This is a genomic window from Pantoea sp. JGM49, assembly GCF_018257655.1.
Classification (GTDB): domain Bacteria; phylum Pseudomonadota; class Gammaproteobacteria; order Enterobacterales; family Enterobacteriaceae; genus Pantoea; species Pantoea communis.
The window spans coordinates 115,152-227,282 of record NZ_JAERJM010000008.1 but is presented as its reverse complement, the minus strand read 5'-3'; the positions used below and the strand labels follow the sequence as shown (position 1 = coordinate 227,282).

The 112,131-nt window shown below is 52.1% G+C and carries 120 protein-coding genes and 3 pseudogenes (2 of these 123 running past the window's edge); 69 read left to right on the top strand and 54 right to left on the bottom strand.

Annotation, left to right across the window (positions count from 1 at the left end):
* From JK231_RS15860 to JK231_RS15850, 3 genes are all read left to right on the top strand, one after another.
* Positions 1-765, top strand: the 3' portion of a protein-coding gene (locus tag JK231_RS15860; protein WP_211729029.1) for an MFS transporter. The gene continues 366 nt to the left of window position 1, outside the view; 765 of the gene's 1,131 nt are visible here — the last part of the coding sequence; its start codon lies off the left edge, out of view; its stop codon occupies positions 763-765.
* 86 nt (positions 766-851) lie between these two features.
* Positions 852-1,163, top strand: a complete 312-nt coding sequence (locus JK231_RS15855; RefSeq protein ID WP_211729028.1) for a cupin — start codon at positions 852-854, stop codon at positions 1,161-1,163.
* A 338-nt stretch (positions 1,164-1,501) separates the two neighbouring features.
* Positions 1,502-1,717 (top strand): YdgH/BhsA/McbA-like domain containing protein, encoded by a 216-nt coding sequence (locus tag JK231_RS15850; protein WP_034829885.1) that lies wholly within the window; start codon positions 1,502-1,504, stop codon positions 1,715-1,717.
* A 69-nt stretch (positions 1,718-1,786) separates the two neighbouring features.
* On the opposite strand, the gene JK231_RS15845 is transcribed toward JK231_RS15850, so the two are convergent.
* Together JK231_RS15845 and JK231_RS15840 are read right to left on the bottom strand one after the other, a co-directional pair.
* On the bottom strand, positions 1,787-2,476 hold the full coding sequence (locus tag JK231_RS15845; RefSeq protein ID WP_211729027.1) for an N-acetylmannosamine-6-phosphate 2-epimerase: 690 nt from the start codon (positions 2,474-2,476) through the stop codon (positions 1,787-1,789).
* Positions 2,473-4,029, bottom strand: coding sequence for a maltose/glucose-specific PTS transporter subunit IIC (locus JK231_RS15840; protein WP_211729026.1), 1,557 nt, complete (start codon positions 4,027-4,029; stop codon positions 2,473-2,475). The genes JK231_RS15845 and JK231_RS15840 overlap by 4 nt, the downstream gene beginning before the upstream one ends.
* A 174-nt stretch (positions 4,030-4,203) precedes the next feature.
* Between JK231_RS15840 and JK231_RS15835 the strand changes: the two genes are divergently transcribed.
* Entirely contained in the window at positions 4,204-5,031 is an 828-nt protein-coding gene (locus tag JK231_RS15835) for a MurR/RpiR family transcriptional regulator (RefSeq protein ID WP_211729025.1), read from the top strand.
* Positions 5,032-5,107: 76 nt separating this feature from the next.
* Here JK231_RS15835 and JK231_RS15830 read toward each other — a convergent pair whose 3' ends face one another.
* Entirely contained in the window at positions 5,108-7,042 is a 1,935-nt protein-coding gene (locus JK231_RS15830; protein ID WP_034829880.1) for a MacB family efflux pump subunit, read from the bottom strand.
* Positions 7,039-8,214 carry an efflux RND transporter periplasmic adaptor subunit gene (locus JK231_RS15825; protein WP_211729024.1) on the bottom strand — a complete coding sequence of 392 codons (1,176 nt, stop codon included), beginning with the start codon at positions 8,212-8,214 and terminating at the stop codon, positions 7,039-7,041. Before JK231_RS15825 ends, JK231_RS15830 begins: the two co-directional genes overlap by 4 nt.
* Positions 8,215-8,386: 172 nt before the next feature.
* Here JK231_RS15825 and JK231_RS15820 point away from each other — a divergent pair, with 172 nt between their 5' ends.
* The 4 genes from JK231_RS15820 to JK231_RS15805 all read left to right on the top strand — a co-directional run bounded on the left by JK231_RS15820 (position 8,387) and on the right by JK231_RS15805 (position 10,866).
* Entirely contained in the window at positions 8,387-8,983 is a 597-nt protein-coding gene (locus JK231_RS15820) for a cytochrome b (RefSeq protein WP_097119060.1), read from the top strand.
* Positions 8,984-9,523 (top strand): tetratricopeptide repeat protein, encoded by a 540-nt coding sequence (locus JK231_RS15815; protein ID WP_167347121.1) that lies wholly within the window; start codon positions 8,984-8,986, stop codon positions 9,521-9,523.
* 75 nt (positions 9,524-9,598) lie between these two features.
* Entirely contained in the window at positions 9,599-10,066 is a 468-nt protein-coding gene (locus JK231_RS15810) for a sigma-70 family RNA polymerase sigma factor (RefSeq protein ID WP_230599210.1), read from the top strand.
* The gene (locus JK231_RS15805) at positions 10,063-10,866 is read left to right on the top strand and encodes a hypothetical protein (RefSeq protein WP_211729023.1); all 804 of its coding nucleotides are present in this window, start codon (positions 10,063-10,065) and stop codon (positions 10,864-10,866) included. The genes JK231_RS15810 and JK231_RS15805 overlap by 4 nt, the downstream gene beginning before the upstream one ends.
* Positions 10,867-10,942: 76 nt before the next feature.
* Here the strand turns inward: JK231_RS15805 and JK231_RS15800 are convergent, their stop codons facing one another.
* The 4 genes from JK231_RS15800 to JK231_RS15785 all read right to left on the bottom strand — a co-directional run bounded on the left by JK231_RS15800 (position 10,943) and on the right by JK231_RS15785 (position 15,401).
* Entirely contained in the window at positions 10,943-12,658 is a 1,716-nt protein-coding gene (locus tag JK231_RS15800) for an ATP-binding cassette domain-containing protein (RefSeq protein ID WP_211729022.1), read from the bottom strand.
* A gap of 427 nt (positions 12,659-13,085) precedes the next feature.
* Positions 13,086-13,634 (bottom strand): hypothetical protein, encoded by a 549-nt coding sequence (locus JK231_RS15795; RefSeq protein ID WP_249221732.1) that lies wholly within the window; start codon positions 13,632-13,634, stop codon positions 13,086-13,088.
* A gap of 455 nt (positions 13,635-14,089) precedes the next feature.
* Positions 14,090-14,617 (bottom strand): outer membrane lipoprotein Blc, encoded by a 528-nt coding sequence (gene blc, locus JK231_RS15790; protein WP_097119063.1) that lies wholly within the window; start codon positions 14,615-14,617, stop codon positions 14,090-14,092.
* A 100-nt stretch (positions 14,618-14,717) separates the two neighbouring features.
* Entirely contained in the window at positions 14,718-15,401 is a 684-nt protein-coding gene (locus JK231_RS15785; protein ID WP_211729021.1) for a hypothetical protein, read from the bottom strand.
* A 178-nt stretch (positions 15,402-15,579) separates the two neighbouring features.
* On the opposite strand from JK231_RS15785, the gene JK231_RS15780 reads away from it, so the two are divergent.
* Positions 15,580-15,933 (top strand): DUF1428 domain-containing protein, encoded by a 354-nt coding sequence (locus tag JK231_RS15780; protein ID WP_211729020.1) that lies wholly within the window; start codon positions 15,580-15,582, stop codon positions 15,931-15,933.
* Between the two features lie 56 nt (positions 15,934-15,989).
* Here JK231_RS15780 and JK231_RS25760 read toward each other — a convergent pair.
* Positions 15,990-16,421: pseudogene (locus tag JK231_RS25760) on the bottom strand (VOC family protein).
* Positions 16,422-16,682: 261 nt separating this feature from the next.
* Here JK231_RS25760 and JK231_RS15770 point away from each other — a divergent pair.
* The 3 genes from JK231_RS15770 to JK231_RS15760 all read left to right on the top strand — a co-directional run bounded on the left by JK231_RS15770 (position 16,683) and on the right by JK231_RS15760 (position 18,674).
* Positions 16,683-16,982 (top strand): NUDIX domain-containing protein, encoded by a 300-nt coding sequence (locus JK231_RS15770; RefSeq protein WP_249221731.1) that lies wholly within the window; start codon positions 16,683-16,685, stop codon positions 16,980-16,982.
* Between the two features lie 67 nt (positions 16,983-17,049).
* Complete coding sequence (locus JK231_RS15765) at positions 17,050-17,691, top strand: LysE family translocator (RefSeq protein WP_211729019.1); 642 nt, start codon at positions 17,050-17,052, stop codon at positions 17,689-17,691.
* Between the two features lie 119 nt (positions 17,692-17,810).
* Positions 17,811-18,674 carry a substrate-binding domain-containing protein gene (locus JK231_RS15760; protein WP_211729018.1) on the top strand — a complete coding sequence of 288 codons (864 nt, stop codon included), beginning with the start codon at positions 17,811-17,813 and terminating at the stop codon, positions 18,672-18,674.
* A gap of 35 nt (positions 18,675-18,709) precedes the next feature.
* On the opposite strand, the gene JK231_RS15755 is transcribed toward JK231_RS15760, so the two are convergent.
* Entirely contained in the window at positions 18,710-19,252 is a 543-nt protein-coding gene (locus JK231_RS15755; RefSeq protein ID WP_211729017.1) for a YbhB/YbcL family Raf kinase inhibitor-like protein, read from the bottom strand.
* A 57-nt stretch (positions 19,253-19,309) separates the two neighbouring features.
* Positions 19,310-20,842 (bottom strand): MFS transporter, encoded by a 1,533-nt coding sequence (locus JK231_RS15750; protein ID WP_211729016.1) that lies wholly within the window; start codon positions 20,840-20,842, stop codon positions 19,310-19,312.
* Between the two features lie 178 nt (positions 20,843-21,020).
* Here JK231_RS15750 and JK231_RS15745 point away from each other — a divergent pair, with 178 nt between their 5' ends.
* Entirely contained in the window at positions 21,021-21,893 is an 873-nt protein-coding gene (locus JK231_RS15745) for a LysR substrate-binding domain-containing protein (protein WP_034829867.1), read from the top strand.
* Here the strand turns inward: JK231_RS15745 and JK231_RS15740 are convergent, their stop codons facing one another.
* Positions 21,894-22,070: a DUF1289 domain-containing protein gene (locus JK231_RS15740; protein ID WP_045815653.1), complete on the bottom strand. Its 177-nt coding sequence runs from the start codon at positions 22,068-22,070 to the stop codon at positions 21,894-21,896.
* Positions 22,071-22,082: 12 nt separating this feature from the next.
* Positions 22,083-23,102 carry a nickel/cobalt efflux protein RcnA gene (locus tag JK231_RS15735; protein ID WP_211729015.1) on the bottom strand — a complete coding sequence of 340 codons (1,020 nt, stop codon included), beginning with the start codon at positions 23,100-23,102 and terminating at the stop codon, positions 22,083-22,085.
* A 115-nt stretch (positions 23,103-23,217) separates the two neighbouring features.
* Between JK231_RS15735 and JK231_RS15730 the strand changes: the two genes are divergently transcribed.
* The gene (locus JK231_RS15730) at positions 23,218-23,493 is read left to right on the top strand and encodes a metal/formaldehyde-sensitive transcriptional repressor (protein WP_034824208.1); all 276 of its coding nucleotides are present in this window, start codon (positions 23,218-23,220) and stop codon (positions 23,491-23,493) included.
* Positions 23,494-23,502: 9 nt separating this feature from the next.
* Positions 23,503-23,853, top strand: coding sequence for a DUF3147 family protein (locus JK231_RS15725; protein ID WP_211729014.1), 351 nt, complete (start codon positions 23,503-23,505; stop codon positions 23,851-23,853).
* Positions 23,854-24,025: 172 nt separating this feature from the next.
* Here JK231_RS15725 and JK231_RS15720 read toward each other — a convergent pair whose 3' ends face one another.
* Positions 24,026-24,562 carry a cysteine hydrolase family protein gene (locus tag JK231_RS15720; protein WP_211729013.1) on the bottom strand — a complete coding sequence of 179 codons (537 nt, stop codon included), beginning with the start codon at positions 24,560-24,562 and terminating at the stop codon, positions 24,026-24,028.
* A 352-nt stretch (positions 24,563-24,914) separates the two neighbouring features.
* On the opposite strand from JK231_RS15720, the gene JK231_RS25545 reads away from it, so the two are divergent.
* The 4 genes and pseudogenes from JK231_RS25545 (at position 24,915) to JK231_RS15705 (ending at position 26,665) form a co-directional block, all read left to right on the top strand.
* A complete protein-coding gene (locus JK231_RS25545; RefSeq protein WP_249221730.1) occupies positions 24,915-25,376 on the top strand; it encodes an AraC family ligand binding domain-containing protein in 462 nt (153 codons plus the stop codon).
* 24 nt (positions 25,377-25,400) lie between these two features.
* Positions 25,401-25,661: pseudogene (locus JK231_RS25540) on the top strand (helix-turn-helix transcriptional regulator); the annotation flags it as partial.
* A gap of 77 nt (positions 25,662-25,738) precedes the next feature.
* Positions 25,739-26,353 (top strand): LysE family translocator, encoded by a 615-nt coding sequence (locus JK231_RS15710; RefSeq protein ID WP_211729012.1) that lies wholly within the window; start codon positions 25,739-25,741, stop codon positions 26,351-26,353.
* A gap of 24 nt (positions 26,354-26,377) precedes the next feature.
* On the top strand, positions 26,378-26,665 hold the full coding sequence (locus tag JK231_RS15705; protein WP_097119074.1) for a chorismate mutase: 288 nt from the start codon (positions 26,378-26,380) through the stop codon (positions 26,663-26,665).
* Positions 26,666-26,760: 95 nt separating this feature from the next.
* On the opposite strand, the gene JK231_RS15700 is transcribed toward JK231_RS15705, so the two are convergent.
* Positions 26,761-27,012, bottom strand: a complete 252-nt coding sequence (locus JK231_RS15700; RefSeq protein ID WP_249221729.1) for a hypothetical protein — start codon at positions 27,010-27,012, stop codon at positions 26,761-26,763.
* A gap of 163 nt (positions 27,013-27,175) precedes the next feature.
* Positions 27,176-27,421 carry a regulatory protein YcgZ gene (gene ycgZ, locus JK231_RS15695; protein ID WP_211729011.1) on the bottom strand — a complete coding sequence of 82 codons (246 nt, stop codon included), beginning with the start codon at positions 27,419-27,421 and terminating at the stop codon, positions 27,176-27,178.
* Positions 27,422-27,702: 281 nt separating this feature from the next.
* Between ycgZ and JK231_RS15690 the strand changes: the two genes are divergently transcribed.
* Positions 27,703-28,086, top strand: a complete 384-nt coding sequence (locus tag JK231_RS15690; RefSeq protein WP_211729010.1) for a type II toxin-antitoxin system RelE/ParE family toxin — start codon at positions 27,703-27,705, stop codon at positions 28,084-28,086.
* Positions 28,079-28,405: a helix-turn-helix domain-containing protein gene (locus JK231_RS15685; RefSeq protein WP_211729009.1), complete on the top strand. Its 327-nt coding sequence runs from the start codon at positions 28,079-28,081 to the stop codon at positions 28,403-28,405. The genes JK231_RS15690 and JK231_RS15685 overlap by 8 nt, the downstream gene beginning before the upstream one ends.
* An 87-nt stretch (positions 28,406-28,492) precedes the next feature.
* Here JK231_RS15685 and JK231_RS15680 read toward each other — a convergent pair whose 3' ends face one another.
* Positions 28,493-29,332: an oxidoreductase gene (locus JK231_RS15680; protein ID WP_211729008.1), complete on the bottom strand. Its 840-nt coding sequence runs from the start codon at positions 29,330-29,332 to the stop codon at positions 28,493-28,495.
* 108 nt (positions 29,333-29,440) lie between these two features.
* On the opposite strand from JK231_RS15680, the gene JK231_RS15675 reads away from it, so the two are divergent.
* A complete protein-coding gene (locus JK231_RS15675; protein WP_349291525.1) occupies positions 29,441-30,379 on the top strand; it encodes an AraC family transcriptional regulator in 939 nt (312 codons plus the stop codon).
* Positions 30,380-30,382: 3 nt separating this feature from the next.
* On the opposite strand, the gene JK231_RS15670 is transcribed toward JK231_RS15675, so the two are convergent.
* Entirely contained in the window at positions 30,383-30,964 is a 582-nt protein-coding gene (locus JK231_RS15670) for an XRE family transcriptional regulator (protein ID WP_058960949.1), read from the bottom strand.
* A 55-nt stretch (positions 30,965-31,019) separates the two neighbouring features.
* Between JK231_RS15670 and JK231_RS15665 the strand changes: the two genes are divergently transcribed.
* On the top strand, positions 31,020-31,526 hold the full coding sequence (locus tag JK231_RS15665; RefSeq protein WP_211729006.1) for a GNAT family N-acetyltransferase: 507 nt from the start codon (positions 31,020-31,022) through the stop codon (positions 31,524-31,526).
* A gap of 102 nt (positions 31,527-31,628) precedes the next feature.
* Here the strand turns inward: JK231_RS15665 and JK231_RS15660 are convergent, their stop codons facing one another.
* Complete coding sequence (locus JK231_RS15660) at positions 31,629-32,498, bottom strand: AraC family transcriptional regulator (RefSeq protein WP_211729005.1); 870 nt, start codon at positions 32,496-32,498, stop codon at positions 31,629-31,631.
* Positions 32,499-32,510: 12 nt separating this feature from the next.
* On the opposite strand from JK231_RS15660, the gene JK231_RS15655 reads away from it, so the two are divergent.
* From JK231_RS15655 to JK231_RS15645, 3 genes are all read left to right on the top strand, one after another.
* On the top strand, positions 32,511-33,683 hold the full coding sequence (locus JK231_RS15655; protein ID WP_349291524.1) for an aldehyde reductase: 1,173 nt from the start codon (positions 32,511-32,513) through the stop codon (positions 33,681-33,683).
* Between the two features lie 123 nt (positions 33,684-33,806).
* A complete protein-coding gene (locus tag JK231_RS15650) occupies positions 33,807-35,006 on the top strand; it encodes an FAD-dependent oxidoreductase (RefSeq protein ID WP_211729004.1) in 1,200 nt (399 codons plus the stop codon).
* Between the two features lie 455 nt (positions 35,007-35,461).
* The gene (locus tag JK231_RS15645) at positions 35,462-36,658 is read left to right on the top strand and encodes a cupin domain-containing protein (protein WP_160834286.1); all 1,197 of its coding nucleotides are present in this window, start codon (positions 35,462-35,464) and stop codon (positions 36,656-36,658) included.
* Between the two features lie 39 nt (positions 36,659-36,697).
* On the opposite strand, the gene JK231_RS15640 is transcribed toward JK231_RS15645, so the two are convergent.
* Positions 36,698-37,159, bottom strand: a complete 462-nt coding sequence (locus JK231_RS15640) for a YlaC family protein (RefSeq protein ID WP_211729003.1) — start codon at positions 37,157-37,159, stop codon at positions 36,698-36,700.
* A gap of 116 nt (positions 37,160-37,275) precedes the next feature.
* On the opposite strand from JK231_RS15640, the gene JK231_RS15635 reads away from it, so the two are divergent.
* Positions 37,276-37,818 carry a DUF924 family protein gene (locus tag JK231_RS15635; protein WP_097119085.1) on the top strand — a complete coding sequence of 181 codons (543 nt, stop codon included), beginning with the start codon at positions 37,276-37,278 and terminating at the stop codon, positions 37,816-37,818.
* Between the two features lie 224 nt (positions 37,819-38,042).
* Here JK231_RS15635 and JK231_RS15630 read toward each other — a convergent pair whose 3' ends face one another.
* The 4 genes from JK231_RS15630 to JK231_RS15615 form a co-directional block, all read right to left on the bottom strand.
* Positions 38,043-38,756 carry a winged helix-turn-helix domain-containing protein gene (locus tag JK231_RS15630; RefSeq protein WP_249221728.1) on the bottom strand — a complete coding sequence of 238 codons (714 nt, stop codon included), beginning with the start codon at positions 38,754-38,756 and terminating at the stop codon, positions 38,043-38,045.
* Positions 38,732-39,127 (bottom strand): amino acid-binding protein, encoded by a 396-nt coding sequence (locus tag JK231_RS15625; protein WP_160834234.1) that lies wholly within the window; start codon positions 39,125-39,127, stop codon positions 38,732-38,734. The genes JK231_RS15630 and JK231_RS15625 overlap by 25 nt, the downstream gene beginning before the upstream one ends.
* Complete coding sequence (locus tag JK231_RS15620; RefSeq protein ID WP_160834233.1) at positions 39,120-39,437, bottom strand: antibiotic biosynthesis monooxygenase; 318 nt, start codon at positions 39,435-39,437, stop codon at positions 39,120-39,122. The genes JK231_RS15625 and JK231_RS15620 overlap by 8 nt, the downstream gene beginning before the upstream one ends.
* A gap of 107 nt (positions 39,438-39,544) precedes the next feature.
* A complete protein-coding gene (locus JK231_RS15615; RefSeq protein WP_211729002.1) occupies positions 39,545-40,186 on the bottom strand; it encodes an HD domain-containing protein in 642 nt (213 codons plus the stop codon).
* A 114-nt stretch (positions 40,187-40,300) separates the two neighbouring features.
* On the opposite strand from JK231_RS15615, the gene JK231_RS15610 reads away from it, so the two are divergent.
* Complete coding sequence (locus tag JK231_RS15610; RefSeq protein WP_211729001.1) at positions 40,301-41,254, top strand: DJ-1/PfpI family protein; 954 nt, start codon at positions 40,301-40,303, stop codon at positions 41,252-41,254.
* Positions 41,255-41,433: 179 nt separating this feature from the next.
* On the opposite strand, the gene JK231_RS15605 is transcribed toward JK231_RS15610, so the two are convergent.
* Together JK231_RS15605 and JK231_RS15600 are read right to left on the bottom strand one after the other, a co-directional pair.
* Positions 41,434-42,894, bottom strand: coding sequence for a UbiD family decarboxylase (locus JK231_RS15605; RefSeq protein ID WP_211729000.1), 1,461 nt, complete (start codon positions 42,892-42,894; stop codon positions 41,434-41,436).
* A gap of 10 nt (positions 42,895-42,904) precedes the next feature.
* Positions 42,905-43,477, bottom strand: a complete 573-nt coding sequence (locus JK231_RS15600) for a UbiX family flavin prenyltransferase (protein WP_211728999.1) — start codon at positions 43,475-43,477, stop codon at positions 42,905-42,907.
* A gap of 86 nt (positions 43,478-43,563) precedes the next feature.
* On the opposite strand from JK231_RS15600, the gene JK231_RS15595 reads away from it, so the two are divergent.
* On the top strand, positions 43,564-44,028 hold the full coding sequence (locus JK231_RS15595; RefSeq protein WP_097119091.1) for a MarR family winged helix-turn-helix transcriptional regulator: 465 nt from the start codon (positions 43,564-43,566) through the stop codon (positions 44,026-44,028).
* A gap of 1 nt (position 44,029) precedes the next feature.
* Positions 44,030-45,058, top strand: a complete 1,029-nt coding sequence (locus tag JK231_RS15590) for a helix-turn-helix domain-containing protein (protein WP_097119092.1) — start codon at positions 44,030-44,032, stop codon at positions 45,056-45,058.
* Positions 45,059-45,080: 22 nt separating this feature from the next.
* Here JK231_RS15590 and JK231_RS15585 read toward each other — a convergent pair whose 3' ends face one another.
* Positions 45,081-46,457 carry an MFS transporter gene (locus JK231_RS15585; RefSeq protein ID WP_211728998.1) on the bottom strand — a complete coding sequence of 459 codons (1,377 nt, stop codon included), beginning with the start codon at positions 46,455-46,457 and terminating at the stop codon, positions 45,081-45,083.
* 294 nt (positions 46,458-46,751) lie between these two features.
* Complete coding sequence (gene yddG / locus JK231_RS15580; RefSeq protein WP_211728997.1) at positions 46,752-47,666, bottom strand: aromatic amino acid DMT transporter YddG; 915 nt, start codon at positions 47,664-47,666, stop codon at positions 46,752-46,754.
* A gap of 383 nt (positions 47,667-48,049) precedes the next feature.
* Between yddG and JK231_RS15575 the strand changes: the two genes are divergently transcribed.
* The 3 genes from JK231_RS15575 (at position 48,050) to JK231_RS15565 (ending at position 51,381) form a co-directional block, all read left to right on the top strand.
* Entirely contained in the window at positions 48,050-48,949 is a 900-nt protein-coding gene (locus tag JK231_RS15575) for a dihydrodipicolinate synthase family protein (protein ID WP_249221736.1), read from the top strand.
* A gap of 9 nt (positions 48,950-48,958) precedes the next feature.
* Positions 48,959-50,455 carry an aldehyde dehydrogenase gene (locus JK231_RS15570; RefSeq protein ID WP_211728995.1) on the top strand — a complete coding sequence of 499 codons (1,497 nt, stop codon included), beginning with the start codon at positions 48,959-48,961 and terminating at the stop codon, positions 50,453-50,455.
* Between the two features lie 224 nt (positions 50,456-50,679).
* Positions 50,680-51,381: a GntR family transcriptional regulator gene (locus tag JK231_RS15565; protein WP_045815684.1), complete on the top strand. Its 702-nt coding sequence runs from the start codon at positions 50,680-50,682 to the stop codon at positions 51,379-51,381.
* A gap of 67 nt (positions 51,382-51,448) precedes the next feature.
* Here the strand turns inward: JK231_RS15565 and JK231_RS15560 are convergent, their stop codons facing one another.
* Together JK231_RS15560 and JK231_RS15555 are read right to left on the bottom strand one after the other, a co-directional pair.
* Positions 51,449-51,694, bottom strand: coding sequence for a DUF2543 family protein (locus tag JK231_RS15560; protein WP_058960931.1), 246 nt, complete (start codon positions 51,692-51,694; stop codon positions 51,449-51,451).
* 13 nt (positions 51,695-51,707) lie between these two features.
* Complete coding sequence (locus tag JK231_RS15555; RefSeq protein WP_064511353.1) at positions 51,708-52,190, bottom strand: cold shock domain-containing protein; 483 nt, start codon at positions 52,188-52,190, stop codon at positions 51,708-51,710.
* A 202-nt stretch (positions 52,191-52,392) separates the two neighbouring features.
* On the opposite strand from JK231_RS15555, the gene JK231_RS15550 reads away from it, so the two are divergent.
* A complete protein-coding gene (locus JK231_RS15550) occupies positions 52,393-53,091 on the top strand; it encodes an RluA family pseudouridine synthase (protein ID WP_211728994.1) in 699 nt (232 codons plus the stop codon).
* Positions 53,092-53,106: 15 nt separating this feature from the next.
* On the opposite strand, the gene JK231_RS15545 is transcribed toward JK231_RS15550, so the two are convergent.
* The 3 genes from JK231_RS15545 to JK231_RS15535 form a co-directional block, all read right to left on the bottom strand.
* Entirely contained in the window at positions 53,107-53,646 is a 540-nt protein-coding gene (locus tag JK231_RS15545; RefSeq protein ID WP_211728993.1) for a DUF2058 domain-containing protein, read from the bottom strand.
* A gap of 94 nt (positions 53,647-53,740) precedes the next feature.
* Positions 53,741-54,091 (bottom strand): DUF1304 domain-containing protein, encoded by a 351-nt coding sequence (locus tag JK231_RS15540; RefSeq protein ID WP_211728992.1) that lies wholly within the window; start codon positions 54,089-54,091, stop codon positions 53,741-53,743.
* Between the two features lie 60 nt (positions 54,092-54,151).
* On the bottom strand, positions 54,152-54,421 hold the full coding sequence (locus JK231_RS15535; RefSeq protein ID WP_211728991.1) for a hypothetical protein: 270 nt from the start codon (positions 54,419-54,421) through the stop codon (positions 54,152-54,154).
* 355 nt (positions 54,422-54,776) lie between these two features.
* On the opposite strand from JK231_RS15535, the gene yajD reads away from it, so the two are divergent.
* Positions 54,777-55,124, top strand: coding sequence for an HNH nuclease YajD (yajD, locus tag JK231_RS15530; protein WP_034824111.1), 348 nt, complete (start codon positions 54,777-54,779; stop codon positions 55,122-55,124).
* A 63-nt stretch (positions 55,125-55,187) separates the two neighbouring features.
* Here yajD and JK231_RS15525 read toward each other — a convergent pair whose 3' ends face one another.
* Positions 55,188-55,859: a DUF3313 domain-containing protein gene (locus JK231_RS15525; protein WP_211728990.1), complete on the bottom strand. Its 672-nt coding sequence runs from the start codon at positions 55,857-55,859 to the stop codon at positions 55,188-55,190.
* 172 nt (positions 55,860-56,031) lie between these two features.
* On the opposite strand from JK231_RS15525, the gene JK231_RS15520 reads away from it, so the two are divergent.
* Positions 56,032-56,253, top strand: a complete 222-nt coding sequence (locus tag JK231_RS15520) for a hypothetical protein (protein WP_211728989.1) — start codon at positions 56,032-56,034, stop codon at positions 56,251-56,253.
* On the opposite strand, the gene JK231_RS15515 is transcribed toward JK231_RS15520, so the two are convergent.
* Both JK231_RS15515 and JK231_RS15510 read right to left on the bottom strand, forming a co-directional pair.
* Complete coding sequence (locus JK231_RS15515) at positions 56,241-56,861, bottom strand: TetR/AcrR family transcriptional regulator (protein WP_211728988.1); 621 nt, start codon at positions 56,859-56,861, stop codon at positions 56,241-56,243. The two genes, JK231_RS15520 and JK231_RS15515, sit on opposite strands and share 13 nt — an antisense overlap.
* Before the next feature lie 100 nt (positions 56,862-56,961).
* The gene (locus tag JK231_RS15510) at positions 56,962-57,834 is read right to left on the bottom strand and encodes an EamA family transporter (RefSeq protein WP_211729050.1); all 873 of its coding nucleotides are present in this window, start codon (positions 57,832-57,834) and stop codon (positions 56,962-56,964) included.
* Positions 57,835-57,902: 68 nt separating this feature from the next.
* Here JK231_RS15510 and JK231_RS15505 point away from each other — a divergent pair, with 68 nt between their 5' ends.
* Positions 57,903-58,424, top strand: coding sequence for a MarR family transcriptional regulator (locus tag JK231_RS15505; protein ID WP_211728987.1), 522 nt, complete (start codon positions 57,903-57,905; stop codon positions 58,422-58,424).
* 355 nt (positions 58,425-58,779) lie between these two features.
* On the top strand, positions 58,780-60,099 hold the full coding sequence (locus tag JK231_RS15500) for an FAD-binding oxidoreductase (RefSeq protein ID WP_211728986.1): 1,320 nt from the start codon (positions 58,780-58,782) through the stop codon (positions 60,097-60,099).
* Positions 60,100-60,146: 47 nt separating this feature from the next.
* On the opposite strand, the gene JK231_RS15495 is transcribed toward JK231_RS15500, so the two are convergent.
* Positions 60,147-60,998 (bottom strand): Vmh family MBL fold metallo-hydrolase, encoded by an 852-nt coding sequence (locus JK231_RS15495; RefSeq protein ID WP_211728985.1) that lies wholly within the window; start codon positions 60,996-60,998, stop codon positions 60,147-60,149.
* Between the two features lie 120 nt (positions 60,999-61,118).
* On the opposite strand from JK231_RS15495, the gene JK231_RS15490 reads away from it, so the two are divergent.
* The 3 genes from JK231_RS15490 to JK231_RS15480 all read left to right on the top strand — a co-directional run bounded on the left by JK231_RS15490 (position 61,119) and on the right by JK231_RS15480 (position 63,966).
* Entirely contained in the window at positions 61,119-61,997 is an 879-nt protein-coding gene (locus tag JK231_RS15490) for a LysR family transcriptional regulator (RefSeq protein WP_211728984.1), read from the top strand.
* Positions 61,998-62,065: 68 nt separating this feature from the next.
* Complete coding sequence (locus JK231_RS15485) at positions 62,066-62,749, top strand: O-methyltransferase (RefSeq protein WP_211728983.1); 684 nt, start codon at positions 62,066-62,068, stop codon at positions 62,747-62,749.
* Positions 62,750-62,814: 65 nt separating this feature from the next.
* On the top strand, positions 62,815-63,966 hold the full coding sequence (locus JK231_RS15480; protein ID WP_249221727.1) for a CocE/NonD family hydrolase: 1,152 nt from the start codon (positions 62,815-62,817) through the stop codon (positions 63,964-63,966).
* A 4-nt stretch (positions 63,967-63,970) separates the two neighbouring features.
* On the opposite strand, the gene JK231_RS15475 is transcribed toward JK231_RS15480, so the two are convergent.
* On the bottom strand, positions 63,971-64,945 hold the full coding sequence (locus JK231_RS15475; RefSeq protein ID WP_034824095.1) for an AEC family transporter: 975 nt from the start codon (positions 64,943-64,945) through the stop codon (positions 63,971-63,973).
* 91 nt (positions 64,946-65,036) lie between these two features.
* Here JK231_RS15475 and JK231_RS15470 point away from each other — a divergent pair, with 91 nt between their 5' ends.
* Both JK231_RS15470 and JK231_RS15465 read left to right on the top strand, forming a co-directional pair.
* Complete coding sequence (locus JK231_RS15470; RefSeq protein WP_211728982.1) at positions 65,037-65,771, top strand: LysR substrate-binding domain-containing protein; 735 nt, start codon at positions 65,037-65,039, stop codon at positions 65,769-65,771.
* Positions 65,772-66,238: 467 nt separating this feature from the next.
* The gene (locus JK231_RS15465) at positions 66,239-67,576 is read left to right on the top strand and encodes a DUF4105 domain-containing protein (RefSeq protein ID WP_211728981.1); all 1,338 of its coding nucleotides are present in this window, start codon (positions 66,239-66,241) and stop codon (positions 67,574-67,576) included.
* A gap of 17 nt (positions 67,577-67,593) precedes the next feature.
* On the opposite strand, the gene JK231_RS15460 is transcribed toward JK231_RS15465, so the two are convergent.
* Positions 67,594-68,307 (bottom strand): substrate-binding domain-containing protein, encoded by a 714-nt coding sequence (locus tag JK231_RS15460; protein ID WP_211728980.1) that lies wholly within the window; start codon positions 68,305-68,307, stop codon positions 67,594-67,596.
* Complete coding sequence (locus tag JK231_RS15455; RefSeq protein ID WP_211728979.1) at positions 68,276-69,346, bottom strand: ABC transporter substrate-binding protein; 1,071 nt, start codon at positions 69,344-69,346, stop codon at positions 68,276-68,278. The genes JK231_RS15460 and JK231_RS15455 overlap by 32 nt, the downstream gene beginning before the upstream one ends.
* A 219-nt stretch (positions 69,347-69,565) precedes the next feature.
* Between JK231_RS15455 and leuE the strand changes: the two genes are divergently transcribed.
* From leuE to JK231_RS15415, 8 genes are all read left to right on the top strand, one after another.
* On the top strand, positions 69,566-70,204 hold the full coding sequence (gene leuE / locus JK231_RS15450; protein WP_058961387.1) for a leucine efflux protein LeuE: 639 nt from the start codon (positions 69,566-69,568) through the stop codon (positions 70,202-70,204).
* Between the two features lie 335 nt (positions 70,205-70,539).
* Positions 70,540-71,526, top strand: a complete 987-nt coding sequence (locus tag JK231_RS15445) for an ABC transporter substrate-binding protein (RefSeq protein WP_211728978.1) — start codon at positions 70,540-70,542, stop codon at positions 71,524-71,526.
* Between the two features lie 61 nt (positions 71,527-71,587).
* Positions 71,588-72,433 (top strand): ABC transporter permease, encoded by an 846-nt coding sequence (locus JK231_RS15440; RefSeq protein WP_160834207.1) that lies wholly within the window; start codon positions 71,588-71,590, stop codon positions 72,431-72,433.
* Complete coding sequence (locus tag JK231_RS15435; protein ID WP_097119114.1) at positions 72,433-73,194, top strand: ABC transporter ATP-binding protein; 762 nt, start codon at positions 72,433-72,435, stop codon at positions 73,192-73,194. The genes JK231_RS15440 and JK231_RS15435 overlap by 1 nt, the downstream gene beginning before the upstream one ends.
* 18 nt (positions 73,195-73,212) lie before the next feature.
* A complete protein-coding gene (hisD, locus tag JK231_RS15430) occupies positions 73,213-74,541 on the top strand; it encodes a histidinol dehydrogenase (RefSeq protein WP_211728977.1) in 1,329 nt (442 codons plus the stop codon).
* The gene (locus tag JK231_RS15425) at positions 74,534-75,829 is read left to right on the top strand and encodes a hypothetical protein (protein WP_211728976.1); all 1,296 of its coding nucleotides are present in this window, start codon (positions 74,534-74,536) and stop codon (positions 75,827-75,829) included. The genes hisD and JK231_RS15425 overlap by 8 nt, the downstream gene beginning before the upstream one ends.
* 1 nt (position 75,830) lies before the next feature.
* Positions 75,831-76,796 carry an alcohol dehydrogenase catalytic domain-containing protein gene (locus JK231_RS15420; protein ID WP_211728975.1) on the top strand — a complete coding sequence of 322 codons (966 nt, stop codon included), beginning with the start codon at positions 75,831-75,833 and terminating at the stop codon, positions 76,794-76,796.
* Positions 76,797-76,801: 5 nt separating this feature from the next.
* Positions 76,802-77,554 carry a glucose 1-dehydrogenase gene (locus JK231_RS15415; protein ID WP_058961388.1) on the top strand — a complete coding sequence of 251 codons (753 nt, stop codon included), beginning with the start codon at positions 76,802-76,804 and terminating at the stop codon, positions 77,552-77,554.
* Here the strand turns inward: JK231_RS15415 and JK231_RS15410 are convergent.
* Both JK231_RS15410 and JK231_RS15405 read right to left on the bottom strand, forming a co-directional pair.
* Positions 77,547-78,683 carry an alpha-hydroxy acid oxidase gene (locus JK231_RS15410; protein ID WP_211728974.1) on the bottom strand — a complete coding sequence of 379 codons (1,137 nt, stop codon included), beginning with the start codon at positions 78,681-78,683 and terminating at the stop codon, positions 77,547-77,549. The two genes, JK231_RS15415 and JK231_RS15410, sit on opposite strands and share 8 nt — an antisense overlap.
* A 104-nt stretch (positions 78,684-78,787) precedes the next feature.
* Positions 78,788-79,624, bottom strand: coding sequence for an undecaprenyl-diphosphate phosphatase (locus JK231_RS15405; RefSeq protein WP_211728973.1), 837 nt, complete (start codon positions 79,622-79,624; stop codon positions 78,788-78,790).
* Positions 79,625-80,062: 438 nt separating this feature from the next.
* On the opposite strand from JK231_RS15405, the gene JK231_RS15400 reads away from it, so the two are divergent.
* The 3 genes from JK231_RS15400 to JK231_RS15390 are packed head-to-tail and all read left to right on the top strand — an operon-like array spanning position 80,063 to position 83,514.
* The gene (locus JK231_RS15400; RefSeq protein ID WP_211728972.1) at positions 80,063-81,511 is read left to right on the top strand and encodes an amidase; all 1,449 of its coding nucleotides are present in this window, start codon (positions 80,063-80,065) and stop codon (positions 81,509-81,511) included.
* On the top strand, positions 81,504-82,814 hold the full coding sequence (locus JK231_RS15395; RefSeq protein WP_160833899.1) for a cytosine permease: 1,311 nt from the start codon (positions 81,504-81,506) through the stop codon (positions 82,812-82,814). The genes JK231_RS15400 and JK231_RS15395 overlap by 8 nt, the downstream gene beginning before the upstream one ends.
* Positions 82,807-83,514, top strand: a complete 708-nt coding sequence (locus JK231_RS15390; protein ID WP_211728971.1) for an isochorismatase family cysteine hydrolase — start codon at positions 82,807-82,809, stop codon at positions 83,512-83,514. Before JK231_RS15395 ends, JK231_RS15390 begins: the two co-directional genes overlap by 8 nt.
* Here JK231_RS15390 and JK231_RS15385 read toward each other — a convergent pair.
* Both JK231_RS15385 and JK231_RS15380 read right to left on the bottom strand, forming a co-directional pair.
* Positions 83,503-84,405 carry an alpha/beta hydrolase gene (locus JK231_RS15385; protein WP_211728970.1) on the bottom strand — a complete coding sequence of 301 codons (903 nt, stop codon included), beginning with the start codon at positions 84,403-84,405 and terminating at the stop codon, positions 83,503-83,505. The two genes, JK231_RS15390 and JK231_RS15385, sit on opposite strands and share 12 nt — an antisense overlap.
* A gap of 98 nt (positions 84,406-84,503) precedes the next feature.
* Positions 84,504-85,835 carry an aspartate aminotransferase family protein gene (locus JK231_RS15380; protein ID WP_211728969.1) on the bottom strand — a complete coding sequence of 444 codons (1,332 nt, stop codon included), beginning with the start codon at positions 85,833-85,835 and terminating at the stop codon, positions 84,504-84,506.
* A gap of 98 nt (positions 85,836-85,933) precedes the next feature.
* On the opposite strand from JK231_RS15380, the gene JK231_RS15375 reads away from it, so the two are divergent.
* Positions 85,934-86,833 carry a LysR family transcriptional regulator gene (locus tag JK231_RS15375; RefSeq protein ID WP_211728968.1) on the top strand — a complete coding sequence of 300 codons (900 nt, stop codon included), beginning with the start codon at positions 85,934-85,936 and terminating at the stop codon, positions 86,831-86,833.
* Between the two features lie 300 nt (positions 86,834-87,133).
* Here JK231_RS15375 and betA read toward each other — a convergent pair whose 3' ends face one another.
* From betA to betI, 3 genes and pseudogenes are all read right to left on the bottom strand, one after another.
* Positions 87,134-88,813, bottom strand: a complete 1,680-nt coding sequence (gene betA / locus JK231_RS15370) for a choline dehydrogenase (protein ID WP_097119127.1) — start codon at positions 88,811-88,813, stop codon at positions 87,134-87,136.
* 26 nt (positions 88,814-88,839) lie between these two features.
* Positions 88,840-90,311 (bottom strand): annotated as a pseudogene (gene betB / locus JK231_RS15365) (betaine-aldehyde dehydrogenase).
* A 13-nt stretch (positions 90,312-90,324) separates the two neighbouring features.
* Positions 90,325-90,921: a transcriptional regulator BetI gene (betI, locus tag JK231_RS15360; protein ID WP_034824050.1), complete on the bottom strand. Its 597-nt coding sequence runs from the start codon at positions 90,919-90,921 to the stop codon at positions 90,325-90,327.
* A 253-nt stretch (positions 90,922-91,174) separates the two neighbouring features.
* Between betI and JK231_RS15355 the strand changes: the two genes are divergently transcribed.
* The gene (locus JK231_RS15355) at positions 91,175-93,205 is read left to right on the top strand and encodes a choline transporter (RefSeq protein WP_045815600.1); all 2,031 of its coding nucleotides are present in this window, start codon (positions 91,175-91,177) and stop codon (positions 93,203-93,205) included.
* A gap of 86 nt (positions 93,206-93,291) precedes the next feature.
* Positions 93,292-94,266, top strand: a complete 975-nt coding sequence (gene uvsE, locus JK231_RS15350) for a UV DNA damage repair endonuclease UvsE (protein ID WP_211728967.1) — start codon at positions 93,292-93,294, stop codon at positions 94,264-94,266.
* Here the strand turns inward: uvsE and JK231_RS15345 are convergent.
* The 5 genes from JK231_RS15345 to ascF all read right to left on the bottom strand — a co-directional run bounded on the left by JK231_RS15345 (position 94,253) and on the right by ascF (position 99,608).
* The gene (locus tag JK231_RS15345) at positions 94,253-94,726 is read right to left on the bottom strand and encodes an OmpA family protein (protein WP_034824042.1); all 474 of its coding nucleotides are present in this window, start codon (positions 94,724-94,726) and stop codon (positions 94,253-94,255) included. The two genes, uvsE and JK231_RS15345, sit on opposite strands and share 14 nt — an antisense overlap.
* Complete coding sequence (locus JK231_RS15340) at positions 94,723-95,937, bottom strand: diguanylate cyclase (protein ID WP_058961349.1); 1,215 nt, start codon at positions 95,935-95,937, stop codon at positions 94,723-94,725. The genes JK231_RS15345 and JK231_RS15340 overlap by 4 nt, the downstream gene beginning before the upstream one ends.
* Position 95,938: 1 nt before the next feature.
* Complete coding sequence (locus JK231_RS15335) at positions 95,939-96,523, bottom strand: YfiR family protein (protein ID WP_097119131.1); 585 nt, start codon at positions 96,521-96,523, stop codon at positions 95,939-95,941.
* Positions 96,524-96,718: 195 nt separating this feature from the next.
* The gene (locus JK231_RS15330; protein ID WP_211728966.1) at positions 96,719-98,152 is read right to left on the bottom strand and encodes a 6-phospho-beta-glucosidase; all 1,434 of its coding nucleotides are present in this window, start codon (positions 98,150-98,152) and stop codon (positions 96,719-96,721) included.
* Between the two features lie 16 nt (positions 98,153-98,168).
* On the bottom strand, positions 98,169-99,608 hold the full coding sequence (gene ascF, locus JK231_RS15325) for a PTS cellobiose/arbutin/salicin transporter subunit IIBC (RefSeq protein ID WP_211728965.1): 1,440 nt from the start codon (positions 99,606-99,608) through the stop codon (positions 98,169-98,171).
* Between the two features lie 253 nt (positions 99,609-99,861).
* On the opposite strand from ascF, the gene JK231_RS15320 reads away from it, so the two are divergent.
* Both JK231_RS15320 and JK231_RS15315 read left to right on the top strand, forming a co-directional pair.
* Complete coding sequence (locus tag JK231_RS15320; RefSeq protein WP_211728964.1) at positions 99,862-100,890, top strand: LacI family DNA-binding transcriptional regulator; 1,029 nt, start codon at positions 99,862-99,864, stop codon at positions 100,888-100,890.
* A gap of 312 nt (positions 100,891-101,202) precedes the next feature.
* Positions 101,203-102,261, top strand: coding sequence for an acyltransferase (locus tag JK231_RS15315; protein ID WP_211728963.1), 1,059 nt, complete (start codon positions 101,203-101,205; stop codon positions 102,259-102,261).
* Between the two features lie 40 nt (positions 102,262-102,301).
* On the opposite strand, the gene JK231_RS15310 is transcribed toward JK231_RS15315, so the two are convergent.
* Positions 102,302-102,625, bottom strand: a complete 324-nt coding sequence (locus JK231_RS15310; RefSeq protein WP_034824025.1) for an AzlD domain-containing protein — start codon at positions 102,623-102,625, stop codon at positions 102,302-102,304.
* A 1-nt stretch (position 102,626) separates the two neighbouring features.
* The gene (locus JK231_RS15305) at positions 102,627-103,367 is read right to left on the bottom strand and encodes an AzlC family ABC transporter permease (protein WP_097119136.1); all 741 of its coding nucleotides are present in this window, start codon (positions 103,365-103,367) and stop codon (positions 102,627-102,629) included.
* Positions 103,368-103,471: 104 nt separating this feature from the next.
* Here JK231_RS15305 and JK231_RS15300 point away from each other — a divergent pair, with 104 nt between their 5' ends.
* From JK231_RS15300 to argE, 10 genes are all read left to right on the top strand, one after another.
* On the top strand, positions 103,472-104,305 hold the full coding sequence (locus tag JK231_RS15300; protein ID WP_160833887.1) for an AraC family transcriptional regulator: 834 nt from the start codon (positions 103,472-103,474) through the stop codon (positions 104,303-104,305).
* A gap of 18 nt (positions 104,306-104,323) precedes the next feature.
* Entirely contained in the window at positions 104,324-104,758 is a 435-nt protein-coding gene (locus tag JK231_RS15295) for a DJ-1/PfpI family protein (protein ID WP_211728962.1), read from the top strand.
* Positions 104,759-104,828: 70 nt separating this feature from the next.
* Complete coding sequence (locus JK231_RS15290; RefSeq protein ID WP_211728961.1) at positions 104,829-105,875, top strand: nitronate monooxygenase; 1,047 nt, start codon at positions 104,829-104,831, stop codon at positions 105,873-105,875.
* 388 nt (positions 105,876-106,263) lie between these two features.
* Positions 106,264-107,781, top strand: coding sequence for a PRD domain-containing protein (locus JK231_RS15285; RefSeq protein WP_211728960.1), 1,518 nt, complete (start codon positions 106,264-106,266; stop codon positions 107,779-107,781).
* Positions 107,768-108,244 (top strand): PTS sugar transporter subunit IIA, encoded by a 477-nt coding sequence (locus JK231_RS15280; protein ID WP_249221726.1) that lies wholly within the window; start codon positions 107,768-107,770, stop codon positions 108,242-108,244. The genes JK231_RS15285 and JK231_RS15280 overlap by 14 nt, the downstream gene beginning before the upstream one ends.
* A gap of 23 nt (positions 108,245-108,267) precedes the next feature.
* Positions 108,268-109,722, top strand: a complete 1,455-nt coding sequence (locus JK231_RS15275; protein ID WP_211728959.1) for a fructose-specific PTS transporter subunit EIIC — start codon at positions 108,268-108,270, stop codon at positions 109,720-109,722.
* Entirely contained in the window at positions 109,685-110,545 is an 861-nt protein-coding gene (locus JK231_RS15270; RefSeq protein WP_058961368.1) for a ketose-bisphosphate aldolase, read from the top strand. Before JK231_RS15275 ends, JK231_RS15270 begins: the two co-directional genes overlap by 38 nt.
* A 222-nt stretch (positions 110,546-110,767) precedes the next feature.
* A complete protein-coding gene (locus JK231_RS15265; RefSeq protein ID WP_045815588.1) occupies positions 110,768-111,202 on the top strand; it encodes a RidA family protein in 435 nt (144 codons plus the stop codon).
* 2 nt (positions 111,203-111,204) lie between these two features.
* On the top strand, positions 111,205-111,879 hold the full coding sequence (locus JK231_RS15260; RefSeq protein ID WP_058961369.1) for a DUF1028 domain-containing protein: 675 nt from the start codon (positions 111,205-111,207) through the stop codon (positions 111,877-111,879).
* A 14-nt stretch (positions 111,880-111,893) separates the two neighbouring features.
* Positions 111,894-112,131, top strand: partial view of an acetylornithine deacetylase gene (argE, locus tag JK231_RS15255; protein WP_153012316.1) — the beginning only. Its footprint extends 914 nt past the window's final position; the window shows 238 of its 1,152 coding nt (coding positions 1-238); its start codon is at positions 111,894-111,896; the stop codon falls past the right edge of the window.

Here is a 112,131-nt window from a genome sequence, read left to right as displayed (position 1 = left end):
TATCAGGCTGAAGCACGACTTAAAATGATGGCGCGTCAGGGCATGGCTATCGAACTTGGTGGAGTGGTGTTTTTATTTATTGGCGGGATTCTGGCTTCCTTGAGTTGGCGCTATCCCTATGCACTCTATCTTTTGTCCTGGTTGCTGCTCGCATTGGTGGTCATTTTGTTTCCACGTCCGCAACAGCAAATCGCCACTGAAACCAGGGATGAAGGCGCAACCAACAGCGATCGGGCATTGCGTCCGGTATTGCTGGCGGCCATCTGCTCCATGATGTGTTTCTATACCGCCATCATCATGCTGCCACAACGCTTTGCTGCGTTGGGCGTTAATGCCGATCATATCGGGTATTTTCTGTCAATCGTTTCGCTGGTGGCCGTGTTGGCTGCAGCGTTGATGCCGCATGTGGCACTGCAATTTGGTCCTTATCCAACCCTGATCATGGCGTTCGTTTGTTATATGTTGGCGCACCTGGAGTTTGCTGCTGCACCGGACATGCTGCTGTGCCTGCCGGGCGGCATCCTGTTAGGCATAGGATTTGGCCTGTCAGTGCCTCTGGTCAACCATATGACGGTTGAAACCAGCCAACCGCATGAGCGTGGACGACAACTGGCGCGTTTATCGATGGCAATCTTTGCCGGGCAATTTCTCGCGGCCTTTATGGCTTATATTCCCGGCCAGGTGGCGATGACCTTTATTGCCGCAGCAATACTGGCCGTGATGAATATTGTTGCTTTGCGTAAGTTCGCCGTGGTGAGGAATTAATCTGTCCGAAAAGGGTCGATGCATGTCCTCATCCATCTATGGCTTACCGTTAAGATAGTGCGCAATCTCAATCATTTAGGATCCGCATGAAAACCATCATCAGTAAAAACTTTACTCCAGCCAAATCCTGGGATGCCGTCGATATTGCCAATTTCGACGGTACCAGCGTCAGATTGCATTGGACTGATAAACCTTATCGCTGGCACATCAACGACGGCGAAGAGGTCTTTGTGGTGTTGGATGGTGCAGTAGAAATGCATTACCGCGAGCAGGGCGAAGTACAGAAAGTGATGTTGAATGTCGGTGATATTTTCTTTGCCAGTGTGGGAACCGAGCATGTTGCCCATCCGCAGGGCGCCGCGCGGGTACTGGTGGTTGAGAAAGAGGATTCGGTATGAAACCACACTAACCGTAATCGGTAACGATTTGATCCGTTAGGCGTAACAGGAGATGAGTGAGCAATCAGGCGCAAGCTCGTACGAAAAGTAACCACGGCAGTGCAGCTGGCGTGGTTGGCGGTGGGAGGTGATTTATCCACAGGTTAGCGCGCAGTCTTTTCACCCGAAATGTGGATAACATCCTGATCATTATGACAGTCGATGTGACAGTAACGCTGTGCATGATTAGCTGGATCATCATGATCGCACTAATAGTTAATATGGTAATGGTAACCTAGGGTATTATTATTTCCATCGAAGGCACACAGCCTTCACAAACAACCCAAAGGAATAAAACCATGAAAACTATCAAAACACTGACCATCGCCGCTGCCGCCGCTCTTTCACTGATGTCTGCTGCCAGCTTTGCCCAGAGCATCTCCGTTGAGTCTTCAACTCTTGACGGTGCCGAAGCGAAAGTTGCCGCAGTCGCACAACAGCAGGGCGCTCAGTATAAAATCACTGAAGCGAACACCAACAACCGTGTGCACATGACGGCAGAACTGTACAAATAAGTTCAGTTTCCGCTTCAGCGTTAAGGCCGCCTTCGGGCGGCTTTGCTATTTAAGGCCTAATAAAACGTATTAGCTGATTGCGTTGACAAAACGCTGCGTTATTTGCTGAGGACGGGTTATCGCGCCACCGACCACCACAGAATGCGCGCCCAGTTTTAAACACTGCGCCGCCATCTCAGGTGTTTCCACATTGCCTTCTGCAATCACTGGCGCCTTCACTGCTGTTAATACTTCACGCAGAAAGTGAAAATCATTTGCCGCCAGATACTTTCCGCGCGTTTCCGCCGTGTAGCCATGCAGCGTAGTACCTACGCAGTCGAAGCCGAGTTCATCCGCCAGCAACGCCTCATCAACTGTCGCGATATCTGCCATCAGCAATAACTGCGGATAGCGCTGACGAATCGCCGCCACCAACTGCGGCAACTGCAGTTCGCCAGGCCTCTGATGTTGCGTGGCGTCCAGCGCGATCATCGCTGGATTCGCCGCCATCAATTCATCGACCTCTTTGAGCGTGGCAGTGATATATACATCACTGCCTGAATAATCTCGTTTGATAATGGCGATAATGGGCAAATCCACGGTTTGCATAATCTGCTCTACATCGATCAGACTGTTGGCGCGGATTGCCGACGCGCCACCTTGCTTCGCGGCTAATGCCATACGCGACATGATATAGGCGCTGTGCAGGGGTTCATTTTCCAGTGCCTGACAAGACACCACCAGTTTCCCTTTAATTTGCTCCAGCATGTTTGCTTTCATAGCGCGAGTAACTCCTCAACTTCATTTTTGATAATGGTGACGTGCGGGCCATAGATCACCTGTACGCCGTTGCCACGCTGGATAACCGCGCGAGCGCCCGTGGCCTTCAATGCGGCTTCATTAAGTTTAGAACTGTCGTTTAGTGTGATACGCAAACGTGTGGCGCAGCAGTCAAGTTCGGCAATATTGTCTTTACCGCCCAGCGCTTCAATCACCTGCAAAGGGCGTTCGCCAGCGGCAACTGGCAAGGTATCGATGCTGACATTTTCACGGCCTGGCGTTTTGAAATTGAATCGAGTGATCAGCAGGCGGAAGGTAAAGTAATACAGCAGGAACCATGGCACGCCGACCAGGGGCACATACATCCAGTGGGTTTTCGCTTCACCCTGCAATACACCGAACAGAATGAAATCGATTAAACCGCCGGAGAAGGTCTGTCCAATGGTGATGTGCAGGATGTGGGCGATCATAAAGGCCAGGCCATCGAACAGCGCGTGAATCACATATAACACTGGCGCCACAAACAGGAACGAGAACTCAATCGGTTCGGTGATCCCAGTCAGAAATGAGGTGAGGGCGGCGGATAATAACAAACCGGCCACACGTTTGCGGTTCTCGGGTTTGGCAGTGTGATACATCGCCAGACAAGCCCCGATCAGGCCAAACATCATGGTGATAAAGCGGCCCGACATAAAGCGCGCCGTCCCCAGATAAAACTGCTGCGTATTGGGATCGGCCAACTGAGCGAAGAAAATGCGCTGAGTGCCTTCAACCAGATGACCATTGACCATTTCACTGCCGCCCAAAGCGGTAGTCCAGAAAGGCAGATAGAAGATGTGATGCAGACCAAACGGGCCGAGCATGCGCAACACAAAGCCGTATATGAAAGTGCCGAAATACCCCGTGGCATCGACCAGTCCACCCATACCGAATATCAATTTCTGAAAATGCGGCCAGACGATGGTCATTGCCGCGCCAACGATAATCGCCACAAACGAGCTAATAATCGGGACGAAGCGTGAGCCACCAAAGAAGCCGAGAAATTGTGGCAGGGCAATTTTGTTATAGCGGTTGTGCAGTAACGCGGTGACCAGCCCGATCACAACACCACCAAACACGCCGGTTTCCAGCGTTTGAATGCCCAGCGCCATACCTTGACCCACGGCACTGAGATTACTGCTGGCCAGCACGCCGGTAAGCGTCAAGAGGGCATTGATGGTGGCATTCATCACCAGATAGGCGAGCAGAGATGCCAGTCCTGCTGTGCCCTTGTCGCTTTTCGCGAGACCTACCGCCACGCCCACCGCAAACAGCACCGCAAGGTTGGCGAATACCACCGAACCTGCGCTGGCCATGATGGTGAACACCCCTTGTAGCCAGGCGATATCCAGAAACGGATAGGCTTTAACAGTGTTGGGATTGGATAACGCGCCGCCAATGCCCAATAGCAAGCCGGCGGCAGGTAATACCGCAATCGGCAACATAAAGGATTTTCCAAAACGTTGCGCTTTTTCAAACCAGCCTCCTGAAGAGGCTCCACTGAACATTGACATAAATTTTTATCCCCGAGGTGTTGTTGTGGTAAAAATTATTATCATAATCTACTTCATCGGATGAAAATTACTACCATTAGTGTGATAGCTTTCACTTATAATCAATTCTGCTGGCACAAAGCAGGGCCTTTACGCACACTAAGCGCCATCAATATTGGCTAATGGAGAGGTGTCATGACGGACAATGGAAATATTTTGCTGCATCTGAAGCAGGGCTTGCCGGGCTACAGTCCTGCGCTGCAAAAGCTGGGCGACTTCATCCTGACCGAACCGCAGAGAGTGCTGTATCTCACCATTACCGAATTGGCGAAAGAGACGGACACCAGCGAAGCCAGCGTGACGCGCTTGTGCCGCAACCTGAGTTGCAAAGGCTACACCGAATTTAAGATGGCGCTGGCGCTGGATGTGCAGCAGAGTCAGCCCACGCTGGCAGCAACGGGCGATCCGGTTGATGCGCTGGTGGAAGAGTCGGTGCAGGCGCTGCGCGATACCGGAAAATTTATTGATCGCGAGGTCTTACAGCAGGCAGGTGCGGCGGTGCATCAGGCGCGTTCTATCCAAATCTATGGCGTGGCTGCCAGCGCGATAACCGGCGAATATTTGCATTATCGTCTACTACGGCTGGGCAAACCCGCGCAGCTGTTTGGTGATATGCATCGTGCGGCCATGAATGCTTCGACCCTGAGTGAAGGTGATTTGGTCATCGCGATCTCTGCTTCCGGTTCCACCAAAGATCTGATGCATGTGGTCAATGTGGCGAAGAAGCGCAAAGCTCAGGTGCTGATGCTAAGTAATACGCTGCGCAGCCCGATGGGCAATCTGGCGGATATGTTGCTGGTGGCGGCGCGACCGGAAGGCCCACTTAATGCCGGAACGTTGAGTGGGAAGGTAGGGGCGATGTTGCTGGTTGAGGCGTTAATGGGGGAGCTGATGGCACATGATGCGCATTACGCCACTGCTAGTCAGCAAACGGCCAGTGCCACATTGCCGATGCTGATCTAACCGTAATGTAAGTCGCTCTCAATCCCAACATGACGGAAAAATCGGTGCGCAGCGATGCGCACCCGAGAAGATACATTTACTCACTCGCCAGCGCGGCGACCGGATCCATACGGGCAGCTTTGCGCGCAGGCAAATAACCAAAAATCATGCCGATAATAGTGGAGCAGGCGAAAGCTGCCCCCGCGGATTCCCATGAGTAGATGGCTGTCAGTACACCGCCTGCCATCAGGCTAATCAGCGGACCGATCACCAGTGAGAGTGCCACGCCGAGTGAACCGCCAACCAAACATACCAGCACCGCCTCAATCATAAACTGCTGCATGATATCGCCACGCCGCGCACCCACGGCCATACGCACGCCAATCTCATGCGTTCGTTCGGTGACGGACACCAGCATAATATTCATCACGCCGATGCTGCCGATCATCAGCGCAATCGATGCCACCATCAAAATCAGCAAGGTCAAGGTGGCTGCTGCCCCTTCAATCGCTTTGCGGTACTTATCGCGGTTAAACATCAGGAAGTCTTTGGTGCCATGGCGCGCAGTCAATAGTTGCGTGAGAGATTCCACCGCCGGACCGCTGACCACATCATCTTTAAGCTTAACGCTGATACTTGTGAGCGCTGTTTGCCCACTGATGCGGTACATCATGGTGCTCCAGGGCAGCCACACGCTGAGACGATTGGGCGAAATGCCGTTATCTTCATGCGCCACACCAATGACTCGCACCGGCACAGACCCTAACACGATCATTTTTCCGATGGGGTTTTCATTGGCTGCAAACAGCTTATTGCGCGTATTGGTATCAATGATGATCTCTTGCCGGGCATGGCGTTCATCACTGAAGTTGCTGCCTTCGGTGAGTTTGATGCCCTGAATCTCAAAGTAATCTTTGCCGACGCCCGATACGGATGCTTTTGACGAGTTGGAGAGATAACGGATCGGCTGGGTCGAGAGCAGCTCAGGGCTGACTTTGTCGACAAACTGCTGGCGAGCAATCACATCGGCATCCGCCATCACCAGCGTCAACACCGGATGCGCATCATCTTCGGCGAAATCGCCGCCGGCATACACGGACACCACATTCGTCCCGAGACCGGAAATACTCTCCAGCGTTTTTTCACGCGCACCTTGTCCAAGCGCGACGACAGTGACGACAGCGGCAATACCAAAGATAATACCGGTCATGGTGAGTGCGGTGCGTAAGCGATGCGTATTCATGGCATTTAGCGCCATGCGCATTGACTCGCGCAGGCGATCAACAAATCCGCGCAGCTTGCTCTGACTTCTGCTCACCATTGGCTGATAGCGCGATCGCGTCGCCTCTGTTTTTGGCCCGCTGTCAGCAAAAATTTCACCGTCCTGGATTTCGATGATGCGGTCAGCGTGTTGCGCCACTTTCATATCGTGTGTGACGATAATTACCGTATGACCGTCACGATTCAGGTCATGAAGAATGCGTAACACTTCCTCGCCAGAATGCGAATCCAGCGCGCCGGTCGGTTCATCGGCGAGAATAATCTCGGCTCCATTAATCAACGCTCGCGCAATACTGACGCGCTGCTGCTGGCCACCAGAGAGTTCACCCGGTTTATGGTGTTCACGGCCTTTGAGACCGAGCCGTTCCAGTAATTGAGCAGCACGCGCCCGCCGCGCATGCCCCGGCAAATTGGCATAAATCGCCGGGATTTCGACGTTGCTTAATGCGGTCAGGTCCGGCATTAAGTGGTAGCGCTGAAAAATGAAACCAATATGTTCGCGACGGACTTTCGCCAGCGCGTCCGGAGAGAGTGAAGCGGTATTCTGGCCTGAAATAAAATAGTGACCGCTGTCGGCGGCATCCAGGCAGCCGAGAATATTTAGCAATGTGGATTTGCCTGAGCCGGAAGGGCCAATGATCGCGACCATTTCGCCACTGGCGATCTGCAAATTGATATCTTTCAGCACATGCAAAGATTCTGAACCGTTAACATAGCTGCGCTGAATGTTTTTCAGTTCGATCAAGCTCACATCACCACCTTGTCCGCACCGGCGGCTTGGGTAGCAAGGATGACTTTTTCACCGGCTTTCAAGCCGCTGAGAACCTGAATATCAACGCTGTCTGAAATACCGGTGGTGATAATACGTTTCTCAGGCTGATTCTCCTTGTTCGCCACCTCGACAAAGGTCTTGCCTTCCGCGTCTTTTTTCGTTGCCTGTACCGGAATCAACAGCGCGTCTTTCGCAGTGTCGCGCAGCAGATTAACTTGCGCGGTCATTGAGATGCGCAGGGTGTTATCGGGATTGGTAACATCGAGTAACGCATTGTAATAAATGGCAGCATTGGTACTGCTGGCCGGCGTACTCTCACTGTTGCCCATCAAGGCATCATCTTTCATCACTGATTCGGGTGCCAGTTCAATGCTACGCAGCGTCGCGTTGTAGCGTTTATCGGGATTGGCGAAGGTGGTAAACCAGGCTTGCTGGCCGGGGTGGATGTTGGTGATGTCCGCTTCGGAAACCTGCACTTTAATGGTCATGGTGCCCAGTTGCGCCAGCTTGGCGATGGTCGGCGCGCTCTGCGCGGCGTTAACCGTCTGGCCCTGTTTGGTCACGATGGCGATCACCGTGCCATCCATCGGTGCCATGATGCGGGTATAGCTGAGATCGAGCTGCTTCTTGTCCACCTCAATTTGTGCTTGAATGACGCGCGCTTTTTGCGCCGTCAACTCAGCACGTGCGGTGCTCCACGCTTCTGCCGCTTCGTCAAAATCCTGACGTGACACCAGGTTGGCTTTAATCATTTGCTGCAGGCGTTTGAACTGCGCATCCTGCCTGACCAACGTCGCTTCACGTGTTTCCAGATCGGCTTGCGCGACGCTCAGTGCAGCCTGCGCGTTGCGTAAATCACTGCGCTGTGGCTGGTCGTCAATTTCAGCGATCAGCTCGCCCTTACTGACGTTATCTCCGGCTTTGATATAGAGCTTTTTCACCTGACCTGAAACCTGCGCACCGACATTGACGCGCTCAATAGCGTCCATCTTGCCGGTCGCAGCGATGACGTTTTCGATGTCGCCTTGACGCACCACGGCAGTGACCAGTGGATTCGGTTTTGGTCTTGAACTGCTGTAGGCCCAGACCAGAATAATGATCGCCAAAATAGCGATCGCGACCAAAAGCCGCTTTTTAGAGGTATTCAACATAAGCATCCCTTTAATGAAGCGAGAATAGTAATCACTAAATGCAACAAACAGGAGAAAATTCGTCAGGATTTCTGCATTAAGTTGGGTGCGTTGAGAAAAAAATGAAAATTTTTCGAATAGAAATCGTCGTTGAGTTGTTTACCCCTAAACCACTCACTATTTGGGAAATGCTATGTCCGCTCCGGCCCGCCAAAACTCACGTCAACGCTATGACGCTTTCAGCATGACGCTGCACTGGATCACTGCGTTTAGCGTCATTTTTCTGTTTGCCTCGGCGCACATTTGGGAACAACTGGAAAAGGGCACACCGCTGCGCAAGGGTTTACAGGCTTGGCATATCTCTTTTGGCATTTTGCTGGCTTTGGTGATGATTGTGCGCCCACTGTGGCGTTTCTATTGCCAACGTCAGACGCATTTGGCCGTGGCACCAGCTGAAAGCAACACACCGATGCGCATCATCGCGCATGCCGTTCATGGCTTGTTGTACCTGTTATTATTCACTCAGGTTGTATTGGGTTTTCTGTTTCGTTGGGCGCAACAGGAACCGTTTGATTTCTTTGGCCTGTTCGATATTCCAACCTTTATTCATGTCGATACCGCACTGCGTCACACGCTGGCGGGATTACACAATAACGTTGCCTGGGCGCTGATTAGCCTGGCAGGCGCGCATGCGCTGGCGGCGTTACTCCATCACTACGTTCTGCGTGACAACGTGCTGCGCCGTATGCTGCCGTTGCGCGATTCGATGCCCCTCCGCGAGGATAAATGAATGATGAAGATGATGAATCAGGTTCGCTGGTTTGCCGTGCCAGTATTGCTGATGGTGTTACATGCACCGACTGCATTCGCCATGGGCGATGACGACAGTGACAAGAAAACCCCGGACTGTCCGAAAGGGCAGGTTTATGACAGCAAAACCAAATCCTGCGTGCCGGAAAAAACCAGCATGCTGAGTGATGAGGATAAGACGAATTACGCCTACCACCTGGCGAAAAAAGGCGAGTATCAAGCTGCGCTGACGTTACTGGATACGTTGCACAATCAGAACACCAAAGAGGCATGGAATTATCGCGGCTACGCCACACGTAAACTGGGCCGCACCGACGAAGGGATGCGTTACTATCAGAAATCGATCGCACTAGACCCCAAATATGCCAAAGTGCGTGAATATTTAGGTGAAGCCTGGATGATCAAAGGCCGACCGGATCTGGCTAAAGAGCAGCTCACTATCATCAAATCGCTGTGCGGTGTGAAGTGTGAAGAGTATCAGGATTTGCACGCGGCCATTAATGGTCACCCTGAGTCCTGATGACCGCTGTTGACGGAGGATAGAAACATTACCAGCACTGAAGTCCGTCAACATCTGGCGGCGCATCTGACGCGTATGTGGCGTTACGCGATGGTGTTATCGCGTAATAAAGATGTGGCCGAAGAGTTAGTGCAGTCCACTTGTGTGCGGGCGCTGGAACGCAGCGCCCAGTACACACCGGGCACACGCATCGATCGCTGGCTGTTCACCGTGCTGCACTCCGTGTGGATCAACGAACTGCGCGCGCAGCGGGTACGCATGGGGCAGGGATTCGTCGAGAGTGATGAATTGCTCGCTCCCGACCATCAGCAACACAATGAACAGCGCATGCAATATGCCAAAGTGATGCAACGGGTTGGGCAGTTGCCAGAGGCACAGCGCAACGCGGTATTTTTAGTTTATGTCGAGGGTTTTACCTATCAGGAAGCCGCCGACACGCTGGCCGTACCGATTGGAACCATCATGAGCCGCCTCGCTGCGGCACGCACTACTTTAGCCAGCGCAGTGACAGCGCGGCCTGCGGTACAGGAGAAACGCTTGTGAATGCACCACGATTTACCTCGCCCTATGCCGACGAAGCTATCGTTGCCTGGCTGGATGGTGAAATGCGCGCGGAGGATGCGCAGGCGTTTGAAAACGAACTAAAGCGCAGTGAAACGTTGTCAGCACGGACGGCTGAGCTGATGAAAAGCAATCAACCTTTTGCGGATGCGTTCGCGCCAATGCTGGATGAGGCGCCGCTGGAGCGTATGGAGTCACGACTGGCGTACCTGCTGGACAACACGCCGTCCGCACCGAAAAAAGAGACTGTTCAGGTTAGCCGTCGTGCGTTGATCGCAGCATCAGTCAGTTTTCTGCTGGTGGGCAGTGCCGTCGGTTTTTGGGCCAGACCCGTCGCGAAAGCTGAACAGGATGAGAGCGCGCGAATACGTGAACTGGAAGCACAATATATGTCGCTCTATAGCCCGGAAACGTTGACGGATGTCGACAGTTCGCCACAGGTGTTAGCGCGTTCATTACAACGCACGGCGCGCGACCTCGATCTGCGTCTGACGACTGAGCAATTGACGCTTCCTGAAGCGAGCCTGAAAAGTGTGCGTATGCTGCGCTACGACGATTCACTGATCACTCAAATCGCCTGGAATCACAGCAATTACGGTCCGATGGCCCTGTGTATTTCGCGGGAAGATGCGAGTAAACAGAGTGCATTGGCGCAGGAAAAACGGCACGGTATGAATCTGGTGTGGTGGCATCGCAGCGGATATCAGTACGTGCTGATTGGGCGCAATCCTGCTGATCAGTTAAAACGAGCGGCGCAAGTGTTGAGCGCCGCTCTGGTGTAATTTATCAGTGATCGCTCATTATGCCCCTGGGATGCAGGATACAAATATCGCAGGGGCGTATTGATGGGAAGTTCGCTTAAAGGATGCCCAACTGCTGTTTCAGTTGCGCAATCTCATCGCGCCATTGTGCCTGCAACGCCGGTTTTTGATGTTTGGGCTTACGCTCTCTATCTTCATCCAGCTTGCTTTCCAGATCACACAACGCCAGCAGCAGCGCATCTTCATCGTTGTACGATTCAGACGTCACGGACAGAACATTTACGGTCTCGCTGTCTGACGGTTGTTTGGCACTCAGTTGCTCAATCACCGGTTCAAAGTCATGCCACTCGCTCAGTTGCTGATCCTGAATCAGCCAGAAACGGTTACAGCTGCTGGCGATCAGATTGCGATCGTGCGACACCAGCAACACCGCGCCCTCGAACTGATTGAGGGCGGCTGCCAACTCCTCTTTACCCAGCATATCCAAATGGTTGGTGGGCTCATCCAGCAGCAATAAGGAATAGCGCGCGAGTGTCAGCCCGACAAACAGCAGGCGTGAGCGTTCACCGCCACTCAGCGAGCCCACTAATTGCTGATGACGGAGATAAGGGAACCCCGCACCTATCAGAGCCATCTTTCGCTGGTCGTCACTTAGAGGGGCAAAATGCGCCAGTGCCTCGTTGAGGCTCTCCTCATCAAGCAATTGCGTGAGGCTTTGGTCGTAATAACCTAACTTTGCACGCGGATGAAACAGTGTGGTGGTCTCACGCTGGTATTCCAGCCAGAGTTGGCGCAGCAGCGAAGATTTCCCGCTGCCGTTGCGGCCCACTATGGCGATGCGGTCGCCGCTTTTAACCTGCAGGCTGGGTAACGAAAACAACGCAGGCGCGTTCTCCGCTGGGCGAATGTGCATTTCAGTCAGCGCCAGCACCCGATCGGCATCCAGCGCTTCTCCCAGCAGTTGAAGGCGCCATAAGCTGCCTTCGGTCAATGTGGTTTGTGCCTCTTTCAACCAACTGGCGCGTCTCTCCATTTGCTGCGCTTTACGCGACAGACCTTCGTTGTCGTAGGTACGTCCCCAAATTGCCAGCCGTTTGGCACTTTTTTCGACGCGCTCAATCTCATTCTGTTCTGCCTGATAACGTTGCGCATCGGTTTCATCCTGCTGGGCCAGCGCTTGTCGGGCAGCGGAGCAGGGCAGGCGGAAGAATTGCAGGGTTTGATCGCGCAGGATCCAGCTGCAATTGGTGACCTGATCCAGCAAGGTGCTGTCATGTGACACCAGCACAAAGCTGCCTTTCCAATTTATCAGGAACTGTTCCAGCCAAAGCAGCGTTGGAAGATCCAGATGGTTGCTGGGTTCATCCAGTAACAGCAGATCAGGCTGGAGAATAAGTGCACGCGCCAGCAGTAACCGCATATGTTGACCGCCACTCAACGTGGCTGCCGTTTGGGTATGCTGTTCAGCATCGAACCCCAGCGAAGAGAGTAGCGCTTCCGCTCGCCAGGCTTCACTGACCTGTTGCTGTTCTGGCAGACGCGCAATCACGCTTGTCAGCAGCGTGGCTTGCTGGAGCAGAGGGGGAAGATGTTGCTCAATTCGCGCCAGCAAACAGTGGTTGGCTAACGTAACGCTGCCCTGACTGCTTGCAAGTTCACCGCTGAGGATTTTTAGCAGGGTACTTTTTCCCGTGCCGTTATCACCGAGCAGCCCAATGCGATCACCTTTTTTGAGGCTGAAATTAATGTTGTGAAATAGGGTACCGAAGGCGTTATCAAAGCCGACAGCGTGTGCGGATAGTAATGTGCTCATGTGCTTACTCATAAGTTGCAGGCATGCGAACGCCTGACGTCAAAAACTGCTGACGACAACCCGGTAAGCCGGAGGAAGGGTTGAGAATTTCAGTAGACTTCGCTCAGGCGGATTATCGCAGCACGAATGCAGAGATAGCTGAGCGCGGCCAATTACTATAAAAGTGTGAGTAAATAAACAATTCACACGATGGCATAGTAATCCTCCTTATTTATCAGTAGTGAGTAGGGTGGGTTGATGATAGTCACCTGGGCTGGCATTATCCACAGAATATTCGCGATGTTGTGAAGCCACAGGCCATGCCCGGTCAAAAGATATGATTTTCCAACTTGCGTAGTGCAACGGTATCTCCCCCTGAACAGGTTCCTCAAGCTAGTGACAATTATTCTCGATTAGCTGGAGAAATCAGTACGTCAAATTTCAGATTTTATCTAAAGCTCCATTGAATGGTGATAACAAATACCGAGGGAATAATAAACCCCGATTCAATGCCGAAATAGGGTGTGAAATTATATTGAAAGCCATGATAAATATAGGGTGAGAATCCTATTCCGGTGGCCTTTTTAAAGTCGTGATAGGAACCGTGATCGCCACAATCCTTAAAGGCATCGAAAAAAAACTCACCGGTGTAGCCGTAGATACCTTTAAAGGTCCAGCCATCATCCCAGGTTTTCCAGTCTTTTCTCACCCCTAACGCAAGACAGCGATCGTCAAAGCTGTTTTTCATGGTGCCGATCAGGACGCTATAGGTGGAATCTTCGGACAATTTTCTTTCTACCGAAAAGAAGTTATTCTCAAAATTTTCAGTGTATTGCCCATGATTCCCGGTCAGATGATAAACGTAGGAACCCGTGTTGATGGAATATAGGTTAATTTCGCTCGCTGGGCACTGCAGCGAAATGAGTGTTAATACAATCAGTAAGCCCCATAATAATCTGAGATTTGTTCTGGGGGATTCTTCTGTTATTTCATTCATTTTTTCCTCACCACTGGCAATGCGATAATGAAAAAAGCGAACAGCAACCTGATGGGTTGACTAAACATGTTGATTGATAAGTCAGAATGATCAGAGCTTTGAAATTTCAGATAAAGATATTTTATACTGATGAAATCATAGACGATGACGTATTTTAGCAGCTTTTTTGAAAGGGCAATATTGCGAAGAGAAGCGCATTATAAACATGCCTGGTTATATGATTAATAAATAAGGGATTCGTTCAAATAAATCATTCATGTACACTTTTCACTGAATGATGTGTTCCTCATCCAATAAGGGGTAACCCGTGATAGGTTGCAAGCCTGCAAGTTATTGGTCATAAGCCGATTGAAGATTCTCCACCCCAACGCTGCAGCATAACCAGAATCTCACGCCCGGTTATGCTGAACTACGCAGGGATGGAAAGTAGAATGACTTCATTCCTGAGTGCAGTTTTAACCTTGATCCACCCAGATGAGCCTATCCACATCAAACCCCAGCCTTTGCGCGATAGCCAGGTACTGTTTTTTCACTTGATTCGGAAGCTTCGGCTCTCGCGACAAGATCCATAAATAACCCCGATTTGGACCGCTCACTAGCGCGTATTGATAATCATCATCCAATGCGATCACGTTATAGCCGCCATAGAACGGGCCAAAAAAGGAGACTTTAAGCGCTGCGGTATCCGATTTGCCGGTGAAATAGGCCTTGCCCTCACTCTCACTCCACTCTTTTTTCACCGAATCATATCCACGATTCAGCACGTTTATGCCGCCATCGTTGCGTTGAGTATAAGTGGCTGTGACATGATCTTTGCCGCGCTCAAAGCGGTGATCCAGGCGGGCGATTTCGTACCATTTGCCCAAATAGCGGTTGGCATCAAAAGGGCTGATAGGCGTGACACCTTTTGGTGGCGTCGGGGATTTACAGGCAACCAGCGTTAACGATAACGCTGCAAGTGCGGCGATGGGCCATATTTTCATTACTGCTCCTTTATCGATCCTGATCCGTATTAAAGGGTATGTCAGCATGATTATAGGCCAGAAATATCGAGGCGGCCCTTAGGCCACCTGATGCAGGGGATTATTTCTTCTCTTTATCTTCGTCAGCCGGAATCAGTGGCTCATCAATCGCAATAGAGGTGCCTGACTTTAACAACTGAATATCGAGTATCACGTAGGTCATGGTGGTGATAAACAAAGAAATCACGCTGCCAATCACGCCGCTGGTGGTAAAGGTGAAGTAGTTGTACATCACCACCCAGGTCACACAAATAAACAGGGCAAGCGCAACGTTAATGGCTGACTGTGAATAGTTGGTAGTGCGAGCGCCCATCTCATTGATTTGCTTATAGAGGTTGGTGCCAACGTATTTCTCCAGCACAAAAATGCCTTGATCCCAACTGCGCAGGCGTCGCGCGCTGCTGCGGGTGAAGAACAGGAATAACAACGAGACAAACAGACCGGAAAAGGCGATCAGCACGGGGACAGCTTCTAATGCATACACCAAACTTTTGTGGCTGGGTGCTTGTGCGGTGAGATCCAGCGTCAGCGAGGCGCCCAGGACGACATAGAGGAAAATAAACAACGCTAAAAACACCGCATTGCGTTTCCAGTCGAGTTCCGCTTCGTGATTTTTCTGCTGCCGAGCGATGTCGAGGGCGTGTTGTAAACGCGTGTCGCTGGATTGGGTATCCACTTGCCCTATCTCTTCTCCGAGCAAACGGTGAATAAACGGCTGATCGGCCGAATCAATGGTGATGCGCATAACTATCCTGATGGCGTAACTATCGAGGTGCACAGTGTAACGCAATTTCGGCCGCAGGCAGGAATCTGCGAGACAACACGCAGTTTCAGTGCTGCAGTTGCTCATGATTTGCACATCATTTGTACACTTTACTCTGCGGTCACTGTCGGCCGTGTACAGCACGACGGAGGAATAGCCTATGTCGTACGTAGATGGTTTTGTCGTTGCGGTGCCTGAAGTTAATAAAGAGGATTACCGTGCCATGGCGGCCAAAGCAGCGCTGCTGTTTAAGGAGTTTGGTGCCACCCGCATCGTGGAGTGCTGGGCAGATGATGTACCTGAAGGCAAGCTCACGGATTTTTATCGGTCGGTGAAAGCGGAAGAGGGAGAAACAGTGGTGTTCAGCTGGATTGAATATCCCTCACGTGAAGTGCGTGATGCGGCCAATCAGAAAATGATGTCCGATCCGCGGATGAAAGAGATGGGCGAAAACATGCCGTTTGATGGCAAAAGAATGATTTACGGCGGTTTCTCGATTCTACTCGAAGAGTAATGTGCAGGGCGCGTCGGCGCCCTGCACATTTCTGTCGCGGTCAGGCATGCGAGAGGCTACGGCCACTGCTGACACTGTATGACGGTTCGATAACCATCGTGATCTTGATACGTTTTTCCGTTTTGATCCCAATATGGGTTGAACGAATCAATCTGTACAAATCCCGCCAATACCATTTGCTGGCATGTTTGCTGCCACCTATCACGCTCGGGTAAATACAGCACCAACAGATCTTCTGATGAGGGTGAAGGGATGACCGGATGCGAAGTGCATTGTGTGAATTCCAGATGCCAGGGCACATCTGCTTTTCCCAGCATCACGCCATTGAAGCCTTGGTGGTCTTAAAAGGCGCCAATCACATCCAGTCCCAATCCTGATTGATAAAGTTCACGACTGCGCTCCAGTTGTGAAACCGGTCGCGCTACGCGTAGGGTAAGTGTTGCCACAAGTTTAACTCCATGACGATGAGGTTTAGTCCTGTCACTCATACTGTAGCGGCGACAAAAGAGTGATGGCGCAATGCGTGCGCATTGTGTATTGGCGTTGCTAAATCGTCATGAATTAACGCTATTTTTTCTTAATTCTAAACGGGATGGAGAGCATGATGAGCTATGTCAGCGAGATGAGAACCTTAGTTGGACATCGTATGTTGCTGCTTGCGGGAGCGAACGTCATCATCCTTGACGATAAGCAACGTATTTTACTACAACAGCGATTAGACGGAAGCTGGGGGACTACCCGGTGGGTTGATGGAACCGGGTGAAAGCCTCGAACAAACCGCTGTGCGTGAAGTGAAAGAAGAGACGAATATTGATATCGATGAACTTCATTTTTTGAAAGTCTTTTCTGGCAAAGAATTTACTTTTACGCTTAATAATAACGATGAAATCAATGTTGTCACCGCCCTTTACTGGTCAAAAAAATGGCATGGTAGTTTAATAAATGAAAAAAGTGAGGGGTTGTCATTGGCATTCTTCACCACTGATGATATGCCCGATAATATGAGCGAAGAGTATCAGCTCTACCTTCGTTACTTTGTCTCAAAATAAATCGTCATCAGATTGGATTACGTGGCCATACTCAGTACAACAAACGCCACTTCAACAAGGAGTTAACATGCTGGATATCATCCATTTTCCCCTGTTCCTCGTTTCGGTATTTCTGCTGTGTATCACGCCGGGTCCGGACCTCGCTTATGTGGTCGGGCAAAGCGTGGCCAATGGGCGACGCAGCGGCGTGATATCTGCGAGCGGTGTGGCGCTCGGCAGCTGTACGCATGCGTTGGCCAGTGCAATAGGCTTAACGGCGTTAATTACCGCCTCGCCGATGTTATTTACAGCGATTAAATATATCGGGGCTGCTTATCTTATTTATTTAGGTGGCAAGATGGTGTGGGAAACATTTATTGTCAAACCACAGGGATGTCGCTCACAGACTAAGGTGCCACGCTCCAATACACGTAATCTTTTAGTACGCGGTTTTATTACATCTATCACTAATCCCAAAGTGTTATTGTTTTTCATTTCGTTCTTCCCACAATTCGTCGTGGTAGAGGGTAACTATCATGCGAGTTCCTTCCTGCTGTTGGGACTAACATACGCGGTGATTGGGTTGATCACTGATGTGACGTTTGCCCTGCTGGCGGGCGGTGCTGCGAGTGCAGTATCGCGCAACATTACGCTGCAAAAGCTGCTGGATCGTATCGTCGGTATGACATTCATTGGCCTGGGAATTCGCCTGGCCCTGACCCGACGTTAAAAATGCAGAAGATACAGCAAGTCTGATGATTGGCGATAGCGACTTAATCGGGTAACGTGAAGTGTCTTACGTTACCTACAAAATAATGACCGCACGCTAAGTTGCAGGAGAGCTCGTTCATGGCCGTTAATCCCAATATCATCGGCATCGTCAGCGATGAATTCACCAACCCAAATACCGTCACGATGCTGAATGAAATGACGCGCCAGTTAAACGCGCGTGGTTTAGTGACGCTGTTGCTGAATGTCGATTCAGCAGAAAGCTATCAACGTATGTTGCAGAATGCCGCATCTTTGCCGCTGGCGGGGTTGGTATTTCTGACATCCCTGTTTGAGGATGAATTGCATACCGCAGCAAAACTACTGCCTGACGTGGCGACGGTGCATTTAAGCCAGAGCCGTGAAGCAGGTGCTGAGGTCGTGATTGCCGATGGTTTCGATGCGGGTGCCGGGATGGGGTTATTGTTACTGTCTCAAGGACATCAACGCTTTGGCTTTATGCACAGTCAGCAGCAGGCCGATCCCGCGCGTCAAATGGCAGGCCTGGTGTCCAGCCTTGAGGCAGAACATAAAACGCTGAACATTCAGCTGGTGGCCGGGGCTAACGATCGAGAACTGGCTTATCAGACCATGATGGCCTACCTGAAGAAAACCCGTGCAGCCGAGCGCATTAATGCACTGTTCTGCGAAAGCGATGTGCTGGCCTTTGGTGCATTGCAGGCAGTGCGCGATTTTGGCCAAGGCGCACACGTGGCAGTCGTAGGTTTTGATGATGTGGATGAAGCCCGCGCCTCAACCTGGCATCTGACCAGTTGGGCACAGCGTCGTGACTTGCTGGTCAACGAAGCACTGAATCGTTTACTGGAAAACCGTGCTGATACAGGCAACGCCTGGCAGCAAGGTGAGTTGCAGGTGCGTCACTCCCATCACGGAAAATATGTCCCGGGTGAAATGTCGCAGTGTGGTTGTGCGATTCGACACTAATTTTATTGGGTCGCCAGGCCGGCGACCCGCTGCAATCAATTCTCTAAACGCCCGACCAGGCTAGCAGAACCCAGCGCGTGACCTTTCAATTTTGCGACTAACTCAGTGTGACTGAGTCCTGCGGGTAAAGTGCCGTTCGCAAGGTCGGTCGCCACCAGCACAAAATTGTAGTGGTGATAGCCCGCGCCTGCGGGTGGACAAGGGCCATAATAGTTTTGCGTGCCGGGCGTATTGGTGCCATAGCTAAAATTTCCTCCTTTGCTTAACTCACCCTGTTGGAATTTGTTACGCGTAGCATCAATGTTGTACGCCAGCATATGCGTCACCCCCAAGCCTTTGGCGCCAGCCGGATCGGTCAGCAGTAGCACATAACTCTGGGTGCCCACGGGCGGATTGGCCCAGCTAAGCGCGGGCGACAGGTTTTTGCCGCTGCAGGAGAGATTGTTCTTATCATTGCCACCCAATGCTTTCTTCATCACGCCGTTATCGGCGAAGTCTGCTGACTTAAGCGAAAACACCGCCGCATGGGCAAACAGTGGCAAGCTGCTTAAGCAGAGTAGGGTCATTAACTTCTTCATTATTGCTCCTCAACAAGGACGGGTTGTGCGTGCGACAGTCGATCCCACGCGTGAAAATTAGCGCTGGGCTAGCGCCGTTGGCTGACGCGCCGAATAGAGCACAACGATGGCGGAAAACAGGGCAAATGCTGCAGCACACAACAACATGCTGGCAAATCCATCGGCGTAGCTGGTAATGATGAGTGGTTGTAAAGAGACCTGATGAACGGCGTCATACATCGCCAGTGCATGGCGGAAATCGCCGGCGATAACCTGCGCGCTAAAACCGGGTTGAAGGGGCAACTGCGCGTGTAGCATCGCTGATTGTAATTGCCACTGTGTGCTGGCCGCCAGAATCGCGCCCAGCGTGGCAAATCCTAACAAAATGCCGGAAAAACGGGCTGTTGTGCTGATACCCGATGCCATTCCTGCCTGCTGCGGCGGTACGGTTGCCATAATCGCCTTTTGGGTTTCGCCATTGAGCAGCCCACCGCCACTGCCGAGTAGGGCCATACCCGCCAGGGTCAGCAGCAAATGGTGGTGGTACACGGCAGTCGCAATCATCATGTTGCCAAAGGAGACGGTGACCAGGCCAAGAGCCAGTAAAGTGGCGGCATGCAGGCGTTTGCCGAGCCAGCGCGCCACAACAGGAAACAGCAGCATTGCCAAAGCGAAAGGCAGCATACCCGCTCCGGCCATTAAAGGCGTCATTCCCTCAACATTCTGCAATAACAGCGGCAGTAATGAGGTCATAACTTGCGCGGTGGCAGCGTAAGCAAACATCGCTAATACTGCGCCAATAAAGGGGAACGAGCGGAAAAGTTGCAGATTCAACATCGGCCTGCTTTTGCCACTTTCCACACGGATAAATAGGCCAAACCACAACGCGCCGAGACACAATCTGCCCACAACTTCACGGCTCAACCAGCCATGTTGCGGCGCTAATATTAATGCCCAGGTCAAACAGAACATGCCTGCGATAAACAGCGCGATGCCAGGTAAATCGAGTTTACCCGCGTGTTCATGCCTGGATTCCTCAATGTGGCGGGTGACGGCCAGCATCAGCAGGGCACAAATAGGAATATTGACAAAAAATGTCCAGCGCCAGCCAAGCAACGTACTGATCATGCCGCCGGCTAACGGTGCCAGCACCATGGTTAATCCCATCACACCGCCCCAAATCGCCCATGCCCGGTTACGTGCCTGACTATCGCGAAAGCTGTGCGCGATAATTGCCAGTGCTGGCGCCAGCAGAAATGCGGAGCCAATACCCTGAACCGCACGGGCAATATTGAGTGCCAAAACGCTGGTCGCCATGCCACAGGCGAGTGAGGCCAGTGCAAACAGTAAAATGCCGCCGAGAAAGAGTCGGCGTCGGCCAAATTTGTCTGCCAGCGACCCTGCCGGCAAAAGGAGTGAGGAAAAGCTCAGCACGTAAGCGCCAATGACCCATTCCATGTCTGCAAAAGAAGCATGCAGACCTTTAGCGATGGTTGGCAACATAACGCCGACGATATTGGTGTCGATTACCGTCAATGCGCAACCGGTTGAGGCGACGAGTAAAACACGATTCAGATGGCGATGGTCGAGCGCGATGGTAGCAGTGTACATCTTTTCTCCCGCGAGCATGGTAGTGAATGCTTTACAGCTTGAATCCATCACGGAAGTCATTCAATAAACAGTACTGGAGTTATTGTTAGGCAAAACCTAACAACATTTATATTGCTGGCGTTTACGTTTCAGGTAATGATCGACATGTTCATCACACAAGATAAGTAGGAGGTAAAACGTGGAATTACGCCATCTACGCTATTTTCTGGAACTGGCAAAAACGCTGCATTATGGCGTGGCGGCTGAGAATCTTAATATATCCACGCCGACGCTGTCGGTGCAGATTAATCAATTGGAAGAAGAATTAGGTGCGCCATTATTTTATCGCACTCAACGTAAAGTCGAGTTGACGCAGATTGGAGAAATTTTCCAACAGGAGGCGCGTGAGACTCTACAACATGCGGAGCAGGCCAAATCCCGAGTACGTAGTGCCGCTCGCGGCGAACGCGGTTATATCCGCGTGGGCTATGTGGCATCCGCACTATTATCTGGCATTTTAACCCGGTTATTGACGAGCTTTAGTGCCAGCGCACCTGATATCTCAATCAATGCACGTGAATCAGTCATGGATACACTGGCCACTCAGGTCAGTGAACGTACTATTGATGTTGCCTTTGTGCGCGGTCCTGTGCCGTTGCCTGCCGATGTCGGATACATTGAAGTCGAGCAAGATCACTTCGCATTGGCACTGCCGGATAACCACCCGCTGGTTGCGCAGGAACAACCCATCGAACCTGCGCAACTTAAAGGGGAAACCTTTATTTTGCCCGAACAAGTGTCTGGCACCGTGACCTTTGCACAGCGTGGTGGGTTTATTCTTAGTCGTAGCTGGTCGGCGGGCAGTTTAAATGAAGTGCTGGCCAATGTCGCATTAGGTAATGGTGTCGCGGTAATACCGGCTATTCTGGTGACTCAATTAAAATTAACCGGCATCACTTATCGCGAAATACCCGGAGCCGTTATTCCTTCATCCATTTGGTTCTTATATCGTAAACGTGAACGTACTCCCGCAGTGAATAAGCTGGTGCGCATGATTGAACGAAGCACCTGACTATTTTATTTGCAACGTCGCAACGCGATCTTTCAATGCGCGTTCAATCGCCTTGCGGTGATAGGGTGACATTTTGCGCCACTCCTGTGCCTCTTTACGCGTACGGCCGCAGGCACGACACCAGCTATTTTTTCCCTCAAAAATACAGACATCAGTACAAGGCGATTTTACAGACATGGAAATAATTCCTTATTGGGTGAGGCCACTGTAGCCATGGAACATCATATAGACGCCCACGATGGCAATCAGGGCACTAGAGAAGTAAGGTGCACGGCGTGCAATATCGGCGAAACCTTTCCATCGACGGGATACATGCCGAACACTTAGCGCCGCACCTACGCCGACGGTCACCAGCGTAAGTGCCAGGCCGATGCTGAAGCAGACCACCAGCGCCGCACCAAGACTAAACTGCTTCACCTGCAGGCAGAGAAGGAGGACCGTGATCGCTGCGGGGCAGGGAATTAATCCCCCCGTCAGGCCGAAGAGAAGAATTTGCAGATTGCTGATTTCACGGCCATCAAAGCGTCGGCGTATGTCTTCCGCGTGCGCGCGCTCGTGAGCATCCTGATATTCCTGAGAACCTTCCGCGAACCTGGCCAATTCGCCATGATGTCCGTGTTCATGATGATGCCCGTGCCCATGATGATGCTCATGCTCATGATGCTGCTGATGCTTATGATGATGCCCGTGCCCATGATGATGCTCATGCTCATGCTCATGCTCATGATGATGCCGATGCTTATGATGATGCCCATGCTCATGATGATGCTCATGTTCATGATGATGCCCGTGCTCATGATGATTCCCATATTCATGATGATGATCCTGCTTATGGTCATGATCGTGGTGCTGGCGCCACGCTTGTGCTTCAGACCAGGTACGCCAGAACATCCAGGCAGCTGTTGCAATGATAATGAGGCCTGAAATCAGCTGCAGCCAGGGTTCGGCAGCTTCGGCAGTAAACTGCCGACTGATATACATCCCGCCCATCGCAATCAGCCATACCACCGCAGTGTGGGAAAAAGTGGCTGCCAGACCCAGCATCACCGCCTGGCGAACACTGCCACGGATGGCGACGATAAATGCCGCCATCATCGTCTTAGAGTGACCCGGCTCCAGGCCGTGCAACGCCCCAAGCAAGATGGCGCTTGGGATAAACAGCAACGCGCTAGACGTGCCCTGGCTCAGCAGGGCAGCGAAATCATTCATGGTGTGCATCTCGTGTCGTGATAAGTTGAAAGCGGCATTGCAGTGCCGTAAAATCAAAAAATTCAAAGAAAATATACTATACCCCAGTATATATTAAGATCAACAGGAGCCGAGAATGGGCCATACACTCAAGCATCAGAAAAGCCTGTTAACCCGCGTACGTCGTATTAAAGGGCAGGCAGCTTCGCTCGAGACCGCATTGGAATCGGGTGAGGAGTGCCTAAAAGTGTTGCAGCAGGTAGCAGCGGTACGCGGGGCAGTTAATGGTCTAATGGCAGAACTGCTGGAGGGGCATATCAAAGAGCACCTGATGAATGAATCTGCCACCGAAGCGGAGCGCACTCAGGATTTGGAAGAGATTGTCAGCGTTATACGTTCATATCTGAAGTAGGAGCAAACCATGCTGTGGCTCATCGTAAAATACGCCATCACGGCGGGCATGGTGGTGCTGATTTCTGAAGTGGCGAAACGCAGTGACCGTCTCGGAGGGTTGATTGCGGCGCTGCCATTAGTGACGATATTGGTGTTGATCTGGATGAAGCTGGAAGGTCAGAGCCAGGCAAAGATCGCCAGCCACGCCTGGTATACCTTCTGGTACGTGGTGCCAACCCTGCCGATGTTTGTCGCCTTTCCATTTCTCTTTCAGCGCTGGGGATTTTGGCCCACGCTGGTGGCGAGTTGCCTGTTAACTATCGTGATTTTTGTCCTGTGGGCAACGTTGCTAAAGCGCTTTGGCATACAATTGATGTAGTCTGATATTTTATGCCTGCACCCTTTTTCTTTACCCCTTTTTTATCTCGCGCTTGATGAATGAGGAGGGAGAATCCAGCACACAGGTTTATCAAAGTATTTTACTGGGTGCGGGATTCAGCGGGCGCGCGCGGTACTGAGGTCAGGGCGCGATATTGACCGCGCCCAAACATTCAAATGAGCGCGTCAGCCGTAGCCGCCAGTTGGGCAAACGGACCCGATAGCGTTTGGTTATGATGGGCAATGATCTGGGATGCACTCATCTGCCCGTTGTCTGTCGTGCTATGTGCATCGCTGATTAATACCACGCGAAAGCCTAAGTCTGCCGCTGCCCGGCAAGTCGTATCCACGCAATATTCTGTTTTCAAACCACAAATCACCAACTCTTCAATTCCGGCGAGTTGTAGCGAAGCCAGGAGCGTCGTGCCACGGAAACAGTTGGGGTAGCGTTTCACAAACACACCATCCAACTCGGCATCTATCGCCAACTGTGGAATAAGCTGCGTGAGAGGACTGCTCTCGGCAAGAGGTGTTCCCTCAGGCCCGGTATGGCGAGCAGCAAAGATCGGAGCTTTTGCGCCGCGTGCACGGGCAATCAAGGTGTTGATATTGTTCAGCAAAGTTTCTGCGGCAAATGGCTGCTGCGGCGCAAAAAACAAACCGTGTTGCATATCGATAATCAATAGCGCTTTTTTACTTGAGGATGGCATGGTGTGTCTCCTTTCACTGGGTGATGAACGGAGACAATCCCCGTCCATTGGCTGACGGGGTGAGGATTCTGTACGCTTACGTTTTTGCTACAGATACACTCACGCCGCCGATGAATGCGGTGGTGGTTGTCACTGTGGTCAACGTAATGAACCAAGACATCATCGGCTCGCGGCAGATTGGGGAATAAATCTGACGTTAGCACAACATCGTACAAAATCCCTGCGGTTTTTTTTCTGCTGAGAGGAAAAGGCGCTAAAGTAGCAGTCAGTGTGTATCTGCGGAGAGACGACGTTGGTAAAGCCCGTCCACTTGTCACGCGTTCTGCATAGCCCTATGGCGGGTACAGAGGCCATGGCGCTGCAGAGCGAACATACCTTCCCGCGCCATTCCCATGATCACTTCGGGATGGGTGTCATCTCGCAAGGTGCACAGCGCTCATGGAGCCTGCTGGGGCAGATAGAGGCCGGCCCTGGAGATGTGATTATTGTCAATCCGGGAGAAGTGCACGATGGTATGCCGCTTCAGGGCGCGCGTAGCTGGCAGATGGTCTATCTGGAACCTGAACTGTTGTGGCAGGAGTTACGGATGGAGAGGAGTGATGCCGATGCAGTGCTCAAGCCGTTAGTCAGAGACAACTCTCTGAGCCATCGTCTGCTTCAGCTTTTTTTTGCCCTAAATCAGACCAAGGTTGAACCGGGTTTTCTGGAAGAGACGTTATTACAATGCTTAATGCACCTCTGTCATCACCACCTTCTGACCCTGGCTTTCCCGCCCAACATGACACCCACGATACAAAGGGCAAAGCAATATTAAGATGATGCTCCATCACGTCAGACGAGCCTGAGTGAATTGGCAACGTTGTGTGGGCTAAGTCGATTCCAACTTTTGCGCAGTTTTGCTCGTGAAGTTGGAATGACGCCCCATGCCTATCTCATGCAGTTGCGCGTACGTAATGCAAGACAATGGCTGGCAAAAGGGAATAGTGTGGCTGATGCCGCTGTTATGAGTGGTTTTGCCGATCAAAGCCACCTCACGCGTGCATTCTCGCGCCAAATGGGTATCACGCCGGCACGCTATCAAAAAGCCATTCTGCTGTAATCCTCTGCAATTTTGTTCAAGACGCAGGCATTTCGTGAATTGATACTCAGGCGATACATTCGACTGAGGGATTAAAAATGCACGCTGGAATAGAGTTTTATGTCACTACTTTGGTGGTGGTGATGTCACCGGGCCCTGGGGCTATGTTAACTATTGCCAGCGGTCTGAATCGAGGAATGCGTGTCAGTTTTATTACGGCTTTAGGGTGCACGCTCGGTATTGTGCCGCATCTTCTCGCTACATTGCTGGGATTAGCCGTTATTTTTCATACCAGTGACTACGCATTCAACATGTTGAAGCTAATCGGCGTTGGCTACTTGCTCTACATGGCGTGGATGGCGCTACGTGAGCGGACGTCACTGACCACGGAGGTGGAGAGTAAAAAATCCGCATTGCGTATTATTAACCATGCTCTGTTACTCAATCTCTTTAACCCTAAATTATCGCTGTTTTTTCTGGCTTTTTTACCGCAATTTATCGCTTCAGAGAGTTCGACGCCGACACAAGATATGTTAGTACTGAGTGCCATTTTTATGTTGCTGACGCTTTTCATCTTTATGTTGTATGGCGCTTTTGCCGCGCTGATGAGGCGTCGGGTGCTCGAAAAACCGCGCGTGATGCGCTTTATGAACCGAATCTTTGCGTTGAGCTTTGTTTGCCTGGGCATCAAATTGCTCATCAGTTCGCGATAACCCATTTATAAAGGAGAAATCTTGATGGAATTTGACTCTATTGATGCAGTCAGGGAAGAAATTGATAAAGTGGATCAACAAGTTGTGGCACTGATTGCCCGTCGTGGAGAGTGTGTTAAGGCCGCTGCACAGTTTAAACAAGACCGCGCAGCGGTACGCGCTCCCGATCGTGTCCAACAGGTGATTGATAAAGTGAGATGTCAGGCAAAAGCGCAGGGGTTATCTGAGGAAATTATTGAGCAGGTTTACCGTGCGATGATTACGGCCTTTATCGATTATGAGCTGCAACAGCATGGTGAATTGAAAGCGTAGTGAAGCGCCCGACAAAAAAAGGCTGCAATGGGTTAAAATTGCAGCCTTAAGTTATGAAAATTTCATTAACAAGAGGGTGCCTCGAGGCCCCGATTTTAATGCTGTGTGTCTTTGCCCGTATTATCGCGGTTGCGAAAAATGTGTGTGACGTTGTTGGTATCTTTGAGTGCCATGCTGTCCTGAGTGGAGGATTGCATGTTGTTCTTCACTTCTGCCATGGCGCGGCTTAGTGCTTTTTGGCGGCCAGCATCGGGTTCAACGGACGCCATCAAACGAAGCTTATCGAGTAGGGCGCTGTTCGTCACCGGCCCCTTTTTTTTCAGCAGCTGCAGTACGGCATCGCCCATGACGATATCAGTTAATCATTCATCTTTACTTCTGTTCATACACGTTCTCTGGTTACCGCAAAGACCTGCGACAGGTAACAAAGTGGATTCAGTCTAACGTGAAATAACCTATGAGGCGGAAGCCACTTTGTCCGATGTCAGGTCGGTGCGTAAGTTCTCAGGATCATCGCTCGGAGGTAAACATCAGGCCAATTAACTGTTGGTAGTGCAACTCTTCTTCCGGGCTGTTGGCCTGTTCCAGTCGGCAAATCAGCTTGGTGCAGATCGTTTTGCGACTCAGTGAACGGCCTGAACGCAGTATTTCTCCAACGATTTTACCCAGGATTTCCTGCTGAGAAGGCAGGGAAGCCTCATTAAAATAACGCGTAATCGCATCCGACGTTGATAGCAGGTTGCTACCCTGACGCATGGTTCCATCCTCCAGGTTAACTAATGAGCACCAGGCCCACTAAAGTTATACAAAGAACAGCCTGTTGTACAGGAATAAGGTTAACCATCAGGGGAGCTGTTTTTGCAAAAAGTGCTAGTCTATTAATTACAGATGCTTATGTAAAAGCACTCTTTTCAGGGCATTAAACTTGATGTCTGGGCTAATAAGATAGAGATTGAGTTAACCTATGGTACTTAGTACTATAGATATTGCATGTGTGGACAAGGAGCGTCCTTATCGAATCACAGTCAGGAGACACCATGGCAATTTATGTTTTAAAACCATTCGGCAGAAATACCAAAGCTGATGGGATTGACGTCGGCAAGCTATGCATTGCAGCGTTAGAAGTTATCGCGGGTCGATATGAAGCTAATTTAGGCGGTGGGGTATATAAGAAACGTATTCCCTTAACCAAAGGTAAAAGTAGTGGTGCCAGAGCTGTCATTGCTTTCAAAATTGATAAGCACCTCTTCTTTGTAAATGGGTATGCTAAGTCAGCAGTCAAAAGCACAATACGAGAAATGACCGAAACTGAACTGCTACTTTATAAGCAAGTTGCCAAAGAGTTATTCAACCTCACCACTGAACAAGCAAGACGAGCGATTAGGGCGGGGAAAATGCGAGAGGTGCAGTGTGATGGTTAATCACCTTAAAGATCTTCAGGAAATCGCACATGATTTCAATGAAATTGGCGTTGTCTCTGATGATCGTAAAGAAAAAATCGATTCAAGGGTAAGATTGCGCGAGTTGCGAGCGGCACTGCCTGTTCAGCCTATGATGTCGGGCCAGGCTATTAAAGAATTGCGTGAGCGTTTGGGCTTGAGTCAAGCAATGCTGGCGGCTTGCGTTGGAATGTCAGTCGCCACGATTATTAAATGGGAACGAGAAGAAAAAAAACCAAACGGCGCGGCGCTGCGTTTGCTCAATATTATTGATCGTAAAGGTTTGAGTGTTCTTCAGTAATACCAAAGCCCCTGAATCGGGGCTTTAAGTTCCTTATTAATTATTTGAACCCCCAATGTGCTAATTACTATTACATTCCTGTAAAGGTCAGTAATCACCATCTGTTGAACGTGTCAGCGTTTTCCACGCCTCGATCTCTGCATTCAACGCCACAAGTTTATCTTTCACCAGCTTTAATGCATCGCTGCCGAGCAGCAAATGTGCAGGCGGGTTATCGCTCTCAATGATAGCCAGCATCGCGCGCGCTGCTTTCTGTGGATCCCCAAGCTGTTTGCCGCTTTTCGCTTCTCTTGCCTGGCGGATAGGATCAAAGAGAGCGTTATAATCACTGATGCTGCGCGCGCTTCGCACCATTGAGCGGCCTGCCCAGTCAGTACGGAATGAACCGGGGGCAACGGCCGTTACATGAATATTAAATGCGGCGAGTTCTTTGCTAAGAGTTTCTGAGATTCCTTCCAGCGCAAACTTACTCCCACAGTAATAACTAATGCCCGGCATGGTGATAAATCCGCCCATCGACGTGATGTTAAGGATATGCCCGCGACGCCGTTGGCGCATGAAGGGCAATACGGCTTTGATCATCGCCACGGCACCAAATACATTAACGTCAAATTGGTGGCGCATCTCCTCCAGCGAGGACTCCTCCATAATCCCTTCGTGTCCATAACCCGCGTTATTGACCAAAACATCAATTGGACCCTGATCAGCTTCAATGTCGGCTATTAGGTCATCAATAACAGCGAAATGAGTGACATCGAGTTCAAACGCCAGCGCATTTTGCGGATGGAGTTGTTCAAATGCCAATTTAGCTTCTACATTTCGCACCGTCCCGATCACGCGATAACCTTTGGCTAAGGCCTCCAGCGCCAGCGCACGACCGAAACCGCTGCTTACACCAGTAATCAAAAGTGTTTTAGAGGTAGACATCGTTTTTCTCCCTACATGAATGATGCATGCATAATATTCTCTGGAGGTCAGCGCTATAAGGCCGTATCTTCTGCTTTTATTGCCTAATCTTATGAGTGAGGAGGAGTGGTGGTAGATTCAGAGGTACAACAACGTACGGTGGAATTGCTTAAATCGCTCGCGCTGCATGAGGGCTACAACCTGACGGCACTTTCTGATGTGCGTATTTTGCGTTCAGATCGCCCACTAGCACGCACGCCAGTGCTTTACGATCCCGGTATTGTGATTGTCTGCCAGGGCACTAAGCGTGGTTTCTTTGGCGATCAAATCTACCTCTACGATGAGCAACATTATCTGGCGGTTTCTGTGCCGGTTCCCTTTACCATGGAAACCGCAGCGAGCGCAGAACACCCGTTGCTGGCGATCTACATGCATCTTGATTTCAGTGTGGCGACAGCATTGTTGCTGGAACTAGAGCAACAGCAAGTGCCTTTCACGGCGAAAGCGGCGCAGAGCATGATGTCGAGTCCCATGGATCAGCCGCTACGTGATTCAGTGCTACGTTTCCTGACGGCTCTGAGTCATCCTTTGGATGCACAGATCCTCGGCCCCGCACTGGTGCGTGAACTCTATTATCGTGTGTTGACGGGTGCACAAGGTCAGGCACTGCGTGCCGCGCTGACGTTGCAGGGGCAATTCGGCAAGGTGGGTAAAGCGCTGCGTCATATTCATGCCTGCTATGCCCAGACGCTCAATCTGGCGCAGTTGGCGGGTGAAGCAGGCATGAGCGTGCCGACATTCAGCGCGCATTTTAAAACCATCACCCAGCAGTCACCGATGCAATACGTGAAATCGGTACGCTTACATCAGGCGCGAATGCTGATGGTGCGTCAGGAGATGACGGCGGCCTCGGCGAGCCTTGCGGTGGGTTATGAAAGCGCATCCCAATTTAACCGGGAATTCAAACGTCTGTTCGGGCTGCCACCGGCGGAGGAGATCAAGCGCATGCAGCGCAATTTCGCGGTGCCGCCTGCACAGCAGGCTTCTGCATATGTCTCTTCGCATTAGGGCTCACACAGTGGTTTTAAGCACCATTACCGCATAACAACAAATGTCATCAGTCGCATTGGTAAACACACAATCCGTTGGATCGCCCAATTCCAGGCAATCACCGACGTTCATTTCAAACAGATTGTCGCCCTCCTGAAAGCGCAAAGTGCCTTCCAGCACCCAGATCAACTGACGACGTGAAAGGTAGGAAATCGCTGGCATTGGCACGTCAGTGTGCGGAGGGAGCTCTACACTCACGACATCCAACGGGATATCGCCAGGTGAAATATGGCGGCGAATGTAGCCCGTTTCCGGATCCTGCCACACGGGTTGTTGTGCATGGCGCAGCAACGTCCCGGGTTGAACTTCCGTGAGGGCGATGAGCTGCGACATGCTCATAGCAAACGAGCCGGCGAGGCGAGCGAGAGACGTCGCAGTTGGGCTGCTCTCACCCCGTTCTATTTTATGGATCATCGCCCGTGAAACACCGGACTGTTCTGCCAGGTCGGTTAAAGACCAGCCGCGCTTCTCACGTTCGATTTTAATGTTCTGACCAATGCGCGCATTGATGTCATCTTCTTTACTAGACAACTCATCTAACATAATGGATAACTACAATAGTAAACGAAACATCCACTATAGTGACGAGGCGGAAATCATGCAAATACGAGCAGCAGAAGAGGGCGATGCCGGGGCGATCGCGGACATCTACAACGACGCAGTACTCAACACCACCGCGATTTGGAATGAGAATACCGTGGATATTGCTAACCGCATCCAGTGGATGGCTGCAAGCCAGGCCGCAGGGTTTCCGGTATTGGTGGCGATTCAGGAGCAAGCCGTCATTGGCTACGCCTCCTATGGCGACTGGCGTCCCTGGGACGGCTACCGACATACCGTTGAACATTCAGTCTATGTCCATAAAAATGGGCGCGGCCAAGGTGTGGGCGGCATGCTGATGACCGCCTTGATTGAGCGGGCGCGCGAGCAGGGCAAACATATGATGATTGCCGGGATTGAGTCAGAGAACAGCGCTTCAATCGCGCTGCACAAGAAGCTGGGCTTCAATGATGGGGGGAGATTAAATCAGGTAGGCTGCAAATTTGGCCGATGGCTCGATCTGACCTTTTTGCAGCTTCAGCTTGATGCAAGGCCGCAGCCTTAACTTAGTGTTTCTGCAAAACGTATTCACTGGGTAAGCTGTCGATATCCTGCATGATCCGCGATACATGTTTGCGCATGCGATTACGTGCTAAGGCGGCGCCTTTTATCCCATCGAACGTTCAGCCAGTCGCCACGCTTTTGGCGACATTCCCGTCTCGCGTTTAAACGCATGGCTGAAGGCGCTTTCTGAAGTGTAACCCAGCGTCTGCACCACCACGGCCACCTGATCGGACTCCTCACGTAAGGCGCGTTCGGCTAATCGCATGCGCCATTGTGTCAGATAGGCAACCGGTGTCACACCCGCCACAGTTCGAAACTGCTGAGCAAAGGTGGTGCGTGACATGGCGCAGGCTTTTGCCAACTCTCCCAGATGCCAATTTCTTGCCGGATCGCCATGCATCAGTTGCAGCGCAGGCGCAAGACGCGCATCGCCAAGGGCTCGCAGCCAACTGGCGGGGAAAGCATCACAGGTTTGCAGATGAGCACGCAAAATCTGAATAAACAGCAGTTGCGCCAACTGTGACGAGGCCAGTTGCGAACCCGGCTGTGTGGTACGACGCTCTTGTACTAACTGGTCCAGTAACCAACGGAACGAGGCCGCTTGCGGAGAGGCGGCAGGGACATGAATCCATGGCGGCAAAACGTGCGTCAATAAACGGCCACTGGTGGGATTCAGCAGGACATGCCCACCGATATGCGCAAAATCATCCCCTTCACCAATGGGGGCATGAGGTTTTCCGGCACCGAAAAACACACTCATGGCATCAACCGGCTCTACGCCGGGCTCGCTGGACAGCACAAAGGCGCGTTTTGCACTCAGTAAACCAACATCGCCGGTTGAGAACAGAATTGGCCTGGTGCCGTCGTCAAACTGAACCCAGCATTGTCCTTTCAGGACGGCGAAAAACTTAATCTTCTCGGGCGCAGGGAAACGTAACGCCCAGCGCCCGCCCGCGCTAAAGCCTCCCGTCACCAGGGATTCCGCGTGGACGAATTTCAGGATGTCGGAAAAGGGTCGTTTTGCATTTCCGTACTATCACGCAACTTCCACGCACTATCAAGCATTCAAAATCCGGTCATGGCTGTTTACTCTGCTCAGTATCACAACAGCGAGGCATTTTTCATGACTAAAGAAACCGTTTTGGTGACGGGTGGTACCGGTTTTATCGCGCAACATTGCATTATTTCCCTGCTTAAACAGGGATACAGAGTGCGCACGACGGTGCGTTCAGCCCAGCGGGAGAACGAAGTGCGACAACATCTCCAGCAAGGAGGTGTAGAGCCAGGCGAAAACCTGACATTTGTCGTGGCTGATTTAATGGCCGATCAGGGTTGGGATGCGGCCACTCAAGGCTGTACTTATGTGCTGCACGGCGCATCACCTACACCATCCGGTGAGCAGGTCACCGAGGCCGATTGGATCAACCCCGCGATTGAGGGAAATTTGCGCGTTCTGCGGGCCGCGAGGGATGCAGGCGTGAAACGCGTGGTGTTAACGTCGGCATTTGGTGCGGTCGGAGTCGGTCACGCGGCGGACTACCCGCGCCCATTTAAGGAGACGGACTGGACGAACCTGGACAGCGATTTATGGCCGTATCAACGTTCCAAAACCTTATCGGAACGGGCAGCCTGGGCATTTATTGAGAAGGAGGGGCGGGGTTTAGAGCTGTCAGCTATCAATCCCGTGGCTGTACTCGGACCTGTGCTGGGCGCAGACTACTCACACTCAACCCGGATTATCAAAGAGATGTTAGAAGGGCAGCCGGGTTGCCCTGATATCAACAGCTGTTTTGTGGATGTGCGGGATGTCGCCGATTTACACGTCATCGCTATGAAGCACCCAGCAGCCAGGGGGGAGCGATTCCTTGCCAGTTCGGGCCATAGTTTGCGTCTGGTGGAGGTAGCCCATACCTTGAAAACGTCACTGGGTGACGCCGCCCGCTGCGTATCAACGATCGAACTCACGGATGAGAGTGTGCGGGCTGCTGCAGATAAGAATCCAGTGATGATAGGGATGGTGAAATTGTTGGGGGTAGATATGAACGTCACGGCAGAGAAAGCGATGTCTGTGTTGGGCTGGCAGCCGCGCACACCCCAACAGGCAATTATCGCGACGGCCCAGAGCTTGATTGAGCTGGGTTTGGTCTCACACAACTAGCGTCTGCGGGCAGCATGCAGTTATGTACTGACAGATACTGTGGCATTTATTCCCACCTAAACCTCAACACGATGCTATATAAATGATAACGATTATGATCAATTGCTTTATGCTGAGGTCAGGATGCAACCAACAGAACTCACCGCCGACTGTTGTATTGTCGGCGGCGGACCAGCAGGATTAATGCTGGGTTATTTACTGGCGAGATCAGGATTAAGCGTCGTGGTGATTGAAAAACATCCCGACTTCCTGCGCGATTTTCGTGGCGATACCATCCATCCCTCGACGCTGGAGATCATGCGCCATCTCGGGCTGCTGGATGAGCTACTGACCTTACCGCATCAGAGAGCCGAAAAATTACAGGCAGAAGTGGCTGGTCAGGAGATCACGATGGCTGATTTCTCGCGCTTGCCGGTGCAGTGCCGCTTTATTGCCTTTATGCCGCAATGGGATTTCCTCAATTTTCTCGCGAGCAAAGCGGCCGCTTTTCCCGGCTTCACGCTCTTACAATCCACCGCTTTTGATGATTTTATCTATGCAGAGGGTATGGTATCGGGTGTTAAAACGTTACAGGGTAACGCTACGCGCCTCATTCATACCTCGTTGGTGATAGGCGCGGATGGGCGTAACTCGGAGGTACGTGCCAAAGCCGGATTGCAGAGTAAAAGCTTTGGCTCATCCCGTGATGTGCTGTGGTTCCGGTTGGGCAAACAGGGAAGCGATCCCGAATGGGGTATGGGCCACAAAGGGCCAAAGCAGAATTTCATTGTGATTGATCGCGGTGACTACTGGCAATGCGGCTACACCATCCAAAAAGGAGAGTTTGACGCCTTAAAGCTTGCCGGTCTGGAGAAGCTAAAGCAGGCTATGGCTGAAGTGGCGCCCTTCAGCGCTGAGCGCATGGCGGATCTCGACGGTTGGGACAAATTGAAGCTGTTGTCGATTCGCATTGACCGGCTGGATCAGTGGATGAAGCCCGGCGTGCTGTGCATTGGTGATGCAGCACATGCGATGTCGCCGATTGGTGGCGTTGGCGTCAATCTGGCGATTCAGGATGCGGTGGCAGCGGCCAATTGCCTGACTCTTCCACTGAAAAAAGGTCATGTCACACTACGTGACCTGCAGAAAGTGCAACAGCGCCGACAGTTTCCCACCGTTGCCACGCAATTCCTGCAAATTAAAATGAGCAGTAATAAACGTAAGCGCACTACGCCGAGTAAGGTGCCGCAGATGATCAGCCGTTTCCCGTTCTTGCGCCATCTGTTCGGTCGTTTAATTGGTTTAGGCTTTCGAACTGAAAAACCAGAACATCTCAATGAGTAAGTTTGGCTTTCCAATCCTGAAACCTGCTTCCATTTATCCCGATGCCTCCAGCGGCAACAATAGATTCACAGAGCAGACAACAGTGGGTTGTCTGCTAACCCTCATCAAATTGCAGGTGGGTATAAGCGATCTGCTTGTCATTTGTAACATTTCATTAACTTTATGATGGGCTTTTGATAATTTTCTCTAATGGTTTTTTGGCTGAGTTAACCTCTTTGTGCCTTTTATTCATTTGGATGCGCGCCAGAACCTCAATGTTTAATCAACAATTTGTTTATTTTAACCTGTTGATGAGATTAGTTTCTGTCCTCGATTAAATCCTTGATTTGAAATGACTCGCACGCTGTTACATCGCAATACCACAGTTTCACTATGGTTAATGAGCTCTTTTAAGACCATAAGAAACTGAGGAAACAGCAGGTATGAAATTAGAAAACTTATCTCGTCGAACCTTCATGGCATTTGCAGCGGGTGGCACCGTGGCGCTGGCAGCGGGTAAAGTTCATGCCCACGAGGAAACAGTGGCCACTTACCCAGCAAACGATCTCCGCCATCCCCGCGACCCCGGTCCACACGATCCTATCCGTGAGGGGCTCAATCCCGATATTGTCGATCCACCCGCAACAGACAGCGGTACATTACCGAATCTGCGCTTCTCTTTTAGCGATGCGCATGTACGCAAAGGCAGCGGAGGTTGGACGCGGCAGGTGACACAACGCGAATTAGGGATTTCCACTACCATCGCTGGTGTAGATATGCGGCTTGATAATGGCGGCATTCGTGAACTGCACTGGCATAAAGAGGGCGAGTGGGCGTACATGCTCTATGGCAATGCACGTATCACTGCACTGGACACCCAAGGTGGATGGTTTGTGGATGATGTTGGCGTCGGTGACTTGTGGTATTTCCCGCCCGGTGTGCCGCACTCTATCCAGGGGCTCGGTCCCGACGGCTGCGAGTTTTTACTGGCCTTTGATAACGGTAACTTTGATGAGGACAGCACTTTCCTGCTTAGCGACTGGTTTAAACACATTCCGCCTGAAGTGCTCGCCAAAAATTTTGGCGTATCAGCGGACGTTTTCAACACGCTGCCATCACCGGCCGACGAGTATATTTTTGCCGGGAAAGCGCCGGAGGGCGGGGATTCTGCAGCTGTGAAAGGTGGCGTGAAATCTGTGCTGAATTTCTCGCATAAAATGCTGGCGCAAAAACCGATTACCCTGCCGGGTGGCACTGTACGCATTACCGACACCAGTAATTTCCCCATATCAAAAACCGTCGCCGCTGCATTGGTGGAACTTGAGCCCGGCGCTATGCGGGAATTGCATTGGCATCCAAACAACGATGAGTGGCAATACTATCTGGAAGGTGAAGGGCGCATGGGCGTGTTTGCCTCATCGGGGCAGGCTCGGACCTTCGATTTCCGCGCGGGTGATGTTGGCTATGTTCCTTTCGCCATGGGGCATTACATTGAAAATATCGGTGATAAGCCGCTGCGGTTTTTAGAATTATTTAAAAGCGATTACTACGCGGATATTTCATTGAACCAATGGTTAGCCAGTACGCCAGCAGATTTGGTGCGGCAGCATCTGCATCTGGATGATAAATTTATGCAGGCGCTGCAGTTTGCTAAGCATCCGGTGGTGAAATAGCATGGAAAGCGCGTCGCGGGAGCGGCGCGCAATAAGGGTTTAATGCCTTAAACGATAGATATCAGCAAAGTACAGATAGCCTTTTCTGGCGCGCATCTCGTTTAGCCGTGTTTTTTCACTCTCGGTCAGAATGGCGCTGCCCAGCAGTTCATCGACAAAAGCTTCCCGGACATGGACTTCCATATACCAGTCACCGGTGTAGCAATTCTTCCAGGCACCTTTATCGATATCCTTCGCTTTGTACGACGGATTGACATGGAAGAAGAAGAAGAAATTACACACCGCAAAAATCAGAATGCAAACCACATATTCGATGGTGCCGAAAGAGTCGGAGTACAACAGCAGCGCCATGGTAAGAACAAACAGTATCCACATCAGGCTGAATAAACCGGGATAATTTTTGATAAAGGAGATATCAAAGTAGGGGCGGTCATTACGCTGCTCTTCTACGTTGATTCTATCCAGCTCGGTTTGTAGTCGCTCATCCAGTTGATTAATCATGCATTCACCTCAGTGGTTTCCTTATCCATACTGCGCCCGCGCGAGTCTAACAGATAACCACCACGATTTTAGCCTAACCTTGATGGTGATTAGGGGAATTATCTGTGGGGAAGAGAATGGAGTATGAAACCGTATTGGCATTCTGGTTTAACGCGCACCATGAAAGCTATTGGTTCAAACAGAATGACGGGTTTGATGAAGCGATACGAGATGGTTTTTATGATAACTGGGAAGCGGCTCGTCGCGGTGAGCTATCGGCCTGGCGGAAAGACATTCGGGGACGATTGGCAGAAATCATCGTGCTGGATCAATTCTCCCGCAATCTTCACCGGGACAGTGCTCTCGCCTGGCAGCAGGATGGCATGGCGCTATTGCTCGCGCAGGAAGCGGTGAAAACTCCGGGCTATGCGTCACTGAACCTGGATGAAAAAGGCTTTCTCTTGATGCCCTGGATGCATGCCGAGTCTCGTGTTATCCATCAACAAGCCGAAGTGTTGTTCGATGCGCTGAAAGGATCGTCTTACTATCAGAGTGAGTTAGAGCATCGGCAGATTATTGAAGTGTTTGGTCGCTATCCACATCGTAATCAGCGCCTAAATCGCCCATCAACGCCGGCAGAGCAAGCGTTTCTTAATGAGAGGAAACGCTCATTTTATTGACTCAACATCTGCCTCTGCTATTGGGATGGGGCATACATGGACAAAAAAAGCCCGCTAAGCGGGCGGGGTTATTAAACCAAGGAAAAATTCTCGTAGGCAACGCATTGCTGTGTGTTGCGTCACTATATTAGCAACGATAAGTGACCAGTACATAAAATGATCGATGATTAAATTTTGCTGATTTGATAAAGGTTATATTTGTGACGAACGTGTTATTTTGATGTTTACAACTGCACGCAAAATAGGCGTTGAAGCGCCTTTTTCCCGGCTGGTGTGACATTTATCTCTCGATAGCCTGCCGTGCGGCTTAGCCACTGTTTATCAATTAGCAGACTAAGAAGCGCGGCTCCCGCTGCGCCACCGAGATGCATGCGGCGTTCACTCCAGTCGAGGCAGGCACAACAAGGTTTACGTTTACTACGAAGATTTCGCTGCATGCCGATGTTCTCTAACTGCTGCCGGCCTAAGGGGGTAAGTGCACTACCGTCGGCAACAACCCACTCGTTTTCTTGCATAAAACTGTATATCTCAACCGCCAGTTCACCTGCCAAATGATCATAACAGGTGCGGGCATGGCGCAGATGGAGGGGTGTAGCGGAAACCAGTGCTCGCTGTGGCTGCATCGATACCCCCATAAGGGTTTCAAGCAGGTGCGCAATATCGCTGCCCGCCAAACGGAAATAGCGATGGCGGCCCTGAGATAAACACGTGACAAGGCGGGCATCCAGTAGTTTGCCCAGATGTCCGCTGGTGGTGGAAGCGGCGATATCGGCGACGCCGCTTAATTCTGTGGCTGTCCAGGCACGGCCATCCATCAGCGCGCACAAAATGCTGACACGCGAAGGGTCGGCCAGAGCGGCAGCCACAGCAGACATCGCCTGCTGCAAGCCTTGTTCCGCCGTCTCATTGGTGATTATGGGGCTGCTACGGCTTGCCATGCGGCGGTTACCTCTGCTGCACGTTCAGGATTATCGGTAATCAGGATCAACTGGTTGTTGTGGTCACTGTATTGAAGCTGAATGTTAACGCCATTGCGTGCTAGCACGTCAGCAATTTCGCCAAGCTGTCCTGGTCGATCCTGTTTCAGCTTGCGGATCAGCGGCTGTTGTACTGAAACCACCTGAAAACCGGCCGCCATTAGCACTTGTCTGGCTTGCTCCCCTTGCACAACTAAAAAATGCGCGTGACTTTGTTCACCCACCGTGAACACGCCGCCTCCTTCAAGTCCTACACCATGCTTGCCAAGGGTCAAACCTAATGCGGCTAACTCGCCTGGGACATTATTGAGCATCACGTGAATATCAAACATGTTGGCTTGCCTCGTGCGCGTATTCCCGCAGTACAGCGGCGATACGGATGTGGTAGAAAGAAAACAAGCTGTTTCGACCTTCCTGTTGAGCCTTTTGGTGCGAGATATTTCTCTTCCATGCCAGCACGGCCTCTTCGTTTTCCCAGTAGGAGAGGGACAGGATCTTTCCAGGATCGTTGAGGCTTGAAAATCGCTCTACTGAAATAAACCCAGGCAAACGGGTAAGTTGAGATTTCAGTTGTGCGGCGAGTTCAAGATAGCGGGCTTGGTGCTCAGGTTGGGTGCGTGCTTCAAACAGGACAGCAATCATGGTTCAGCTCCATCAGTCAGTGATGGCAGCAGTGTAGCGAGTGGAGATGAAGATGCTTCGGCGAACAACGAAGTATGGCGCAGCGCGAGTTCGCTGCGCCAGCCCACTCATCCCACCCAGCGAGACTGACGGATGACGCGACAAAAATTCATTGGTGAAAAACCAGGCTGCTTATCGGCAATGACATCTGCTTTAATATTGCCGAAGGTGGTATCAGGCTTGTTTTTAATCCCATCGTAGAAAGCCTGAATAATCTCCTCCTTAAATTGGGCTGGGCGTGGATGCTGTTCTACCACGGCTTCACGCTCCGCATCGCTGAAGTGATCATAGTTGATGCCCAATACATCCATTTCCACGCCAGCGGTGACTAACGCAATTTCCGGGGCCATAAATTGCGGAATGCCCGGGGTGGTATGCAGCGCAATCGCGGTCCAGACTTTATCGATATCGGCCTGCTCTACACCATACTGTTGCAAGAAATCGCGCGCCGCATTGGCGCCATCCACCTCAAAGCGTTTGTCGCAGCTGCAGTGTTCGTGCGTCAGGCCAACATCATGGAACATACAGCCGACATAAAGCAGCTCAGCATCCACCTTAAGATCTAAGCGGCGTCCTGCGAGTGCGCCCCAGTAATAGACGCGGCTGGAGTGGTGAAACAGCAAATCGGATTCGGTATCACGGACGAACGTCGTCGCGTCACGGGTCATTGCAGTATCGGGAATAGTGATGCCGTTAATGGAAAATTTCATGGGAGGTTCTCCGCTCGGTTAAGTTGCAACCAGCTTAATGCCGAGGCAGAATGTCTTAAATAAGCTTTTTGCGACCTTTTAAGACATTAAGACTTTTACAGACGGGAATAGCGCATGAATCACCATCTTGCGATTTTAGCGGTGCCGGGGGCGCAATTGCTCGATGTCTCTGGACCGTTGGATGTGTTTGCCGAAGCTAACCGACTGCTCAATCGTGCCGTTTACCAGCTGCAAGTCATGTCACTGGAAGGGGAACATATTCGTTGTTCCTCGGGCGTGCGCCTGATGGCGGATATCACACTGCACGATATCCAGCAAACTGACACGTTTCTGATCGCGGGGGCACCTGAGGCGCGGGATATGCAGCTAACTGCGCAGCAAGCCGCTCGTCTGATTGAGCTATGCCATCACAGCCAGCGCTTTGGCTCGATTTGTACCGGTGCGCTGCTGCTGGCACAAACCGGGTTGCTGAGTGGTAAAAAAGTGACGACCCATTGGGCCTGCGCTGACGCACTGATGGAACAGGTACCGGATGCGCAGGTAGAGGCCGATGCGCTTTATATCGCAGATGGACGATTGCGTACCGCCGCTGGCGTCACGTCGGGGCTCGATCTTGCCCTGAGGTTGGTGGAAGAAGATTTGGGGCGCGAATTGGCCCAGGATATCGCTGCCAATTTGGTGATGTTCTTTCAACGGCCAGTGAATCAAGGGCATTTTGTTCGCAAACAACCACTTTCGCTGGGTGGGCGCAGTGCGTTTCAGGAGATGCAGAGATGGGCTTTGGCCAATCTGGCACAGGTGAGTTCACTCGATGATCTTGCCGCACATATGCAAATTAGCACACGGCATTTAGCGAGGCTTTTCCGTCAGCATATGGATGTACAGGCGGGCAATTGGCTGGAGAATGCGCGAATTGATCAAGCGCGTAAGTTGCTGGAAGCAGGATCAATGCCGCTGAAAGCCATTCCGGCCGCCTGTGGTTACCGCAGTAACGATGTTCTACGACGGGCTTTTGTTAAGGTGACGGGCATGACGCCATCGATGTATCGCAAGATGTTTATGCGCTAGCGGCGCGGCTCTTAGCGCATGCATGAGACGTCAATACTGGCAATATATTGCGTCGCTACGTTTCATGAGTAGAAGAGGCGTTGAGCACCGTAGCGGCGTGATTTATCACGCGTATTCAAAGCCAGGGTGGCACTGGAAGATGCGCAATAAATGTGGCCGCTACGGTTGGTGTGTATTATTTATTCCGGCCAGTTATCCAGAATGCGCTGACGTACTTCTTCCGGATAGCCTTGCGCGAACGAAGCATGCAAATGGCGCTTAGTCTGTAAGGTGTCAAACACGACTTTGGCGCCTTTCCCGGCAACGTATTCTGCCTCGTCGTAGCATTGTGGCAGGCGAATGACACGTTGATTCTCAAACACCGCACGACGGCCTACCGGGTGCACGCGCGTTGACAATGCCCAAACCACTTCACGCAGGTTGGTGGGATCAAAGTCATCATCCACGACATAGACTTTCGGGATAAATACCATCGCATCGGTTTTGAACAGCACTTCACCAATGCGTTGGGCCAACTCTTCACTGCTGACACCCGGCAGTAGTACGCGCCAGTTTTCTGGCATCACCACCAGCAACCAGTGCACGGTGGAATCTTCCGGAATCCAGGTGGTTTTGATCGGCAATTCCGCTTCACGCAGATAAGTCAGTGCATCCGCCGCTAAGCCCATTGCCCACAAGGTGTGCGATTCATCGGTGGGGCGACCGGTGATCGACATCGGCCAGATCGGATCGTCGCGATGGGTAATGGTTTCCACGTGGAAAGTGGGCTGAGCCGAAGAGCCTTCGCCCAGATAGCCGCCGTACTCGCCGTAGGGACCTTCCTGACAATCGCGCTCAATCGAGACATGGCCTTCAATCACAATTTCAGCCGTTGCGGGCACATCAAGATCGAGACTAATGGCTTTCACTACCGGCACTGGCTCTCCCGCCAAAGTGCCGATGTAATCGGCTTCATCCGCGTGGGCTGGGATCGGAATCCCTGACACACATGAGATCGCCGGCGCAGGACCTTGCACGAGTGCATAAGGCATCGGCTCACCGCGTGCTACCCACTGCGTCCAGATCTGACCAATATGCTGACTTGGTACAATCAGACCAACCATGCGCTTGCCATCCACTTTCATCACGCGGGCAATAGACCAGTTGACCCATTTTCCATCCGGGGTTTTCACAATCAGCGTGCCCCAGGTGTTGGCGTAACGACCACCGTCTTTGTCATGAGCGAACGGGATAGGGAAGCGGTCAAGATTTGCCGCATCGCCACGTAAAATATTCTGCTGGCATTCTGCCTGAGCAGACTCAACGCGGACAGGCGGAATACCGGGTTTAAAGCGGGCAGCGGACAGAGCTTCGATAATCTCCGGGCCGCTGGACTCAGGGGCTAAGCCCAGTGACATCGCGACGCGTGCGTAGGGCATATCGCTGCGCGACGATAATGCCGCAGGCGCACCAAACAGACGAAAGCCCGGTGCGACACCGGCAACCTTGTGAAACAGCGGCGCAGGTGACTGGATTTCATAGCTGCGGCGCGTGATGGCGCTGGGTTCGAAATCACCATCCACTTCACGCTGCACGTGCATGATGTCGCCCATTTCATCGAGGGCAGTGATAAAGCGGCGTAAATCGCCGTAATTTTTCATCAGGCTCTCCTTAAGCCAGGGTAGAACGTGGACCCGCCCAGCGATGGGTAATGTCGTTATCAAGGCCGAACTGATCAAGAATGCGAGAAACAGTGTGGTTAATGATGTCGTCAACGGACTGCGGGTTGTTGTAGAAAGCAGGCATTGGCGGGAGCATCAACGCGCCCGCGCGGGTGAGCGCCAGCATGTTTTCCAGGTGAATGGCGTTGAGCGGCGCTTCGCGAGGCACCAGCACCAGCTTGCGTTGCTCCTTGAGCGTCACGTCAGCAGCGCGCGTAATGAGTCCATCGCCATAACCGCTGCGGATACCCGCCAGGGTTTTCATGCTGCACGGCACCACGATCATGCCATCCACGCGAAATGATGCGCTGGAGATGGCCGCAGCCTGATCGTGTTCGCTGTAAGTCCTGGTCGCTAGGGCAGCGACCTCCTGTACACTGTAAGGTGTTTCCATTTGGATGGTGGCGCGCGCCCATTTCGAAATGACTAAATGAGTTTCGACGTCAAGTTCGCGTAATGCCGTGAGAACGCGTACGCCGATTGCTGCACCTGTTGCGCCGGTCATACCTACAACAAGCTTCATAAGTGATCCATTTTGCAGTATAGTTTAAGTTCAAACTGTTTGTGTTCGAACTATAAGTTTGACGATTTAAGGAGTCAAGTGCACCGATGTCACAAAATCCTGACTTAATTCTTGCCGCCCCCTTGTGGCCGCACGGCGATTGTTCGTTAATGCACCTTGTACGGCGTGCCGGACAACACTCGACTTTTTGTTGGTCTCAATCTGTGGATACCGGCCTGTCAGCCGTGCAGTACGCGATTCTGGTGGTATTGGCTGAGGAGTCAGCCTGCGATCAGCAAACGCTGGGTCAGCGTGCCGGGTTTGATAAAGCCACCGGCACCTATGTTATTGATCGAATGAATAAAAGCGGTTTGCTGAATGTAGTGACAGATGTGAACAACCGTCGTCGTAAACTGGTGTCGATGACCGCAGAAGGGGAAGTGATGCTGAATCGTATGATTGAGCAGGCAAAAAGCGCGGAGAAGATGATCACCACCGGCCTCGACAGCCAGGATATCGCCGATCTGAAGCGCTTATTAAGCAAACTGGGTGGATTGCAGGAACCTGAATAACATGCCGCAAACAGCTTTCGCCGAGCAACCTGGCGAACCGAAACCGGATCTCACCATCGGCTTTTTGCTGATGAAAAGTTTTACCCTGGCCTCCGTCGCGGGGCTGGTAGAGTCACTGCGTTTTGCGGCAGACGAATCGTTTACCAGTCGCCAGATCTTTTGTCGCTGGGAATGGATGACTTGTGATAACCAGCCAATCACAGCCAGCTGCGGACTACCGGTTTCGCCTACGGCTGACCTCGATTTCAGCAAGAACTGGGATTACTTTGTGGTGGCGGGAGGCTTACTGGAAGAAACACGCCAGTCGCCACCGTGGCTGTTACAGGCACTTCGCGACTTACATGCGCGTAATATTCCCATCATCACGCTGTGTAGCGGCGCCTTTGTCGCTGGCAACGCAGGCCTGCTGGATGGACGGCATTGCGCCATTCATTTCACCACGCGTGATGAATTTCGCCTGCGATTTCCGAAAGCGATCCCGGTCATCGACAAGACCTACATCAAGGATGGTGGCATTATTTCCTGCCCCGGCGGCACGGCGATCGATCTCGCTGCCGATCTGATCCGCCAGCATTGTGGGCTGGTGCGTTCACAGAAGGTCTTAAAGTATTTGCTGGTGGAAGAGCCCGCTGCACCGGTCAAAAAGACACAGCAAAAGAACACGCTTAACGAGCCGGATGTGTATGAAAACGAGCTGGTGAATAAGGTCATCGAATTTATGAAACATCACCTCGATTCGCCGGTTCCGCTGGCCGATGTAGCCGAATTCGCAGGCGTCACTTTCCGCCAGCTCAATTTGATTTTCACCAAATGCACCGGCTACTCGGCGGCTGTCTACTGGCGGCGTATGCGGCTGGAGCTGGCGCGCAAGTTGATGGCGGACTCCAGCAACAGCATCAATGCGATTGCCACTGCGACAGGATTTGCCGATGCTTCACATTTGATTGCCTGGTTCCGTAAGCAGTATGGCGAAACGCCCAGCTCGTTTCGTAAACGGCGGCGTGTGGTGGAGAGATTGGTTAAGGAGTAGGGCCGAAATGGCCCCTTTTTACTTAGTGCGAATGCTTAGAGAGTTTGCCAGAAACGGATGGCGCTGGGCTTTCTCCCTTCAGTGAGGCCGCATCATCCAGATTGCGCGATGCGGTTTCTGGTGCCAGGAACCACGACACGATCAGGCCGATAAACGTAATGCCTGCAGCAATGTACATGGTGGAACCAATGCCGATGGTTTGCAGTGAGATCGGTACCAGATATGTTCCCACCGCCGCGCCAATGCGCGACATTGAGGTGCCAATGCCGACGGCTCCGGCGCGAATTTCAGTCGGGAAGATCTCATTTGGATAGACCAGCTGCAGCACCTGCGCGCCGCCGATAAACAGGGCGTAAGCACCAAACATCAGCAGGATGATCATTGAAGGGCCATCACGCAAGGCACCGAGTAACAGCAGTGCCAGACCTGACCACAAGAAACTGTGCAACAGCAACTTACGGCGTCCCAGTGAGTTCACCAAACGCGTGCCGATCATGCAGCCCACCACGAACAGCAAGGTAATGGCGATGGAACCGTAAGATGCCCAGTCACCACTGAGATGTAGCGCCTGCAAAACTTTGGGTGCAAAGGCGTAAACGGCGAACACCGGAATAACCGAGCAGGTCCAGAAAATGGTCACAAACGCCATGCGTTTGCCATAGCCAGAATGCAGCAAGCTACCGAATGACAGGTGATTGTTTTCAGGTTGTGGGGGCAGGTTCTTTAGACTAAAGCGGTCGCCATAGACGCGGCGGATAACGGCTTCTGCTTCCTGATGTCGTCCTTTGCTAATCAGCCAGCGCGGTGATTCAGGTGTGCCCATTCTTACAATGAAGAGCAGCGCGCCGATGACTGCCGTGCTCGCCAACGTATAACGCCATGCTTCTACACCGCCAAAATTCAGCAAAGCTTCACCCACCAGATACGCTGTGGCCGCCCCGGCAAACCACAGAATGGTGAGCGAGGCTAGGCAGGGGCCGCGCGACTTCTTCGGCATAAACTCAACCAGAAAAGCGGTAGCAACCGGGTATTCAATACCCACTGCGACGCCCGTCATAAAGCGTAAGGCAAAGAGCGTTTCTCCGCTTTGTACCCAGAACTGCGCCAGCGAACAGACAATAAAGAGGGTGGGGCCGACGAAGTAGATCATGCGGCGACCCAGGCGATCGGTCAGAACGCCACCCATGAAGCCACCAAAGAAAATCCCGATCAGGGCAGAAGCCGCAATCAGACCTTCCCATAATGGGCTGAGACCCAAGGCCGGCGACACTTTCGTCATGGCTATACCAATAATACTGAGCACATAGCCATCGACGAAAGAGCCGCCGCCTGAGCGCACCGTTAATAAGCGGTGGAAACGGCTGATAGGAACATCTTCAACAGACATGTTATTTGACATGTTTTACTCCTGTTTCTTTTCGGCGTGAGGGAACTTCACTACGCCAATGCGACTGAATTAAGCACAATCTGCGATGGGTGCTTAACATCATCAGGACGCCAGATAAATATAAACCTGTAGCGGTGATTAAAATGTTATTCAGAACAGAAATTAAAAAAGAAGTGCATCGATAACGCTAGCGGGATTGTTTCATATATCATTTCCTCCGGTGCAGCATAGTCGGATAAATATAACTGAGAGCTTTGTCATTTTGATGTGGCTTTTTTGCGGGAGGCGACAACGCCTCCCGAAGTGTTATTCAGAAATCTTACTGCTGACACTTTTGGTAACCACGGTACGTGTTGACCACCAGCAGACTAACGACCCAAGACTGACCATCGCCGTTCCTTGCCAAAACGACAGGGTAAGGTGCGAGCTGAGAATAAAGGCCGCTAAAATCGACGAAATGATCGGGATAAAGTAAGACGCGGCGGCTAATACCGTTACATTGCCATGCAAAATGCCGACGTTCCACGCCGCGTAACCGAATCCCATCGCCATCGCCGCCAGCGCCAGTGAAATCCACGTATTAAAAGAGGGTGCAAATTCGGGTTGCGGCGAAATGAGGTATTTAACCCATAATGTTAATGCTGTTAAAACAAAGAACAGCGTAATACCGTTATTACCGTTGGCAATTCTTTTGGTAACCACACAATAAATGGCCCAAATGATTGCGCCGGTAAATGCCAGACCATAGCTTAACGGGTTTTCCATTATATTGTTCGTCATTTCACTGAGCGAAAACCCTTGATCGCCACCCAGTACGCGACATATTCCTGCCACGGCTAAAATCACGCCCGGAATAATCAGCGGGCTGACTTTTTGCCGGTTAACAATCACCGCCAGCACAATCGTCATACTTGGCCATAGATAATTCACCATGCCCACTTCAATCGCTTGCCGTCCGCTATGGGTAAATCCGAGTGAGAGCGAAAGGCAAAGTTCGTAGCAGACAAACAGCACGCTGCCGATAATCACATAACGGCGGGAGAATTTTTTCAGGTTGGGAAATCCCACGCTGAACAGCAGCAATATGGCACTACAGCTGTAGATCAACGCCGCCCCAGCGATCGGACCGAAGCCTTCGCTAACACTTTTGATCAATCCAACAATCGCGCTCCATAACAGGATGGCAATCAAACCTATGAGCGTCGCTTTCTTTTGGGGCATCACCCGCTACCTCTTCTACACAATGTTCACCTGAAATGCCGGTGCAAGCTTACCTGTTAAATTCAGGTTAAAACCAGCATAAAACTATGCCGCCTGACGCACAGTGTAAATACGTCAAAGGGGACGATAGTTGTGGAATGTGATCGTTATCTGAATTCATTTAGAAAATTATTACGTCACTAAAAATAATTTAAATTGTTGATTAATAGTGAATATAAGTTAATTCCTGGTAGGAATGTTCCATCTGATAGTATTTCCTTTGTATTTTTCACGTATACAAAAAACTTATCCCAATTGACCTCTCTTCATGCGATATGCAAATTGTTAACAAACGCAACCATACGGCGTTGCATTTGGTCCTGAATTCACCTGGAGATTTCGTGATGACATTTGAAGGTATTTACACCCCGGCAATTACCCCTTACGCAGCAGATGGCAGCATTGATTTCGCGGCGTTCGCCAACGTCCTCGAATCGCTGATCGAAGCGCGCGTGCACGGCATTATCATCGGTGGATCAACCGGTGAGTATTATGCACAAAGCGCAGAAGAGCGTCTGTCTCTGGTTGAACATGCACGTAAAGTGATTGGCAACCGTCTGCCACTGATTGTGGGTACCGGCGCGATTCGCACTGAAGACGCGGTGGCTTTTGCAACCCACGCTCGTGAGCATAAAGCCGATGCCATTCTGGTGACGTCACCGCCGTATGCGCTGCCAACTGAACTGGAAAACGCCCACCATGCGCTGACCGTCGACAAAGCCGCTCAGTTGCCGATCATGCTGTACAACTATCCGGGCCGTATGGGCATCTCCATGGGAGAAACTTACTTCCGCGAAGTGAGCCGTTCGAAAAATGTGGTGGCGATTAAAGAGAGTTCAGGCGACTTCAACAGTCTGCATCTGCTGGCCTGTCAATTCCCGAACATCGCGCTTTCTTGTGGTTGGGATGATCAGGCGCTGGAATTCTTCGCCTGGGGCGCGCGTAGCTGGGTGTGTGCGGGCTCTAACTTCATTCCACGTGAGCACGTCGCGTTGTACAACGCCTGCGTCGTGGAAAAAGATTTCGATAAAGGACGTAAGATCATGGCTGCGATGATGCCACTGATGAACTTCCTTGATGGCGGCAAATTTGTGCAGTCGATTAAATACGGTTCTGAACTGGCAGGCCTGAAAGCAGGTCCGGTGCGCGCACCGCTGCAGGCACTGGAAGAAGAAGAGAAAGCGCAGTTGCAGGCCGTGATCGACGGTGTGAAACGCAATGTGGCAGCCGTTGCAGTGCTTTAAGGAGTGCGCATGAAACAGGTACAAACGCTGAGCGATGTGGTGAACGTGGCGCGAGAACTGCGGTTCCCGGATCAGGCGTTCATTAACGGACGTTTTACTGCGGCGGTCTCCGGCAAAACACTGGAAACCACCAATCCTGCGACGGGTGAGATTCTGACGCACATCGCTGCTTGTGAAAGCGCGGATGTGAACCTGGCGGTACAGGGCGCACGTAGCGCGTTTGAGTCAGGCAGCTGGAGCCAGCTTCATCCCGGCGAGCGCAAAGCCGTATTACTCAAGCTGGCTGACTTGCTGGAAAACGAAGTCACGCAACTGGCGGTAATGGAAAGTCTCGACAGCGGCAAACCGGTTAGCGAATGCCTGGCAGTGGACGTGCCAGAGACGATTCACGTGATTCGCTGGCATGCGGAAGCCATCGACAAGCTGTACGACCAGACCGCGCCAACCGGCAACGGGGCGATGGCGATGATCGTTCGTGAGCCGATTGGTGTGGTGGGCTGCGTGCTGCCATGGAATTTCCCGCTGCTGATGCTGGCGTGGAAAATCGGCCCAGCGCTGGCTGCTGGCTGCTCGGTGATTGTGAAGCCGGCGGAGCAAACTTCGCTAACGGCATTGCGCGTGGCTGAACTGGCGCATGAAGCGGGTATTCCAGCCGGCGTGCTCAACATCGTCACCGGTACCGGGAAAGAGGTGGGGGAACCCATCGGCATGCATCCTGATATTGATATGGTGAGCTTCACCGGTTCAACGGCGACCGGACGCCGTTTCCTGCACTATTCCGCGGAATCGAATCTGAAGAAGATTGTGCTGGAATGCGGCGGGAAAAACCCGGCGCTGGTGTTCGATGATGCCGAAGATCTGGCCAGCGTTGCCGCCAATGTGCTAAACGGCGCATTCTGGAATATGGGTGAAAACTGTTCTGCAACTTCCCGACTGCTGGTGCAGGAAGGTGTGAAGGATAAACTGCTCGCTCAGATCGCGGAGCAGATCGGTGAATGGCGCATGGGCAATCCGCTGGATCCGGAGAATCGTCTGGGCACCATGATCACCACCGATCATTTCTGCAAAGTCAGTGACTATCTGAAAACCGCGCGCAAAGAAGGATTACGCATCATTCAGGGCGGATTCACCGATCGCGGTATTTACGTGCAGCCGGCCATTGTGGATGGCGTGACGCCGAAAAGCGCACTGTTCCGCGAGGAGATCTTCGGGCCGGTGCTGTGTGTCACCACCTTTAAAACGGAAGCCGAAGCCATTGCACTGGCAAATGACACTGATTACGGTCTGGCGGCATCGGTTTACACTGGCAAACTAAGCCGTGCAATTCGCGTATCGCGTGCAGTGCGTGCGGGAACGGTGACGGTCAACTGTTTCGGTGAAGGTGATGCAACCACGCCATTTGGTGGCTATAAACAGTCTGGTTTTGGTGGACGCGATAAATCGGTGTACGCGCTAGATCAGTACACCGAGCTGAAAACCATCTGGATTGATGTGCCTGCTGAGTAAGCTTAATGCCCGCCACGGATGGCGGGTATACCATGGAAATAGGATAATTCTCTGCAGATGACAACTCGTTTTTTTCATCTGTAACTCCTTGTAATATCATCATTCCCTTTTCTGTGATCCACCGCAGAATGCAAAAAATATCCCATAATTATTTTTGCTGTATACACACTTTTTCTGTAGGTTAAGCAGGAATCGCATGCGGAATGTCATCACAGGAGGTCACTTTGAGATCGGGAAAAGCAGCGTTATACGAAGATTTAAAACGCCTAATTTTGACCATGGAACTGGATCCAGACGAGTTGCTGGATGAAGCCAGCCTGACGGGACAATACGGTTTATCTCGCACGCCTGTGCGTGAAGTTTTCCAGCGACTGGCAGGAGAGGGTTACTTAGAAATCGTCGAAAAACGCGGCGTGCGCGTCATCCCGATGAGCCATTCCACACTGCGCAATTTCTTCCTCGTCGCACCGATGATCTACGCCGCTACCGGTCGCCTGGCGGTACAGAATTTTAAACCTTCCCAGCTGAAATCGCTGAAAGAGACGCAAAAGCGCTTCCGTAAAGCGGTGCAGACGCGTGATGCCGAAGCGCTGGCACTGGAGAACAATCGTTTCCATGAGATCATGGGCGAGATGGCAGCCAATCCCTATTTACAGCCCAGCCTGGGCCGTTTACTGATCGACCATTGCCGCATCGGCCACACCTTTTTCCGCCCGCAAAATGAAGACATGGAACGCCGCCTGCAGCTAGCCGCCGAGCATCATGATGCCTTTATCAGCGCGATCGAAGCGCGAGATGAGCAGAAGGTGGTGGATCTGGTGTTCGAACATTGGGAACTGTCACGCGAAAATATGGAGATCTTTATCGCGCCGCAGGGGTTGAAAGCGGACGATCTGGTGCAGTCACCGGAAGGGAATAAGTTGTAGTTTCAGGGTTGTCGATTTTGACATGATAAGGCGGCTGCAAGCCGCCTTCAGACGGGAGGGGTGAAGCTTACTCGTTGCCCCACTCATTCAAAAAGTTAGCAATCTCATCGATTCGCACCGCTTGAATACCCGCTTCACGGGCCATCTCTTGCTGCGACTCTTCGCTAATCTCTTCGTTATTGCTAAGACGAGTCAGTAACAGCTGGAAGTAGTGCGCCAGTGCATCGAGTTCTGCTTCGCTCACATCGTGTTCAGATTCCGACGCGTATTCTTCAGCAATGTCATAATACTTCAGTGGAATATTGTTATTCATTATCAGCTCCCCTTTAAACTTTGAGCATTTTCACTGCGGCATCAATGTCGATCTCATCTTCAGTAAAGATCAGCGTCGTCCCCTGGAAAGTGGTCACCGCCAGTTTTTTTACTGAGCGCATTTCATCAGGCTTAACGTCTGTCTTGGGTTTGATGTTGTTCATCAGAAGGCCCACCGACAGAACGGTGTTTTCTTTATCAATGCGGGTATCAACCGGCTCTTCTTCACTGTAAACCACGAAGGATTTAATCGATGTGAGCTTCAGACGCTCACCGGCGATAAAGATGTATTTGCTGTCCGGTATCACTTTCACCGAAAAGGCCGATAAACCTTTGTTATTGGTGGTCGGTTCGAACGTCACTGCCGCGTCTTTTTTAATCAGATCAGGGTTGGCGACCTTAATCACATGGAAATAACGGTTGTCTCCGTTTTCATCTTTGATAAATCCAAAACCTTTGTCTTCAAACCAGGTTGTGATCGTTCCGTTCATCGCCATTACCGCCTACTTAATCGTTAATCTAATCAGTTTTTTGCAGCGCGCAGTGTAAAGCACATTGCCTGCGCAGACTACGCCTTTGCTGTAAGTCTGGACGATAAATTTCTGCTGTGCGAGCGTGAGCCTGTGAGAAGAGAGCAAAATTCGTCAGCTCGCTGAAAATTGGTTATCATCCGCACCCACTTCCCAGCCTGGCAGTCCGATGTCCACCATTATCGATACTTTTATAGCTCCGCCGTGTTCTGAAGAGATCTCGATTCTCTATCAGGATGAGCATCTGGTATTGATCGATAAACCCACGGGGCTGCTCAGCCTTTCAGGTAAAAATCCGCAAAATCTGGATTCCGTGCATCACCGGTTGGTGAAGTTATTCCCCGGCTGCACCTTAGTGCATCGCCTCGATTTCGGGACATCAGGATTAATGGTGGTGGCGCGCAACAAAGCGATCAACGCCTTGTTGTGCCAGCAGTTTAGCCAGCGCAGCGTGACTAAAATTTACACGGCGCTATTGTGCGGACATCTCAACCATAATGAAGGGTTGATTGACGCCGCGATAGCAAAAGACCCGGCGCTGTTTCCGTTGATGTCGATTTGTGCCGAGACGGGGAAACCTGCGCGTTCGCGCTATCAGGTAATAGAACGCTTAACTCGTGAAGGGGATAATGGCGTGATATTGCCGGTTACGCGGGTGCAGCTATTGCCAGAGACGGGCCGCACCCATCAATTGCGTATCCATTGCCAGCAATTGGGCCATCCGATTCTTGGCTGTGATCTGTATGGAGGATTGCTGCAGCCGGGTACGGAAAAAACACCTCGGCTGATGCTGCACGCCAGTGAATTGCATTTTGTCCATCCCATTAGCGGGGAGAACATCACTGCGCGTCATGCCAGCCCGTTTTGACACGGGCGGCATTCATTACCACATCAAATCATCCGGCACTTTGAAGTCCGCGTACGGATCGTCTTCATCCTGCTCTTCCTGACTCAATGCACTGTTCAATACAATGCTATCTGCATCACGCTGCGCAATTTTATCAGCCACGCTGGCGGGAATAATCGCGTATTTGCTTTCGCCACTGCTATCCGCCGCCAATCGCGCAATTGCCAGACGGCCGTTGATCAACTGTGTTTGCGTGGTTTTATCCACGGCGATTTTTTTGATTAAGTTGTTATCGGTGAAGTTGAAATCAATCGTCCCTTTGGCAACGGTGATCGCGTTCATTTCGATCAGTTGCTTAACCTGCGCTTTGTACTCTTTGGACAAAGTGGCTTGCTTCTGCTGCTCACTTAGCAGCTTATCACGCTCAATTTGCGCTTTTTTATTCTCTTCCACCGCTTCACGCGCTTCACGTGCCTGCACACGAGACTTCTTGGCAGTGCGCTGCACTTTGGCCATTTTCTTGGTGGAAACTAATCCAGCTTTGAGCATCTGCTCTTGTAAGGTGAGTTTTGTCATCTTCGTCTCTAAAATCCGTTAAAACCTGGCCGGATTATACCTGTAATGCGAAGGCTGATCACGGCGAGGTTTGAGATCCCGATGAATCGACCTATCAGAGCAGGAGTACTGCGATCAAGGCAATCAGAGCGGGAAGGGCCTGCACGTAAAGAATTTTCCGGCTGGCGGTCATCGCGCCGAAGATTCCGGCAATCAACACACAGATGAGGAAAAACAGAGTGACAGGCACACCGTTTTCTCCCAGCCATAACCCCCAGAGTAAACCCGCCGCCAGAAAACCGTTATATAGGCCCTGATTGGCCGCCAGCACTCGGGTTTTGCGCGCAAAGTCGACGCTGAGTTTGAAGGCTTTCCGGCCGGTTTTCGTCTCCCACAGAAACATCTCCAGCACCAGAATGTAGATATGAATCACGGCGACGAGAGCAACAAGGACATTGGCTAACACGGAATTCCTTAATTGAGTTTTCTTTAGATGTATAGAAAGTTTAAGCCAGATTAGCGCCGGTTATTTTTTGCGGAAAAAAAGGCTAGTGATGGCGGTTAAAACCCCAATGAACGGCATCGTTATAGCCCCCGCCCGAAAATTGTGCTGGTCTATGCGTTTTTCTTTACGGATGTCATCAAAGCGAGAAAGTGCTGCCTTTTCATCGGCCGCCCTGACTTCTTCAAACTGTTTTTCGAATCCCTGACGGGTTAACAGAGTTGCTCTCACATTGTCTGACTTTTGCAGCGCCACGATCTGGTTTCTTTTTTTATAAAAACAATATTCAGGCATTCGATATTCCTTATCAAAAGAGGTAACGGCAATTTATCAGCAGGAACGAAAAGGTACCAAGGGGTCAGAGGTTTTTTTCATGAATATGTGACTTGCGTTATTAGGCAAGTAATACCATGCGACGAGGAGGTACATTTGTTATTGAATCCGCGAAGTTCAGCGCAGATGTTTTGACGCATTCCCAGACGTGTCAGAGCAGTCGCTGACCATCTAATCGCACTGTTCGAGGTTAATCAGCATTCACTGCAGCAGCCCTGAAACAGCACGGCGAAATCAGCACACGCCTGGCGAAGGTTTTGCGCTATATTGGCAGCACTAACACCCGAATATCTCTGCGAAACAGGTAACATTGGCAATGGCTTTGATCCCGAAAAACTATGCGCGGCTGGAAAGCGGCTACCGTGAGAAAGCATTAAAAATCTATCCGTGGGTTTGTGGACGCTGCTCACGTGAATTTGTTTACTCCAATCTGCGTGAACTCACCGTGCATCATATCGATCACGATCATACTAACAACCCGGAAGATGGCAGTAACTGGGAGTTGTTGTGTCTTTTTTGTCATGACCATGAGCACTCTAAGTACACCGAAGCTGACATGTACGGCACCAGAGTGGTGGCCGGGGAAGATGCGCAGAACGATGTAGAAGCAGCAACCTATAATCCCTTTGCTGATTTAAAATCGATGTTAAATAAGAAGAAATAATCGGCACTGATCATTGATGCTGCCAGCATGCCGAACAGAGGCTGGCAGCCTTTACCGTTTGATTTACTGGCGTAACTTCTCTAAAAGTTGCTCAGCCCCTTTATCAATTCCTGTCTCTGCTGCACTAAGTGAACCAAAAGTCGCACCCACGTTCATCGCATTTGGATATTGTTCCGCTACGTACGCCAGTAAGAGTTCATTCGATCCCGCATCTTTCACCTCCACGGCGAAATTAACGTAGCCACTCATCAAGCCACGTCCTCCACGTACCGACTGAACGATATTGTAAGGGCCGCCGGCTAAATCAAACTTTGTGAATGTACCAATCACTTGCGGCGTGGTATCGGCGCCGGTCAGCGTCAGTTTTAATTTGAGCGCAGGAGCCGCCCCGGCAGGGGGATTGGTGATGAATTTCTCCGCTAGCACGTCTTCAAACTTCTTACGCATATATTCAGCGAGTTCACGACGCTCATCCACAGACAAGTCATTGAATTGCGCATCATTGCCGCTGTAAATGTCGACCGGTTCAATGCTGATACTGCGATATTTGCTCCAGTCTACGGGAGCGGCATAACGAAAGGGAATGCGATCGCTATCGTCAGACGTATTCGGCGACATGCGTGATGCTGACGCGATACCAGCATATTTCACCGGGCTGGTGGAGGAACAACCGACAGCGGTAAAAGCGGCCGCTAATACAAGGCTACGATACGACGGGCTGAACAAACGACTCATCTTGATACTCTCCGATAGAAGACATAAATGAACTGTACGGTTTAGTTAATATCAGTTAGCATAAATCTGTCAAGAAGAGGTTTCAGGGTGTGACATCGTGATGCGGGGGCTGAGAGGTGAGTGCAAGACGTTCGTTAGTGTCGGGTGAAAGGTTTACCGGAGACCTGGTGGAATGATGGCCGGATTTGCGGCAATTGTATTTTTGCTCATCCGCGCCATCCGCAATCTCGTGGAGTTAATTTATCTATGGCAATCAGGCATAAAACAAAGCCGTTTTTATGCGGTCAGGGTTTGGGGGGCGCGCCGCAAACCCTTATTGATGCTGCTGATTATCGACACCATTGTGGTGGTGGCGCTTATTTTCATTCTGTCAGCCAGAATTCAGATGTTGTGACCAGCACCTCTGAGGAACAACGAAACGGCGTTTTGCACCATAGTCCTCACCTCACTTTTGGTATAATTCGGCAACGTTCGCTGAAGGAATAATTCATCGACTTCAGCTTTTACTAACGCTGAAAATTGTTTGGCGCGTAATGCCGGGCTGCCGCCGATCAATTCCCCGCTGGCGATGTGATGCTCCATTACCGCCGTCAGGGCGTTCATACTCTCACGCACCCCGGACTCATGAAAAAGCGCGCCGATATCGGAATGGCCCGCTTCACCGACCACCATTCTGTACAACTGCAGAGCCTTCCAGTCTGATGTCAGCGCGCCCAGCATACCTTCACCAAAACGCTGTAACTTCTCACTTAACAACAGGGATTGAGTCTCCGGGTGGTTAAGTTCATCAGCCGCACGCATCAGAAAATTTGTACTAAAACATCTGACAACGGCTTCAAACAGGCTCTCTTTAGAAGCGAAGTAATTATAGAGTGTCGCCTTCGAGCAACCGGCCTGCTTTGCAACGCTATCCATTGAAGCTCGCTCATATCCTTGTTCCAGGAACACGGCTGAAGCGGCGTTGATAATGTCAGTTCTCTTTTGTTCGGTTAGCGTGCGCATCACTCTCTCCTTTGTCGGCGATAAATATTAACAAAACCGGCTGGTTCATTAAAGGAAAGAGGATAGTGGATTCGTCGTCTGTAAAATGACGAGTGAAACTTTAATTGCCACGAAGGGATGTGCGCTGCACAAGCAACACGCTGATTAAAACGATGACCAGTCCGACAAAAGCCGTACCGCTCATCACCTGAGATAGCATTATCCAACCCAGCAGCACGGCGGTGATCGGGCTGAGTAATCCGAGCGATGCCACCGCAACGCTGGGCAGGCGGCCAATTCCCCTGAACCACAACCCGTATGCCACAAATGCACCGGCCAAGGAGAGATAGGCATAAGCGGCCCACTGCGGCAGCGTCAGTGTGGGCAGTGGGGCGTCAATCAGCCACGCTGCGGGTAGCAACATTATTCCACCCAGTATCAGCTGCCAGCCGGTGAGGGCCATCACCGGCAAATCCATTTTCCAGCGGCGAGTCAGCCATACGCCTGTGGCCATACAGGTCGCGCCCAACAACGCTGCCACAATGCCGACCGGTTCGAACACTGTTTGCGGAGAGAGTAATAGCAAGGCCATCCCGACAACCCCGGCCAGCGCGGCCCATAAAGTGATTCTCGCTGGCGCCCGATGTTCAACTCCCCATGCCAGTAACATCACCAGCAGCGGTTGTATCGCGCCCAATACGGCAGCAAGCCCGCCAGGCAGCCGATAGGCAGCGACAAACAACAGTGCCTGGAAAACACCGATATTCAGCGCACTAAGAATAATGAGCCGTCCAATATCACGGCTGGCGGGCAGGCGACGAGTGAACAGCAACATTAATACCCCTGCCGGAAGTACCCGAATCAGCGCCGCCGTAAAAGGGCGATCGGGTGGCAGAAATTGTGTTGTGACGATGTAGGTTGATCCCCAGATAGCCGGGGCCAGGGCAGTCAATATCACGTCACGCCAGTACGAAAGAGAGAAAGAGGATTGCATCATTTTGCCTTTATCTTCAATTCAAGATAAAATTAGTGTGTCCACCAATTACCTTGAAGTCAAGATAAATGAATGATCAAACTGAAACCCGATCTGATGCCGTCGATCTCATCCTTCAGCAGTGGCAGCGCGAGCGGCCAGATTTAGACTGCAGCCCGATGGGGCCGATTGGACGTCTCAAGCGTTGCACGGCGCTGATTGAACAGCGACTTGAAGAGGCCTTTGCCGAGTTTGAATTGAGCATGTGGGAGTTTGATATGCTGGCAACACTGCGCCGTGCCGGAGCACCTTATAGTTTAAGTCCTACCGAGTTGTTTTCGACGCTAATGGTCACCTCGGGCACCATGACGCATCGCTTAAAACGCCTTGAATCCAGAGGGCTGATTACCCGACAGGTAAATGCAGAGGATGCGCGAAGCATGCTGGTGCAATTAAGTCAGGACGGACTGGCGTTAATAGACCGTGCGGTAGAAAAACACGTGGATAACGAAAGAAATATTCTGTCTGGGCTCTCTCCTGAAGTGCTGATGGCACTGGATAGCCACCTGTCGGGTTTATTGCGATCGCTTGACGGATCCCACCAGCGCTAATTGCCCCATTCTCACGCGTCAGCGTTGTGACGTCGTAATGAGTATTCCCCTATCAGGACACCAAATTTATTTCAGGTCCGGTGCTGTGGCGTAAGTTGAGCACACCGGATCCCTCTAACACTTTCATGCCAATCCCCGCGCCTGAACCCCCGATTTTTTGCGATCCATAACACAATCGTATCGTGATTATATTGACAAAATTTCATGAGATTCAGTAAAACTTTATACAGCAGGTATACATGATAAATACCCGTGAAATTCATTAAATACTTACGCTTTACACCGCTAAAAAACCCTACGTTGTACGGGCAATCCGCCAGTACAAACAATGAAAACGTGTATTGGAGTAACGGAATTGCAAAAGATCACCTCACTGCCTGCCGATGATTCGATGCCGGGTTGGTTTCATACCAGTGCCGCTCGTACGCCACGCCCGGCGCATATTGGTCAGAAAAAAACACGCTTCGCGATTGTGGGGGCGGGCTTAACGGGCCTGGCGGCTGCGCGACAATTAGCGCTGAATTTCCCCAATGATGAAGTGGTGCTGATTGAGGCGCAGGAAGTGGGATATGGATCGGCAGGACGTAACGCCGGTTTTGCCATCGATGTACCGCATGATATCGGCGCGAAGGATTATATTGGCGACGTTACCATTGCGAATAAAGTCCTCAAGCTGAATACATTAGGGCAAAACTATCTGCGTCAGATTGTGCAGGAACACGGCATCGAATGTCAGATGACCGAATCCGGTAAATATCAGGCATCAGTCGGTGAACAGGGCACGGCGATTCTCGAAGCCTATCGTAGCGGATTGGCAAAGATCGGGCGCGAATCCGAAATGATCCCGGGTAAAGATCTGCCGGATCACATTGGCACTTCTTATTACAAGCAGGCGCTGTTTATTCCCGGCACCATCTTGTTGCAGCCTTCAGCATTGGTAAAAGGTCTGGCGGATAATCTGCCCGCGAACGTCACGCTGTACGAGTACACACCCATCACGTCGATTGACTACGGTGACAAAGTGACGTTGGTGCATGACAAAGGGAGCATCACCGCTGATACGTTGATCCTGGCTAATAACGGTTTTGCGTCGCACTTTGGTTTCCTGCAGCGCCGTTTGCTACCGACTTTCCTTTACGGCAGCCTGTCACGTCAGTTGACTGAAGAAGAGCAGGCACGATTGGGTGGCAAAGCGGTGTGGGGGGTGATTCCGGCGCATCCGTTTGGCAGCACCATTCGTCGTACAGTGGATAATCGTATTCTGGTGCGTAACAGTTTTAGTTTCCACCCGGATGGGCGACCGCGCGAGAAATACCTTAAGCAGTATCTGCAAAACCATCGCAAATCGTTTGAACGCCGTTTCCCAATGCTGCCGCAGGTGGATTTTGAATACACCTGGAGCGGCGCGATTTGCCTGTCGGAAAACCACGAAGGCTTCTTTGGCAAACTGGCACCGAATGTTTATGGTGCGCTGTGCTGTAACGGATTAGGCATAACGCGCGGCACGGCAACCGGCAAATTGATTGCCGATATGATCGCCGGTGAGAAAAACGAACTGATCGATTTCCTCACCCAATCACCGGGTCCAAACCGCACGCCAGCTGAGCCTTTCCTGTCGATTGGCGTGAACTCGGTGTTAAAGTGGGGCCAATACCGCGCGGGCATGGAAGTATAAGAAGGAAATTGCCGCCAGCATTAATGGCGGCTTTTACCCTTGGCTGCCTACCACTTCATCTCGCCAGTATTCACTTTCGCACTCAGCTCCAGTGAACTCTCATCCGGCAAATTCGGATAGGCTTTTTTCATCGCTTCAATCACTTCTGCAGACCCTTTGTGCTGCTGAAGTGCTTTTTCAAAAGTCTGCAGATAATTAAGGGTAAATGTCACCGCACCATCGCCCGCCGGACGAGCGCCAATGTAGTGTCCTGGAATCACTACTTTCGGTTTAAGCTGCTGAATCTCTTTAAGCACGCTGCGCCACTGCTCACGGCTGGCTGGCGTTTGCGTATCTGCGGTCCAGACGTGGATGCCCGCTGCCACGGCGGTGCCACCCAGCACGGCCTTATTGGCTGGGATCCACAGATAAGCGGATTTATCACCCGCATGACGCAGTTCAACACGTTCACCATCCACGCTAAACGAAGTCTGATGGGTGATCTGCGGTACATAAAGTTGGGTAGGCGCACCATCCGGCATTTTCGGGCCCCAATACGCTAATTTGGCGGCTTTAGTAGCTTCGATATGCTCAACCACTGTTGGTGCTGCGACAATTTTCACCTGAGGGAAGGCTTTGACGATGGGCTCGAGGCCAAAATAGAAATCAGGATCGCCTGAGGTAATCAGGATTTGAGTGAGTTTTTTGCCGCTGGCTTTGATCATCTCTACCAGTTTCTCGCCGTCTTTCGGGCTGAACTGTGCATCGACCAGCAGCGCTTCGTGTGGCCCGGTAATCAGCGTTGACGATACCGGAAACACGCCTTGTTCCTGCGGATTGTAAACTGCCAATTGCAATGGGGCAGCAAACGCCGGGCCGGCTGCCAGTGCGAGCACCAACGTCAGTGACTTCATCTTCATCTCATTTTCCTTTCAGTGCCAACATGGCTGGGAAGCACATCATTGTAAGGATTTTTCTGTCTGCTAGAATTCCCGCAAATAGAGATGATCAGTTTCATAAAACGATCAGATGGAGAGCAGATGGACAGAGTCAAAGCCGCTTCAGTATTTAATCGCATTTGCGAACTAGGCAGCCTGAGTGCCGCAGCGCGGGCGCTGGATATCTCACGGCCAATGGTCAGCCGTTATCTGGATGAAATGGAGAAATGGGCAGGCGCACGTTTACTACACCGTTCATCACGTCGCTTGACCATTACCCCGGCCGGGGAAAAAGTGCTGGAGAAAACCCGCATGCTGGCACGGCTGGCCGATGAGATAACCGGACAGGGCGAACCGGGAGAACCGCAGGGCACATTACGCGTCGCCTGTGCGCACTCCACCGCGACCCATATTCTGGGGCCGATGATCCCGGCATTTCTGGCACGCTATCCACTGCTGCGCATTGAGTTAGAAATCAACAACCAGCCGGTGAGTTTAGTGGGAGAACGCATCGATGTGGCGGTGAGGATCACGGAAAATCCTGAACCGGGCGCAATTGCCCGCCGTCTTGGCGAATGTGCTTCGGTGGTGTGCGCATCACCCGATTATTTGCGCAAGCATGGCAATCCTGAAACGCCGCAGGATTTGAGCCAGCATAATTGCCTGCACTATAGCCGCTTTGCCGGGCAGAGTTGGCAGTTCAACGATGCCAATGGCGATGCACTGAGCACAGCCGTGAGCGGAAATTTCAGTGCCGGCATCTCATCGGTATTGTGCGATGCCGCCATCGCCGGATGTGGGCTGGCCATGGTGCCAGAAATGGAGGCGCGCGCCGGGATAGCAAACGGTCAGTTGCAATGTGTACTGCCGGACTTTACGCCAAAAACCCTCGGCATTTATGGATTGTATATGTCGCGCGAACGCCAACCTGCCGCGCTGCGGCTGTTTCTTGATGCGGTGCAGCAACAGCTGGCTTCATAAATGCTTTACGCATAACGTCATACAGTTGTGCTATGTCTTGAGAATCTGACACGCAAGGAGAACTCAAGATGCGCATTCCCGACTACCCTTCGCAACATAACGAACAGTGGGCTCAGGTCGATAATTACTTTGCAAACGCATTGGCAGCCGAGGATGTGGCGCTGAAAGCTGCATTAGCGCATAACGCTGCTCAGGGCTTACCGGTGCACGATGTTTCGGCATTACAGGGCAAATGGCTGGCATTGATGGTGACGATTACAGGTGCAAAGCGCGTACTGGAAATTGGCACATTAGGGGGATACAGCACAATCTGGATGGCTCGGGCTCTACCGGAAAACGGCCAAATTATCACGCTCGAATTCAATCCCCATCACGCTGAAGTGGCCCGTCACAACCTGGCGTTGGCACGTGTTCACGATCGCGCAGAAGTGATAGTGGGCGCTGCATTGGATAGCTTGCCGATGCTGACTGCGACGTTTGACCTGATCTTCATTGATGCCGATAAAGTCAATAATCCTCACTATCTTCACTGGGCATTGAAACTTGCTCGTGTTGGGACCGTGATCATTGCAGACAATGTGGTACGTGGAGGGGCGGTAGTCGCTGCGGATAGTGAGGATCCTAATGTCAGCGGCCTGCGTGAGTTCGTCGATATGATCAACCAGGATAATCGATTGGAAGCCACGGCACTGCAGACGGTTGGCGAAAAAGGCTGGGATGGACTGATCATGGCGGTGGTGAAAAGTTTGTAAGCGCTAAATGGGTGATAGTATCCATCAGCAAATATCACTGAACGTTAATAATGGAGTATTAACTGATGCGCCACTGGGCTACTGACTTTGTTCTCATCTTTGGTTTGATGGGAGGGAGTCACTTTGGCTTGCCAGCACAGACAGCCGGCGCTACGCAACTCGCGGGATTGATACGTGAGCCGCTCTCATTAACCATAACCTTCCCCAACGGGCAACGCGCGGTGCTGGATGCTTATGTCACACGACCAGACAAACCCGGTGTGTTTCCTGTTGCACTGATCACCCACGGCACCGATGGCAGCGAGCAGAGCGATCGCCAGCATCTCACGCCGAACCGTTTCTCAGCTGCCGCCATCACCTTTGCCCGACATGGTTATGCCGCTGTGGTGGTGATGCGACAGGGCTATGGTCAATCCACCGGCCACAACGATTATCAAGGCAACAGCTGCGCCCAGCCGCAACATGCTCTAGCAGGGAAAATGGCACGAGACGATATCCTTGCTGCACTGACGGCGATACGGGTACAGCCCTGGGCGGCAAAACATCAAGCTGTGCTGGTCGGCCAATCATCTGGCGGATTCAGCGTGCTCGCCGCCAGTGCCCTGAATCCACCGGGTGTACAGGCTATCATCAGCTTTTCAGGTGGACGCGGAGCCATGGGTGAGGGCCAGGTTTGTGATAAAACCTCACTGCTGGCGACGCTGAAATCTTATGGTCAAACCGCACGAATCCCAACACTCTGGCTTTACACTGCCAATGATCAGTCGTTTTCACCCCAGCTTGGCGAGGAGATGTTCAAGGCTTACCATCGCGCAGAGGCTAAGGGTAAGCTGATCACTCTGCCGGCTTACGGTAACGATGGGCATGATTTACTGATTTCAGCGCCGGAAGGATTCTGGTGGCGCAGCGTCTCGTCGTTTCTAAGCCAGCAACATTTGCCGAGCCATGGAGTCGTGTCCCTTGCTGAGGCCGAGCTTGCTGCACCGGCAGGATTAACGTCATCAGGTCTACAGGCTTTCAAACACTATCTGTCAGATCGCGGCTATGAGAAAGCGTTCGCGACCAACGGCGAAGGTGTGTGGGGCCGCGCCCACTGGGCTCGCACCCAGCAGGATGCAAACCATGAAGCTCTGGCAAATTGCGAGCAGTATCGTGAGAAGGAAGAAGCGGCGTGCACCATTTACGCCGCTGGAGATCAACGCCCAGCGGCGAAATGACGCGCTAGGCGATGGGCGTGACTTGCATAAAGTGCATGATCGCCACCAGTGTAACGATCGACAGCACCGTGGAGATGAGGATCGCGCCAGAAGTGATTTGCGCATCACGCCGATAATACTCAGCCAGCATAAAGGGCCCGGTGCCGGTGGGCAGTGCCGCCAGCAGAATCGCCATGTTGGTGAGATCCTGCGGCAGGTGAAACAGCCAGACGGCTAAAATCCAGGTCAGCAGCGGCTGCATCACCAGCTTGGCCACCACGACCAGGCCCACCGTGGTGAAACTCATTTTCGCCGCGGTGGGCAATTCGCTGGCTTTGGCTTTTTGTCGGCTGGCTAGAAACACCCCTAAACACACCAGCGCGCAAGGGCTGGCCGCACCGCCGAGCAGTTTCAGGAAGGTTTCAACGCTGCCGGGCATGGTCAAACCCGCGCTGGAGCAAGCTGCCCCCAACAGCGGTGAGATAATCAGCGGGTTCTTTAAAATGGCGCGCAGTACTTTAATCGCCAGTCGATGAAATTCACGTTCACTCTGCAAACCAATCTCGATCATCGCGATGGCAATCGCGAACAGGATACACGCCACCACAATAGTCGCCGTGGTGGTGGGGATCAGGCTGCTTTTACCAAAAATCAGTAACAACAGCGGAAAACCCAGATAACCGGTGTTGGGATAGGCGGCGGCAACGCCATCGACGCTGGCATCGGCAGTGGATTTGCCTTTGAATTTTTGGCAGGCAAAGACGATAACAAATGAGGCGGCGCAGGAGAGGGCAAACGCCCAGAAGAATCCCGGTTGATAAATGGTGTGCCACGGCGTGTGTGCCATGATGTCAAACAGCAGCGCAGGCAGCGCAAGCCATACCACAAATTTATTCAGTTCCGTCGCCGAGGTTGGCCCTAATACACCTAGCATGCGGCAAGCATATCCCGCCACAATTAAGCCGAAAACCGGCAAAAGAATCAGAAACGTCGCTATCATTGTGTCCTCCCAGTAAGCTGAAGGACTCTAGTGCCTTTAGTGATGCAGATCCAATAGCAAATTTGGCCGGGATTGATACGGAAAATGAATCATGCTTGATATGAAGCCGCTGCGGTACTTTATCGCGCTGGCAGAAGTGAAAAATTTCCACCGTGCCGCGGAGCGTCTGCATCTATCACAGCCGTCCTTAAGTCGTCACATCGCTGCACTGGAAAAAGCGGTGGGTACACAGCTGGTGGAACGCAATACGCGCCAGCTAATGCTGACGCCCGCCGGTGAGAGCTTCTACCAGGATGCACGTAAGATCCTCGAATCACTCCAGCAGGCGCAACAACTGGCGCGTGACACCGCCGCGGGCAAATCGGGTTTATTGCGCGTGGGTTTCACTATGTACTCTGCACATAGCGTGATCCCGGAGTATGTGCGATTGATTCGCCATCACTTCCCCAACATTGCTCTGGAGTTGGAAGAGGCGGTCACTGACGACCTGCCGGATAAAGTGCTGGCAGGTGAAGTCGATTTAGCGGTACTGGTGGAAGGAACTGCACGCGTGGGCATGCAGACATTGACCGTGTTAACCGAGCCTTTATGTGTGGCCATGTCGCGCACACATCCTAAAGCGAGAAGTCGGAAATTGCAGATCGAAGATCTGCGCGACGATCCTTTTGTGATGACCTCCGCCAGCGCCGGGAGCCGATTAACCGCGGTAATTATGGATTATTGCCGGGCTCATGGTTTTGAACCGATGGTCAGACTGCAGGTTCGTCTGCAACACACCATGCTTAGCCTGGTCAATGACGCTAGCTATGTGGCATTGGTGCCTTGATCTGTTCAACAACTCAAAATGGATGGCATCGTCTTCAAACCGCTTGCGGATGCGCCGCAGGTTAATCTTGCCGTTGCCTGGAGCAGCGATAACCGCAATCCCTGCCTCAACAGTTTTATAAAACTGCTGATTCAACGACACGCAGCAGTGTTAAACCTACGCCAGCCGCATAATCCTCTGCGGTGCGATAACTACAATGAATTAAATCAATAGGTTAAGATGGGTGGGCCCTGCGAGTCAGTGGCGGTTTCAGCCTGAAATCGCCACAAATTCAGCATTGTGTTGTTCAAAAAATAAGCCAATATTTACTTTATCGTTAAGCCAATTTTAATCTTCACCACGTAGAGTGCCCTCACAGTCACAACCATCAGTAAACGAAGTCAGAATTGCCGAGGCGTAACAGAACTCCTGTTAGTTGCCCGCGTCTATAGACCGTGCTGAGCTGTGTTATCCGCTGGAGAGTACCTTTGCTGCGACTATTATTTCTGTTGATGGGTGGACCGGCGCTAAGAGCGGGTTGGCCTTATCTGACCGGGCTGGGCCTGCTGTGTGCTGGTGCGAGTACCGGGATCCTGATGGATCTGTTGCAACATGGAAGTTTATCGTTCCCCTTGCATGTGTTAGGGGTATTCCTTGCGGTCGAAGGGCTGGCGGAAGCAGTGAGTGCAATCTATTCGCCTGCCGGCATTGCCTGGCCACCTTTGATGAAATCTGCAGGGCTGATGCTGTTTGGCCTGTTGGTATTCATTGCACCGCATGACAGCAGCCTCTGCTTCTCACTGGGTTTTGCCTTGATTTTTCTGCTGGATGGCGGGTTCCGTGTCATTTCATGCAGCCTGATGCGCTGTCGGCGATGGACGCGGAAATTCAGCCTCGGATGCGCGGAAATCCTGTTCAGCCTCCTGATTGCCATCCATTGGCCGCTGGCTCCGCATGTGATCGTGCCGCTGTGTTTTGCACTTCTGCTGGCGGGATGGGGCATCAATCTCTTGTTTATGGGAGCGCAAATTCATGCGCTGCCAGAGAACACCAGTGTCACCGCACTGCCTCTCTTTACCCGCAAAGGACTGCGTGCGCCGCATGGATTGAATTATGAACATCCGCCGCTGCAGGCTGGGCATACCAGTGTGCCGCTCAATGTCTACATCTGGACGCCGTTGGGTTCGGGCGATGTCGCCGGACGTCGTCCATGGTTTGACCGTTGGGTCGCAGCGATTGACCATCGCGGTAAAGTATCTACCGGCCATACATCGTTAGAGATGGGTAATGAACTCTATATCAGCCTCTACCCGGTTGATGACGTTTCACGCAGCTTGCGCGGTTTCCTGCAAACGCTGCGCGCAAAAGAGGAGTTCGACGTTGAGGGTTGTTTGCTGCCATCGCTGGAAAGTGAAATCAAAAGATGGTGCCGCCCTGATAAACGTCTGGTTCTTACGCACTACAATCAGGCAGCCTTGCGCAATTACTGGCGCGCGAATGCAACCGATACCCGCTATAACCTCACATCACGTAACTGTTCGACCAGCGTAATGCAGGCGCTGGACGTTGCTACTGAAGGCTTGTTGGGTGAACGCGGTTTGAAAGGGCTTTGGGTCATCCTCAACCCCGATTTTTGGTTGTTGAGCCTGGTACGCAGCCGCGCAGAAGGCATGACGTGGACGCCAGGACTGGTGATGGATTACTGCATTTTGCTGCGCCGTGTGCTGGAAACTCAACAGCGAACCAGCCGCTATCGCAAAATCATTCATCGTTTAAGAGTCGAACTGCTCGGCGCACGCATGGTCGTGCGCAGTTTGTTACGTTGACCGTTTTTGAACAGCATTCAGGCAAAACCATTCTGTTGCAGAATGGCTCTGGCCGCTGTTGTACTGAGAAAGGCGGCAAGGGGATTAGCAGAGTGGGTGAAAGTCGCCCATCCATATTCTGCCTGAATGTTGAACGGTTCCGGGATGCTCAATACCTGCAAATGCGGATGATTGATTAGACGTGGAGCATAGCTGGCGTAACCAATGAAGAGATCTGCGTGCTGTTGGTCGATTAACCATTGTGCTGCCAGTTCGCCCGTGGGGACAGCCAGGCTATCGATGCCACCCACCAGCTGACGCGCGCGCTGTTTCAACCTTTCACCGCAGCCTGGATAAACCTGTCCGATATTGTCAAACAGCTGCCAGGTGTAATCGCCGGAAGGGTCGCTTAACGGCGTCGATGTTGCCAGCCGCAGGTCGTCACGTTGTAAAAGTGAAAGCCAGGTGTCGTTTTCGGTGACAACGTCACTTCTGGTGGTCAAACATAAGCTGTTAGCGGCAAATTTGCCGGTGTGCATTGCCAGACCGCGCTGTAACAGCGTGGCCGGGTGCTTAAGATTGGCGGAGGCAAACAAATCGCATTGTGCACCTTGTTCAATCCTCAGCCGAAGTAAGCCAGCAGGGCCGAAGTGGGTGTCGGTCGTCGGGCCAGACTGATGATGAAAGGCTGTCATCAGATCCGGCCAAACACCGCGCAGACTACCGGCTGCCAGAATGTGCAGCGTTGTCATGATAGGCGGTCCGATAAAAATGCTGATACCAGCGATCAGCCTGCTGTTGCATATCAATATCACGGAATTTTTCCGGATAGAGTTTCTTCGCCATCCAGAGCTCACCTAAGCCGATAGCTTCTGGCATTGGATAGCCCCAGGCTTTGGCATATTCCGGCATCAGCCAGACCCGATGATGCTTCACCGCGTCAATGGTGCGCCAGCGTGGATTTTGTTGGATCTCATCCACCACTTGAGGATAGCGATCCTGGACAAAAATCACCTGAGGATTGCACGCCACAACTTGCTCCATGCTGACTTGCTTGAAACCCTGAACGGTCGATGCCGCAACGTTGTAGGCGCCCGCGTGCAACATCATCAAACCGGTGTATTTGCCAGAACCATAAGTGGTGAGGTCCGGATTGGCCATGTAAGCACGAACACGCTGTTGCTCAGTTAAACCTTGCAGACGATCGCTCACCAGTTTACGTCCGGCAAACGCCGCGGCAATCAGCTCTTTGGCCTGTTGCTGCTTATTCACCACCTCACCAATCAAGGTAATCCCTTCTTTGATGCCGAGATCGTAAGCTTGATTCTCATTTTGCATGCTGGGGTTAATCTTGCCTTGTTCCCCTGCATCGTCATGGCGTAAGGAAATAGCCAATACCGGAATGCCCAGCGCCGAAATCTGGTTAATCATCTCTTTTGGCGCGTAGTTAGTGACAAAAACCACCTGCGGATGCAGCGCCACCAATTTTTCTAAATCCACATGGGTCAGATCGCCCAGCATGGCTTTCTGTGCCAGTTCAGGCACCAGCTGCGCGTAGCCATCACCCAACTGTTGCTTCCAGTTCGCGAGGATGCCGACGATATTATCGGTCGCGTTGAGTTGCACCAGCAGGTTCAGCGTTTGGTGCTGTAGCACCACCACGCGATCGACCTGATCGGGGATCGTCACCTGACGACCAATTTGGTCGGTCACCACACGGCTGGCGAAGGTGTTCAAAGAGGTAAAGGTGAGTAAGCCCGCCAGAATCAGGCGGTTAAGCGTTGTGTTCATGAGTTATCCCTGCAGCGTAATGCAACGGATTATATAGCGCTAATTGGCAGGTGCCTATGACTGTTTCAGTGATACGCAGTCGTCGGACGACATGGCACAGCGTCATCTGCTACAATATCGGGCCAATTGCAGCGCGATCCGCTGTCAATTTTCACCTGTCAAATCAAAACAAAAGCCATCGGGCGAATCAACCTGCATGGCGGTGGAGTAGTGGTTGTTATGTTGCACGATGTAGGAATTATTAATGTCTGGACGTTTCTGGCGGGTGCGCTGGTGATTATTCTGCTGCCCGGCCCAAACAGTTTATACGTGCTGCGTACCGGGATGAGCCGCGGTGCTAAAGCGGCGTCTAAGGCGATAGCAGGGGTGATGATGGGTGATCTGATTCTGATCTTCCTTGCCTGGGCCGGTGTCGCGACGCTGATTCGCACCAGTCCGCACATTTTTATGGTGGTGAAGTATCTGGGCGCGATGTTCCTGCTCTATTTAGGCGTAAAAATCATTCTGGGTGCATTGCGCAAGCGCGAAGGTAACCAGCCCGCTGAAGCCGTTAAAATAGAAAATTATTTCCTGCGCGCACTGCTGCTGGGCGTGACCAACCCAAAAGCCATTCTGTTCTACGTCTCCTTTTTCATCCAGTTTATTGATCCAGCAGTCACTCACACTGCGCCTGCCTTTGCAGTGCTGGGCTCGATGATTCAACTGATCAGCCTGAGCTATTACCTGATTTTGCTGATGGCGGGCAACGTGATGGTTCGCTTTCTGAAAAATCGCACTCGTCTGGTAAAACTGGGGAATATGCTCACGGGCATGTTGTTCTTTGGTTTTGCTGTGCGCTTAATGAGTGCACAAAGTTAATTTTATCCCCAGCGCTAATATCCAGGAAACAGCAGGAAAACCTGCTGTTTCCGTTTTCGGGTAGCATTTAAATCATCCCCGGCTTTCTACTCCCACCAAAATTTGTTGTGACCCGCCCAGCTTTTTTCTTTTAATTTATTCGACGTTCTTAATGAGCAGGATATTGTTTGCCATAGTGCAGTGCACTATTGGTGTGCACCGTTAAGGCGCAGAAAAGATTAATGACTGCGGACACAAGCGGATATTTAACTGGCACCACTCTTGCATACCCTTGTATATACATGAGTGTATCACTTGTCGCTAACACCCCATAATCATAACAGAAGGAAATAACTATGTTTTCTCTCCATGCTATGAAGAAATCAGTTTCTCATGTTTGCTGCTTAGGTTTATTCACACTCGCGGCACACTCTGTTTATGCAGCGGAAACAGCGCCTATCAAAATGGGGGTTGAACCCTGGTTGGGCTACGGCCAGTGGCACATAGCCTCGGCAAAGGGCCTTTTTGCCAAATCTGGGTTGAACAAGGTTGAAGTGATTAACTTCGCCGAAGATAAAGATATCAATGCGGCGCTGGCGAGTGGTCAGATTGATGCCGCCAATATCGCTACTCACACCGCTATGGGGATGATTTCCGCCGGGCTGCCGGTAAAAATCGTCCTGGTGCTGGATCAGAGCAACACGGCAGACGCCATCCTGGCGAGCAAAGAGGTCGGCAGCGTTAAGGAGCTCAAAGGCAAGCAGGTCGCATATGAAGAGGGCACCACCAGCGATATCCTGCTGCGCAGCGCGCTGGCATCGGCAGGATTATCCTTTAGTGATATTAAACCGGTGCCGATGCCTGCAGCTTCGGCTGGTAGTGCCATCCTGGCTGGAAGAGTACCCGTAGCAGTCACCTACGAGCCCTATCTCAGCGTGGCGAAGAAATCAGACCCCAGTATTAAAATGCTGTATAGCGGATCTTCCGATCCAGGTTTAATCAGTGATGTGCTGGTCGTGCGTGATGATTTTATTAAAAGCCACCCGGATGAAATAAAAGCATTAATTAAGACCTGGGGTGCGGCGCTCGATTTTTATAACGCCAATACCACTGAAGGCCGCGCCATTATTTCTAAAGCGGTGGGGGCTACACCTGAGGATTTAGATACCGCCTTTGATGGGGTTAAATATTTTACCTTGAGTGAAAACAAAGCCTATCTCTCACATGATTTCACCACTAAAACCTTCCCGCATATTTTAAAAGCGGCAACCGAGGCCGGAATTGTGACCCAACCGGTGACGCCTGCTCAAACCATTGATGCAGAGTTTGCCAATCAGCAATAAGCGTTGATAGCGCCTCTCTGCCGCACCTGTCAGCGGAGAGGCATGGAAATCAGGAGGGGGCATGAGTTCAGTTGAGTTGCAGCGGGTTAATCGTCAGGCGAAGAAAAAACGCCGTCGGAGTCACCTTTTAACCATTGGTAGAGAACCCTCACGGGCCCAATTTTTAACTATCGCGATTCTGGTGTTCGTATTCTTGATTCTGGCCTGGTGGCTGGCCACATCCTCAGGAGCAATCAAACCTATTTTTCTGCCGGGCATTGAACGCGTCTGGCATCAGATGGTGACGCTGGCACAGAACGGTACTTTGCAAAGTGATATCGCCAGCAGCCTGTATCGCATGGTGATTGCGTTCGCGATCTCCTCGGCGATGGCCATTTTCATTGGCGTTCTGGCGGGTTGCTACGGTTTGTTTAAAGCCATAGTTGAACCTCTGGTCGATTTTATTCGCTATATGCCGGTGGTGGCGTTTGTCCCTCTCACCATTTTATGGACGGGTACTGACGATATTCAGAAATTCCTCGTGATCTGGATTGGTACCTTCTTTCAGCAGGTGCTGATGATGATCGATGCCATCAAACGCGTGCCACCTGATTTCGTCGGGCTGGGTCGTACCCTTGGCTTATCCGATCGCAAAATCTTACTGCGAATTGTCATCCCCTCTGCTTTACCCGCAATTTGGGATGCATTGCGCATCAGCCTCGGTTGGGCATGGACGTGGTTAGTGCTGGCTGAATTGGTGGCTTCTACCTCAGGTTTAGGCTACCGCATTGTGGTTTCCCAACGCTATTTCCAGACCGACACCATCATCGGCTACATCCTGTTACTGGGGCTGCTGGGCCTGATTACCGACCAAATCATGCGCGCCGCTGAGCGTGTGTTATTCCGCTACAACCGGAGACGTTCCTGATGGCGAGCTTAACAATAAATAAACTGGAGAAGAGTTTCGCTCAGGGGAAATCTCGCCGCCGCGTGCTGCATGGCATCGACCTGACGCTCAATGACAACGAGTTTGTTTCGATTGTTGGGGCTTCCGGCTGCGGCAAAAGCACACTGTTATCTATTGCAGCTGGTCTGGAGGAGTTTGACAGCGGCGATGTGCTGGTAGACGGGCAACCGATTCCCGGCCCTGGGCTGGATCGCGGCGTAGTGTTCCAATCTTACACTTTGCTGCCGTGGCTGACGGCGCGCGGCAATATTGAATTTGCCCTGAAAGCCGCAGGCACACCAGCCAGCCAGTGCCGGGAAATCGCGCAGCAGCATCTGGAACTGGTGAAACTGGGTGATGCCGCCGATCGCTGGCCCAGTGAACTATCGGGAGGGATGAAGCAGCGTGTGGCCATCGCCCGAGCGCTCTCGTATCGCCCCAAAATTCTGTTAATGGATGAGCCTTTTGGCGCGCTGGATGCCATGACGCGTCACCAGATGCAGCAGTTACTGATTGAGATTTGGGAAAAGCATCGCCTGACGGTGATGTTTGTTACGCACGATATTGAAGAAGCCGTCAGGCTGTCGGACCGCATTGTCGTGATGGGCCCAGGAAAAATCGATACCACTTTCGCGGTGAACTTACCGCGCCCCCGTCATGAGGGGATCAATCGCGTACCTGAATTTATCGAGCTGCAGCATAAGGTGCTGAGCCGCATTCACCAACACGAATTCACGCACTGACAATATTGAGGATTAACTATGGCCGTTTCATTTCATGATCTGTCAACGTCTGACGTATTACCTGAGCAGCTATTCAAACGCACCGAATCTGACCTGTCGAGTTTTGCCGAAAAGGTGAAGCCGATTATTGAAGCAGTCAGAACTGAAGGGGATCAGGCGTTAATTCGTTTTGCCCGTGAATTTGATGGCGTGCAGCCAGAAACCTTTGCCATCAAGGCTGACGAACAGGAGTTCGATGCGGCATTCGAACGCGTTGATCCGCAGGTGATCGACGCGATCCGTTTCGCGGTGGAGAATATCCGCGCGTTTCATGAAGCACAGAAGCCCGAGGAGATGTGGTGGAAAGAGATGCGTCCTGGTGCTTTTGCCGGTGATCGCCATGTTCCGATTGATGCCGTAGCCTGCTATGTCCCGCGCGGTAAGGGTTCATTTCCCAGCGTATTGCTAATGACAACCATCCCCGCCATCGTCGCCGGTGTGCCGCTGCCCATTGTGATTACGCCCCCAGGCCCGGATGGCACTGTGGATGATGCAACGCTGGTTGCTGCGCGGTTGGTGGGAATTGAGCACGTGTACAAATGTGGCGGTGCACAAGGTGTGGCGGCAGTGGCGTTTGGCACCGAATCCATTCCGAAATGTTTAAAAATTGTCGGCCCCGGCAGTCCCTGGGTGGTAGCGGCCAAACGTCAGCTTGCGCATTTGATCGATCCCGGTGTGCCTGCGGGTCCTAGCGAAAGCCTAATCTTAGCGGATGATTCGGTGAATGGGGCATTGGCGGCGCTCGATCTGATAATTGAATCCGAACACGGCCCGGATAGCTCGGCTTATCTGGTGACGTCCAGCCGTCGCGTGGCGGAAGAGGCCATCGCCGCGCTACCGGGCTACTGGCAGCAGATCGGTGAAAAAAGGGCAGATTTCTCCCAGCGCGTACTCTGTGGCGACCACGGTGGCGTGATCCTCACCAAAGACTTTGCCACGGCGATTGAATTCGTCAACGCGTACGCCCCGGAACATCTCGAAGTGCTGGCACACGAACCGATGGATGTGATGATGAAAATCCGCAATGCGGGTGAAATTCTGCTGGGAGAGCATTCGCCGATTGTGCTGGGTAACTTCGTGCTCGGGCCTAATGCGGTGTTACCAACCAACGGGGCGGCGAAAACCGCAGGACCGCTCTCGGTGTTTGACTATATGAAGCGTATGTCTATCGCTTATGTCACCAGCCGGGGCTATCAGGAATTGGCTCCTAAAGCCAAACGCTTTGCGGAATATGAAGGGTTCCCCGGCCATGCATTGGCGGTGTCAGATATCCGACAGACCTTACTGAAAGGTGGGCGCGATGAATGATCGCCTGCGTCCTCCACTTGCGGCAGAAGCGCGTCGTTTAACCAAAGAAAACCAGTGGGAACGTGCCAGCGAGAAACTTCAGCAGTTGATCGCAGATGTCACCGGGATCGAGGCGATCAGCCTGCAGATCAACCGCGATCAATACAGCCTGAACTCTTTAAATGGTCGCGTGGTGCTAGCGGATGGGCGCACGCTGTTTTTCAAATTCCATCACGAAGAAGGGGAAGAGCACACCATTGATGAGTATTACCGCGCTGAACTGCTGCGTGAGCATGGCTTCGCTGTCGATGTGCCGGTCTACACCTGCGGTGAACCGGGACGACAAATTCTGCTGTACAGCTTACGCAACGATCAGCGTCTGGCGGATGTGTGCCGTGCAGTGGAATCCACAGCGGACTGGAAGCAATCAGCAGGGATTATTGAGGCTCAGCGTCGCGCCGATAGCGATATTCTCGCTCACACGCTGCCCACGTTGCGTATGGCAACGGCGGCAGAAGTGGCAGCTGAATCTATTCATCAATTGTTCTGGAATCGACTGGTTTCCGAGGGTGATCCGGATGGCTTGGGTGGGCGAGTAGCGCAGTTCTATATTGGGCAGCGCTTCACGCTGGGTGAGGTGCAGCTCGATTGGGAAACTCTGAGCCAGATGCATTGGCAGGTCAACGGCGTGTTATATCCCAAGACTCTTCACCAGCTGTTCCTGGCCGCGGGAGAAGTGTTGAAACCTGCTGCGCTGGCATCTCACGGTGTCGTGGTGGCACATGGTGATGCACACAATGCCAACGTATGGTACGAAAAGCAGCACGGTGAACCTGAACTGGTGAGTTTCGACCCTGCTTTTGCGGGTAGCAATATTCCCGCTTTACTGGCTGAAATTAAAGCCACGTTCCATAACATTTATGCGCATCCGTGCTGGTTGTATGAACCTGACGATGCCGCCGCCCGCTATCAGGTCAATGTGCGGTGCGATGGCAACACGCTGATTGTTGAACATGACTGGCAACTCAGCCCGCTACGCCGCGCATTTCTGACCAGTAAAGGAGAGCTTTACTGGAAGCCTTTGCTTGCAGCCCTGCAGGAGAAAGGCTGGCTGCCCGGCAACTGGCAACAGATTATGCGGCTGGCGTTGTTCTGCTGTCCGACGCTGGTGATGAATTTACGTGCCGGCTCATCCAGTAACCATAATCCGACAAGCTCAGCGATTGGCTTCTCGGTTGCCGTGATGCTGGCGTGCGGCGGAGAGGATGAATTCACCCACTGGATCAACAGCCTGATCACGGAGAACTGAGATGAAAGCGATACGCCTCAAAAGTATTGGTCAGGTCACTGTTGATGAACTCTCCCCACCCGATTTGCCCGCCGGATGGGCCAGGATCAACGTGCACTCAGCAGGAATCTGTGGCTCCGATTTACATAATTTCAAAACTGGAAAGTGGATTGCTCATCTTCCGGTAACACCAGGACATGAGTTGTTCGGCGTCATTAGCGAAATCAACGGCGAGAGCGACCGCTTCCAGCCAGGCATGCGCGTAGTCGCTGATTCGCGCGTGTATTGCGGCCATTGCGCATTTTGCTCGTCTGGCGCGATGAACCTGTGCGAGTCCCTGGGCTTTGTAGGAGAAGTGTTTGACGGTGGTTTTGCTGAACAGGTGGCGTTACCGCTAAGTAGTTTGCTGGCGGTACCCGATGCGATTCCCGATGAGATAGCGGTATTGAGTGAACCGCTAGGCGTGGCGTTGCGAGTGGTGAATCAACTCAATCCCGCAGAAGGTGATGCTGTGTGTGTCACGGGCGGCGGAACCATCGGAGGTTTGACAGCGTTACTTCTGCATCGCTTGAAAAAATGTCAGGTGCAGTTAATCGAACCGAATGCGCAGCGCTATCAATTGATCGCTTCTGTCGTGCCGCTGTCCACGCCCCAAAAATATGCCTTGGGTGTTGAAGCCTCAGGATTTCCTGCCGCACTTTCGCAGCTGATCGCAGGGATAACTTCGGGTGGTCGCATTGCGATGGTCGGAATATTTCACCATACGGACGGCATTGATCTGAATGCTTTAGTGGAGCGGGAGATCACGCTGGTGGGTTGCAGTGTCTTCCAGCATGAACAGCAGGCGGCACTGGATATCATGGCCTTGCTGGCGGACGACTTAACAAGGCTTATCGCGCCACCGGTGCAGCTGGATGATGTGCCTGAAACCTATCAGACGCTGATTGAGGGCAAATCGGCCTTCCTGAAAACGGTAATCAAATTATGAGTGTCATGACGTCATTTTCCTTACAAGGTAAAAACGCATTGGTCACGGGCGGGACACGTGGCATTGGTTATGCGCTGGCACAGGCGTTGGCTCAGGCCGGTGCGCGTGTGACGATCACCGGTCGTGATGCGGTTACACTAAAAGCCGCGGTGGCGCAGTTGCGCGCCTCTGGCGTAGAGGCACAGGGACTGATTCTGGATGTCACTCAGGTTGAAAGCATCCAACAGACGCTAGCCGCTGCGGGGCGGGTGGATATTTTGATTAACAATGCAGGCACCGAACAGATTCGCCCTTCGCTCGAAGTGGATGAAGCGTTGTGGGATACCATTGTTGGCACTAACCTCAAGGGCGCATTTTTTTGTGCTCAGGCGGTGGCGAAAAACATGGTTTCTGCGGCATCCGGCGGTGCGATCATTAATGTGTGCTCGCTGACCACCTGTGTGGGCGTGCCCGGCGCCGTTGCCTATGCCAGCTCCAAGTCAGGATTGGCGGGGATGACGCGCACGCTGAGCGCGGAATGGGCGGCGCATAACATCCGCGTGAATGGCATCGGTCCCGGCTACTTCGAAACGGAAATGACTCAGGTGTTTTATCAGGATGACGCGTGGCGCGACGCGATGCAGAAAAAAATCCCGCTTGGTCGATTTGGTGAATTCGACGATCTGGCCGGCAGTGTGGTTTTTCTTAGCTCGGAGGCTGCCCGATATATCACCGGGCAGATTCTGTATGTCGATGGGGGATATCTGGCCTCTATCTGATCTGCAGCATCTCTGGCCGCAGGTCTGCAAGGGTGTTGCAGCCTAATTGGGCCAGCGTGCGGTCAACTTCCTGAACCAGCGCAGTGATCACCTCGTTCGCCAGTGCTTCGCCACCTGCGGCCACCGCATACAATAAGGGCCGTCCAATCAATACGGCATTAGCCCCGAGGATCAGCGCTTTAATCACGTCGGTGCCGCGGCGGAAACCGCTGTCGATCAGGATGATAAATTCATCACCGACCGCCGCTCGCACACTGGCAAGCACAGACATTGGGCTGGCGGTACAATCCAGTTGTCTGCCGCCGTGATTCGACAGGACAATGCCTTGAGCACCGATTTTTTGCACCATAAGGGCATCATCAACGGTCATGATGCCTTTCACATACAACGCGCCGTCCCACAGTGAGCGAATCCACGCCAGCGTTTCCCAGCTCAGGGTCTGGTCCATTTGCTGAGCGAAGTAAGTGGCACCGCCGGCTCCTTGTTGCTTTTCAGCGGGCAGGTAAGGCTTAAGATTGCCGAAGCCCGGCATACCGTGTGGCACCAGAGTGCGCAGCACCCAGCCCGGTTTCATCGCCACGTTACAGAGTGCCGGGAATGAGAGTTTCATGGGCCGTCGATAGTGCTGCTTATCGCGCTCACGATGACCAAAATGCACCGCATCAACGGACACCACCAAAGCAGTACAGCCTGCGTCTTTGGCGCGACTGATCAAATTCTCAGTTACTTGCTTATCTTTAAGGACGTAAAGTTGAAACCAACGTTCCTGATGACCAGTCGCTTGTATATCCTCAATAGAAGCGGTTGAAACGGTGCTCTGGATATGGCCAATGCCCGCCTGAGCCGCAGCGCGGGCGAGCATGAGATCGGATTGATTTCTCAGCATGCCGTTATAGCCAGTGGGAGCAACAAGAAGTGGGGCAGCCAACTGCGTGCGGCCAAGGGCAACACCGATATTCCGCTGACTGGAATCGCGTAATACTGAGGGTAAAAATCGCCACTGTTGAAAGATAGCCTTATTGTGATTGAGCGTCACTTCCCCCTCTGCGCCACCATCAATATAGTCGAAAGCGAAATGGGGCAGTGTGCGTCTGGCTTTTGCGCGCAGTTGTTCTGGATTGAGCTTCATCTTTATCCCTGTCTGTCATTCGAGGTTACCTACCTGTATAGACAATATGCAAGCAGCATGCCAATGATTTCACTGCTGAGTTTCAGAGAAGCTCAATCCGCGAGTCAGCCCAACCAACCAATCAGTGCCGCAGCGCACAAGCAATAGCCACCGAACAGATGCCAGCGATCATGCTCCAGCCAGCGGGAAAGCCAGCGTAGCGCCAGAAGTCCGGCGACAAAACTTAATATCATGCCCACCAGGCTGGGCAGAAGCACGCCGCTGCTCACTGTGACCGTACCAGCAGAACCTGAACTGAAAGCACGCAGGCCCTCTTTAACGATCACCGCCGGTGTCAGCACCACGGCTAACGCAAAACTAAATTCTTCCGCACGTTTACGGGCCACACCCAATGAAAGACCGGTAGAAATCGTGGCGCCAGAACGAGAAAAACCGCGAAATGGCAGGCATAAACCCTGAACGAAACCAATACCTGCAGCGCTTAAGGGCGAAAGTTCGCCGCGATCTTTTTCTTTCAGGCGTGAAGAGAGGATAATTAATAAGCCTGCGGCAGCGAGACCACTGGCGATTATTTCACTGTTACTAAACAACGACTCTATTTCAAACGTGTCGACGTTCGCGGCGAAGAAATATTTAATCAGCTTCATCAGCGTCAAACCCACTACGCCGGTCACTGCGGTGGCGAGAATAATTAAAAATACATTCTTCTTAAATGCACGGCCCGAACTGAAATAGGTCTCCCGCCAGTTATTCCAGAAGTAAACAATCACCGCGAACATCGTGCCGGTATGCAGCATCACCAGCAACAGTGTCATATCGGGGGCCGCAGGGTCCAGCCCCAGGAGTTTCTCCGTCATAATGACGTGTGCAGAGCTGGAAACCGGCAGTAACTCTGCCAGCCCCTGTATTACGGCCAGAATGGATACATCGAAATAATTCACCCGTTCGCCCTCAGATAAAATAATGGGAAATGAGACCTGACTTAACCTCGCACACCCTGACACATTTCTCATTTTAGCCGTGATAAGTATTATCCTATTCGTGATGTCGTTTATGAAATGTTTACTGAATTAAAAATCGAATAATACGCAGGTTACAACTGCATGACGTGGCGCTGTATTTTCCGATGATGTTTTATCCATCCAGTGACATTTAGCAACGCTGAAAGCAGCCTGCATCGGTGATGACCAAAATGGCGCATTGCTGCGCTATTTTTGTGCTTCCTGTTAAACCGAATGCATTAAAACGAAACATAAGTATTCGATCTTGTATCCAAGTCCGTATCCCATCAGGCGTTATCTCCTCGCCGCTGATTGTTGGCACCTTCTGGCACGCAAACTGCATTAATCCCGTTAAGTGACCAAATCGTGAGATGAATCATGTTTGATGCTTTACTGGATGAGGATGCTACTACATTGGCAGCGTTGATCCGCAATGGCGAAGTGTCTGCCCGCGAATTGACGCAAGCCGCGTTGGATCGTATGGAAAAACGCGAACCACTGATTCGGGCTTTTTGTACGGCATCACCCGAATTGGCGTTACAGCAGGCATCAGTGGTTGATGCGAAGCGTGCACGCGGTGAAGCGCTGGGGGCTTTTGCGGGTGTGCCATTGGCGGTAAAGGATCTCATTTGCACGGCGGGTGTGAAAACCACCTCCGGTTCGGCAGCCTATGCCGATTTCATTCCTGAAGATGACGACATCACCGTCGAGCGCCTGCTGGCTGCTGATGCTGTGCTGCTGGGGAAAACCACTGCGCCCGAGTTTGGTTATAGCGGCGTTGGGCACAATCCGCTGTTTCCTTCACCGCGCAATCCCTGGGATTTGAGCAAAACGCCCGGCGGTTCCAGTGCCGGATCCGGCGCGGCGCTCGCCGCTCGCCTTTGCCCGATGGCATTGGGCAGTGACGGCGGCGGATCGGTACGTATTCCAGCGGCGCACTGCGGCGTTTATGGATTCAAGGCCTCGATGGGGCGGGTGCCGTTATGGCCTGGCTGCCGCGATGAACGCTTTCCCGGCGTCTCTAGCTGGGAATCACTGGAGCATATTGGCCCCATGACACGCACGGTGCGAGACAGCGCACTGATGATGTCAGTGATGGCAGGCCCGGATATGCGCGATCGTCACTCCATTCCCTGCAGCGACGTGAACTGGATTTCTTCTCTGGAAAAACCCTTAAACGGGCTGCGCATTGCGTTTAGTGCCGATTTTGGCTACATCGCCGTCGATAAAGAGGTGCGTGACGTTGTCACTAAGGCCGCTCGACATTTCGCCCGTGAACTGGGGGCGGAATTAGAAGAGGTTGATCCAGGGATTGCCGATGAAGGCGCCACCTTTGCCGCGCTGGTGGCCTTTGAAAGCGATCTCACAGGCATGCGTCAGATGCAAAGCGAACTGGGCTCACGCATGTCACCTCATCTGAGCGCCATGCTGCAACGCGAATGGCGCGCTGAACACTTTACCGACGCCAATACCGCACGCAAGAAGATCTGCAATCAGCTGTGGCGATTTATGCAGCGTTACGACTTGCTGTTGACGCCAACGCTGGCAGTGCCGCCGTTCCCGCTCAATATGCAGGGACCGGAAATCATCGATGGGCGCATGGTGCGCAGCGATCATTGGTTGTCGTTCTGTTATCCCTTCAATTTCACTGGCCAACCGGCGGCCTCAATCCCTGCGGGCTTCACCGCCAGTGGCTTGCCGATTGGTCTGCAAATCGTGGGTCGTCATCTGGACGATGGCCTGGTGCTGGCGGCAAGTGCCGCTTTCGAGCGCATCCAACCGTGGAATCACCTTTATCCTGACTTAATCGGAGTTGCCCATGAGTAACAAATCCTCCCCTGCGCTGGAGCAGGAATTTGAACACGAACCGGTACCTTTAAGTCACCGTCACTCGACGCGGTCGGTATCAGCTGTCTGGTTCGGTTTCCCGATGATCCTTACCAACGCGTTGTTTGGTGGCATTATTACCTGGCATTTGGGTTTCTGGCCCGCGCTGATTGCCATCCTGCTCGGCAATCTGGTGCTGTTCGCTTATGTTGGCGCACTGAGTTGGTTTGCAGGTAACACCGGGATGAACTTCGCCCTGCAGGCAAAGCGTACCTTTGGCACTAAAGGCTATATCCTCGTTTCCGGTTTTCTCTCGACCGTCGTGATTGGCTGGTATGCGTTTCAAACGGGTTTAACTGGTACAGTCATTAACCAAACCTTTGGCTGGAACGCACTCGCGGTGACCGCTATCGCCATGGTGCTGTATACCGGCGTCACCTTCCTCGGCGTGCGTGCGTTGTCGATCCTGGGCATGATTGCCGCACCGTTGTTTGTGGTGCTCGGTTTGGTCGCACTGTGGTTGATTGGGCAGGATCACGATTTCAGCACCATCACTCAGTTCAAAGGCAGTACTGGTGCAGTCGGCGCCATGAGCATGGGAACGGCGGTGACCATGGTGGTGGCAGGATTCGCCGATTCGGGCACCATGACCGCGGATTTTACCCGCTGGTCGAAAGACGGCAAATCAGCGGTTATCGCCGCATTTTCCGCCTTTCCTATGGCGAACGTCATCTCATATCTGTTCGGTGTGGTGATTGTAGCGGTGGGCGCGGCGGTTGATCCGGTCAATAATGGCGGTAATTTCCTGCCAATGCTGATGAACCATGGCACGTTACTCTCCATCATCGCTTTCCTGTTTGTTTTCATTAACCTCGGCTCGGTTTGTACCCATTGTTTGTACAACGGTGCCGTTGGCTTTAGCCATCTGTTCAGCAGCAAGATGCGAGTCTGGACGTTGATCCTCGGTGCCATCGGCGGGGCACTGGCGCTGGCGGGCGTCTGGTCTTACTTCCTCGAGTGGCTGAGTTTGCTCGGCATCGTGGTACCGCCGTTTGGTGCGGTCATGATCGTTGACCTGATCTTCATGGCAAGAATCAGCGAGCAGCGCAAAACCCGTCGTCTGCGCGGTAGCGCTTTTGCCGCCTGGGCGATTGGCAGCTTGTGTGCGGTGATTGCCCACATTGAATTCCCGCAGTTTGGTGAAGCGGTGATTGGCCTGGTGACGGCTGCTGCCAGTTACACTTTGATTGTCAAACTGAAACGTGAAAACGCAGCGAGCCTGATGGAGCAGAAAAATGCCTGAATTCACCATTGATTCAACACCTTATCCCTGGCCCTTTGATGGGCGGTGTACGCCTGCGGATACCGCACTGATCATTATCGATATGCAGACCGATTTTTGTGGCAAGGGCGGCTACGTCGATAGCATGGGGTATGACATCGCACTGACCCGCGCTCCGATAGCGCCTTTGCAGCGCGTGCTGGCACGCATGCGGGAGTTAGGCTTCCCGATCATCCATACGCGTGAAGGCCATCGTCCTGACCTGAGTGATTTGCCGGCCAATAAACGCTGGCGTTCAAAGCGGATGCAGGCGGAAATCGGTGCGCCCGGTCCCTGTGGCCGCATTTTGGTGCGCGGTGAGCCGGGCTGGGAAATTATCCCGGAGCTGGCGCCACTGGCGGGTGAAACCATCATTGATAAGCCAGGCAAAGGCTCTTTTTATGCCACCGATCTTGAACTGATCCTGCGCAGTCGGGGGATGCGTAATCTTATCATCTCAGGTATTACCACCGATGTCTGTGTGCATACCACGCTGCGCGAAGCCAACGATCGCGGCTTCGAATGTCTGGTGCTGTCCGATTGCTGCGCCGCGACCGAGCTAAAACACCACGAAGCGGCACTAAGCATGATTCACTTGCAGGGCGGTATTTTTGGTGCGGTGGCCAGTTCGGAGACGTTACTGGCGGGCCTGGCTCAACCTTCCGCCGCGTTAAGCGTTTAACCATTGCAGATAATGTCCCGGCCACTCAGTCGTTTGTGTGCCGGGCTTACCCAATCCAAAACCATGCCCCCCGCTGGGATAGCGATGCATCTCAACCGGCACATGCTGCTGCTTGCACGCGGCAGCCATGATCAAGGTGTTGTGTGGATCGGAAACAGGATCGTCTTCGGCCTGCACCAGGAAAAACGGCGGTGATTGCGGATTAACATAGGATTGAACCGACCAGGCGGTATCCGCGCTGAGTGATGCGTCTTTCCCGACCAACACTTTATGCGTGGAGGTGTGTTCATAAGGTGGCTCAAGCGTAATGATGGGATAGATCAGCGCGGCACGATCGGCCGTTGCGGGGAGATTGTCCATTGCATCACTGGCCTGATAAGCGTGAAAATCCGCGCGGTTCGCCGCCATTCCCAGCAGGTGCCCGCCAGCCGAAAAGCCCAATACGCTGACATTGTTCTCACGGTGGCGCACGATACGCAGTGCGCGCTGTGCATCCTGAAGTGACACTAACGCGCCATCTTTCCAGCCTTCCTGCGGCAGGCGATAACTCAGCACATAAGCTGTGTAGCCTTGAGCCGCCAGCCACGCGGCAGCGGGCCAGGCTTCTTTGCCCATTTCGATACGCGTATAGCCGCCGCCAGCCGCAATAAGTACAGCGCGTCCCTTCGGCTGAACAGGCTTAAAGACGGTGAGCGTCGGCATGGCAATATTCCGCTGCGCACCTTTGGCACTAAACGTCATCGCCCCTAAAGGTCCACCGCCACCAGGCGGTTGTTTTGGCCACAAGGGCAATACCTGTGCGGGTTTTGCCGAGGAAGCGGCCAGGCTAAAGCCGCAGCGCGCAGCAAAGGGGGAGAGCAGTAAACCGGTAAGAAAGTGGCGACGGAGCATGGCCGATCCAGACTGAATGCAAAAAGGTATTGAATCAGAAGAATCGGCAGAGAGTATGAAGAAGATGTTGTTAAGTATGACCAATCAACTCATTTTCCTCACGCTATGTGATGTAACGTCTCACCTACAGCGTCAAACAAGCGATCCAACTCGGCAGGCTGTGTATTGAACATCGGGCCAAACTGCAGCGTATCGGCACCGAAGCGCACATAAAAACCGGCTTTCCACAGCGCCATGCCCGCTTCAAACGGCCGAATGGTGGCATCGCCGTCGCGCGGAGCAAGCTGGATGGCACCCACCAGACCGCAGTTGCGGATATCGATGACGTTCGGGCAATCACGCAGCGCATGCAGTGCAAGGGCAAAATGCGGTGCCAGCTCGGCGGATTGCGCAATCAGCGCGTCATGTTCCAGTAACTCCAGCGTCGCCAGGCCCGCCGCACAGGCCACCGGATGGGCAGAGTAGGTGTAGCCGTGAGCAAATTCAACCGCGTGTTCTGGCAGTTTTTGCGCCATAAAGGTGTTGTAGATTTCGCTGCTGGCGACCACGCCACCCAGCGGCACCGCGCCATTGGTGATCTGCTTGGCGAAATTGAGAATATCGGGCATGACGCCAAAATACTCAGCGCCGCTCCAGCGGCCCATGCGGCCAAAACCGGTAATGACCTCATCGAAGATCAGTAAAATATCGTGCTGGGTGCAGATTTCACGCAAGCGTTGCAGATAGCCTACCGGTGGGATAATCGCCCCCGCAGAGCCGGAAAGAGGCTCAACAATCAGGGCGGCGATGTTAGATGCATCATGCAGCTCAATTAGTTTCAGCATCTCATTAGCCAACGCCACACCGCCGGTTTCGGCCTGGCCAGCAGTGAAGGGCAGATCGGTTTGCAGCGTGTGTGGAATATGGTCAACGTCCATAAACTGACCGAACATCTTACGATTGCCGCCAATGCCGCCCAGGCTGGTTCCGGCGATATTTACGCCGTGGTAACCTCGCGCGCGTCCGATAAATTTGGTTTTCGCCGGCTGGCCTTTGATGCGCCAGTAAGCGCGCGCCATCTTCACCGCCGTGTCTGCTGATTCCGAGCCCGATCCGGTGAAGAACACATGGTTTAGATTACCCGGCATATGCTGGGCAATCTTGTCTGCCAGCTGAAATGACAGAGGATGGCCGTACTGGAAGCCGGGGGAATAATCGAGCGTACCCAGTTGTTTCGCCACCGCCTGCTGGATTTCACTGCGGCAGTGGCTCGCGCCACAGGTCCATAAACCGGAAAGGCTATCAAAAATCCGCCGTCCTTTATCATCAGCCAGCCAGCGGCCTTGAGCGCCGACAATGATACGGGGATCGCGCTGGAAATTCCGGTTGGCAGTAAACGGCATCCAGTGCGCTTGCAGATTGAGATCGGTAGTGTTGACAGCATCAGACATGATGTTTCTCCAGACAGGTGTATGAAGAGTTTGCATTTAACGGTTAGTTAAGTTAAATCCCTATTAATTCATCTTCAGTTATTGATTTACTCACCTATATGAAAAGCAAATCGCTCGCGCAGGTCACCGACTTTGATCTCAAATTATTGCGCCTGTTTAAAACTGTGAATGAGAGCGGCAGCTTCTCTGCAGCAGAAAGTTTGTTGGGCATGACGCGATCGGCCATTAGCCTGCACATGGGCGATCTTGAAAAGCGACTTGGCATGCGATTGTGTCAACGCGGACGGGCGGGTTTTGCCTTGACCGAAGAAGGGCGTGAGATCCTGCGACACAGCGAAAGTATGATGGCGGCTATCGAGCAGTTTCGCCTGCAGGTTAATCAGATGCATAAGCAGCTGCGCGGGGATTTGAATATCGGGATTATCAATAATCTGGTCACGCAACCACGCATGAAAATTACCCATGCGCTGGAGAAACTGCATGAGATAGGTCCCGATATTCGGCTCAATATCAGCATGATGACGGCCGCAGAGATTGAAAGAGGGCTGATGGATGGTCGCTTGCACGTCGGTGCGCTGCCAGTCACTTCGCCGATTTCCGGCCTGGATTACATGCCGTTATATGATGAGCGGTCGCAGCTTTACTGTAGCAACACCCATGCGTTGTTTTCCCTCGAGCCAGATGAAGCGCAACTGAAGGGATGTGATGCCATCGCACCCGCTTTTCGCATGACGGCAGAAGCGATTGCCATGCACCAGAAACTCAATTGCAATGCCACGGCAACCGACCGCGAAGGCATTGCCTTTTTGATTCTCACCGGCCGCTTTATCGGTTTCTTGCCTGACCACTATGCCGCACAGTGGGTGGAGAAAAAGATGATGCACGCCATCGCACCGGAACGTTTCCACTTCACCAGTAAGATCGCCGTGGTGACACGCAAAGGGCGCAGCCAGAATGCCATTCTTGAACGATTTTTACAGGCGATTGAGTGGGAATGAGTTTTAACAAAAGATGTAAAGCAAACGCGTTACTAGTTACAACATACTTTAAAGCTGCATCAATACGCTAAATGCCGGCAATTGTGCGTCATCAGTCTACAGGAAAGAAGGGAGCGTCAGTCACTGCAGAATATGACGAACCTCCCTGCTTTAAGTTGTAAAAGTGGGTGCATGATGCCGCAAGACGCGATCAACTGGGCTCAGATGACATTAAGCTTGAGTTACAGCGGCTGATTATGGCTTATCTGCAAAGCTAGCTGGAAATGAGCAGGGTGACGAGAGCCACCCTGATAAAAACGGTTAAGCGCGCTTCGGTTCACCACGAACCGGCAGATCGCCAGCGACGAAGTAATCTGCTTCGCTACGCGGCAACGGCTGGCGACCACGAATGTTATCCGCGATCTTTTCACCGATCATGATGGTGGTGGCATTCAGGTTGCCAGTGATGATCAACGGCATAATTGACGCATCTACCACGCGCAACGCCTGCAATCCATGCACACGACCTTCACCATCAACCACCGCCATGCTATCGCTGCCCATTTTGCAGGTGCCGCAGGGGTGATAGGCGGTTTCCGCATGGTTACGCACAAACTCATCCAACTGTTCATCAGTCTGGCAATCGAGGCCCGGACTGATTTCTTTGCCGCGATACTTATCCAGCGCGGGCTGATTGATGATCTGGCGCGTAATACGAATCGCGTCACGAAATTCCTGCCAGTCCTGTTCATGTGCCATGTAGTTGAACAAAATAGCCGGATCACGACGCGGATCGCGCGATTTAATCTGCACATGCCCACGGCTCGGTGAACGCATTGAACCCACGTGACACTGGAAACCGTGCGCTTCAACGGCGTTAGAGCCGTTGTAGTTAATCGCTACTGGCAGGAAGTGATACTGAATGTTCGGCCAGGTAAACTCTTCGCGGCTGCGAATAAAGCCACCGCCTTCAAAATGGTTGCTGGCACCGATGCCAGTGCCGTTAAACAGCCACTCTGCACCGATCTTCGGCTGGTTCCACCATTTCAACGACGGATAGAGTGACACCGGCTCTTTGCACTCGTACTGCAGGTACATTTCGAGGTGATCCTGCAGGTTTTCGCCGACGCCCGGCAGATCATGTACCACCGGAATGTCGAATTTGTTCAGCAGCGCAGCAGCGCCCACGCCAGAACGTTGCAGAATCTGCGGCGAGGCGATGGCACCGGCGCACAGCAAAACTTCACGTCGCGCATGCACCTGATGTGGCGTGTTGCCCGATCCCTGCAAATATTCCACGCCCACCGCGCGCTTGCCTTCAAACAGGATGCGATCGGTGGTGGCATGGGTGACGATCTTCAGGTTTGGACGCTTTTTGGCGGTATCGAGATAGCCACGCGCGGTGCTGGATCGACGACCTTTCGGCGTGACGAAGCGATCCATCGGTCCGAAGCCTTCCTGCTGATAGCCGTTCAAATCTTCCGTGCGCGGATAGCCTGCTTCAACACCGGCTTCAATCATCGCGGCAAACAGCGGATTGTTATCGGGTTTACAGGTGGTGATGCTGACCGGGCCTTCACCGCCGTGATAGTCATTGGCGCCAATATCGCGGGTTTCTGACTTGCGATAGTAGGGCAGGCAGTTCAGGTAGCTCCAGCTTTCCAGCCCAGGCTGCTGCGCCCAGTTATCGAGATCCATCGCGTTGCCGCGGATATAACACATACCATTGATCAGCGATGATCCGCCCAGACCTTTACCGCGTCCGCACTCCATGCGGCGGTTATTCATATGCGGTTCTGGCTCGGTTTCATACGCCCAGTTATAGCGTTTTCCCTGTAGCGGATAAGCCAGCGCGGCTGGCATCTGCGTGCGGAAATCGAAGCGGTAGTCAGGGCCACCCGCTTCTAAAAGCAGCACATTCACGCTGCTGTCTTCGGTCAGTCTTGTTGCCAAAACGTTCCCTGCGGATCCGGCTCCGATAATGATGTAATCAAATTCCATTAGTCGCTCCTCAGGTTAAAGCTCAATTAAAATACGGACTGAAAACGGGATAACTCGACCTGCACCGACTTCACCTGGGTGTAGTTTTGCAAGGTCATCAGGCCATTCTCACGGCCAATACCAGAGTGCTTGTAGCCGCCCACCGGCATTTCGGCGGCAGATTCGCCCCAGGTGTTGATCCAGCAGATACCCGCTTCGATCTGGTGAATCACGCGGTGTGCGCGGTTCAGGTCTTGCGTCACTACGCCCGCAGCCAGACCGAAATCGGTGGCATTGGCGCGACGTACCACTTCTTCTTCGCTTTCGTAAGTCAGAATCGACATCACCGGCCCGAAGATTTCTTCACGCACAATGGTCATCTCATCACGGCAGTCGGTGAATACGGTCGGTTCAACCCAGGCTCCGTCATCGAAATCGGCGCCGCTCAGACGTTTGCCGCCGCACAGCAGACGCGCGCCTTCGTTGATACCGGATTCGATATAACGCATCACGTTGTCACGATGGGGGAAGCTCACCAGCGGGCCGAAATTGGTGTCAGGATCGTTGAGGTCACCCGCTTTGATGCGTGCAACACGTTCAGCGATTTTCGCTTCAACGCGGCCTGGAATTTTGCCGGGATAAACACGCGCGTACCGTTGGTGCAGACCTGGCCTGAGCTGTAGAAGTTGGCCATCATGGCGATGTCAGCGGCCAGATCGAGATCGGCGTCATCAAAGATAATCAGCGGCGATTTGCCACCCAATTCCATAGTGACTTCTTTCAAGGTGGAGCCCGCAGCATTCGCCATCACTTTTTTGCCGCTGGCCACGCCGCCGGTAAAGGAGACTTTATCGATGCCCGGATGGTCAGTCAGCAGTTGACCAGTGACCGCGCCACGACCGTTCAGCACATTGAATACGCCGGCAGGCACGCCCGCTTCGGTGTAAATTTCTGCCAGCTTCAGTGCTGTCAGTGGAGTGACTTCACTCGGTTTGAAGATCATCGCGTTACCCGCTGCCAGTGCAGGGGCAGATTTCCATAAGGCGATCTGAATCGGGTAGTTCCACGCACCAATACCAGCGACCACGCCGAGCGGTTCACGACGGGTATAAACAAACGCCGTGTCGCGCAGTGGGATCTGCTGGCCTTCCAGCGTCGGGATCAGACCGGCGTAATATTCCAGCACGTCAGCACCGGTCACGATGTCAACATATTGGGTTTCGCTCAGCGGCTTACCGGTGTCGAGGGTTTCCAGCGCGGCCAACTCGTCGTTGCGCTCACGCAGAATATCGACGGCACGGCGCAGAATGCGTGAGCGCTCCATGGCGGTCATCGCGGCCCAGACTTTCTGGCCTTTTTGCGCGGCAGCGACAGCACGATCAACATCGGCCTGTTCCGCCTCATGTACTTCGGCCAGTACTTCGCCATTGGCCGGGTTGATGGTCTGGAATGTATTACCTGCGCTCGCCGCAATGAACTGACCATCGATATACAGCTGCTGTTCGGTGAATCGGGACATGATTTCTCCTTCCTCAGTGATTCAGTGCGCCAGCAAGTTGCTGACGGATAAATTGGGTGGTGAGCGTTTTCGCGACATCGATATTGAAGGGCAGACCGCTTAGCGCAGCTCGCAGCCAAAGGCCATCGATTAGCGATGCCAATCCGTGAGCCGCCAGTCGCGCCTGTTCACGCGGCAATTCACGGTGAAACTCGGCGGCGAGAGTTGAAAACAGGCGTCGACTACTGACCCGTTCCAGACGACCCAACTGCGGCTGATGCATGCTGCTGGCCCAGAAATCCAGCCAGGCTTTCATTGCCGCGCTGTGCACCTGCGTGTCATCGAAGTTACCTTCGACAATCGCCAACAAGCGTGCTTCGGTCTTCGCGCCCGCCAACGGTTTCAGGCGGGCAGCCACGGCATCACGTAACTGACGAGTGATATCGCGCATAGTGGCTTCCAGCAAACCGTTCTTGTCCTTGAAGTAGTGGCTGATGATGCCGGTCGAAACCCCCGCACGGCGGGCAATCTGCGCAATAGTTGCGTCATTAATTCCTACCTCGTTAATCGTATCGAGGGTTGCATCAATCAGCTGCCGACGACGAATCGGCTGCATTCCCACCTTTGGCATGACTCCAGCTCCACCACAATGTCAGAGGACTATTTAAACTTTTTTTGATTGCACGTTCAATATAAAAAAGAATTTTGTTAGGATACTGTGCTTCGATTGTTACAAAAGCGCAGCGGTGAACCGGGCTATGCGGCTCATCGTCAGAAGAAAGCACTACAGGGAGGGATAACAGGGGTACTGATAACAACAAGGCCTGGCAGACAGGTCTCGCTAATCCATTGAGTCATTACAGGAAATTAACCAGAGGTCATCGATGATTAATCCACCTGCCAGTGAAAAAGACAGAATCAATCCTGTGGTGTTCTACACCTCAGCCGGACTGATTCTGACATTTTCACTTGTCACTATTTTTTACAGCGAGCTGGCTGCCAGCTTGATTCAGACTGCGGTTAACTGGGTTACCGCTACGTTTGGCTGGTACTACATGCTGGCCGCGACGCTGTATATCGTTTTCGTTATCTACATGGCCTGTTCACGTTACGGCGCCATCAAGCTCGGGCCAGAGCAATCCAAACCAGAATTCAGCTTATTAAGCTGGTCAGCGATGCTGTTTGCGGCCGGTATCGGTATCGATCTGATGTTCTTCTCAGTGGCCGAACCGGTCACGCAGTACATGCAACCGCCTGAGGGCGCCGGACAAACCATGGAAGCCGCCCGACAAGCCATGGTGTGGACGTTGTTCCACTACGGCGTAACTGGCTGGTCAATGTACGCGTTGATGGGGATCGCGCTGGGGTACTTTAGCTACCGCTACAATTTGCCGCTCACCATCCGTTCTGCGCTGTATCCAATCTTTGGCAAACGTATTAACGGGCCGATTGGCCATACCGTGGATATTGCAGCGGTAGTGGGGACCATCTTCGGCATCGCCACCACCTTAGGGATCGGCGTGGTTCAGCTCAATTATGGCCTGAACGTGTTGTTCGATATTCCGGAAGGCTTTACCGCGCAGGCGGCGTTGATTGTGCTGTCGGTGATTATCGCCACCATTTCAGTGACCTCTGGCGTGGATAAAGGCATCCGTATTCTGTCGGAACTCAACGTTGCGCTGGCATTGGGGCTGATTCTGTTTGTGCTGTTCATGGGCAAAACCGACTTCCTGCTGAATGCGCTGGTGCTCAATGTCGGTGATTACATCAACCGCTTTATGGGCATGACGCTGAACACCTTTGCGTTTGATCAGCCAAGAGAGTGGATGAACAGCTGGACGTTGTTCTTCTGGGCATGGTGGGTCGCCTGGTCCCCGTTTGTTGGCTTGTTCCTGGCGCGTATTTCACGTGGTCGCACTATCCGTGAGTTCGTGCTCGGTACGCTGATTATTCCGTTCACCTTCACGCTGTTGTGGCTGTCGGTCTTTGGTAACGCCGCGCTGTATGAAATTATCCACGGTGATGCCGGCTTTGCTCAGGAAGTGATGGCGCATGCAGAACGTGGCTTCTACAGCCTGCTGGCGCAGTATCCGGCGTTTAAGTTCAGCGCTTCGGTCGCCACCATTACCGGCATGCTGTTCTACGTCACCTCAGCGGATTCCGGTTCACTAGTGTTGGGTAACTTCACTTCGAAGCTGAAAGACATCAACAGTGATGCACCGAACTGGCTGCGTATCTTCTGGTCAGTGGCGATTGGTGTTCTGACCATGGGTATGTTGATGACCAACGGTATTTCTGCGCTGCAGAATGCCACGGTGATCATGGGACTGCCGTTCAGCTTTGTGATCTTCTTTGTCATGGCCGGTTTGTATAAGTCTCTCAAAGTGGAAGACCATCGCCGCGCCAGCGCCAGTCGTGAAACGGCACCGTACATTCCGGCCAGCAACGATCGCCTGAGCTGGAAGAAACGTCTGTCGCGTCTGATGAACTATCCAGGCACACGCTACACCCAGCAAATGATGGAGAACGTCTTGTTCCCGGCAATGCAGGATGTAGCGAAAGAACTGGAGTTACGCGGCGGTCGGGTTTCACTGGACCGCGTGGAGCCGGAAGAGGGCCATCCGTTAGGTTATCTGGATTTGCGCGTGCTGCTGGGTGAAGAGCAAGACTTCGTGTATCAGATCTGGCCGCAGCAGTATTCGGTGCCGGGCTTTACCTATCGAGCGCGCAGTGGTAAATCGACCTATTACCGTCTGGAGACATTCCTGCTGGAAGGTAGCCAGGGCAACGATTTGATGGACTACAACAAGGAGCAGGTGATTATCGATATTCTCGATCAGTACGAACGTCACCTGAACTTTATCCATCTGCATCGCGAAGCACCGGGCAGCAACATTACTTTCCCAAGCGTGTAACCCTACGGACAGCGGCAGCCCTGCCGCTGTCCGTGCACTTTCCCTGGAGCAAGCTACACTTTCAGCCTGCTCTAAGGGAGACTGAAATGAAATTGGGTTTTGCGTGTAAGTACTTCGATGCACAGGCTAAGCAGCCGTTTCCGTTTAAAATCACCACGCGTACGCGTTTCCTGAGTCTTGATCGCGAAGAACAAGCGCGTTTACTGTCGCAGTTGGCAACCAACAACCTCGAAAACCAATTCCTCACGCTGCAACAACTGGCGAAACTGCCGGATGCGATGCGCATGATGCGGATTGGCAGCGACCTGTTGCCGCTGTATACCGTACCAGAGGCCACCGCCATCTACAGCGAACTGATGCCCGACTTACAGCCGCTGCTGGGCCGCTGTGGCGAATTTGCCCGCGCTCACAACATTCGTCTCTCATTCCATCCTGGACAATATTCCGTACTCGCTTCGGATAATGAAGGGGTAGTTGATCGGGCAATTGAGGATGTGGAGTACCATGCGCTGTGTGCCGTGTTAATGGGGTATGGTCGCCAGTTTCAGGATTTCAAAATCAATATCCATATGAACGGCAAAAAAGGCATCGAGGGGTTTCGCGCGGCGTTTCAGCGTCTCTCTCCTGAAGCACGCAATATGCTGACGGTTGAAAATGATGAAATCTCCTGTTCGCTGGATGATGTATTACAGGCGCGCGATCTCTGTCCGGTGGTGCTGGATATTCACCATCACTGGGTGAAAGAGAATCAATTTATCAAAGCGCATGATGCGCGTATCCCGTTAATTATCGAATCGTGGCGCGGTGTGCGTCCGGTATTACACTATTCGATTGCTCAGGAAGGTTTAATCCCCGAACATGGCTTCCCGGATCAGCGCGATTTAACGGTGGCAAAAACCAAACTGCGTGCACATTCTGACTACTACTTTAATCAGGATTTAAATGACTGGGCGCTGTCATTTAAAGATTTCGACATTATGTGTGAAGTGAAAATGAAGAATCTGGCGGTCGAGCGCTTGTACCGTTATGCGCTCGACCAGGGCGAGATTAAGGCGAGGTAATCACAATCGCCACACGGCGATTCTGCGCGCGGCCTTGTGCACTGTTATTGCTGGCAATGGGGGCGCTCATGCCCAGACCTCGGGTGGTGATGTTGGTTCGCGGTACATCCGCACCCAACGCCCATTGTGTTGCCACAGCATCAGCACGTTTCAGTGACAACTGCTGGTTATAATCCGCCTTGCCGTAATTATCCGTATGACCGTCAATGCGGACATGCTGAATGCCCGTCGCTGAGAGATTTTTCGCCATATTGGCGATGTTGGCTTTACTGGTCGCGGTGAGTTCAGACTCATTTACCCCAAACAGGATTTTGTCCGATAAACCTAATCCCCAGCCTTCCATGTTTTCAGTAAAGCCCGCGCTTTGCATCGCTGCAATCTGTGCGGCGGTGAAACGACCTTTTGACTGACATCCCGCGCAAACCAGAATACACAGCAGCAGAAAGAGTTTGATTTTCATACCCGTACCTTACTTATCCCTTTGTTTTTGTACATATGCATATCTGCACGTTCCAGAATTGATTGCACCGTATCGCCATGCTGCGACCAGGCGTAACCAATAGTGACCGAGGTGGTGATCGGTGTGCCTTCCGCGATCATAATCTTCTGCGCAATGGCTTCCCTGATCTCCTCTGTCAGCTGCAGCAGCTGTTTCTCAGTCGCGCGGCTGGTTATTAACATCGCAAACTCATCACCGCCGAGGCGCGCGACCATATCCTGTTTATAGGCCAGTGCAAGCAGGCGGGAACCGATGGCTTTCAGCACCTCATCGCCCGCCGCATGTCCCCAGTTATCATTGATGCTCTTGAATCGATCGCCATCCAGGAACAGCAACACAAAGCGCTCATGAGCGAATTGGCCATCAAGCAATCGGGTTAACTGCGTGACAAAGGCGGCGCGGTTGGCCAGTCCGGTGAGCGGATCTTCCAACGCTTTCGCCGCTAACGACCGGTTATCACGCAGTAACGAAGCCTGTAATGATTGCATCTCTGCGAGCAACGAGTTGAGATCGTCCGAAAACAGCTGAAACTCTTTGGTCGGGCTTTCGGGAATACGCAGCGAAAAATCACCCGAGCTGATGACGTAATGAATCGAGCTGGTGATATTGCGTAGCGTCTGCAAAATGCCCCGATGCAAGAATGCGCTCAGCATAAAGGCGACGATCAGCACACACAGCATACCGCTGGATAAAATCATCACTGAGTAACGGATAAAATCCGTCGCCCCTTTGACCGTACCCGCCAGCGTCAACGTCCCGACGACATTTTCCGCATGATTAATATTGACGCTCAGCGGGCGCGCGTAGATCCATTCGCGTAAGAAGTTCTCATACCAGCCATCCTGCTGCTGTTGATCTTGCCAGTTAACCAGCACCGTTTGGTCGTCCGTTACCAGTTTCGCCGTAGCAAACATGCCTTCATTGCCCAACATGGCAATTTTTTTGTGGGCGTCATAACTGTCTTCAAAGACGGTAGCAGCGGTCAGGCTGTTGCTCAGCGTTGCGGCAATCAGCTCCAGGTTGCGCTTCTCATAACGCTTGATGAAAAGTAACGAAGTGGAGGTCAGCAGCAACCAGCACAGCAACAAGATAACGGCGGAGTTGATGATGCTGATCTTGCGCAGCCTGATGCGGATAGATGATTTTTCATTTTTGATTTTTTCAAATTTCATCTTATTGGCTTCCTTTGCGCGACAGCAATAACACATCCGGACTCACGCGAACGCCACTGCGAGCCAGTGAATCAAGGTTTACGGCAAACATCGGATGATCGGCATTAAAAATAAGACAGAAAGCGGCTCCAATGGCGCAATCGGTATTATTTTCAGCCAGAGAGAGAACGGCGTGGCCTTTCTCCAGGCTGAGCAATTCGGTCTGTTGCTGCGGCGACTGATCGCCGAAATAGAGGGCATCACAGCGATTGCTGGCTAACTCGGTTTCACTGTTGAGGTAGACCACGCTAAAGGGCAGCGCTGTCGCGGTGGCGCTGGCAGGAAAATTGACGTGGCGCGCAGAATTGAACACACACAACTGTGGGGCGTCGTGCAACGCTGGCCAGCGGGTGAAGCTAATGATGCCGCTGACAATACGATTGGCTTTGTCATCTTTCGTCGCGGGGTTTTGCGCCGCAGCGGCAGGCAGGGATAGCGGCAATATCAACAGTGCCAGCGAACCGATGCAGATCAGCGCGGCTTTAAGCTGAGCCAAAAGCAGAAATAAAACTTCACGAGGGTGAAGACGAGGTTCAAAACGTAACATGACGCTATTCCGCTGGATTCAACCCGCAAATAGTACCATCGGCATTTATAAAAGAGTACAGGTGTTCAATAGCGTAAAACGCGGACTATTTACTCTGGCAGGATAATCAGATCCAATCATTAATAGAGAAATTGAAGCAGTATTTATATAAACATGCCGGGCGAACTAACATCGCCCGGCAGTGAATCGCAAAGATTATTCACTTAAATCGCGGCCATTGCTGGCAATCACTTTTTTATACCACCAGAAAGATTTTTTGCGGGTGCGCGCCAGTGAGCCATTACCCTGGTCATCACGATCGACGTAAACAAAGCCATAGCGTTTGCTCATTTCGCCCGTTGAGGCTGCGACCAGATCAATGCATCCCCAGGTGGTGTAGCCCATCACCGGGATGCCATCGGCTATCGCTTCGCCCATTGCCTGAATGTGCTGCTTCAGGTAGCTGATACGGTAATCGTCATGAATCTCGCCGTTGGCATCGATTTCATCGCGCGCCCCCAAGCCGTTTTCCACCAAAAATAGCGGCTTTTGATAGCGGTCGTACATCATGTTCATGGTGATGCGCAGGCCTAAGGGATCGATGCCCCAGCCCCATGCGCTCCGGGGAATGTGCGGGTTGGTCAGCGATTTCACCACGTTCGCCGCACTGCTGTTTTTCTCGTTCATATCGGCTGAGGCACAGCGCGACGCGTAGTAGCTGAAGGAGACAAAATCCACGGTATGACGCAGGAGTTCTGCATCACCGTCCTGCCACTCAATCTCAATGCCTTTCTCGCGGAACACGCGTGCTGCGTAGGAAGGATAGGCACCGCGCGCCTGCACATCGATAAAGAACAGGTTCTCGCGATCTTTTTCCATCGCCGCCCAGACATCTTCAGGGTTACATGACCACGGATAGAAATTGCCGCCCGCCAGCATGCAGCCGACCTGATTTTCGGGGTCAATCTCGTGTGCAATTTTCGTCACCAGCGCACTGGCGACCAGTTCATGATGCGCCGCCTGGTATTTAACCTGTTCTCGATTATCCTCTGATCCGAAGACCAGGCCAGCGCCAGAGAACGGGCTGTGCAGCAGAATGTTGATCTCGTTAAACGTCAGCCAATATTTCACCAGCCCGTTGAAAGCGTCAAAGCAGGTGCGGGCGTAGCGGGCGAAGAATTCAATCATCTTGCGGTTGCGCCATGAACCGTACTCGGTAACCAAATGCATCGGTACGTCAAAATGGCATAACGTCACCAGCGGCGTGATGCCATATTTTTGGCACTCTTCGAACAGGCTGCGATAGAAAGCGATACCTTCAGGATTTGGCGTTAACTCATCACCTTTCGGGTAGATGCGGCTCCAGGCGATGGACGTGCGAAACACCGTGAAGCCCATTTCCGCCATCAAGGCGATGTCATCTTTATAGCGACGATAAAAATCGATGGCATCGTGGCTCGGATAGTATTCATCATCACGCAAGGTGAAGCGCGGTTCCAGCCCGAGTTTGACCGGCATACGGTGTTCGCCATGCGGGATCATATCCACCGTGGTTAAGCCTTTACCGCCCGCCAGATAGCTCCCCTCCGACTGATTAGCGGCTAACGCGCCGCCCCATAAAAATCCCTCTGGAAATGTCACTTCAGACATAAAAAACCTCAGTTAATCAATTCACATTGACGGCTTTAACAGGATCCACAACCGGTTTAGGCTGCGCTGTTTCACTCACCGGAATATCTTCAAAGCCAAGAATCAGGGTCAGAACAAATGAAAGCACCACCGACAACACCATCACGCCACCCACCCACACAATGCTCATCGGGTTGGCCGGATCAAAAAACTGTACGCTGGTAAACAAGCCGGGTGAGGCCATGGAGTGGCTGGCGAGCCCGCCGATGCCGGCTACCGCGCCACAGATAAATCCGCTGATCAGGCTGGCGATCAGTGGTCGTTTGAGTCGCACCGCAACACCATACAGCGCGGGTTCCGAGATCCCAGCCACGATCGCTGAAGCCGCTGCGGCAAAAGCGGTCTGACGCAATTCCGGATTCTTGGTTTTGAAGGCTACGGCCAGCGATGACCCGCCGAGTGACAGATTGGCGCCGATTTCAGAGGGCATTACCATGCCTTCTTTGCCGGTTTCCGCAATAGTCTGAATGATGGTCGGAGTGAACACGCGGTGCATGCCGGTCATCACCAGCAGTGGCCATAACGCCCCCATAATCGCTACGGATAACCAGCCGAGATAGCTATGGATGGTGTAAACCAGCGCAGAAATACCGCTACCAATCCAGATGCCGAGTGGGCCAATCAGCAGAATGGCAATCGGTGCGGCGATCAGCACAATCAACATCGGTTTGAGGAAGTTTTTGGTGACCGCAGGGGTAAAGCGATCCACCCAGTATTCGATGTGCGACAGGATCCAGGTCATCACCAGCGCCGGGATCACGGTGTAAGTGTATTTCACCGCCGTCACCCGGATATAGGCGAACTCCACGGCCTGGCCTTGTGCCGCTTTGGCCATCAAATCAATAAAGTTGGGATGCACCAGTACGCCGGCAATCGCAATCGCCAATGACATATTGGTTTTAAATTTCAGTGCCGCCGAGGCCGCCACCATTACCGGCAGGAAGAAAAAGGCGCCGTCACCGATGACATTCAGGATCACCAGCGTAGACGAACCTTTATCCAGTGCACCGCTCATCTCCAGCACCATTGCCAGCAGCTTGACCATCGATCCCCCGATGATCGCCGGGATCAGCGGCGACATGGTGCCCACCAGCGCATCAAGAATGCCCGCGCCAATGCTACGCAGGGTGATTTTGCGTTTCACTGGGGCGCTGTTGTCGCTATTCGGTGTGCCGAGTTTAAGCACTTCCTGATACGCGAGATTAACGTTATTGCCAATGATCACCTGGCATTGGGTATCGGTATGCACCACGCCCATCACGCCCGGAATCGCTTTTAACGTGGCGTTATCGATCAGGGCAGTGTCGCGAAGTACGAAACGCAGGCGCGTCATGCAGTGCGTAACGGCTTCGATATTGTTTAAGTCGCCGAGCGAAGCCACGATGGCACGGGAAACGTCAGCATAATTTTTAGCCATGGATTGTAGGTCTCTGATTTTTTTGAGTAGGGGTACGTTTGCCCGCATATCTATTGCGAGTCATGAGAAACCGGTTTCACAAAATCATGAATATGAAATCATTACTAGGCAAGGAGTTTAAAATTTGATGTTTAAAAGTGTGATAGTGATCGATAACGAAGGGAGAGGCACGCGAACATCACAGTAAAAAAATCTCCGCATAATTCGCGACTTAGGTACACTTCAGCGATACAGGCGTAAATCAGAGAGAAAAATGGCAACCATAGTTGAGGTGGCGAAGGTCGCAGGCGTATCGAAAGCCACGGTGTCACGTGTGCTGTCCGGCAACGGTTATGTCAGCGAAGAGAAGCGGGAATTGGTATTTAAGGCCATCGCGGCAACCGGCTTTCGCCCCAATTTACTGGCGCGAAATCTGGCAACCAAGTCGAGCCAGACCATTGGTTTGGTGATCACCAATACCCTCTATTCCGGCAGCTATTTTACTGAGCTCATGCTGCATTCCGCCCGACTGATGGAGCAGCAGGGGCGACAACTGCTGTTGGTGGATGGCAAACACAGCGCAGAAGAGGAGCGTGCTGCGATTCAATTTTTGCTCGATTTACGCTGTGACGGCGTCATCATCTATCCGCGCTTTCTCACCATTGAAGAAATGGACGCTATCATCGATCAGCACTCGCATCCGATTCTGGTGATCAACCGTCGTCTGCGGCAACACGACAGCTACTGTATTTACGCCGATCAACAACGCACCAGCGCCGACGCCGTTGAAGCGTTAATCAAACTGGGGCATCGTGACATTGCCTTTATTACCGGCTCGCTCGATTCGCCCACCGGCCGTGAGCGCCTGGCGGGCTACCAATCGGCGCTGGCAAAACACCAGATTCCGGTTCAGCAAGCGTTGATTATTGAAGGGAAGTGGCAGGCGCAAAACGGCGTATCGGCGGTAGAAACGTTGTTAAAACAGGGCATTCCGTTTAGCGCACTGGTGGCCAGTAATGATGATATGGCGGTAGGAGCGTTAAAAGCGTTGGCATCGCACAACATTACGGTTCCTGCTCAGGTCTCCGTGCTGGGATTTGATGATATTCCGCTGGCCCCCTTCACCGTTCCATCGCTCTCTAGCGTGAAAATGCCGGTGACGGAGATGATTCAGGAAACACTTGCAAGGCTGATATCGATGCTCGACGGGGGCGAAATGCGCAATCGCCAGCGCTTCTCGGGTGAAGTGATGATGCGAGAATCCGTCGGGCCTGGGCCTTATGCCAGTGAAAACGTTGTTTGAATGACCCAAGTTGGTGTCGCAATCATTAACGCCACTACTTGAAATCCTTTATCAAGCCTCAATGCCTTTGCTAATCATTGGTATATTAACCATCCAAAATCAGAGGCGTTAAAAAGGGGGCGGTTGTATTTAGTGCATTCAATCGCATTCTATTTTGAATTGGAAAGTCCAAATTAAAGTGAGGTTTAATTGTATATTCTGTTAGTTAAATGCATTCGGTGTATAATTTAATCAGAATAAGTCTTATTGTGAGTAAATAATTGTCAGTGCTAAGTTGAATTTACACATCCGGACATCTTTCCTGAGGGAATTATGCACGCACGCATCAAGCATCTTGACGGAATGCGCGGTCTTGCCATCTTAATGGTGATTGGTTACCACGCGTATGCACGTTGGCCAGAACTCTTGCCCTATGTAAACCTCACACAACATATTCCAGTTTTTTCATTTGGCTGGCTTGGCGTAGAGTTATTCTTCATGATTTCCGGCTTTGTCATATTTATGACGCTGGATAAGTCTGATAGCTATATCAGCTTCCTGAAAAAACGCTGGCTGCGACTGTTTCCGGCAATGCTGATTGCCAGTTTGTTACTCTATGCTGTGGGTGGGTTTTTCCCGGAATGGACAGCTATGACACCCTATGTCAGGAATCTGCTACCTGGACTGATCTTCACTAATCCTGAAACGTTGACACAAATAACCGGTATTGAATTTAAATCGATGGCGGGTTCATTTTGGTCGCTGTACGTTGAAGCGGTATTCTATCTGATTATTGGTGCCATCTATTTTACACTGGGACGGAAATATTGCTTGCCGGGCTTGCTGGTGCCCATGTTACTGCTGTCCGCCTCCTCGGTATTAAAATCTTTAGGTCATCCCATTTTCATTGATGTTATTGCTAAGTTTGGTTTTATTCACTACGCGTGGTTTATGATCGGCTGCCTGGTATATGAAAGAATGCATGGCCGTGACAAAGGCTTTCATTATGCGGTTGTGGTTGTCGCGATGCTCATTGACTTCAGCTACTACGTTAAAAATGCGGGTGCCCTAACGGTCATTCCCTTACTGCTGGTCATGCTTTTCTTTATTGCCAGTTTTTATTCAAAACAACTGGAACGTTTGTTATCCGTTCGATTTTTCACTGCGATAGGTTTTGCCAGTTACGCCTACTATCTGATACATGAAAACCTCATGATTGCCATATTGATAAAAATGAATGTGCAGATCAAAAGTGAAACAGTCATGCTGCTCATGCCGATTGTGGTCGCCGCAGGGCTCTATTATTTGGCCTGGTTTATCACCAAATATCTCGAACCGGCGTTGAGAAATATGTTGAAGGGAAAACGGACACCTGCAGCAGAGGCGGGTTGATATCACGGTGCGGAATTCATTCCGCACCCGATGCTTCACGTTACAAACCAAACCCATAACGCAGCGCAGTATACGCCACCATGCCAGCCAGCACGGTGGCAAACAAACCGCGCGTCACGATGCCGGTGATCGCCGCAATCAGCGCTGCCAGTAACGATAAACTCAAACCTGAAGCGGTTAACGCCGGCTTTTCGATCAACTCGGCCGTGACAATGGCCGCCATAATGCCCGCCGGGATAAAGCTCAGCCACTGTTGCGCCAGCGGGGCGAGTCGGAAGCGGGAAAGCAGCAGAATCGGGCCAACGCGCATCACCGCTGTGATCAGCGCGGCAACCACAATGGTCATCAGGACATTACGCTCCATGTTATTTCCCCTCCTTGTATTTCATGCGTAACAGCAGCGTGGCCAGACTGGCGGCCATTGAGGCGGCGATTATCACCACTACGCTGAGATCCAGATGTCCCGCAGAAAAATAGGTCACCAGCACCGCAACCACAATCGCCAGCGTCTCCAGCCATTTGCGGCGGCTGGCAAACCACGTCATTAGAATCAGCCCGATAAACATCGATACCAGACTAAAACTCAATCCGGCCATCAGCGATTCAGGGACGGCAGATGCGGCATAAGCGCCAATCACACAGGCAATAATCCAGTTCAGCCAGGCGGGCAGGTTAAGACCAAACATCCAGGCAAAGGCGATTTTGCCGTGCTGGCTGCCGTGCTGTACCGCGACGCCGAAGGTCTCATCGGTGAGCAGCAGGCCGCTGACGACTTTCTGCCAGCCACTTTGGCCACGGAAGAACACGCTAATCGCTGAACTCATCAGCAAGTAGCGCAGATTAACCAGCATCACACTCAGCACCACCGAGGTCATTTCCGCGCCTGCTGCCCATAGCGAATAAAATAAGAACTGCGCCGAACCGGTGTAGAGCAGCGTCGCCAGCAGCGCGGTTTGCAATACGGAGAAACCGGCCAGCGTGCCAATGGCACCCGCAGCAAAACCGATGCTCAGGTAACCGGGCACGGTAGGTAAACAGGCGATAAAACCCGCGCGAAAACTCAGTGGATCGCTGTGTTTCGGCAGGGTGTGACTATTCAACGACATGACAATTTTCCAAAACCTTCTCAACAGATGCACCAATTTTAAGCCACAATGCGCAAGGCTATAGTAAAATCCTGCTCCCGGAGTACATCAGCGAAGGATTTGTGATGCAGGAAAAACGTGATGACATCAAATTGTGGCGTGACCGTGGTATGCACGGCGGTATGGAAATCCTGCGTGCACGCTGCTACGAGCACAGTTATCCGCCACACTTCCACGACGAGTTCGTGATCGCGGCGTTTGCCCGAGGGGCACAACGTACCCGCATTTGCCGTCAACAGGGGATTGCCGCCGCTGGCACGGTGATGGTGATTCTGCCGGGGGAGGTGCACACCGGTGAAGCGGTCCAGCGTGAGGAAGGCTGGGATTACTGCGCGTTTTATCCTTCCGCCACACTGGTCAATGAAATTGCGGAGTCACAGATCGGCGGCAAAGGTGAACTCAATTTTGGTGCGGAAGGGATGCGTTACGATCCGCAGCTGGCGCAGCAGATGTTGCAGGCTTCCGCCGTGATGCAAGAAAGTCCGGACGCAGTGGAAAAAGAGTGTGCGCTGTTTCAGGTGCTGAGCGCGTTAATCCGTCAACACGGCGAACGCACGTTAAAAGGCGGTGAGCGGCATGCGTTACGCGCCGATATTCGGCAGGCAATCGATTTTCTGCACAGCGATTACCATCAGCCGCTGGCGGTCAGTGAAATCGCCGCCGTCGCCGGGCTAAGCGAATACCATTTTATGCGCACCTTCCAGAAGCTGACTGGCTTGTCGGTACATCAATACCTCACGCAGATTCGCCTGATGCGGGCAAAACGACTGCTGTCACAAGGCTTCGATGCCGCGCACACCGCCAGTGAAGTGGGCTTCTTCGACCAGAGCCACTTCATCAAGAAATTCCGCGCCCATTTTGGCGTTACACCGGGTGCATTTGCGGCGGCATCGCAATGATGGAGCGAGGATCTTGCCATGACTTCCCGTAACAAACCCAATGAACAGGCGACGCCGCTGTCGGTCGGTTTCGTCCTGCTGAACCGCTTTACGCTGCTGCCGTTTGCGGCTTTTGTGGATTGCCTGCGTCTCGCCGCCGATGAAGGCGATCGCAGCCGTCAGCTGCGCTGTAGCTGGACGTTCATGTCCAGCTCTGGCAGTGAAGCGACTTCAAGCTGTGGCGCGGTGATCTCTCCCTGTGAAGCCCTCAAGAACCCGGAACATTTTGACTACATCGTGGTAATTGGCGGGGTGCAGGATGACAAGGACAAAACCGATCATCGCGCGCTGGATTATATTCGCCTTGCCGCGCAGTTTGGCACGCCATTGGTCGGTTTATGTACCGGTGTTTTTGCATTGATTCAGGCTGGCGTGATGAAAGGCCAATCATCAGCCAAAAAGTTGAAGTGGTGAGTCATGCCGATTCTCTGCCACAGAAGGGGAGTTTAGGTTTGCCCAACTGCAAAATCAAAGGAATAGAAACATGACGAACGCCCTGTGTCAGGCGCTTCAGCTGCAATACCCGCTTATTCAGGCACCGATGGCGGGCGTCTCCACCCCTGAAATGGCCGCCGCCGTCACCAATGCCGGTGCGCTAGGTTCTATCGGTGTGGGGGCCTCCACTCCCGAACAGGCAGCTGTGATGATCGCGCAAACGCAGGCGCTAACCCGAGGCTCCATCAACGTTAATTTCTTCTGCCATGCGCCAGGGGTACGCGACGTTGAACGCGAGCAGGCGTGGATTAATCGCTTTGCGCCGTTGTTTGCGCGTTATGAAGCCGAGTTACCTTCGACTCTCTCGGAGATCTATCAAACCTTCCTGAATAATGACGCGATGCTCAACGTGATTGAGCAGGCGGCGCCGGCAGCAGTGAGCTTTCATTTTGGCATCCCTTCTGCGGCAGTGATTCAACGACTCAAGGAGCGTGGGATCGTGTTGCTGGCCACCGCGACCAGTGTGGCAGAAGCATTGACCATCGCGCGCAGCGGCATTGATTTCATCGTGGCGCAGGGGATTGAAGCAGGCGGGCATCGCGGGCATTTTGATCCTCAGGCTTTCGACCATCAAATGTCGACCTTCACCCTGGTGCAGGCGATCCGTCAGCAAACTGCGCATCCGGTGATTGCCGCGGGTGGCATCATGGAGGGTTCAGGTATCGCTGCCATGTTGCAACTGGGCGCAACCGGTGTGCAGTTGGGTACCGCCTTTGTGTTATGCCCGGAATCGGCGGCAAACGCGGCTTATCGCGCGGCAATGAAACAGGCCAGTGCAACCGGCACCGAACTTACCGCTGCGATTTCTGGACGTCAGGCGCGCTGTTTACGCAATGATTTCTGCGATTTTAGTCGTGACTTCGCCACCAGTGATGTACCGGATTATCCGTTGACCTATTCGCTGGGCAAAGCGCTGGCCGCAGCGGCTGCGGCGAAACAGCACCACGGCTTTGGCGCGCAGTGGGCTGGGCAGGGTGCAGCACTGGCGCGGGAAATGCCTGCGGGTGAGCTGGTCAGGTCGTTAATGCGTGCATAGCCTGCTGTCACTCTCTGTATCTGACCGCGTAATGGCGGTCAGATTTTCGCAAATCAGCTGAACTATTTGGTTAACGATATTAATGTCACCTGATTCGGCAGGTTGAAAGGTGTAGTGCGGAAACGATGCATTGCCAGTTTTAATGTCACATTTTTAAAATTTAGAGACGTTTTAAAGCGACAAAATTTCTCAAATTGATAACCCCGTCATTATTAATCCTTCATCCGCAATTCCTGAGTACGCCAACAACTTTCTTTTATCGGAAACACCCACAAAATGAAATTTAAGTGTTCAACGATATGTCCACAATCTGTCCATCATTTAGTATTTAAGCCGGGATCGAAACCTTTTATAAAGCTATTCATGGAATGGCGCAGGGTCTTCAATAATGACAACACTGAACAAGAGACAAAGCGGAATTATCGATTATCTTGCGGCTGAAAATGATTGGGTAGCCGCTAATCGTGTTGCGGAATCATTTGCGATCTCAGTGAGCACCTTACGTCGTGATATTGAAGTGATTAATACGTCTCTTGGTGATCAGAATAGCCACATTAAAAGCAAGCCAGGCCTTGGGCTGCGTTATGATGGCGGTTCACCTTTTAATCGTGTCTATGTCAGTGTGACAGGAATAGAGGGTGAGATTTTTACGACCAAGCGTTTAGTAGGCATTGCGACGGATTTATTAACGCAGTCGCCTCAGCCGATTTCCATCAGTGCGTTGGCCGAAAAGTATTACGTGAGTCGCTCTTCCATTGTCGAAGATCTGAAGAAAGTCGAGCTTTGGGTGGCTGGTTTTGCTTTGAGGATGGTGAAAGACCACTCCGGCACGCATCTCTGCGGTGACGACCTGAATATTCGGATGGCGTTAAAAGAGATTATTACTAATAGTGTATTCAGCCACTATAAAATGGTAGATAGCCGCATTGACCGCTTTTCTCGCACAAAATTAGTGGATCAGTTTGGGAAAGTGAATGTCGAAAATTGTACCTCTTTAATTGGCTTTATTGAAAGCGAACTCTCAATAGCCATCAGTGAGCCTTACTACACTAATTTGTTCTCTCATCTGTTGGTCACTATTCAGCGCGTCTCTGGTTTAGCGGAGCAACCCACGATCACAAGCTTTCATCGACACAGTTGTAAAGAGTGGATGATCGCAGAGAAAGCCGTGTCATGGCTGGAACAAGAGTACAATTTACGCCTGCCAGAAATCGAAGTCAGTTATATCTATCAATATATTATTTCATCCGGCCATCATGTATTAAAGGCTGATGCAGGAAATTCATTACCGCAACACAGTGAAGCAGATGAATATGCTAGCAGATTTATCGCTGCCTGCTCGCAGGAGCTCGGTCTCAATCTTAGCCTGGACGCAAAACTACGCCGTGATTTGGCTCAGCATATTAAGCCGATGCTCAACCGTCTCACGTATGGCATCGCTATTCATAATCCTCTATTAGAGGACATCAAATCGGAGTTTGGCCGTGCGTTTGAATCTGTCAGATATGCCACGGAACAACTCAGCGTGAATTTTGATTATCCGGCCACATCTGACGATGAAGCCGCTTACCTTACGCTCTATATTCAGGCTGCGTTAGAGAAATTCAGTACCTGTAAGAAAATCATTATTGTTTGTTCCAGCGGCGTCGGCACATCTCAGCTTTTAGCCAGCCGTATTAATCGTGCATTCCCTGAGTGGGAAATCGTCGATATTGTGCCTGGGAGTCAGTTGAGTGCCACGTTAGGCATAAAAAACTGCGATCTTATTGTTTCAACCATCAAATTAGAAGACGTTGAGTTACCCATTGCCTATGTCTCAGCGCTTTTTTCAAAAAAAGATATTGCAAGGGTTTCTGAAAAGATAATTTTCACTGAAATTATAAAGGAGAGTGATGATGCTCGATAAGGTGGTAGTCTCAGATATTCTTAGCCGCTCCTGTGTTGTTACCGATTTTGTGGCAGGTAATAAGGTAGAGGTGATCGAGTATCTCTCTCAATTGTTATTTTCAGAAAATATCATTAGCGATAAAGCCCTCTTTATTCGCGATGTTCTGGCACGTGAAGAACTTGGCCCAACCGGCTTTGATAATCAGGTTGCCATCCCCCACGGTAAGTCATCAGCCGTGCGTGAAACGCGAATGGCGGTGGCCCAATTACGCCATCCTGTTGATTGGGAAACAGAAGATGAGGTCGCCGTCCGGCTGGTCATTCTGTTTGCCGTCAGAAATGCGGATAGCGGTATCGGGCATATTAAAGTATTAGCCAGTGTGTCAGTCGCACTTGGTGATGATGAAATTGTTGAGCAACTTATGCAGGCAGAGGGCAATGAAGCGTTGTACCGCTTAATTGTCAACAATACCGGATTATAAACTTTTCTATCTGGAGTTTTCTCATGAGACTCATTGCGATTACCGCCTGTCCAACAGGCGTAGCACACACCTATATCGCCGAAGCGAATCTAAAAAAGAGCGCGGCTAAAATGGGTATCGATATATTAGTGGAAACCCATGGAGCAGTGGAGAGTGAATACCATTTCACTGACGAGGATATTAATAATGCCGATGCGGTACTGATTGCAGCGGATAAAATGATTGATACCGGAAGGTTCAAAGGTAAGCGTATATTCAAAGTTCCGGTGGCACGTGCGGCCAAGGATGCCACTGGCTTGTTGAATAATATTCTGAACGGTGCACTAAAACCTGAATTAGCCGGTGAGACCTCCTCAATCAGGATTGATGATGCGCCCAATTTCTCAGGTGGAAAGTCATTAGCCTCTCAACTTTATATCCATCTGATCACCGGCGTGAATCTGATGATCCCCTTTGTGGTGGCTGGCGGAATATTGATTGCACTCAGTTTCTCATTCGGCATCACGGCCGCTACGCCGGGTGACGCGAATTTCAGCCCCATCGCCAAAATGTTATCCGATGTCGGAGGCGGCGCGGCTTTCGCGCTGATGCTGCCGATATTGTCCCTCGGGATCAGCAAATCCATCAGCGGTAACCTCGGTATTGTATCTGGCGCGGTAGGCGGCATGTTAGCGGTGCATACCGGCGCTGGTTTTTTAGGTGCCTTGTTTGCAGGGTTCCTCGCCGGGTATATCACGTTATTTGTCGTAAAATATATTCAATTGCCAAAAGCCCTGGCCGGGCTCAAACCTATTCTGATCGTACCATTATTGACGGTGCTGCTGACCGGAGCACTGATGATTCTGGTTATTGGTCAGCCTATCAAATTGCTGCTAGAGGCATTAACCACCTTCTTGCAAACCATGGGAAATATGAATGCTGCGGTGATGGGCTTAATGATTGGCATCATGGTGGCATTTGATATGGGGGGACCGTTAAATAAAACCGTCTGCATGTTTGCTATCGGATTAATGTCGACCGGAATCTATGAACCGATTGCGGCCTGCATGGCCGCGGGCATGGTACCTCCAATCGGTATTGCGCTGGCGACCACGTTATTCAAACGTAAATTTACCGCGCAAGAGCGTGAAACCGGAAAAGTCACCTATGTATTAGGACTCTCATTTATCACCGAAGGCGCCATTCCCTACGCTGTTTCTGATCCTCTGCGTGTGATTCCCGCTATCTGTGCGGGTTCTGGCTTGGCCGGGGCACTTTCAATGGGACTCGGCTGTGCTTCTCGCGCACCGCACGGTGGGGTGTTCGTGCTGTTTATCCCCAATGTGATTACACATGTACTGGCTTATATCTTCGCGATTGCTGCCGGTGCGTTATTCACGGCAGTGATCCTGCGTGTCATTAAAAAAGATGTTAATCAGACCCAGACTGAAGGAGTGAAAGATGTTAATCAACATGAAGAATCTTTTGAGCGTGGCTAAAAATAATAAGTTTGGCGTAGGCGCTTTTAATATCGCTTCAGCAGAATTCGCGCGCCTGGTGATTGAGGTTGCAGAAGAGTTACGTTCCCCCGTGATTCTTGAAGTGCATCCGGTTGAGCATGATTTCTGTGGTGATGCCTTTATTGTTTATTTACGCGAATTAGCCGCCAAAGCCAGCGTGCCGGTGGTTATTCATCAGGATCATGGTCAGTCACTGGAACACAATATCAAAGCGATTCAGACCGGTTATACCTCGGTGATGATTGATGCCTCTTTGCTGGCATTTGAAGACAACATCGCCCTGACGCGAAAAATGACGGAAATAGCGCATGCAGCAGGGGTTTCTGTCGAAGCGGAGTTGGGCACCATTGGTGTTGCTGAAGGCAGTTCAGAAGGGGGGCACAGTGAGATCCTCTATACCGATCCTGACCAGGCCGCGCGATTCGTCAAAGAAACAGGCGTTGATACCCTTGCAGTCGCTATTGGCACCTCACATGGCCTTTATCCTGTGGGCAAACAGCCGAAACTGGATATCCCACGACTCAAAGAGATCGCTGCACGGGTGGATATTCCCCTGGTATTACATGGCGGGTCGGGCAATAAAGACAGTGAAGTGGCAGAAGCTATTCAGCACGGTGTAGGAAAAATTAATATCTCAAGCGATATGAAGAAAGCATTCTTTGTGGCGCTCGAAGATGAGATTAAACGCGGCAGTCATGAACCCAGTGAATTGTTCCTGAAACCGATGGCGGCAGCGAGAGAAGTTGTCGCTCACAAAATGCGCTTATTCTCTTCGGCGGGTAAAGCAGAGCTTTACGCTTGAGCGATGGTAGTCAGTGAAGGGTAATGCATCACTCTTCACTTTATTCACTAAGGCCGTAGCGAAAGGTACGGCCCCCTCAAATTATTGATGGCAGATGCCTGCCTGCATAACGAAATAAACGGGTTAGGATTTACTTAACCAACACCTCGGTTAATGCTGTTTTGTCTGCTGCGCGTCGCGCGGTATACCTTGCGGGACATCCATTCATCTCCGCAGGCAGACATGAGCACACATACACGCATCCGCAAATTCAACACCAAAGAAACGTACCCTAACCAAAACCTCGACAACGATCTTTGCCAGGCTGTGCGTGCCGGGAATACCGTTTACGTACGCGGTCAGATTGGCACTGACTTCGAGGGCAATCTGATTGGGCTTGGCGATCCGGCTGCACAGGCCGATCAGGCGATGAAAAACGTCAAGCAGCTGCTGGAAGAGGCGGGCAGCGACCTGTCACACATCGTCAAAACCACCACCTATATTATTGACCCGCGTTATCGTGAGCCGGTTTATCAGGTCGTGGGTAAATGGCTGAAGGGTGTGTATCCGATCTCAACCGGACTGGTGATTTCAGGGCTGGGTCAGCCGCAGTGGCTGATGGAAATTGATGTAATCGCGGTTATCCCGGACGACTGGCAGCCACAAGCAGGAGCCTGATCATGACGTTATCAATTGTAGGACGCTGTGCCGAGACCGGTCAGATGGGTATCGCCATTAGCTCATCCAGTATTGCCGTCGGCGCGCGCTGCCCTTGGTTACGCACCCAGGTGGGCGCCGTTTCCACACAGAACATCACCTTACCGGCGCTGGGCCCGCGCATTCTTGACCAGTTGCAGCAGGGAAAATCTGCTCAGGCCGCCTTAGCCGCCGGGCTGGCGTCTGACGAATATCATCAATATCGCCAGGTCACCGTGCTGGCGGCTGATGGGCAAAGTGCCTGCTTCAGCGGAGAAAAAACCTTAGGAGTGAACCACGCGCTGAGTGGTGTGGATTGCGTGGCGGCAGGTAATTTACTCGCCAATCCCGAGGTAATCGTCGCGATGGTAAACGCCTTTGAGCGGAGCGAGGGGCACCTCGCCGATCGCCTGATCTGTGCCATGCAGGCAGGTATGAAGGCGGGAGGTGAGGCCGGGCCAGTACATTCGGCTGCGCTGTCGATAATAGCTGAACCAGTCTGGCCTATTGTTGATCTGCGCGTTGACTGGACCGAGGCCGATCCCATCGAGGAGCTCAACACCCTGTGGCAGGCTTATCAGCCTCAGATGCAGGATTACGTGATCCGCGCATTGGATCCCACCAAAGCCCCCAGCTATGGCGTACCCGGCGACGAGTGATGCAAGGAGCTTCTATGGTGACCAGCCGTACGTTACTGGCTCAGTTGGTGGCCTTTGATACCACCAGCCGTGAGTCCAATCTGGCGCTGATCGATTTTGTCTGGCGCTATCTGACCGATCTGGGTGTGAACTGCGAACTGATTCATAACGCTGAGCGCAGCAAAGCCAATCTGTATGCGAGGCTCGGTCCCGCAGGCAAGGGCGGCGTGATGCTCTCAGGGCACAGCGATGTGGTGCCTGTAGATGGGCAAG

Bases quoted from the DNA above. Each gene is read 5' to 3' on its own strand.
- JK231_RS15855 (WP_211729028.1), top strand. From the start codon at position 852: ATGAAAACCATCATCAGTAAAAACTTTACTCCAGCCAAATCCTGGGAT.
- JK231_RS15850 (WP_034829885.1), top strand. From the start codon at position 1,502: ATGAAAACTATCAAAACACTGACCATCGCCGCTGCCGCCGCTCTTTCA.
- JK231_RS15845 (WP_211729027.1), bottom strand. From the start codon at position 2,476: ATGAAAGCAAACATGCTGGAGCAAATTAAAGGGAAACTGGTGGTGTCT.
- JK231_RS15840 (WP_211729026.1), bottom strand. From the start codon at position 4,029: ATGTCAATGTTCAGTGGAGCCTCTTCAGGAGGCTGGTTTGAAAAAGCG.
- JK231_RS15835 (WP_211729025.1), top strand. From the start codon at position 4,204: ATGACGGACAATGGAAATATTTTGCTGCATCTGAAGCAGGGCTTGCCG.
- JK231_RS15825 (WP_211729024.1), bottom strand. From the start codon at position 8,214: ATGTTGAATACCTCTAAAAAGCGGCTTTTGGTCGCGATCGCTATTTTG.
- JK231_RS15820 (WP_097119060.1), top strand. From the start codon at position 8,387: ATGTCCGCTCCGGCCCGCCAAAACTCACGTCAACGCTATGACGCTTTC.
- JK231_RS15815 (WP_167347121.1), top strand. From the start codon at position 8,984: ATGATGAAGATGATGAATCAGGTTCGCTGGTTTGCCGTGCCAGTATTG.
- JK231_RS15810 (WP_230599210.1), top strand. From the start codon at position 9,599: ATGTGGCGTTACGCGATGGTGTTATCGCGTAATAAAGATGTGGCCGAA.
- JK231_RS15800 (WP_211729022.1), bottom strand. From the start codon at position 12,658: ATGAGCACATTACTATCCGCACACGCTGTCGGCTTTGATAACGCCTTC.
- JK231_RS15795 (WP_249221732.1), bottom strand. From the start codon at position 13,634: ATGAATGAAATAACAGAAGAATCCCCCAGAACAAATCTCAGATTATTA.
- blc (WP_097119063.1), bottom strand. From the start codon at position 14,617: ATGAAAATATGGCCCATCGCCGCACTTGCAGCGTTATCGTTAACGCTG.
- JK231_RS15785 (WP_211729021.1), bottom strand. From the start codon at position 15,401: ATGCGCATCACCATTGATTCGGCCGATCAGCCGTTTATTCACCGTTTG.
- JK231_RS15780 (WP_211729020.1), top strand. From the start codon at position 15,580: ATGTCGTACGTAGATGGTTTTGTCGTTGCGGTGCCTGAAGTTAATAAA.
- JK231_RS15770 (WP_249221731.1), top strand. From the start codon at position 16,683: ATGGAACCGGGTGAAAGCCTCGAACAAACCGCTGTGCGTGAAGTGAAA.
- JK231_RS15765 (WP_211729019.1), top strand. From the start codon at position 17,050: ATGCTGGATATCATCCATTTTCCCCTGTTCCTCGTTTCGGTATTTCTG.
- JK231_RS15760 (WP_211729018.1), top strand. From the start codon at position 17,811: ATGGCCGTTAATCCCAATATCATCGGCATCGTCAGCGATGAATTCACC.
- JK231_RS15755 (WP_211729017.1), bottom strand. From the start codon at position 19,252: ATGAAGAAGTTAATGACCCTACTCTGCTTAAGCAGCTTGCCACTGTTT.
- JK231_RS15750 (WP_211729016.1), bottom strand. From the start codon at position 20,842: ATGTACACTGCTACCATCGCGCTCGACCATCGCCATCTGAATCGTGTT.
- JK231_RS15740 (WP_045815653.1), bottom strand. From the start codon at position 22,070: ATGTCTGTAAAATCGCCTTGTACTGATGTCTGTATTTTTGAGGGAAAA.
- JK231_RS15735 (WP_211729015.1), bottom strand. From the start codon at position 23,102: ATGAATGATTTCGCTGCCCTGCTGAGCCAGGGCACGTCTAGCGCGTTG.
- JK231_RS15730 (WP_034824208.1), top strand. From the start codon at position 23,218: ATGGGCCATACACTCAAGCATCAGAAAAGCCTGTTAACCCGCGTACGT.
- JK231_RS15725 (WP_211729014.1), top strand. From the start codon at position 23,503: ATGCTGTGGCTCATCGTAAAATACGCCATCACGGCGGGCATGGTGGTG.
- JK231_RS15720 (WP_211729013.1), bottom strand. From the start codon at position 24,562: ATGCCATCCTCAAGTAAAAAAGCGCTATTGATTATCGATATGCAACAC.
- JK231_RS25545 (WP_249221730.1), top strand. From the start codon at position 24,915: ATGGCGCTGCAGAGCGAACATACCTTCCCGCGCCATTCCCATGATCAC.
- JK231_RS15710 (WP_211729012.1), top strand. From the start codon at position 25,739: ATGCACGCTGGAATAGAGTTTTATGTCACTACTTTGGTGGTGGTGATG.
- JK231_RS15705 (WP_097119074.1), top strand. From the start codon at position 26,378: ATGGAATTTGACTCTATTGATGCAGTCAGGGAAGAAATTGATAAAGTG.
- JK231_RS15700 (WP_249221729.1), bottom strand. From the start codon at position 27,012: ATGGGCGATGCCGTACTGCAGCTGCTGAAAAAAAAGGGGCCGGTGACG.
- ycgZ (WP_211729011.1), bottom strand. From the start codon at position 27,421: ATGCGTCAGGGTAGCAACCTGCTATCAACGTCGGATGCGATTACGCGT.
- JK231_RS15690 (WP_211729010.1), top strand. From the start codon at position 27,703: ATGGCAATTTATGTTTTAAAACCATTCGGCAGAAATACCAAAGCTGAT.
- JK231_RS15685 (WP_211729009.1), top strand. From the start codon at position 28,079: ATGGTTAATCACCTTAAAGATCTTCAGGAAATCGCACATGATTTCAAT.
- JK231_RS15680 (WP_211729008.1), bottom strand. From the start codon at position 29,332: ATGTCTACCTCTAAAACACTTTTGATTACTGGTGTAAGCAGCGGTTTC.
- JK231_RS15670 (WP_058960949.1), bottom strand. From the start codon at position 30,964: ATGTTAGATGAGTTGTCTAGTAAAGAAGATGACATCAATGCGCGCATT.
- JK231_RS15665 (WP_211729006.1), top strand. From the start codon at position 31,020: ATGCAAATACGAGCAGCAGAAGAGGGCGATGCCGGGGCGATCGCGGAC.
- JK231_RS15650 (WP_211729004.1), top strand. From the start codon at position 33,807: ATGCAACCAACAGAACTCACCGCCGACTGTTGTATTGTCGGCGGCGGA.
- JK231_RS15645 (WP_160834286.1), top strand. From the start codon at position 35,462: ATGGCATTTGCAGCGGGTGGCACCGTGGCGCTGGCAGCGGGTAAAGTT.
- JK231_RS15640 (WP_211729003.1), bottom strand. From the start codon at position 37,159: ATGATTAATCAACTGGATGAGCGACTACAAACCGAGCTGGATAGAATC.
- JK231_RS15635 (WP_097119085.1), top strand. From the start codon at position 37,276: ATGGAGTATGAAACCGTATTGGCATTCTGGTTTAACGCGCACCATGAA.
- JK231_RS15630 (WP_249221728.1), bottom strand. From the start codon at position 38,756: ATGGCAAGCCGTAGCAGCCCCATAATCACCAATGAGACGGCGGAACAA.
- JK231_RS15625 (WP_160834234.1), bottom strand. From the start codon at position 39,127: ATGTTTGATATTCACGTGATGCTCAATAATGTCCCAGGCGAGTTAGCC.
- JK231_RS15620 (WP_160834233.1), bottom strand. From the start codon at position 39,437: ATGATTGCTGTCCTGTTTGAAGCACGCACCCAACCTGAGCACCAAGCC.
- JK231_RS15615 (WP_211729002.1), bottom strand. From the start codon at position 40,186: ATGAAATTTTCCATTAACGGCATCACTATTCCCGATACTGCAATGACC.
- JK231_RS15610 (WP_211729001.1), top strand. From the start codon at position 40,301: ATGAATCACCATCTTGCGATTTTAGCGGTGCCGGGGGCGCAATTGCTC.
- JK231_RS15605 (WP_211729000.1), bottom strand. From the start codon at position 42,894: ATGAAAAATTACGGCGATTTACGCCGCTTTATCACTGCCCTCGATGAA.
- JK231_RS15600 (WP_211728999.1), bottom strand. From the start codon at position 43,477: ATGAAGCTTGTTGTAGGTATGACCGGCGCAACAGGTGCAGCAATCGGC.
- JK231_RS15595 (WP_097119091.1), top strand. From the start codon at position 43,564: ATGTCACAAAATCCTGACTTAATTCTTGCCGCCCCCTTGTGGCCGCAC.
- JK231_RS15590 (WP_097119092.1), top strand. From the start codon at position 44,030: ATGCCGCAAACAGCTTTCGCCGAGCAACCTGGCGAACCGAAACCGGAT.
- JK231_RS15585 (WP_211728998.1), bottom strand. From the start codon at position 46,457: ATGTCAAATAACATGTCTGTTGAAGATGTTCCTATCAGCCGTTTCCAC.
- yddG (WP_211728997.1), bottom strand. From the start codon at position 47,666: ATGCCCCAAAAGAAAGCGACGCTCATAGGTTTGATTGCCATCCTGTTA.
- JK231_RS15575 (WP_249221736.1), top strand. From the start codon at position 48,050: ATGACATTTGAAGGTATTTACACCCCGGCAATTACCCCTTACGCAGCA.
- JK231_RS15570 (WP_211728995.1), top strand. From the start codon at position 48,959: ATGAAACAGGTACAAACGCTGAGCGATGTGGTGAACGTGGCGCGAGAA.
- JK231_RS15560 (WP_058960931.1), bottom strand. From the start codon at position 51,694: ATGAATAACAATATTCCACTGAAGTATTATGACATTGCTGAAGAATAC.
- JK231_RS15555 (WP_064511353.1), bottom strand. From the start codon at position 52,190: ATGGCGATGAACGGAACGATCACAACCTGGTTTGAAGACAAAGGTTTT.
- JK231_RS15550 (WP_211728994.1), top strand. From the start codon at position 52,393: ATGTCCACCATTATCGATACTTTTATAGCTCCGCCGTGTTCTGAAGAG.
- JK231_RS15545 (WP_211728993.1), bottom strand. From the start codon at position 53,646: ATGACAAAACTCACCTTACAAGAGCAGATGCTCAAAGCTGGATTAGTT.
- JK231_RS15535 (WP_211728991.1), bottom strand. From the start codon at position 54,421: ATGCCTGAATATTGTTTTTATAAAAAAAGAAACCAGATCGTGGCGCTG.
- yajD (WP_034824111.1), top strand. From the start codon at position 54,777: ATGGCTTTGATCCCGAAAAACTATGCGCGGCTGGAAAGCGGCTACCGT.
- JK231_RS15525 (WP_211728990.1), bottom strand. From the start codon at position 55,859: ATGAGTCGTTTGTTCAGCCCGTCGTATCGTAGCCTTGTATTAGCGGCC.
- JK231_RS15520 (WP_211728989.1), top strand. From the start codon at position 56,032: ATGATGGCCGGATTTGCGGCAATTGTATTTTTGCTCATCCGCGCCATC.
- JK231_RS15515 (WP_211728988.1), bottom strand. From the start codon at position 56,861: ATGCGCACGCTAACCGAACAAAAGAGAACTGACATTATCAACGCCGCT.
- JK231_RS15510 (WP_211729050.1), bottom strand. From the start codon at position 57,834: ATGCAATCCTCTTTCTCTCTTTCGTACTGGCGTGACGTGATATTGACT.
- JK231_RS15505 (WP_211728987.1), top strand. From the start codon at position 57,903: ATGAATGATCAAACTGAAACCCGATCTGATGCCGTCGATCTCATCCTT.
- JK231_RS15495 (WP_211728985.1), bottom strand. From the start codon at position 60,998: ATGAAGATGAAGTCACTGACGTTGGTGCTCGCACTGGCAGCCGGCCCG.
- JK231_RS15490 (WP_211728984.1), top strand. From the start codon at position 61,119: ATGGACAGAGTCAAAGCCGCTTCAGTATTTAATCGCATTTGCGAACTA.
- JK231_RS15485 (WP_211728983.1), top strand. From the start codon at position 62,066: ATGCGCATTCCCGACTACCCTTCGCAACATAACGAACAGTGGGCTCAG.
- JK231_RS15480 (WP_249221727.1), top strand. From the start codon at position 62,815: ATGCGCCACTGGGCTACTGACTTTGTTCTCATCTTTGGTTTGATGGGA.
- JK231_RS15475 (WP_034824095.1), bottom strand. From the start codon at position 64,945: ATGATAGCGACGTTTCTGATTCTTTTGCCGGTTTTCGGCTTAATTGTG.
- JK231_RS15470 (WP_211728982.1), top strand. From the start codon at position 65,037: ATGCTTGATATGAAGCCGCTGCGGTACTTTATCGCGCTGGCAGAAGTG.
- JK231_RS15460 (WP_211728980.1), bottom strand. From the start codon at position 68,307: ATGACAACGCTGCACATTCTGGCAGCCGGTAGTCTGCGCGGTGTTTGG.
- JK231_RS15455 (WP_211728979.1), bottom strand. From the start codon at position 69,346: ATGAACACAACGCTTAACCGCCTGATTCTGGCGGGCTTACTCACCTTT.
- leuE (WP_058961387.1), top strand. From the start codon at position 69,566: ATGTTGCACGATGTAGGAATTATTAATGTCTGGACGTTTCTGGCGGGT.
- JK231_RS15445 (WP_211728978.1), top strand. From the start codon at position 70,540: ATGTTTTCTCTCCATGCTATGAAGAAATCAGTTTCTCATGTTTGCTGC.
- JK231_RS15440 (WP_160834207.1), top strand. From the start codon at position 71,588: ATGAGTTCAGTTGAGTTGCAGCGGGTTAATCGTCAGGCGAAGAAAAAA.
- JK231_RS15435 (WP_097119114.1), top strand. From the start codon at position 72,433: ATGGCGAGCTTAACAATAAATAAACTGGAGAAGAGTTTCGCTCAGGGG.
- hisD (WP_211728977.1), top strand. From the start codon at position 73,213: ATGGCCGTTTCATTTCATGATCTGTCAACGTCTGACGTATTACCTGAG.
- JK231_RS15425 (WP_211728976.1), top strand. From the start codon at position 74,534: ATGAATGATCGCCTGCGTCCTCCACTTGCGGCAGAAGCGCGTCGTTTA.
- JK231_RS15420 (WP_211728975.1), top strand. From the start codon at position 75,831: ATGAAAGCGATACGCCTCAAAAGTATTGGTCAGGTCACTGTTGATGAA.
- JK231_RS15415 (WP_058961388.1), top strand. From the start codon at position 76,802: ATGACGTCATTTTCCTTACAAGGTAAAAACGCATTGGTCACGGGCGGG.
- JK231_RS15410 (WP_211728974.1), bottom strand. From the start codon at position 78,683: ATGAAGCTCAATCCAGAACAACTGCGCGCAAAAGCCAGACGCACACTG.
- JK231_RS15400 (WP_211728972.1), top strand. From the start codon at position 80,063: ATGTTTGATGCTTTACTGGATGAGGATGCTACTACATTGGCAGCGTTG.
- JK231_RS15395 (WP_160833899.1), top strand. From the start codon at position 81,504: ATGAGTAACAAATCCTCCCCTGCGCTGGAGCAGGAATTTGAACACGAA.
- JK231_RS15390 (WP_211728971.1), top strand. From the start codon at position 82,807: ATGCCTGAATTCACCATTGATTCAACACCTTATCCCTGGCCCTTTGAT.
- JK231_RS15385 (WP_211728970.1), bottom strand. From the start codon at position 84,405: ATGCTCCGTCGCCACTTTCTTACCGGTTTACTGCTCTCCCCCTTTGCT.
- JK231_RS15380 (WP_211728969.1), bottom strand. From the start codon at position 85,835: ATGTCTGATGCTGTCAACACTACCGATCTCAATCTGCAAGCGCACTGG.
- JK231_RS15375 (WP_211728968.1), top strand. From the start codon at position 85,934: ATGAAAAGCAAATCGCTCGCGCAGGTCACCGACTTTGATCTCAAATTA.
- betA (WP_097119127.1), bottom strand. From the start codon at position 88,813: ATGGAATTTGATTACATCATTATCGGAGCCGGATCCGCAGGGAACGTT.
- betI (WP_034824050.1), bottom strand. From the start codon at position 90,921: ATGCCAAAGGTGGGAATGCAGCCGATTCGTCGTCGGCAGCTGATTGAT.
- JK231_RS15355 (WP_045815600.1), top strand. From the start codon at position 91,175: ATGATTAATCCACCTGCCAGTGAAAAAGACAGAATCAATCCTGTGGTG.
- uvsE (WP_211728967.1), top strand. From the start codon at position 93,292: ATGAAATTGGGTTTTGCGTGTAAGTACTTCGATGCACAGGCTAAGCAG.
- JK231_RS15345 (WP_034824042.1), bottom strand. From the start codon at position 94,726: ATGAAAATCAAACTCTTTCTGCTGCTGTGTATTCTGGTTTGCGCGGGA.
- JK231_RS15340 (WP_058961349.1), bottom strand. From the start codon at position 95,937: ATGAAATTTGAAAAAATCAAAAATGAAAAATCATCTATCCGCATCAGG.
- JK231_RS15335 (WP_097119131.1), bottom strand. From the start codon at position 96,523: ATGTTACGTTTTGAACCTCGTCTTCACCCTCGTGAAGTTTTATTTCTG.
- JK231_RS15330 (WP_211728966.1), bottom strand. From the start codon at position 98,152: ATGTCTGAAGTGACATTTCCAGAGGGATTTTTATGGGGCGGCGCGTTA.
- ascF (WP_211728965.1), bottom strand. From the start codon at position 99,608: ATGGCTAAAAATTATGCTGACGTTTCCCGTGCCATCGTGGCTTCGCTC.
- JK231_RS15320 (WP_211728964.1), top strand. From the start codon at position 99,862: ATGGCAACCATAGTTGAGGTGGCGAAGGTCGCAGGCGTATCGAAAGCC.
- JK231_RS15315 (WP_211728963.1), top strand. From the start codon at position 101,203: ATGCACGCACGCATCAAGCATCTTGACGGAATGCGCGGTCTTGCCATC.
- JK231_RS15310 (WP_034824025.1), bottom strand. From the start codon at position 102,625: ATGGAGCGTAATGTCCTGATGACCATTGTGGTTGCCGCGCTGATCACA.
- JK231_RS15305 (WP_097119136.1), bottom strand. From the start codon at position 103,367: ATGTCGTTGAATAGTCACACCCTGCCGAAACACAGCGATCCACTGAGT.
- JK231_RS15300 (WP_160833887.1), top strand. From the start codon at position 103,472: ATGCAGGAAAAACGTGATGACATCAAATTGTGGCGTGACCGTGGTATG.
- JK231_RS15295 (WP_211728962.1), top strand. From the start codon at position 104,324: ATGACTTCCCGTAACAAACCCAATGAACAGGCGACGCCGCTGTCGGTC.
- JK231_RS15290 (WP_211728961.1), top strand. From the start codon at position 104,829: ATGACGAACGCCCTGTGTCAGGCGCTTCAGCTGCAATACCCGCTTATT.
- JK231_RS15285 (WP_211728960.1), top strand. From the start codon at position 106,264: ATGACAACACTGAACAAGAGACAAAGCGGAATTATCGATTATCTTGCG.
- JK231_RS15280 (WP_249221726.1), top strand. From the start codon at position 107,768: ATGATGCTCGATAAGGTGGTAGTCTCAGATATTCTTAGCCGCTCCTGT.
- JK231_RS15275 (WP_211728959.1), top strand. From the start codon at position 108,268: ATGAGACTCATTGCGATTACCGCCTGTCCAACAGGCGTAGCACACACC.
- JK231_RS15270 (WP_058961368.1), top strand. From the start codon at position 109,685: ATGTTAATCAACATGAAGAATCTTTTGAGCGTGGCTAAAAATAATAAG.
- JK231_RS15265 (WP_045815588.1), top strand. From the start codon at position 110,768: ATGAGCACACATACACGCATCCGCAAATTCAACACCAAAGAAACGTAC.
- JK231_RS15260 (WP_058961369.1), top strand. From the start codon at position 111,205: ATGACGTTATCAATTGTAGGACGCTGTGCCGAGACCGGTCAGATGGGT.